This window comes from Gordonia sp. NB41Y, assembly GCF_030718915.1.
In the GTDB taxonomy this organism is placed as follows: domain Bacteria; phylum Actinomycetota; class Actinomycetes; order Mycobacteriales; family Mycobacteriaceae; genus Gordonia; species Gordonia desulfuricans.
Genome location: NZ_CP132196.1, coordinates 1903019 through 2018361, shown reverse-complemented (window position 1 = coordinate 2018361; position 115343 = coordinate 1903019). Strand labels below are relative to the sequence as shown.

At 68.4% G+C, this 115343-nt stretch carries 108 protein-coding genes (1 of these 108 cut by a window edge); 77 read left to right on the top strand and 31 right to left on the bottom strand.

Going from position 1 to position 115343, the window contains the following annotated elements:
- On the top strand, positions 1-78 hold the final stretch of the coding sequence (locus Q9K23_RS08590) for a PaaI family thioesterase (protein ID WP_053777008.1). Its footprint begins 504 nt before the window's first position; 78 of the gene's 582 nt are visible here — the last part of the coding sequence; the start codon falls outside the window, past its left edge; the stop codon is at positions 76-78.
- Between the two features lie 30 nt (positions 79-108).
- Here the strand turns inward: Q9K23_RS08590 and radA are convergent, their stop codons facing one another.
- Positions 109-1494 (bottom strand): DNA repair protein RadA, encoded by a 1386-nt coding sequence (gene radA / locus Q9K23_RS08585; RefSeq protein WP_020792696.1) that lies wholly within the window; start codon positions 1492-1494, stop codon positions 109-111.
- A 155-nt stretch (positions 1495-1649) separates the two neighbouring features.
- Positions 1650-2366, bottom strand: a complete 717-nt coding sequence (locus Q9K23_RS08580) for a hypothetical protein (RefSeq protein ID WP_261977838.1) — start codon at positions 2364-2366, stop codon at positions 1650-1652.
- A 366-nt stretch (positions 2367-2732) separates the two neighbouring features.
- On the opposite strand from Q9K23_RS08580, the gene Q9K23_RS08575 reads away from it, so the two are divergent.
- The 5 genes from Q9K23_RS08575 to rlmB are packed head-to-tail and all read left to right on the top strand — an operon-like array spanning position 2733 to position 6796.
- Positions 2733-3221: a CarD family transcriptional regulator gene (locus Q9K23_RS08575; RefSeq protein ID WP_020792698.1), complete on the top strand. Its 489-nt coding sequence runs from the start codon at positions 2733-2735 to the stop codon at positions 3219-3221.
- Positions 3222-3227: 6 nt separating this feature from the next.
- Positions 3228-3956 (top strand): 2-C-methyl-D-erythritol 4-phosphate cytidylyltransferase, encoded by a 729-nt coding sequence (ispD, locus tag Q9K23_RS08570; RefSeq protein ID WP_059035638.1) that lies wholly within the window; start codon positions 3228-3230, stop codon positions 3954-3956.
- Positions 3953-4435: a 2-C-methyl-D-erythritol 2,4-cyclodiphosphate synthase gene (ispF, locus tag Q9K23_RS08565; RefSeq protein ID WP_053776981.1), complete on the top strand. Its 483-nt coding sequence runs from the start codon at positions 3953-3955 to the stop codon at positions 4433-4435. The genes ispD and ispF overlap by 4 nt, the downstream gene beginning before the upstream one ends.
- 11 nt (positions 4436-4446) lie before the next feature.
- A complete protein-coding gene (gene cysS, locus Q9K23_RS08560; protein WP_053776982.1) occupies positions 4447-5841 on the top strand; it encodes a cysteine--tRNA ligase in 1395 nt (464 codons plus the stop codon).
- A 1-nt stretch (position 5842) separates the two neighbouring features.
- The gene (gene rlmB, locus Q9K23_RS08555; RefSeq protein WP_053776983.1) at positions 5843-6796 is read left to right on the top strand and encodes a 23S rRNA (guanosine(2251)-2'-O)-methyltransferase RlmB; all 954 of its coding nucleotides are present in this window, start codon (positions 5843-5845) and stop codon (positions 6794-6796) included.
- A gap of 27 nt (positions 6797-6823) precedes the next feature.
- Here the strand turns inward: rlmB and Q9K23_RS08550 are convergent, their stop codons facing one another.
- Complete coding sequence (locus Q9K23_RS08550) at positions 6824-7582, bottom strand: 5-oxoprolinase subunit PxpA (protein ID WP_187343537.1); 759 nt, start codon at positions 7580-7582, stop codon at positions 6824-6826.
- A 32-nt stretch (positions 7583-7614) separates the two neighbouring features.
- Here Q9K23_RS08550 and Q9K23_RS08545 point away from each other — a divergent pair, with 32 nt between their 5' ends.
- The 5 genes from Q9K23_RS08545 (at position 7615) to Q9K23_RS08525 (ending at position 16127) form a co-directional block, all read left to right on the top strand.
- A complete protein-coding gene (locus Q9K23_RS08545) occupies positions 7615-9222 on the top strand; it encodes a carboxylesterase/lipase family protein (protein ID WP_053776985.1) in 1608 nt (535 codons plus the stop codon).
- Positions 9223-9420: 198 nt separating this feature from the next.
- Complete coding sequence (locus Q9K23_RS08540) at positions 9421-11385, top strand: hypothetical protein (RefSeq protein WP_053776986.1); 1965 nt, start codon at positions 9421-9423, stop codon at positions 11383-11385.
- A gap of 10 nt (positions 11386-11395) precedes the next feature.
- Complete coding sequence (locus tag Q9K23_RS08535) at positions 11396-12916, top strand: hypothetical protein (protein ID WP_053776987.1); 1521 nt, start codon at positions 11396-11398, stop codon at positions 12914-12916.
- Positions 12913-14454, top strand: coding sequence for a glycosyltransferase (locus Q9K23_RS08530; protein ID WP_020790182.1), 1542 nt, complete (start codon positions 12913-12915; stop codon positions 14452-14454). The genes Q9K23_RS08535 and Q9K23_RS08530 overlap by 4 nt, the downstream gene beginning before the upstream one ends.
- Positions 14451-16127, top strand: a complete 1677-nt coding sequence (locus Q9K23_RS08525; protein WP_059035624.1) for a glycosyltransferase family 39 protein — start codon at positions 14451-14453, stop codon at positions 16125-16127. Before Q9K23_RS08530 ends, Q9K23_RS08525 begins: the two co-directional genes overlap by 4 nt.
- 28 nt (positions 16128-16155) lie before the next feature.
- Here Q9K23_RS08525 and Q9K23_RS08520 read toward each other — a convergent pair whose 3' ends face one another.
- Positions 16156-17259, bottom strand: a complete 1104-nt coding sequence (locus tag Q9K23_RS08520) for a beta-mannosidase (RefSeq protein ID WP_053776988.1) — start codon at positions 17257-17259, stop codon at positions 16156-16158.
- Between the two features lie 54 nt (positions 17260-17313).
- Between Q9K23_RS08520 and Q9K23_RS08515 the strand changes: the two genes are divergently transcribed.
- A complete protein-coding gene (locus tag Q9K23_RS08515; RefSeq protein ID WP_261977839.1) occupies positions 17314-17856 on the top strand; it encodes a DUF2599 domain-containing protein in 543 nt (180 codons plus the stop codon).
- A gap of 80 nt (positions 17857-17936) precedes the next feature.
- On the opposite strand, the gene Q9K23_RS08510 is transcribed toward Q9K23_RS08515, so the two are convergent.
- The 4 genes from Q9K23_RS08510 to Q9K23_RS08495 form a co-directional block, all read right to left on the bottom strand.
- Complete coding sequence (locus Q9K23_RS08510; protein WP_020793936.1) at positions 17937-18815, bottom strand: metal ABC transporter permease; 879 nt, start codon at positions 18813-18815, stop codon at positions 17937-17939.
- Entirely contained in the window at positions 18812-19606 is a 795-nt protein-coding gene (locus Q9K23_RS08505; protein ID WP_053776989.1) for a metal ABC transporter ATP-binding protein, read from the bottom strand. The genes Q9K23_RS08510 and Q9K23_RS08505 overlap by 4 nt, the downstream gene beginning before the upstream one ends.
- Positions 19607-19700: 94 nt before the next feature.
- The gene (locus Q9K23_RS08500) at positions 19701-20645 is read right to left on the bottom strand and encodes a zinc ABC transporter substrate-binding protein (protein WP_053776990.1); all 945 of its coding nucleotides are present in this window, start codon (positions 20643-20645) and stop codon (positions 19701-19703) included.
- Positions 20646-20767: 122 nt separating this feature from the next.
- Positions 20768-22030 carry a cytochrome P450 gene (locus Q9K23_RS08495; RefSeq protein WP_053776991.1) on the bottom strand — a complete coding sequence of 421 codons (1263 nt, stop codon included), beginning with the start codon at positions 22028-22030 and terminating at the stop codon, positions 20768-20770.
- Positions 22031-22087: 57 nt separating this feature from the next.
- Here Q9K23_RS08495 and mshA point away from each other — a divergent pair, with 57 nt between their 5' ends.
- From mshA to Q9K23_RS08460, 7 genes are all read left to right on the top strand, one after another.
- Complete coding sequence (gene mshA / locus Q9K23_RS08490) at positions 22088-23431, top strand: D-inositol-3-phosphate glycosyltransferase (RefSeq protein ID WP_053776992.1); 1344 nt, start codon at positions 22088-22090, stop codon at positions 23429-23431.
- Positions 23432-23488: 57 nt separating this feature from the next.
- Positions 23489-24082: a YbjN domain-containing protein gene (locus Q9K23_RS08485; RefSeq protein WP_082365831.1), complete on the top strand. Its 594-nt coding sequence runs from the start codon at positions 23489-23491 to the stop codon at positions 24080-24082.
- Between the two features lie 71 nt (positions 24083-24153).
- Positions 24154-25755 carry a 4-coumarate--CoA ligase family protein gene (locus Q9K23_RS08480; RefSeq protein ID WP_020790589.1) on the top strand — a complete coding sequence of 534 codons (1602 nt, stop codon included), beginning with the start codon at positions 24154-24156 and terminating at the stop codon, positions 25753-25755.
- Between the two features lie 128 nt (positions 25756-25883).
- A complete protein-coding gene (locus Q9K23_RS08475; RefSeq protein WP_053777010.1) occupies positions 25884-26630 on the top strand; it encodes a phosphoglyceromutase in 747 nt (248 codons plus the stop codon).
- A gap of 66 nt (positions 26631-26696) precedes the next feature.
- A complete protein-coding gene (locus Q9K23_RS08470) occupies positions 26697-27023 on the top strand; it encodes a GNAT family N-acetyltransferase (RefSeq protein ID WP_020790590.1) in 327 nt (108 codons plus the stop codon).
- Between the two features lie 417 nt (positions 27024-27440).
- A complete protein-coding gene (locus Q9K23_RS08465; protein WP_020790591.1) occupies positions 27441-28661 on the top strand; it encodes an ATP-binding protein in 1221 nt (406 codons plus the stop codon).
- Positions 28662-28690: 29 nt separating this feature from the next.
- Positions 28691-29377 (top strand): response regulator transcription factor, encoded by a 687-nt coding sequence (locus tag Q9K23_RS08460; RefSeq protein ID WP_020790587.1) that lies wholly within the window; start codon positions 28691-28693, stop codon positions 29375-29377.
- Between the two features lie 56 nt (positions 29378-29433).
- Here Q9K23_RS08460 and Q9K23_RS08455 read toward each other — a convergent pair whose 3' ends face one another.
- Positions 29434-30264: a hypothetical protein gene (locus Q9K23_RS08455; RefSeq protein ID WP_020790593.1), complete on the bottom strand. Its 831-nt coding sequence runs from the start codon at positions 30262-30264 to the stop codon at positions 29434-29436.
- Positions 30265-30385: 121 nt separating this feature from the next.
- Between Q9K23_RS08455 and Q9K23_RS08450 the strand changes: the two genes are divergently transcribed.
- The 10 genes from Q9K23_RS08450 (at position 30386) to Q9K23_RS08405 (ending at position 40663) form a co-directional block, all read left to right on the top strand.
- Positions 30386-31381, top strand: coding sequence for a Ppx/GppA phosphatase family protein (locus Q9K23_RS08450; protein ID WP_152972702.1), 996 nt, complete (start codon positions 30386-30388; stop codon positions 31379-31381).
- Between the two features lie 50 nt (positions 31382-31431).
- Positions 31432-33264, top strand: a complete 1833-nt coding sequence (locus tag Q9K23_RS08445) for a DoxX family protein (RefSeq protein ID WP_305950472.1) — start codon at positions 31432-31434, stop codon at positions 33262-33264.
- Between the two features lie 32 nt (positions 33265-33296).
- Entirely contained in the window at positions 33297-34160 is an 864-nt protein-coding gene (locus tag Q9K23_RS08440) for a sugar phosphate isomerase/epimerase (RefSeq protein WP_053777012.1), read from the top strand.
- 60 nt (positions 34161-34220) lie between these two features.
- Positions 34221-35099, top strand: coding sequence for a thioesterase family protein (locus Q9K23_RS08435; RefSeq protein ID WP_053776996.1), 879 nt, complete (start codon positions 34221-34223; stop codon positions 35097-35099).
- Positions 35100-35175: 76 nt separating this feature from the next.
- Positions 35176-36006 (top strand): pyrroline-5-carboxylate reductase, encoded by an 831-nt coding sequence (gene proC / locus Q9K23_RS08430; RefSeq protein ID WP_020789781.1) that lies wholly within the window; start codon positions 35176-35178, stop codon positions 36004-36006.
- A gap of 220 nt (positions 36007-36226) precedes the next feature.
- Positions 36227-36460 carry a helix-turn-helix domain-containing protein gene (locus Q9K23_RS08425; protein WP_053776997.1) on the top strand — a complete coding sequence of 78 codons (234 nt, stop codon included), beginning with the start codon at positions 36227-36229 and terminating at the stop codon, positions 36458-36460.
- A gap of 259 nt (positions 36461-36719) precedes the next feature.
- Entirely contained in the window at positions 36720-36821 is a 102-nt protein-coding gene (locus Q9K23_RS08420) for an AURKAIP1/COX24 domain-containing protein (protein WP_003402602.1), read from the top strand.
- Positions 36822-37040: 219 nt separating this feature from the next.
- Positions 37041-38093 (top strand): NAD-dependent epimerase/dehydratase family protein, encoded by a 1053-nt coding sequence (locus Q9K23_RS08415; protein ID WP_053776998.1) that lies wholly within the window; start codon positions 37041-37043, stop codon positions 38091-38093.
- 148 nt (positions 38094-38241) lie between these two features.
- The gene (locus tag Q9K23_RS08410; protein ID WP_053776999.1) at positions 38242-39381 is read left to right on the top strand and encodes a lysophospholipid acyltransferase family protein; all 1140 of its coding nucleotides are present in this window, start codon (positions 38242-38244) and stop codon (positions 39379-39381) included.
- A 118-nt stretch (positions 39382-39499) separates the two neighbouring features.
- A complete protein-coding gene (locus Q9K23_RS08405) occupies positions 39500-40663 on the top strand; it encodes a zinc-binding dehydrogenase (protein WP_053777000.1) in 1164 nt (387 codons plus the stop codon).
- Positions 40664-40708: 45 nt separating this feature from the next.
- Here the strand turns inward: Q9K23_RS08405 and Q9K23_RS08400 are convergent, their stop codons facing one another.
- A complete protein-coding gene (locus Q9K23_RS08400; protein ID WP_305950471.1) occupies positions 40709-41890 on the bottom strand; it encodes an HAD-IB family hydrolase in 1182 nt (393 codons plus the stop codon).
- A 113-nt stretch (positions 41891-42003) separates the two neighbouring features.
- Between Q9K23_RS08400 and Q9K23_RS08395 the strand changes: the two genes are divergently transcribed.
- The 10 genes from Q9K23_RS08395 (at position 42004) to Q9K23_RS08350 (ending at position 51032) form a co-directional block, all read left to right on the top strand.
- The gene (locus Q9K23_RS08395; protein ID WP_020793268.1) at positions 42004-42264 is read left to right on the top strand and encodes a glutaredoxin family protein; all 261 of its coding nucleotides are present in this window, start codon (positions 42004-42006) and stop codon (positions 42262-42264) included.
- 126 nt (positions 42265-42390) lie between these two features.
- Complete coding sequence (locus Q9K23_RS08390) at positions 42391-43089, top strand: redox-sensing transcriptional repressor Rex (protein WP_020793266.1); 699 nt, start codon at positions 42391-42393, stop codon at positions 43087-43089.
- 20 nt (positions 43090-43109) lie between these two features.
- Entirely contained in the window at positions 43110-44495 is a 1386-nt protein-coding gene (locus Q9K23_RS08385; protein ID WP_305950470.1) for a glutamyl-tRNA reductase, read from the top strand.
- A complete protein-coding gene (gene hemC, locus Q9K23_RS08380) occupies positions 44492-45439 on the top strand; it encodes a hydroxymethylbilane synthase (protein WP_020790239.1) in 948 nt (315 codons plus the stop codon). The genes Q9K23_RS08385 and hemC overlap by 4 nt, the downstream gene beginning before the upstream one ends.
- A 53-nt stretch (positions 45440-45492) precedes the next feature.
- Positions 45493-47247, top strand: a complete 1755-nt coding sequence (locus Q9K23_RS08375; protein ID WP_053777002.1) for a bifunctional uroporphyrinogen-III C-methyltransferase/uroporphyrinogen-III synthase — start codon at positions 45493-45495, stop codon at positions 47245-47247.
- Between the two features lie 14 nt (positions 47248-47261).
- Positions 47262-48239: a porphobilinogen synthase gene (hemB, locus tag Q9K23_RS08370; RefSeq protein ID WP_053777013.1), complete on the top strand. Its 978-nt coding sequence runs from the start codon at positions 47262-47264 to the stop codon at positions 48237-48239.
- 72 nt (positions 48240-48311) lie between these two features.
- Positions 48312-49202 carry a hypothetical protein gene (locus Q9K23_RS08365; RefSeq protein ID WP_020793160.1) on the top strand — a complete coding sequence of 297 codons (891 nt, stop codon included), beginning with the start codon at positions 48312-48314 and terminating at the stop codon, positions 49200-49202.
- 46 nt (positions 49203-49248) lie between these two features.
- A complete protein-coding gene (locus Q9K23_RS08360) occupies positions 49249-49680 on the top strand; it encodes a hypothetical protein (RefSeq protein WP_020793159.1) in 432 nt (143 codons plus the stop codon).
- 224 nt (positions 49681-49904) lie between these two features.
- A complete protein-coding gene (locus tag Q9K23_RS08355; RefSeq protein ID WP_053777014.1) occupies positions 49905-50411 on the top strand; it encodes a hypothetical protein in 507 nt (168 codons plus the stop codon).
- 9 nt (positions 50412-50420) lie between these two features.
- Positions 50421-51032, top strand: coding sequence for a DUF6328 family protein (locus tag Q9K23_RS08350; protein WP_020793158.1), 612 nt, complete (start codon positions 50421-50423; stop codon positions 51030-51032).
- A gap of 24 nt (positions 51033-51056) precedes the next feature.
- On the opposite strand, the gene Q9K23_RS08345 is transcribed toward Q9K23_RS08350, so the two are convergent.
- Both Q9K23_RS08345 and Q9K23_RS08340 read right to left on the bottom strand, forming a co-directional pair.
- Entirely contained in the window at positions 51057-53069 is a 2013-nt protein-coding gene (locus tag Q9K23_RS08345) for an acyl-CoA dehydrogenase (protein WP_305950469.1), read from the bottom strand.
- 82 nt (positions 53070-53151) lie between these two features.
- A complete protein-coding gene (locus Q9K23_RS08340) occupies positions 53152-54006 on the bottom strand; it encodes a LuxR C-terminal-related transcriptional regulator (protein WP_053777005.1) in 855 nt (284 codons plus the stop codon).
- Positions 54007-54157: 151 nt separating this feature from the next.
- On the opposite strand from Q9K23_RS08340, the gene Q9K23_RS08335 reads away from it, so the two are divergent.
- From Q9K23_RS08335 to Q9K23_RS08325, 3 genes are all read left to right on the top strand, one after another.
- A complete protein-coding gene (locus Q9K23_RS08335) occupies positions 54158-55858 on the top strand; it encodes an AMP-binding protein (protein WP_053777006.1) in 1701 nt (566 codons plus the stop codon).
- A gap of 63 nt (positions 55859-55921) precedes the next feature.
- Positions 55922-56728, top strand: coding sequence for a TetR/AcrR family transcriptional regulator (locus Q9K23_RS08330; RefSeq protein WP_053777015.1), 807 nt, complete (start codon positions 55922-55924; stop codon positions 56726-56728).
- 82 nt (positions 56729-56810) lie between these two features.
- Positions 56811-57974, top strand: coding sequence for an acyl-CoA dehydrogenase (locus tag Q9K23_RS08325; RefSeq protein WP_020792231.1), 1164 nt, complete (start codon positions 56811-56813; stop codon positions 57972-57974).
- 96 nt (positions 57975-58070) lie between these two features.
- Here Q9K23_RS08325 and Q9K23_RS08320 read toward each other — a convergent pair whose 3' ends face one another.
- Positions 58071-58640, bottom strand: a complete 570-nt coding sequence (locus Q9K23_RS08320; RefSeq protein ID WP_053777007.1) for a YdcF family protein — start codon at positions 58638-58640, stop codon at positions 58071-58073.
- Positions 58641-58949: 309 nt separating this feature from the next.
- Here Q9K23_RS08320 and Q9K23_RS08315 point away from each other — a divergent pair, with 309 nt between their 5' ends.
- Entirely contained in the window at positions 58950-59852 is a 903-nt protein-coding gene (locus Q9K23_RS08315) for a hypothetical protein (RefSeq protein WP_020792226.1), read from the top strand.
- A gap of 108 nt (positions 59853-59960) precedes the next feature.
- On the opposite strand, the gene Q9K23_RS08310 is transcribed toward Q9K23_RS08315, so the two are convergent.
- Both Q9K23_RS08310 and gabT read right to left on the bottom strand, forming a co-directional pair.
- Positions 59961-61430, bottom strand: coding sequence for an NAD-dependent succinate-semialdehyde dehydrogenase (locus Q9K23_RS08310; protein ID WP_020792232.1), 1470 nt, complete (start codon positions 61428-61430; stop codon positions 59961-59963).
- A 123-nt stretch (positions 61431-61553) separates the two neighbouring features.
- Entirely contained in the window at positions 61554-62930 is a 1377-nt protein-coding gene (gabT, locus tag Q9K23_RS08305) for a 4-aminobutyrate--2-oxoglutarate transaminase (RefSeq protein WP_053777016.1), read from the bottom strand.
- 153 nt (positions 62931-63083) lie between these two features.
- On the opposite strand from gabT, the gene Q9K23_RS08300 reads away from it, so the two are divergent.
- The 8 genes from Q9K23_RS08300 (at position 63084) to ccsB (ending at position 71994) form a co-directional block, all read left to right on the top strand.
- Positions 63084-64601, top strand: a complete 1518-nt coding sequence (locus Q9K23_RS08300) for a PucR family transcriptional regulator (RefSeq protein ID WP_305950468.1) — start codon at positions 63084-63086, stop codon at positions 64599-64601.
- 17 nt (positions 64602-64618) lie between these two features.
- Positions 64619-65533: an SGNH/GDSL hydrolase family protein gene (locus tag Q9K23_RS08295; protein ID WP_059035571.1), complete on the top strand. Its 915-nt coding sequence runs from the start codon at positions 64619-64621 to the stop codon at positions 65531-65533.
- A gap of 338 nt (positions 65534-65871) precedes the next feature.
- Positions 65872-67218, top strand: coding sequence for a glutamate-1-semialdehyde 2,1-aminomutase (gene hemL, locus Q9K23_RS08290; protein ID WP_053776659.1), 1347 nt, complete (start codon positions 65872-65874; stop codon positions 67216-67218).
- On the top strand, positions 67218-67844 hold the full coding sequence (locus Q9K23_RS08285; protein WP_053776660.1) for a histidine phosphatase family protein: 627 nt from the start codon (positions 67218-67220) through the stop codon (positions 67842-67844). The genes hemL and Q9K23_RS08285 overlap by 1 nt, the downstream gene beginning before the upstream one ends.
- A gap of 9 nt (positions 67845-67853) precedes the next feature.
- The gene (locus Q9K23_RS08280) at positions 67854-68459 is read left to right on the top strand and encodes a TlpA disulfide reductase family protein (RefSeq protein WP_020791035.1); all 606 of its coding nucleotides are present in this window, start codon (positions 67854-67856) and stop codon (positions 68457-68459) included.
- Entirely contained in the window at positions 68456-69244 is a 789-nt protein-coding gene (locus Q9K23_RS08275) for a cytochrome c biogenesis CcdA family protein (protein WP_020791028.1), read from the top strand. The genes Q9K23_RS08280 and Q9K23_RS08275 overlap by 4 nt, the downstream gene beginning before the upstream one ends.
- On the top strand, positions 69241-70941 hold the full coding sequence (locus Q9K23_RS08270) for a cytochrome c biogenesis protein ResB (protein WP_020791025.1): 1701 nt from the start codon (positions 69241-69243) through the stop codon (positions 70939-70941). Before Q9K23_RS08275 ends, Q9K23_RS08270 begins: the two co-directional genes overlap by 4 nt.
- Positions 70942-70974: 33 nt before the next feature.
- Complete coding sequence (ccsB, locus tag Q9K23_RS08265) at positions 70975-71994, top strand: c-type cytochrome biogenesis protein CcsB (RefSeq protein WP_053776661.1); 1020 nt, start codon at positions 70975-70977, stop codon at positions 71992-71994.
- 48 nt (positions 71995-72042) lie between these two features.
- Here the strand turns inward: ccsB and Q9K23_RS08260 are convergent, their stop codons facing one another.
- From Q9K23_RS08260 to Q9K23_RS08250, 3 genes are all read right to left on the bottom strand, one after another.
- A complete protein-coding gene (locus tag Q9K23_RS08260) occupies positions 72043-72504 on the bottom strand; it encodes a helix-turn-helix transcriptional regulator (RefSeq protein WP_020791031.1) in 462 nt (153 codons plus the stop codon).
- 156 nt (positions 72505-72660) lie between these two features.
- Positions 72661-72861 carry a hypothetical protein gene (locus Q9K23_RS08255; RefSeq protein ID WP_020791030.1) on the bottom strand — a complete coding sequence of 67 codons (201 nt, stop codon included), beginning with the start codon at positions 72859-72861 and terminating at the stop codon, positions 72661-72663.
- Between the two features lie 109 nt (positions 72862-72970).
- Positions 72971-73192 carry a BldC family transcriptional regulator gene (locus Q9K23_RS08250; protein WP_020791036.1) on the bottom strand — a complete coding sequence of 74 codons (222 nt, stop codon included), beginning with the start codon at positions 73190-73192 and terminating at the stop codon, positions 72971-72973.
- A gap of 429 nt (positions 73193-73621) precedes the next feature.
- Here Q9K23_RS08250 and Q9K23_RS08245 point away from each other — a divergent pair, with 429 nt between their 5' ends.
- Genes Q9K23_RS08245 through Q9K23_RS08230 form a run of 4 tightly spaced genes read left to right on the top strand, consistent with a single transcriptional unit; the run spans position 73622 to position 78345 of the window.
- On the top strand, positions 73622-73927 hold the full coding sequence (locus tag Q9K23_RS08245; RefSeq protein ID WP_020791027.1) for a DUF4229 domain-containing protein: 306 nt from the start codon (positions 73622-73624) through the stop codon (positions 73925-73927).
- A 2-nt stretch (positions 73928-73929) separates the two neighbouring features.
- On the top strand, positions 73930-75078 hold the full coding sequence (locus Q9K23_RS08240; RefSeq protein WP_020791026.1) for a PLP-dependent cysteine synthase family protein: 1149 nt from the start codon (positions 73930-73932) through the stop codon (positions 75076-75078).
- Positions 75079-75118: 40 nt separating this feature from the next.
- Positions 75119-75805, top strand: a complete 687-nt coding sequence (locus Q9K23_RS08235; protein ID WP_020791029.1) for an ABC transporter ATP-binding protein — start codon at positions 75119-75121, stop codon at positions 75803-75805.
- Positions 75806-75810: 5 nt separating this feature from the next.
- The gene (locus Q9K23_RS08230; RefSeq protein ID WP_082365765.1) at positions 75811-78345 is read left to right on the top strand and encodes an FtsX-like permease family protein; all 2535 of its coding nucleotides are present in this window, start codon (positions 75811-75813) and stop codon (positions 78343-78345) included.
- Positions 78346-78432: 87 nt separating this feature from the next.
- On the opposite strand, the gene Q9K23_RS08225 is transcribed toward Q9K23_RS08230, so the two are convergent.
- A complete protein-coding gene (locus Q9K23_RS08225) occupies positions 78433-79302 on the bottom strand; it encodes a type IV toxin-antitoxin system AbiEi family antitoxin domain-containing protein (protein WP_053776663.1) in 870 nt (289 codons plus the stop codon).
- 104 nt (positions 79303-79406) lie between these two features.
- Here Q9K23_RS08225 and Q9K23_RS08220 point away from each other — a divergent pair, with 104 nt between their 5' ends.
- From Q9K23_RS08220 to Q9K23_RS08210, 3 genes are all read left to right on the top strand, one after another.
- Positions 79407-79649 carry a hypothetical protein gene (locus Q9K23_RS08220; RefSeq protein WP_020793814.1) on the top strand — a complete coding sequence of 81 codons (243 nt, stop codon included), beginning with the start codon at positions 79407-79409 and terminating at the stop codon, positions 79647-79649.
- 27 nt (positions 79650-79676) lie between these two features.
- Positions 79677-80552, top strand: a complete 876-nt coding sequence (locus Q9K23_RS08215; RefSeq protein WP_053776664.1) for a Clp protease N-terminal domain-containing protein — start codon at positions 79677-79679, stop codon at positions 80550-80552.
- 91 nt (positions 80553-80643) lie between these two features.
- Positions 80644-82431, top strand: a complete 1788-nt coding sequence (locus Q9K23_RS08210) for a siderophore-interacting protein (protein ID WP_053776665.1) — start codon at positions 80644-80646, stop codon at positions 82429-82431.
- Positions 82432-82453: 22 nt separating this feature from the next.
- Here the strand turns inward: Q9K23_RS08210 and Q9K23_RS08205 are convergent, their stop codons facing one another.
- Positions 82454-83092, bottom strand: a complete 639-nt coding sequence (locus Q9K23_RS08205; RefSeq protein ID WP_053776670.1) for a helix-turn-helix domain-containing protein — start codon at positions 83090-83092, stop codon at positions 82454-82456.
- A 93-nt stretch (positions 83093-83185) separates the two neighbouring features.
- Here Q9K23_RS08205 and Q9K23_RS08200 point away from each other — a divergent pair, with 93 nt between their 5' ends.
- Positions 83186-84583, top strand: a complete 1398-nt coding sequence (locus tag Q9K23_RS08200; protein ID WP_053776666.1) for an MFS transporter — start codon at positions 83186-83188, stop codon at positions 84581-84583.
- 33 nt (positions 84584-84616) lie between these two features.
- On the opposite strand, the gene Q9K23_RS08195 is transcribed toward Q9K23_RS08200, so the two are convergent.
- The 3 genes from Q9K23_RS08195 to Q9K23_RS08185 all read right to left on the bottom strand — a co-directional run bounded on the left by Q9K23_RS08195 (position 84617) and on the right by Q9K23_RS08185 (position 87352).
- Positions 84617-85486 (bottom strand): 1,4-dihydroxy-2-naphthoate polyprenyltransferase, encoded by an 870-nt coding sequence (locus tag Q9K23_RS08195; RefSeq protein WP_020793320.1) that lies wholly within the window; start codon positions 85484-85486, stop codon positions 84617-84619.
- 52 nt (positions 85487-85538) lie between these two features.
- On the bottom strand, positions 85539-86558 hold the full coding sequence (locus Q9K23_RS08190) for a hypothetical protein (protein WP_305950467.1): 1020 nt from the start codon (positions 86556-86558) through the stop codon (positions 85539-85541).
- 155 nt (positions 86559-86713) lie between these two features.
- Positions 86714-87352, bottom strand: coding sequence for an SGNH/GDSL hydrolase family protein (locus Q9K23_RS08185; protein ID WP_315971993.1), 639 nt, complete (start codon positions 87350-87352; stop codon positions 86714-86716).
- Between Q9K23_RS08185 and Q9K23_RS08180 the strand changes: the two genes are divergently transcribed.
- Complete coding sequence (locus tag Q9K23_RS08180) at positions 87339-87614, top strand: hypothetical protein (RefSeq protein ID WP_261977765.1); 276 nt, start codon at positions 87339-87341, stop codon at positions 87612-87614. The genes Q9K23_RS08185 and Q9K23_RS08180 overlap by 14 nt on opposite strands.
- A gap of 78 nt (positions 87615-87692) precedes the next feature.
- Here Q9K23_RS08180 and Q9K23_RS08175 read toward each other — a convergent pair whose 3' ends face one another.
- Entirely contained in the window at positions 87693-88739 is a 1047-nt protein-coding gene (locus tag Q9K23_RS08175) for a lipase family protein (protein ID WP_244882491.1), read from the bottom strand.
- A 226-nt stretch (positions 88740-88965) separates the two neighbouring features.
- Here Q9K23_RS08175 and Q9K23_RS08170 point away from each other — a divergent pair, with 226 nt between their 5' ends.
- The 3 genes from Q9K23_RS08170 to Q9K23_RS08160 are packed head-to-tail and all read left to right on the top strand — an operon-like array spanning position 88966 to position 92974.
- Positions 88966-90651, top strand: coding sequence for a cellulose synthase catalytic subunit (locus Q9K23_RS08170; protein ID WP_020791677.1), 1686 nt, complete (start codon positions 88966-88968; stop codon positions 90649-90651).
- Positions 90648-90833, top strand: a complete 186-nt coding sequence (locus tag Q9K23_RS08165) for a hypothetical protein (protein WP_020791672.1) — start codon at positions 90648-90650, stop codon at positions 90831-90833. The genes Q9K23_RS08170 and Q9K23_RS08165 overlap by 4 nt, the downstream gene beginning before the upstream one ends.
- Positions 90834-90868: 35 nt before the next feature.
- A complete protein-coding gene (locus Q9K23_RS08160; protein ID WP_053776673.1) occupies positions 90869-92974 on the top strand; it encodes an acyltransferase family protein in 2106 nt (701 codons plus the stop codon).
- 605 nt (positions 92975-93579) lie between these two features.
- On the opposite strand, the gene Q9K23_RS08155 is transcribed toward Q9K23_RS08160, so the two are convergent.
- From Q9K23_RS08155 to Q9K23_RS08145, 3 genes are all read right to left on the bottom strand, one after another.
- The gene (locus Q9K23_RS08155; RefSeq protein ID WP_305950440.1) at positions 93580-94968 is read right to left on the bottom strand and encodes an IS1380 family transposase; all 1389 of its coding nucleotides are present in this window, start codon (positions 94966-94968) and stop codon (positions 93580-93582) included.
- Positions 94969-95417: 449 nt separating this feature from the next.
- Positions 95418-95936 (bottom strand): excalibur calcium-binding domain-containing protein, encoded by a 519-nt coding sequence (locus Q9K23_RS08150; protein ID WP_020792758.1) that lies wholly within the window; start codon positions 95934-95936, stop codon positions 95418-95420.
- A gap of 103 nt (positions 95937-96039) precedes the next feature.
- Positions 96040-96783: a type 1 glutamine amidotransferase gene (locus tag Q9K23_RS08145; RefSeq protein ID WP_020792757.1), complete on the bottom strand. Its 744-nt coding sequence runs from the start codon at positions 96781-96783 to the stop codon at positions 96040-96042.
- Positions 96784-96898: 115 nt separating this feature from the next.
- Here Q9K23_RS08145 and Q9K23_RS08140 point away from each other — a divergent pair, with 115 nt between their 5' ends.
- Positions 96899-97489, top strand: a complete 591-nt coding sequence (locus Q9K23_RS08140) for a hypothetical protein (RefSeq protein ID WP_261978100.1) — start codon at positions 96899-96901, stop codon at positions 97487-97489.
- Positions 97490-98202: 713 nt separating this feature from the next.
- Here the strand turns inward: Q9K23_RS08140 and Q9K23_RS08135 are convergent.
- Complete coding sequence (locus Q9K23_RS08135) at positions 98203-98391, bottom strand: hypothetical protein (protein WP_261978102.1); 189 nt, start codon at positions 98389-98391, stop codon at positions 98203-98205.
- Here Q9K23_RS08135 and Q9K23_RS08130 point away from each other — a divergent pair.
- Positions 98308-99843: an HNH endonuclease signature motif containing protein gene (locus tag Q9K23_RS08130; RefSeq protein WP_305950466.1), complete on the top strand. Its 1536-nt coding sequence runs from the start codon at positions 98308-98310 to the stop codon at positions 99841-99843. The two genes, Q9K23_RS08135 and Q9K23_RS08130, sit on opposite strands and share 84 nt — an antisense overlap.
- A gap of 510 nt (positions 99844-100353) precedes the next feature.
- On the opposite strand, the gene Q9K23_RS08125 is transcribed toward Q9K23_RS08130, so the two are convergent.
- Complete coding sequence (locus Q9K23_RS08125; protein ID WP_020791372.1) at positions 100354-101376, bottom strand: glycosyl hydrolase; 1023 nt, start codon at positions 101374-101376, stop codon at positions 100354-100356.
- A 30-nt stretch (positions 101377-101406) separates the two neighbouring features.
- Entirely contained in the window at positions 101407-102393 is a 987-nt protein-coding gene (locus tag Q9K23_RS08120) for a LuxR C-terminal-related transcriptional regulator (protein ID WP_053777086.1), read from the bottom strand.
- 349 nt (positions 102394-102742) lie between these two features.
- On the opposite strand from Q9K23_RS08120, the gene urtA reads away from it, so the two are divergent.
- The 11 genes from urtA (at position 102743) to Q9K23_RS08065 (ending at position 112820) form a co-directional block, all read left to right on the top strand.
- Positions 102743-103939 carry an urea ABC transporter substrate-binding protein gene (gene urtA / locus Q9K23_RS08115; RefSeq protein ID WP_053777093.1) on the top strand — a complete coding sequence of 399 codons (1197 nt, stop codon included), beginning with the start codon at positions 102743-102745 and terminating at the stop codon, positions 103937-103939.
- A gap of 82 nt (positions 103940-104021) precedes the next feature.
- A complete protein-coding gene (gene urtB, locus Q9K23_RS08110; RefSeq protein WP_020791380.1) occupies positions 104022-104906 on the top strand; it encodes an urea ABC transporter permease subunit UrtB in 885 nt (294 codons plus the stop codon).
- Complete coding sequence (gene urtC / locus Q9K23_RS08105; RefSeq protein ID WP_020791378.1) at positions 104903-106036, top strand: urea ABC transporter permease subunit UrtC; 1134 nt, start codon at positions 104903-104905, stop codon at positions 106034-106036. Before urtB ends, urtC begins: the two co-directional genes overlap by 4 nt.
- On the top strand, positions 106033-106842 hold the full coding sequence (gene urtD, locus Q9K23_RS08100; protein ID WP_020791376.1) for an urea ABC transporter ATP-binding protein UrtD: 810 nt from the start codon (positions 106033-106035) through the stop codon (positions 106840-106842). Before urtC ends, urtD begins: the two co-directional genes overlap by 4 nt.
- Positions 106843-106845: 3 nt before the next feature.
- The gene (urtE, locus tag Q9K23_RS08095; protein ID WP_020791373.1) at positions 106846-107538 is read left to right on the top strand and encodes an urea ABC transporter ATP-binding subunit UrtE; all 693 of its coding nucleotides are present in this window, start codon (positions 106846-106848) and stop codon (positions 107536-107538) included.
- 15 nt (positions 107539-107553) lie between these two features.
- On the top strand, positions 107554-108315 hold the full coding sequence (gene ureB, locus Q9K23_RS08090; RefSeq protein WP_020791374.1) for an urease subunit beta: 762 nt from the start codon (positions 107554-107556) through the stop codon (positions 108313-108315).
- Positions 108293-110008 carry an urease subunit alpha gene (gene ureC / locus Q9K23_RS08085; RefSeq protein WP_053777085.1) on the top strand — a complete coding sequence of 572 codons (1716 nt, stop codon included), beginning with the start codon at positions 108293-108295 and terminating at the stop codon, positions 110006-110008. The genes ureB and ureC overlap by 23 nt, the downstream gene beginning before the upstream one ends.
- A gap of 8 nt (positions 110009-110016) precedes the next feature.
- Positions 110017-110652 carry an urease accessory protein UreG gene (gene ureG / locus Q9K23_RS08080; RefSeq protein WP_053777084.1) on the top strand — a complete coding sequence of 212 codons (636 nt, stop codon included), beginning with the start codon at positions 110017-110019 and terminating at the stop codon, positions 110650-110652.
- The gene (locus Q9K23_RS08075) at positions 110649-111482 is read left to right on the top strand and encodes an urease accessory protein UreD (protein WP_053777083.1); all 834 of its coding nucleotides are present in this window, start codon (positions 110649-110651) and stop codon (positions 111480-111482) included. The genes ureG and Q9K23_RS08075 overlap by 4 nt, the downstream gene beginning before the upstream one ends.
- 2 nt (positions 111483-111484) lie before the next feature.
- Complete coding sequence (locus Q9K23_RS08070) at positions 111485-112111, top strand: urease accessory protein UreE (protein WP_261977863.1); 627 nt, start codon at positions 111485-111487, stop codon at positions 112109-112111.
- Positions 112095-112820 carry an urease accessory UreF family protein gene (locus Q9K23_RS08065; protein ID WP_082365853.1) on the top strand — a complete coding sequence of 242 codons (726 nt, stop codon included), beginning with the start codon at positions 112095-112097 and terminating at the stop codon, positions 112818-112820. The genes Q9K23_RS08070 and Q9K23_RS08065 overlap by 17 nt, the downstream gene beginning before the upstream one ends.
- A 45-nt stretch (positions 112821-112865) precedes the next feature.
- On the opposite strand, the gene Q9K23_RS08060 is transcribed toward Q9K23_RS08065, so the two are convergent.
- A complete protein-coding gene (locus tag Q9K23_RS08060; RefSeq protein WP_053777081.1) occupies positions 112866-113447 on the bottom strand; it encodes a TetR/AcrR family transcriptional regulator in 582 nt (193 codons plus the stop codon).
- A gap of 368 nt (positions 113448-113815) precedes the next feature.
- Here Q9K23_RS08060 and Q9K23_RS08055 point away from each other — a divergent pair, with 368 nt between their 5' ends.
- On the top strand, positions 113816-114901 hold the full coding sequence (locus Q9K23_RS08055) for a porin PorA family protein (RefSeq protein WP_082365851.1): 1086 nt from the start codon (positions 113816-113818) through the stop codon (positions 114899-114901).
- Positions 114902-115343: the final 442 nt, after the last annotated feature.

Here is a 115343-nt window from a genome sequence, read left to right as displayed (position 1 = left end):
GCGAAGGCCCACTTCGCCGACCACGTGGAGAACTCGGCGATCGGCGACGAGCACAAGGCGCGACTGTCCCGACCGTAGGCGGCCAGACCGGTCCCCGTGACCGGCCGATCAGAACGGTGCGTCGACCACCGTGAAGACGCTCTTGAACGCGGCGTCCACCGCCTCCATCAGATTGCTGACGCGGGTCACCTTGATCCCCTTGGGCAGCGGTTCGTCGGTACCGGCCGGGATCACCACGTGGTGGAAACCGAGACGCTTGGCCTCGGCGACGCGACGCGCCACCGCCGACACCCGGCGTACCTCCCCGGCGAGACCCACCTCGCCGACGACGGCCGTGGTGCGCGGGATGGGGGAGTTGCGCATCGCCGAACACACCGACAACGCGATCGCGAGGTCGCCGGCCGGTTCGGTGACCTTCATGCCACCGACCGTGGCCACGTACACCTCGCGCTCGTGCACCTTGACGTCGAGCCGGCTCTGCAGCACCGCCAGGATCATCGCCACCCGTGGTGAGTCCAGCCCCGACACCGCGCGCCGCGGCGTGGCCATCGTCGACGGCGTGGTCAGTGCCTGGATCTCACCGGCCAGCGCGCGCTTGCCGTCCATCGTGATCAGCGTCGCCGAGCCGCTCACATCCGTGGTGTGATGGTGCATGAAGATCCCCGACGGATCGGTCACCTGGTGGATACCGTCGTCGCGCTGCTCGAAACATCCCACCTCGTCGGCCGCACCGAACCGGTTCTTGATCCCGCGCACCATCCGCAGCGACGAGTGGCGGTCGCCCTCGAAGGACAGCACCACGTCGACGAGATGCTCGAGGGACCGCGGCCCGGCGACCGCACCGTCCTTGGTGACGTGACCCACCAGGATCACCGCGATCCCACGGTTCTTCGCCAGCGACACCAGCGCCGTGGTGACCGCCCGGATCTGGGTGACACCTCCGGTCACGCCGTCGGTGCCCGATGCCACGACGGTCTGCACGGAGTCGACGATCATCAGGGTGGGGGCCACCGCGTCGACATGCCCGAGGATGGTCGCCAGATCGGACTCGGCGGCGAGGTAGACGTTCTGGTGCACGGCGTCGGTGCGTTCGGCGCGCATCCGCACCTGCCCGGCCGACTCCTCGCCGGTGACGTACAGCGCACGCCGCCCGCCGGCGGCCCAGTGCTTGACCGTCTCGAGCAGCAGCGTCGACTTGCCGACGCCGGGCTCACCGGCGAGCAGGATCACCGATCCGGGCACCACCCCGCGACCCAGGACACGGTCGAACTCGCCGATCCCGGTGGGGATGGCCTTGGTGGACTCGGAGGTGATCTCGGTGATCGGCATCGCCGGACTCGACGGGGCGACGGTGGTGGTGGCGCCCGACGCCGACCGGACCGTGGTGACCTCGTCGAAGGTGCCCCACTCACCGCAGTCCGGGCAGCGTCCGACCCACTTGGGGACCTGATGTCCACAGGCGCTGCACCGGAACGACGACTTGGGTTTGGCCATGCGGGCCAGCCTAGTGACCGCCCCCGACAATCCGGGGAGCGCACTCGCCGGGACCGCACCCCCGGCCACGGTGCCCACCGGCGGGGACACCCACAGACGCCGAGAGCGGCTGCCCCGTGTGGGACAACCGCTCTCGGTGATGCTGTGTGGCGGGACTAGTGGTGTCCGCCTTCGCTTTCCGGATCGCCACCGCGGGTGACGTCACGGCGCTCGACCAGCGGGGTGCCGTCGACCGGGGTCTGCACGTCGATGGTTCCGGCGTCGACCCACTGCCCGTTCTCCTGCTTCTGGAAGCTGAAGGTGAGGGTGGTGGTCAGGCCGGCGGCGACGGTCTTGCCGGTGTCGGTGAGCTCGGCGGTGATCGCCGACTCGCCGAGGGCGGGATCGCTGACGACACCGGAGGTCGGCGAAGCCGACTCCGAGGCGCTCGCCGGGGTCGAGGTGGCCGAGACGGTGGTGCTCGACGGGTAGATCACCGAGTTGGCCGGGGTCCCGGCACGGATCGCCTGGAGCGGCTCGACGGTGGGCGTACCGCTCAGGGTGACGGTGCCCTGACCGCCCTGCGCGACGGTGACCTTGGTGAGCTTGTAGGTCGTGGTCTGGCTGCTGTTGGCCACCACGAAGGTGAGCTCGAACGGCCCGCCGTTGCCGAAGACCTCGTCGGCGTTCTCCGACGGGTAGAGGACCTGCGCGTTGCGGATCTCCACCTGACCCCATGTCGCGGTGGCGTTGCCGCCGTTGACGGCCGGTAGCTGATTGGCCGTCTGGGAGATCTGCCCGGCACCACAGCCGGTGGTTCCCAGTGCGACCGCGACGCCGATCGCGGCGAAGGCAGTCGCCGACGCCAACCGTCGCTTGGTCGAAGATGGCACCAGCCGAAGCTGTCCAGGTCGAGTTGGCACGGACACCCGTTCCTCCCAGGTAATCGATCGCGAACATCGCACTATGGCGAAACCCTGCACTACGGAGCGTAGTGGGCCGGGGTCACAAAATCCCGGCGGGGTACCAGATTGGTGTCGTGCGGGGGTCCGTGCGGGACGTCGGCGCACCCCCGGCGGGCCGCGTCGACGCCGGGTGAATCGGGGTATTGCATGCTGTCCCACCCGCTGCTACCGCGCGCGGTAGGACCTGCCCGAACAGGGGGTCCGAACCCTGTTCAGGGCCGTGACCTGCACCGTTGTGTGGGCCCTGTCAGGCGTCCGTGTTAGACTGGGCTTACTCGAAAGGGGCACGGAACATTGAATTTCAAAGTCGGCGACACCGTTGTCTATCCCCATCACGGTGCTGCTCGGGTCGAAGACATCGTTACCCGAACCATCAAGGGTGAGCAGATCGAATACCTGGTCCTGAAGGTCGCCGACGGCGACATGACCGTCCAGATCCCGTCAACCAAGCTCGAGTACGTCGGCGTTCGTGATGTCGTCGGCGAGGAGGGCCTCGATCAGGTCTTCCAGGTCCTGCGTGCACCCCACACCGAGGAGCCCACCAACTGGGCGCGTCGTTTCAAGGCCAACCAGGAGAAGCTGATCTCCGGTGACATCATCAAGGTCGCCGAGATCGTGCGTGACCTGTGGCGTCGTGAGCAGGACCGTGGTCTGTCGGCCGGGGAGAAGCGCATGCTGACCCGCGCCCGTCGTGTGCTGGTCGACGAGTTGTCGCTCGCCCAGAACACCGACGACGAGAAGGCATCCAGCATCCTCGACGAGGTCCTGGCCGCCGCGTCGTAGATCCGCGTGACATATTCCTCCGCGTCGGACGCCGGAGTCTGCATCGTCATCCCGGCGGCAGGCTCCGGCGTCCGTCTCGGTGAGCCCGTCCCGAAGGCCTTCGTCGATCTCGGCGGGCGCACCGTCCTGCAACGCTGCGTCGACGGTCTGGCAACCCTCGACGCCGACGTCGTCGTGGTGGTTCCGGCCGATCTGGTCGACGCCGCCCGTACACAGCTTCCCGACCATGTGGTCGTGGTGGCCGGTGGTGCGCATCGTTCCGACTCGGTGCGCGCCGGCCTCGGCGCCGCCGCCCACCGCGACATCGTCCTGGTGCACGACGCGGCCCGCCCCTTCACCCCGGTCGCGGTGTTCGAGCGCGTCGTCGACGCCGTCCGGTCCGGCCACCGGGCCGTGGTCCCCGGACTCCCGGTGGCCGACACCCTCAAACAGGTCGTCGTCGCATCCGACGGTTCCGGTGACTGTGAACTGGTCACCCGGACCGTCGACCGCGAGAGCCTGCGGGCGATCCAGACCCCGCAGGGGTTCACCCGGGAGGCCCTCGCGCTGGCGCACGCCGACGACTCCGGTCTGGCCACCGACGACGCCGGCCTCGCCGAGCGGGTCGGTGTCCCGGTGCACGTGGTGCCCGGTGACCCGCTGGCCTTCAAGATCACCACGCCCTGGGACCTGCGCATCGCCCGCGACGTCGTCGCCGAGGGTGATCACCCCATCCATGAAGGAGTGACTCGATGAGAGTCGGGATCGGCACCGACGCCCACGCCGTCGACGAGACCGTCGACTGCTGGATGGTCGGCCTGCACTTCCCCGACACGCCCGGGTGCGCCGGCCATTCCGATGGCGACGTCGGCGCGCACGCGCTGTGTGACGCGGTGCTCTCGGCCGCCGGACTCGGTGACGTCGGCTCGGTGTTCGGCACCGGCCGTCCCGAGTGGGACGGCGTCTCCGGGGCGCGCATGCTGACCCACGTGGCCGGTCTGGTCGCCGACGCCGGGCTCGAGGTGATCAACGGCGCGGTGCAGGTGATCGGCAACCGGCCCAAGATCGGCCCCCGACGCGACGAGGCGCAGCAGGTGCTGTCGGCGGCATTGGGTGCCCCGGTGTCGGTGTCGGCGACCACGACCGACGGCCTCGGCATGACCGGACGGGGCGAAGGAATCGCCGCGGTGGCAACTGCGCTGGTCGGGGACAGACGCGACGCACCGGCCCGGTAGAATGGCACGTCGTGACCCTGCGCCTGTATGACACCGCCACCCGGGAGGTACGAGACTTCGTACCGCTAGTCGAGGGGCGCGCGTCGATCTACCTCTGTGGCGCAACCGTTCAGGGTGTTCCCCACATCGGGCACGTGCGCAGCGGAATCGCCTTCGACATCCTGCGCCGCTGGCTGGCCCATCGCGGTCACGACGTGCTGTTCGTCCGCAACGTCACCGACATCGACGACAAGATCCTGCGCAAGGCGGCCGAGGCCGGACGTCCCTGGTGGGAGTGGGCCGCCACCCACGAGCGTGAGTTCACCTCCGCCTACGACTCGCTCGGTGTGCTGCCGCCGTCGGCCGAACCGCGCGCCACCGGCTTCGTCACCCAGATGACCGACTACATGACCCGGCTGATCGACCGCGGTCACGCCTATGCCGCCGACGGCAACGTGTACTTCGACGTGCGGTCCCTGCCGGACTACGGTGCCCTCTCGGGGCACCGGCTCGACGACGTGCACCAGGGCGAGAGCGCCGGGACCGGCAAGCGGGATCCGCGCGACTTCACCCTGTGGAAGGCGGCCAAGCCCGGCGAGCCGTCCTGGCCCACCCCGTGGGGTCGTGGCCGCCCCGGCTGGCATCTGGAATGCTCGGCGATGGCCACCTCCCTGCTCGGCAGCCAGTTCGACATCCATTGCGGTGGAATGGATCTGATCTTCCCGCATCACGAGAACGAGATCGCCCAGAGTCACGGCGCCGGCGACGCCTTCGCCAGGTACTGGCTGCACAACGGCTGGGTCACCATGAGCGGCGAGAAGATGAGCAAGTCGCTGGGCAACGTCGTGTCGATCCCGGCGATGCTCGAACGGATGCGTCCGGTGGAACTGCGCTACTACCTGGGTAGCGCCCACTACCGGTCGATGCTGGAGTACTCCGACGGTGCGCTCACCGAGGCGGCCGCGGGCTACCGCCGCATCGAGTCCTTTGTCGAGCGGGTGAACTCGAGGATCGGTGCCGTCGAGATCGGCACCGTCACAGACGAATTCGCCGCCGCGCTGGATGATGATCTGGGTGTGCCCGCAGCGCTCGCCGCGATCCACAACACCGTCCGCGCCGGCAACACGGCACTCGAGGGCGGTGACGCGGCAGGTGCGGCAGGCGCGGCGTCGTCGGTGCGCGCGATGATGGGCGTGCTCGGCGTGGACCCGCTCGACGACCACTGGCTGACCGCGGGCGGAGACGATTCCGCGGCGCTGTCGGCGCTCGACGTGCTGGTGCGTGCGGAACTGGTCCGCCGGGCCACCGCGCGCGCCGAGAAGGACTGGGGCACCGCCGATGCGGTGCGCGACCGGCTGGCCGAGGCCGGCATCGAGGTCACCGACACCCCCGATGGGGCACAGTGGAACCTGAAGGGGCAGGAATAAGATGGCCGGCAATTCGAAACGTAAGGGCGCCATCCGCAAGTCGGGTAGCAAGAAGGGGCAGGTCGTCGGTTCCGGCGGTCAGCGCCGCCGCGGACTCGAAGGTCGCGGGGCCACCCCGAAGGCCGTCGACCGCCCGTACCACGCCGCGCACAAGAAGGCCAAGGCCGCGGCGAAAACCGCTGCCGGACGGCCCAAGTCGCGACCCAAGGACGACGGCCCCGAGTATGTGCTCGGCCGCAACCCGGTGGTGGAGTGCCTGCGGGCCGACGTCCCGGCCACCGCGCTCTACATCGCGACCGGCAGCGAACCCGACGAGCGGGTCAGCGAGGCCGTGAAGATGGCCGGCGACAAGGGGATCTCCATCCTCGAGGTCGGCAAGGGCGAGCTGGACCGGTTGTCGACCAACGGGATGCATCAGGGTGTCGCACTGCAGGTGCCCGAATACCGCTACATGCACCCCGAGGACATGATGCGTGATGCCCTCGCCAGCGGCACCCGTCCGCTGCTCGTCGCCCTCGACAACATCACCGACCCCCGCAATCTCGGCGCGGTGATCCGCTCCGTCGCCGCATTCGGCGGCCACGGGGTGCTGATCCCGCAGCGTCGTAGTGCGAGTGTCACCGCTGTCGCCTGGCGCACCAGTGCCGGTGCCGCCGCCCGCCTGCCCGTCGCCCAGGCCCCGAACCTCACCCGCACGCTGAAGGACTGGGCCGCCACCGGCGCGCAGCTGGTCGGTCTCGACGCCGAGGCCGATGTGACCCTCGACGAGTACGACGGCACCGGACCGGTCGTCATCGTCGTCGGCTCCGAGGGCAAGGGTCTGTCCCGGCTGGTCCGTGAGACCTGCGACTCGATCCTGTCCATCCCGATGGCCGGTGACGTCGAGAGCCTCAACGCCTCGGTCGCCGCCGGTGTGGTGCTCGCGGAGTTCGCCCGGCAGCGTCGGCTGCAGTAGGTACCGCGGGTGTGGCAGGTGCCGCACTCACCTCGGCGCGGACGCCACCGACACCCCGGCGCGGCGTAGTGCCTCGCGCACCTCGCGTGCGTGTCGGACGGCACCGGGGGTGTCGCCGTGCAGGCACACCGACTCCGCCTCGATCCGCAGGTCGCTGCCGTCGATGCTGGTCAGCGAACCACTGGTCACCAGGTCGACCACGCGCCGGGCGATGGTGGCGCTGTCGGTGAGCACCGCACCGGCTTCGGTGCGCGGCACCAGGGTGCCCTCCGGGGTGTAGGCGCGGTCGGCGAAGGCCTCGGCGATCACCGGCAGCCCGGCATCGCCGGCGCGGTGCAGCACCGGCGACCCGGCCAGTCCCATCAGCGGCAGCGTGCCGCCCAGCTCGAGCAGTGCGCGGATCACCGCATCGGCCTGGCGCTCATGATGGACGATCGAATTGTAGAGCGCCCCATGCGGTTTCACATATGTCACCGATGTCCCGACCGATTTCGCGATGGCCTGCAGGGCGCCGATCTGATACAGGATGTCGGCGGTCAGCTCGGCGGGTGCGATGTCCATGAACCGCCGTCCGAATCCCTGCCGGTCGGGGTAGGACACCTGCGCTCCCACCCGCACCCCGGCCGCCGCGGCGGCTCGACAGGTGGCGAGCAGTTCGGCCGGGGTACCCGCATGGAAACCGCAGGCCACGTTGGCGCTGGTGACGATCCCGAGCATGGCCTCGTCGTCGCCGACGCCCTCGCCGAGATCGGCGTTGAGGTCGACGGTCACCGCGGAGTGAGTAATTCCCGACACACCCGCATTGTAGATTCGGTTCCATGGCTCTGATCGACCCCAAGGTCACCACCCTCGACGGCATCGTCGGCGGCGTCCGCGGCCGCCGCCTGCGCCGCGGCACCATCAGCTGGAAGGGCATCCCCTTCGCGGCACCGCCGGTCGGCGGCGGCCGGTTCGACGCACCGCAGCCGGTCACCCGGTGGCCGGGTGTGCGGTGGTGCACCGGCTTCGGTGACGCCGCGGTCCAGGAGAAGTTCGTGACGGCCACCGGGCCGGGGCGCTTCCAGCCGACCGGCGAGGACTGCCTGACCCTCAACGTGTACTCCCCGGACCAGACCTCCACCCGCCCGCGACCGGTGATGGTGTTCATCCACGGCGGCGCCTACATCCTCGGCACCGCGGCCACACCGATCTACGACGGCACCTTCCTCGCCCGCGCGCAGGACCTGATCGTCGTGACCATCCAGTACCGGTTCGGCCCGTTCGGCATGCTCGACTTCAGCGGCTACTCGGGTCCGGACCGGCGCTTCGACGAGAACCCCGGACTCAAGGACATGGTCGCGGCCCTGCAGTGGGTGCAGCGCAACATCGCCGCATTCGGCGGCGACCCCGACAACGTGACCGTCTTCGGGGAGAGCGCCGGCGGCTCGGCGGTGCTGACGCTGCTGGCCACACCGTCGGCGCGGGGCCTGTTCGCCCGGGCCATCGCCGAGAGTCCGGTCGCCGACCTCGTGATCGCCAAGGACAACGCGGCACTGTTCGCCGACGAGTTCCTGCGCCTGCTCGCCGATCCCACCCGGCGCAGCACCGAGATCGTCGACCGGCCCGCACCGTTCGGCCCCGACCGGGCACGGGAACTCCTCGACGGGGCGTCGACCGGTGACCTGCACCGTGCCGGCCGTCGTCTGCTCGGCTTCGCCCGCCACGCCGGGACGATCGATCCGTTCCCCTACGGGCCGGTGTTCGGCGGTGAGTCACTGCCCCAGGCACCGCTCGACGCCGCACGCGCCGGGGTCACCGCCCAGGTGCCGCTGATCGTCGGCACCAACCGGGACGAGGGGATGCTGTTCGAGAAGTTCTGGAACATCCTGCCCGACCCGGAGCGCACCCTGCTGCGCGTGGAGGACGCCACCGCCCGCGACGAGATCCTCGAGGCCTACTCCGGCGGTGCCGCCGATCGCATCCGCCTGGCCGCCGACGGGATCTTCTGGGCGCCGGTCGCCGGTTTCGCCGACGCCCACCGTCACGTCGCACCCACCCACGTCTACCGCTACGACTTCTTCACCCGCGCCCTGGGCGCGGTGGGGGTGGGGGCCACCCACGCCACCGAACTGTTCGCCGTCTTCGACGCCTACCGAACCCCGATGCTCGGTGGTCTCGCCGTGGGTGACCTCCGGGCGACCCGTCGTGTCGTCGAGCAGATGCAGTCGCGGTGGGGCGGATTCGCCCGCAACGGTGTTCCCGGCCCGGACTGGCCCGACTACGACGACGTGTCGCGGTCGGTGCTCGTCATCGACCGGGACGTGCGTGTCGAGTCCGATCCCGACGGGCCCCGCCGGGCGGCGTGGCATCGCGGACGTCCGACGCCGATCGCCGCCGCCGGCACTCCCGAACACCCGGAAGGTATCGGCGAGATCTCCGCACGCTGATCGGGGGCGCCCTGACCACGGTCTTTAGCCGGTCGAATTGAGACACGGATGTGTGTCAATCTCGGGTGAATTCGGAATTTGTCGAAACGAACAGTGTCACGATTTGCTACGTCTTCGTGGCCTCGGTTTTACGAGTATTGGAAAACCGCATAAGTTTCTAGCTGACACGTCCACCCGCTTCGACCGCAAGGGATCTTCATGCTCCTCCGTCCGTGCATTCCCCCCGGCCAGGGGATTCGTCGAGCGGTTCGCACCGCACTCGTCTGCGTCCTCGTCGCGGCCGCGGGGGCCGGGCCTGCCGCGGTGGTCGCCGCCGCGCCGGGTGACCCGCCGCCGCCGCTCGGTCTCGAGGAGATCGGTTCCTCACCCACGGTCACGTTCCTCGGCCAACAGGGTCAGGTCAGCCTGTCGATTCCGGTGCCGCAGAACCTGACCCCCGCCGAGTTGCGTGGGACGGCCAATCTCCCGGCGTTCGTGACCGGTGGTCAGGTCGACGTCATGCAGGGCGATCGACTGGTCTCTCGGACCGAGATCGACCCCCGGCCGAGTGCGCCGATCGTGATTCCCCTCGACGGACTCCGCGTCACAGACAATGCTGCCGACCTGACGTTGCGCACGTATTTGACGGTCGACGGAATCTGTCGATTCACGCCGGATACGGCATTTCGCATCACCGATTCGACGGTGACATTCACCGGTCGAGAATCGATCCCGCGGACGGTGTCGGAGTTCCTTCCCCCCGTCCTCAGGAATCTGACGATCATCGTGCCCGACGACGTCAACGGGGCGGAGGGTGCCGCCGCGGTGGATCTCGCCGCCGCGGTCACAGCACATTACGGCACCGCCACCACCGGCATCGACGCCGTCGGCCGGCCGCGATCGGACCTGCGTCCGGCCACCGCCCCCGGTCCCCTCCAACGTCAGATCGTGATCGACTCCGACGCCGACACCGGCTTGACCCTCCGCTCCGGGCCCGGTGGCAGTACGTACCTGGTGATCGGTGGTCCCGAGGATCAGCTCGAGGTCCAGACCCAGTTGCTCACCAGCAATCTCGCCTCCATCGCGATGAGTTCCTCGGCGGTGGCGGGACCGTTGTACGACGCCCCGCAGGTCGCGATGGACGTCCAGCGGCTGTCCGACCTCGGCGTCGCCGACCAGCAGGTGATCTCGTCGTCGTGGCCGTCGATCGCGTTCGGGATCGACCAGACCCGACTGGGACGGGCGTCCCGGGATGTGCGGGTGCAACTCATCGGTTCCTATGCGCCCGCCGGCGGCGACGGCACGGTGCTGTCGGTGCGCGTCGGCAATCGCGTCCTGGCCACGCTTCCCACCGATTCGTCGGGAACGTTCAACGCGTGGGTCGACATCCCCGGTGACGTGATGAAGCGCTACACCGAGGTCACGGTGACCCTCGAACGCGGTGGAGTGCAGGAGGGGTGCGGCACCGGAACCCGATCGTCGCTGTCCCTCAGCGCCGCCGGGGAGGTCTCCACCGCCCTCGCCGATCCGCCCAGTCCGGCCGGATTCGACTCCGTACCCCAGTCGATGATGCCGTGGGTCCAGCTCGCCTGGACCCACGGGGACGTCGACGATGTCGCCCGCGGCGTGGCCCTCGTCGCCGGACTCGCGCACCTGTCGTCGGTGCCGTTGGGGATCGATGTGGTGCCGATGTCGGAGGCGGTGTCGTCGGAGCTCCCGGCGATCCTGATCGCCGCCGACGGCGAGGGACTGCCGGACCTGCCGCTGCCGGTGAGTTCGGACGGGTCGACGGTCACGGTCCGGTCGGCGTCGGGATCGACCTCGAGGGTGACCCTCACCCCTCAGATCCGTTACGGCGCAGTGCAGGTCGCGCAGCAGGGGGGACGGACGGTCCTCGTCGCGAATTCCACCGCCGATGCCGCCGATCTGGACCGGCTGCTGACCTGGCTGTCCGCCGAGGACAGATGGCAGGGCGTCAACGGTGACGCGGTGATCCAGGTGTCCGGGCGGCAACCGGTGTACGTCGATTCCGCGAGCGCGGTCTCGGTTCCCGCCGACGACTCGTCGTTCGGCATCGGCGCCGCGACCGCGGTGGTGGTCGGGGTGATCGTGGGAGCGATGATCGTGGCAGCCGTCGTGATCCTTCTCGTCCGCCTGCGCCGGCGAACCACTCCCCGCGGTTGATGGTGTCGCGATGACGGTCACCGAACCCCGGCCGACGACGACGGCGGTGCGTCGGCGCCGTCGGCCCTGGGGCACACCGGCATGGACGATCACCATGCGGTGGGTCGCGCTGATCGCGACCACCGCGGTGGCGTTCTGGCGGACGCTGGCGGCGCTGGCCACCGAGATCGGGGCGCAGACCCTGATCGTCATCGTCCCCGTGGTGGTGCTTCTCGCGGGGATGGCGGCGGCCGGCACCGCGTTGCGGCGTCACGACGAACCGCCCATCTACGACCGGCAGACCGACGTCATCGTCGGCGGCATCGTGCTGTTCATCGCGCTCGCCGTGGAGGTGATGGTCAACCCGCGGTACTCGCAGGCCTACCTGACGGTCCACATGGATCTGCTCAGCATGTGGTTGTTCGTCCTCGGTGCGGCGATCCTGTTGTTCGGGCTGCGCCCGGTGTCGCGCTATCGGTGGGCCTGGCTGGTGCTGCTGATGATCTGGCCGATCCCGCTGCGGGTGCTGATCCTGTCGGTTGGCCGGGGAGCGCTCGGAGCGGCTTTCCTGATGGTGCTGATCGCCGCCGCGGCCACCGCGGTCGCGACCGGACGTACGGTCCGTCGTGGGCTGATCGGTGCAGGCCTGGCCGCGCTGGTGGGATCGCTGGCGATCGTCACGATGTATGTGGTCCTCGACATCCGTCGCCTGGTCCTGGTGGCCACGATCCCGGCGCTTCTCTGTGCGGCGGTCGCGTTCAGCGTGATGTACGTCGACTATCGGCGCAGGCCCGGGCGCTCCTGGAGTCCGATGGGGCGGCCGCTGCTGGACCCGACCCTGCGGCGGGTCGGGCGGCCGGCGCTGCTCCTGGTGTCGGCGACGGTCCTGACGGCGTTCGTGCCGTTGCCGCAGGTGGGTACCTGGCCCAGCGCGACCATCCCCGGTATGGCGATCGGGAAGCCTCTGGTGGTGCCCGCCGGCTGGCGCCAGGCGTCCGAGCAGCGATACGAGTGGGTCCGACGACTCTACGGGACGACGTCGGTCCTCTACCGGCAGTTGCTGGTCCAGAAGGTGGGGAGCACCGCGTTCGACAAGGACGCCCGAACCCGCCGGGTGATGGTCGACTCGGTCGACGCCGCGCGACCGCTCGCGCTGGAGGTGTACCCGTACATTTTCCGCTACAACCTCGTCGGTGACCGGTTCGGGCCGGCGGTGGAGGTGCCGTTGCCGCACGGCGTGCGGTCGTGGGTGTGGAGCGTCGTCGACGACGAGCGATATCTCACCTACACCGTGCTGTCCTGGTGGTGGAACAACGGTGCGCGCACCCAACAGATCATCCTGTGGGCGGTCGACAACCATGAACCCGACGCCCAGTTCCCGCCGCCGCGGATCACGATCGGACAGAACCTGAACACCATGATGACCGTGTTCTTCCGCGGCAACGCCTCGATCGCCGACACCGACCCGGCCTACAAGGACCGTGGGCTGCTGACGTTGCTGGCCACCGAACTGGTCAACGCCCAGGTCGAGCGGGCCGGAGGTGGCGCGTGAGGCCGGTCGGCCACCGACCGGGTGGCGGCCGGCCGATCCGGGAACTCCTCGTGGACGAGGAGTATCGGGCGGTGGCGCTGCACGATGCGGTGGAGCGGCTGCGGGAGGCGGATGCGGACATGAGCGCGTCGGTGGCGTTCAATCGGCCGCAGAAGGTGGGCGGGATCGCGATCCTCGTCGTGCTCGCGGTGCTGCTCGTGTTCTTCACCGTCCCCACCACGGCCACCCTGGTCTCGATCGCCACCCTCGGTTACGTGGTGAGCCTGCTCGACCGGCTCGTCATCTTTCGGCGGGGACTGGTCAACGGTGCCATCTCGGTGACCGACGACCAGGCGCGCGCCATTCCCGACAGCGAACTGCCCTACTACACGGTGCTGGTCCCTGCCTACGGTGAACCCGAGGTGGTCGGCGATCTGATCGAGGCGGTCGAGTCGCTGGAGTATCCGCGCGACAAGCTGCAGGTGCTCCTGCTGCTGGAGGAGGACGACGAGCCGACCATCGTCGCCGCCCGGGCGATGGAGGACGAGGGCGGGGTGGTCACCGTGGTCCTCACCCCGCCCGCCCAGCCGCGGACCAAACCGAAGGCGTGCAACTACGGACTACACTTCGCCACCGGCGACATCGTCACCATCTTCGATGCCGAGGACAAGCCCGATCCGCTTCAATTGCGTAGGGCTGTATGGGTTTTCGACAATGTCGGCGACGAGACGGTGGTCTGTGTCCAGGGAAAGCTCAGCTTCCACAACGCCCACGACAATCTGCTCACCCGATGGTTCACCGCCGACTACGGCATCTGGTTCGGCTTCCTGCTGCCCGGCATGATGGTCAGCCGTGCCCCGATTCCCCTGGGTGGCACCTCCAACCACTTCCGACGGGACGTCCTCGACGCCATCGGGGCATGGGACCCGTTCAACGTCACCGAGGACGCCGATCTCGGTGTGCGGATCTCCGACCACGGCTACCGCACCGTCGTGCTCGACTCGGTCACCATGGAGGAGGCCAACGTCGACGCGATCAACTGGGTACGGCAGCGCTCACGTTGGTACAAGGGCTACATGCAGACCTGGCTGGTCCACATGCGCCGGCCACTGGCGCTGTGGCGCATCCTGGGCCCGGTGGCCTGGGTGCGCTTCACGCTGTTGATCGCGGGTACCCCGCTGATCGCCGCGATGAACATGGTGTTCTGGCTGGTCCTGCTGGTGTGGATCGCCGGCCAGCCGCCGGTGGTCGCCGAACTGTTCCCGGGGCCGATCTACTACCTGGCGGGACTGTCCCTGGTGTTCGGAAACGGCGCCGCGCTGTACATGAATCTGATGGCGATCCGCGAGGACGGCCGCCCTGATCTCCTTGTCGCAGCGCTTCTGGTACCCGCGTATTGGGTGCTCATGAGTATTGCCTCGATCAAGGGGATGTGGCAGATCCTGGTCAATCCCTCATACTGGGAGAAGACCTTTCACGGCCTGTCGACGAGTGCCGCGTCCGCGACGGCCACCGGTGACGCCGAGGAGTCGGTTGCCGGCTCGGGGGCGCAGCGGTGACCCGCCGACGCCGGATCGTCCTCTTCGCGGCGCTCTGGCTGCTCTATCTGGCGGTGGGTCTGTACCTCGCGCTGGTGGCGCACTTCTACTTCGGTGACGCGTTGTCGCGTGTGCAGTCGGCCCAGAGCGTGTTGTTCAGCCGCAATCCCCACCTGGCGGCGATCGGGTTCATCTTCACCCCGCTCACCGTGATCGTGCAGTTGCCGCTGACCGCGTTGACCCCTTGGATTCCCGAGATGACCACCGCCGCGGTCTCGGCGGTGATCATGTCGTCGGTGTTCATGACCGCCGCCGTCGTGCAGGTGGCGGGCATCGCTCGCGATCGCGGACTGAACCGGACGGTGTCGACGCTGGCCGTGGCCTGCTTCGCGCTCAACCCGATGGTCGTGCTGTACGCGGCGAACGGGATGAGCGAGGCGCCCTACCTGTTCTTCATCGCGCTGGCGTCCCGTCGCCTGATGCGATGGGTGGACACCGATGACGTGCACGATCTGACGGTTGCCGGTGTCGCCCTGGCGTTTTCGTATCTCACCCGCTACGACGGCGGTGCCGCGGTGCTGGCCGCCGGCGGTCTGGTGGCCTGGGTCACCTACCGCCGTGACCGGCGTGCACCGGCCCTTCGCCGCGACCGCATGTGGCGGACCGCGCTCGACGTGGTGCTGGTGGTGTCCCCGGCCGCGCTGGCGTTCGTCGGGTGGGCCTTCGCCGGGTGGCTGATCACCGGGGACGCCTTCGCGCAGTTCACCTCGGAGTACGGCAATGCCGCCATCATCGAGCAGTCGGGGGGTAGCGGGTCGTCGGGAACCGCCGAGGCACTGCGCTTCTCGATGATCGAGCTCGCCATCCTGGCGCCGCTGTTGCCGTTGCTCACGGTCGTCGTCATCGCGCTGCGGCTGCGCTGGCGGCGTGTGTACCCGCTGCTACCCGCGCTGTTGATGATCGGTGCGGTGCTGGCCTTCCAGGTGATCAGCTATATGCGGGGATCGACGTTCGGGTTCCTCCGCTTCTACATGACCGTGGTGCTGCTGGCGGCGGTGGTGGCGGTGATGTCGGTTCCCGCACGGCGTCATCCACCGGTCCGCCGACCCGGCCCGCATGCGGTCACCTCGCCGCTGCGCCCCCGCCGTCGCACGCGAACGCGGACGGTGGTGGCGGCGTCGACCGCGGTGGTGGTGATGGCGGTGTCGGTGCCGGTCACCGCCTACGGCATGACCTCGCCGAAGTACGCGCCGCAGGAGTTCGCGGTGGGTTCGGTGGTGTGGCCACGGCCCGACTCGGTCTCGGAGAAGTACCTCGACGAGCGGAAGATCGTCCGGTCGTTCTCCACCGAGCGTGACCTCGCGCGGTATCTGGATCGATTGGGGCTGCCCGAGGGCAGCGTCCTGGTCGACACCGTCTACGGCTTCGCCGTGGTCGTGCAATCCACCCACCCGAAGCAGTTCGTGATCCCTTCGGACAGCGATTTCACCGCGGTGCTCAACGATCCGGTCGACCACGGGGTGCAGTTCATGCTGACGGTCCCGCGATCGGGGCGGGGGGAGTCCGACGCGCTGAACCAGCGGTACCCGACGCTGTACGAGAACGGGGCGCAGATCTCGGTTCTCGCCCTGATCGCGCGCAACCAGGGCGCGGACCTGCCGGATTGGCGGATCTACCGGGTGATCGGGACCTGACCGGACCCGCCCGTCGATCGGGTCGCGCTCAGTCCACCACCTCGGCGACGACGGCCCATGCCGGATCGTCGAAGCCGATGTCGTAGGTGCACTCACCGGGGCGGGGATCGGGGACGAACGCCCAGAGCAGGGTTCCGGCGGCCCCGGCGGCCCGGTTGGCGTCGATCCGAGAGCGGAACGACGCCGCCCGTGCGGGAAGCGACAGGCACGACCCCGCCTTGATGCCGAGTTCGTTGACGATCAGCGGTTTGCCGAGTTCGTGGGCCTGTGCCAGACGGGCCGGCAGTGAACTGTCCGCCGGAGGGACGCCCTCGGCGTCGCGATAGTCATGGAAGTCGAGAATGTCGATGTGCGGGGACGCCCCGACGGTCAGCATGTCGCCGCCGGCGATGCCGCACTGGTCGCCCCCGGTGGTGCCGGCGAAGATCGGGTGTCGGGCGTCGATCGCGGTCAGTTCGGTCCCGATGGTGTCGAAGAAGGTTCGGAGCACGGCGGCCGCGCCGGCGGGGCAGGTTCGGTGCCGCCAGTCGCAGCCCGCGGCGCCACAGACCCCGACCTCCGGTTCGCCGACGATCTCCCACCCCGCCAGGGAGCGTTCGCCTCCCCACCGCTGGACAGCGATCATCATCCAGCGCTCGAAGGTGAGGCCCGCGGGCCCCTCGTCCCGCTTCCAGCCGTCCACGTACCAGCTGCGGTCCTTGTACCGCTCGTCCTCGCATGCCCCGTTCGACCCGGTCAGCACCGGTAGCACCATCCGGTCGTGGCGTGTGGCCGCGGCGAACACCGCGTCGAAGCGCGAGAAGTCGAGGCGCCCGGTCTCGCGTGACGTGGCCAGCGAGGAGAACAGATTGAAACGGGTGAGGCTGCCGCGGGGGACCTGGTCGAAGTAGCGATCCAGATCGACCTCGGCGCCGCATCCGAGATTCGACGACCAGTCGGTGCCGAGTTGATAGGCGTTGAAACCCGAAGGCCACCAGGGTTTCCCGTCGAGGACCAGTCCGGAGGGGGTGGTGGCCACCCGGCCCCCGTACACGTGTGTCGGGGGAGCGGAGGGGGATGTCTGCACCGGTTCCGGTGGCGTGCACGCGGCGACCACGACGATCGCGATCAGGGTGATCACGATGCGGATCATGGGGGCGGGTCGCGGCACCCGCCGAACGTTACCCGGTCTGGCTATCGTGGCGGGGTGAACGCAGAGCGATGTCCTCGCCGGACCGCAGCCCGGGCACAGATCATGTCGCCGGTGGTCGCGCTGGGTATCGCGCTCGGTGTCGTCGCCTGCGGTGACGATGCGGCGCCGACCGATGCCTCGTCGACCGGTGCGCCCCCGGGCGCGGTGACGACCGCCACCACCGTGACGTCGACCGGCGACACGTCCGGGGCCGCCACCGGCGCGGTCCCGGCGACCGACGCCGCCCATCCGCCGCCATACGTCGATCACGTGGAGTGGGTCCAGACCGCGGTGGGTCCGAGTCTGCAGGTCCACCCGACGCCCGCCGGGCGCCGGACCTATTCCACCGACGGGGCCGATGTCGCGTGGGCCGAGGTGCTCGGCATGGCGCCCGGTGCCGACACCCCGGGGATGCGCGCCCAGTTCGATTGCCACTGGACCTATGCGCGGCTCGTCGCCCCGGACAAGCCGAGCTGGAATCTCGAACCGCGCCGGCCGGTCGTCACCCAGCAGGAGATGGCCGCCTCCCGCTGCAATCCCGGCGGACCTGAGGAGTAGTCCCGGAGGTGGTGGCCACGTCCAGGGGCCCAGGTGGTGCTTGCCCAGGTGGTGCTCTGTGGGTCGGGTCGGCCGTCCGCTCAGGCGCGGGTCGCGTGCGTCCGGCGCCGACCGATCCAGCGGCAGATCAGGTAGATGATGAACGAGATGGTGGTGACGAACACCGACACCGGCAGTTGCGGGGCGAGCGACAGGAGCAGGCCACCGATCGCGGCGACCTCGGCGAAGATCACCGACAGCCCGATCACCACGTTCGGGTTCGCCGACAGCCGGGCCGCGGCGGCACCCGGGGTGATCATCAGCGACATCACCAGCAGGGCGCCGATGATCTGCACCCCCTGAGCCGCGGCGAGCCCGATCAGGATCGCGAACACCACCGACATCAGCCGCATCGGGACCCCGTTGGCCTCGGCGACGCGCGGATCGAGTGAGGCGAACAGCAGCGGCCGGTAGATCACCGCGAGCACCACCGACACCACCGCGGTGGTGATCGCGATCGCCGTCAGACCCTGCACGCCGACGCTGACCACCTGACCGGTGAGCAGCGCGAATCCGGTTCCGATGCGTCCGTACAGTGCGAGGAACAGCACGCCGAGACCCAGGCCGAAGGCCATCACCACGCCGATCACCGAGTCGCGTTCACGGGCGCGGTTGCCCATGATGCCGAACACCGCGGCCGCGATCACCGCGCCGATCACGCCGCCGACGTTGACGCTGAATCCGATCAGCAGGGCGGCGGCCGCACCCGTCACCGACAGTTCGCTCGCACCGTGGACGGCGAAGGACATCTGTCGCGCCACGATCATCGGCGCGAGCACACCCGACAGCAGGCCGAGCAGCGCGAGGGCGAGCAGGGCCTGCCAGACGAAGTCGTAGCCCAGGAGCCGGATGGTCTCGGAGAAGTTCCAGAAATCGCTGAGGGCGACGTCGGCGGCGGCCGCGAGGGGAGTGGTCGTCACGGGTGGTCAAGCTCCTCGGGTCCCGAACAATGGGCGGTGCCCTCCTCGCCGCCGACCACCAGCAGGCGGCCGTTGACGCGGACCACCTCGACGTGGCTGCCGTACAGCTCCGACAGGGTGTCGGTGGTCATCACCTCGTCGGGCGGACCGGCCAGGAACCGGCCGCCGACCAGGTACAGCACCCGGTCGACGTAGGGCATCACCGGGTTGATCTCGTGGGTGACCAGCACGACGGCCGTGCCCGCGGTGCGGCGCCGGCGGTCGATGAGTTCGACGACGCGCTCCTGGCTGGCCGGGTCGAGGCTGGCGAGCGGTTCGTCGCAGAGCAGCAGTTCGGGATTGCCGGTGAGGGCCTGCGCCACCCGCAGACGCTGCTGTTCGCCGCCGGAGAGCACGCCGACCGGGGCGTCGGCGAAGGCGGATGCCCCGACCTCGGCGAGTGCGGCGTCGACCTTGCGGCGTCGGGTGGCGTACCCGCGCAGCCCGATTCCCCAGCGTGCCCCGTCGACGCCGAAGCCGACGAGGTCACGGCCACGCAGGGCCATGGTGTCGGCGTCGGCGGCGTGCTGCTGGGGGATGTACCCGACGGCCTCGGTCACCGTCATGTCCCCGGCGGACAGCCGGTACTGGCCGAGCAGGGTGCGCAGGAACGATGTCTTGCCGGAGCCGTTGGGGCCGAGGACCGCGACGAATTCGCCCGCCTCGATGGTCAGGTCGAGGTCGTTCCACAGCACCCTGTCGCCGAAGGCGAGGGTGGCGTGCGAGAACGTCGCAACGTGCGCGGTACTCATGGGCTGCTTGTCTTCTCGGGCGGCCGTGTCACCGGCCGGGCTGGGGTGGGCGGGTCCGGGTGCGGACCGCGGTGGGGCGGGTTTCCGGTGCCGACTACGCCGGGGGTGTGTTCAGTGCGTCGGCCAGTGCGGTGATCTGGCCATGCTGCCATGCGATGTAGTCGGTGACCCCGTCGGGCAGGGTCTCGGTGAACTTCACCACCGGTACCTTCGCATTCTGTGCGACGGTGAGCAATGCCTCGGTCACCGGGTCGACGGCCTGGGTGTTGTAGATGAACACCTTGGCGGTCCGTGAGGTCAGCAGATCCTGCAGGGCGGCGCGGTCGGCGGCCGACGGCGACTGGCCCTCCTCGACGGCCGAGGTGAATCCGGCCGGTGCGATGTCCACCAGGCCGGCCTCGGTGAGCAGGTATCCGGCGAGCGGTTCGGTCTGGGCCACCTCGGTGCCGTCGTGGGCCTTCTTGATGTCGGCGAGCTGGGTGCGCAGGCCGGTGATCTGACCGGTGAAACGCTCGGCGTTGGCGTGGTAGGCGGCCGCGTTCGCGGAGTCCTTGTCGGCGAGTGCGTCGGCGACCGCGTCGGCGACCTGCGCGACGACGGCGAGGTCGTAGAAGACGTGCTCGTTCTGGTCGCCGTGGTCGTGACCGGAGTCGGCCTCGGTGCCCGTCTCGTGGTCGTGGTGGTCGCCGGCGAGCAGATCGAAGGCGTTGATCACGGTGGCATCGGAGTTGGCGGTGGCCCGTTCCATGTACTCGTCGTAGTGGCCGCCGTTCATCACGACCACCGAGGCGTCGACCACCTTGGCGGTGTCGGATGCCGACGGCTCGAACTCGTGCGGATCGCCGTCGGCGTTGGTGTAGAGGGCGGTCACGGTGGCGTGGTCGCCGGCGACGGCCGAGGCCACCGAACCCCAGACGTTGGTGGAGGTGACGACGGTGGGTGTGCCGTCCGAACCGCTGCCGGAATCCCCCGAACAGCCGGTCAGTGCCAGCGCGGCCGCGCTGAGCAGGCCGGCTCCGACGACAAGGGCACGCCTCATGTGTCCACTCCGTTCACGCAAATGACAATCGTTACCGAATGAAGTGTAGGGGATCGGTACCGACGATGCGAACACGGATCCGCCGACGCCGTCCCGCTCGGCGGTCGCGCGAGCGCGCGAGGCTACGGACGGAACGGGACGTAGACCGGTCGACGCACGTAATTGCCTGCCGCCCAGATGATCCCGTCGGGATCGACGTCGAAGTCCGGGAAGCGGGCGAGGAGTTCGGTGAGGGCGATCCGCCCCGCCATCCGTGCCGCCGCAGCCCCCAGACAGTGATGGTCACCGCGGCCGAAGGTGAGGATTCGGCGCGGCCGGCGGGTGATGTCGAGGAAGTCGGCGTCGGGACCGAAGACCTCGGGATCGCGGTTGGCCGCGCCGTAGCAGAGCAACACCTTGACCCCGGCCGGGATCTCGACGCCCACATCGGGGTAGGCCACCGGCCGGGTCGTCGTGCGTGCCAGGCCCTGGACCGGCGAGGTCAGGCGCAGCAGTTCCTCGAGCGCATCGGGGATCAGATCCGGCTCGGCGACCAGCCGTGCGCGCTGATCGGGGGCGGCGGCCAGCAGCTCCAGGCTCCCGCCGAGCAGCCCTGTGGTGGTGTCGTTGCCGCCGGCGATCATGGTGAACACGAACGCCAGGATCGACACCAGACCCGCATCGTCGTCGGCGCGGCCCGCCGCCACCAGCGCCGACACCGTGTCGTCACCCGGCTCGATGCGCCGGCGGGCGATCAGATCGGCGAAGTAGGCCAGCAGCTCACCGGTCGCGGCCCCGGCCGTGGCGCGCACGGCCTCGGCGTCGGTTTCTGTGCTGTCGGTTGTGGCGGTCGGGCCCACCGCACCCACGATCGCCGACGTCCACTCGTCGAAGTGGGTGCGATCGGCCTCCGGCACGCCGAGGTAGTGCGCCACGATCATGCTGGGCAGCGGTTTGAGCAGTTCGCCGACCACGTCGATCGGGCCGTCGGTGCCGCGGGCGGCCTCGGCGAGCCGATCGAGACGGTCGGCGACGAACTCGTGCACCTGCGGTTCCAGTGAGGTGACCTGCCGCGGGGTGAACCCGCGCGCCACCAGCGACCGGAACGCCGTGTGCACCGGCGGGTCCTGCATCACCAGCGGCGGGTTGTCGACCATGCCGATCGCCTCGAGTTCGCCGTAGGTCACGGTCAGCCCGGCCGCCGACGAGAACGTCGCGGGGTCGGTGGCGGCATCGGCGACGTCGGCGTAGCGGGTCAGCACCCAGTAGTCGTCGGCGGGTGTCGGGCCAGGTGAGACGTGGTGCACCGGGGACTCCCGCCGCAACCGCGCGTACATCCCGAACGGGTCCGCCCATCCGGATCCGGAGCGCAGGCCGAACCGGGGGGTCTGCCGATCGGTGTCCATGTGCCGATCATGCCGCCTGGCATGACCTCATGGACCCGGGTTCTCTAAGCTGGAGGGATGAGTTTGCCCCGGCCGCGGCGGATCGCACTGATCTCGGTGCACACCTCCCCGTTGGCGCAGCCGGGCACCGGCGACGCCGGCGGGCTCAACGTGTACGTCTGGCAGACCGCCCAGCGTCTGGCCCGTCGTGGGGTGAAGGTGGAGATCTTCACCCGGGCCACCTCCTCGGGGGATGCCCCCGCGGTGGGTGCCGCCGACGGCATCACCGTCCGGCACGTCGTCGCCGGGCCGTTCGAGGGACTCGACAAGCGGGACCTGCCCGCACAGCTGTGCGCCTTCACCGCGGGGGTGATGCGCGCCGAGGCGATGCAGCGCCCCGGCTACTACGACCTGATCCACTCGCACTACTGGCTGTCGGGGCAGGTGGGCTGGCTCGCCCGCGAACGCTGGGGTGTACCGCTGGTCCACACCGCCCACACCCTCGCCGCGGTCAAGAACGCCTCACTGGCGGAAGGTGATTCGGCCGAACCGCGTCTGCGGGTGATCGGGGAGCAGCAGGTGATCGCCGAGGCCGACCGCCTCGTCGCCAACACCGACACCGAGGCCGGTGAGCTGACCGGCATGTACGGTGCCGACCCGGGGCGGATCGACGTGGTGACCCCCGGCGCCGATCTCGATTGCTACACACCGGGTTCGCGGGCTGCGGCGCGTGCCGAACTCGGCCTCGACCCCGATGCCACCCTGGTCACCTTCGTCGGTCGGATCCAGCCACTCAAGGCCCCTGACGTGCTCATCCGGGCGGCCGCGCCGCTGATCGAACGATTCCGGGAGGCCGGGCGGACGCCGGTGCGGCTGCTGATCGTCGGCGGTCCGTCGGGCAGCGGTCTGGAGAAGCCCACGGCCCTCATCGATCTCGCCGCCGGGCTCGGCATCTCCGACGCCGTCACCTTCTTGCCGCCGCAGCCGTCGACCCGCCTGGCCCAGGTGTACCGTGCCTCGGATCTCGTTGCCGTGCCCAGTTATTCGGAGAGTTTCGGGTTGGTCGCGGTGGAGGCGCAGGCCTGCGGGGTGCCGGTCCTGGCCGCGCGGGTCGGCGGGCTCGGCGTGGCCGTCGCCGACGGCCGGTCGGGCATGCTGGTCGACGGTCACCAGATCGCCGACTGGACCACGGCGCTGGACAAGATGCTCTCCGACCCCGAACAGCTGGCCGTCCTCGGCCGCGGTGCCCGTGACCATGCCGCCCAGTTCTCCTGGGAACACACCACCGACGCCCTGCTCGCCAGCTATGCGCGGGCGATGGACTCCTTCGCCGACACCGCCTCCCTGCGGGTGGCGGTGGGTCCGCAACTGCTGCGCGCCACCCGCCGCTGGCGCCGGCGCAGGTCACGAACCGGACTGTGAGTCAACGGTGTCCGAGGTGCTCATCGCACCCCGGTGCCGCTCGTCGAAAGGATGCTGATGGGTTACACCGACAACGTCGACGTTCTCGAGAAGGTGCTCACCGAGCGTGAGATCCCTTATACCCGAAAGAGTTCCGGGGGAGCGCAGGCCGAGCACATCATCGTCGAGCTGCCCGGCGAGACCAAACTGAAGACCACGGTGCTGCTCACCGCCGGGGAACACGGCGTGCGGGTGGAGGCCTTCGTGTGCCGCAGGCCGGACGAGAACCACGAGGCCGTCTACCGCTTCCTGCTCAAGCGCAATCGTCGCCTCTACGGTGTGGCCTACACGATCGACAACATCGGCGACATCTACCTCGTCGGCCGGATCTCCGGGGATGCGCTCACCCACGACGAGGTCGACCGGGTCCTGGGGCAGGTCCTCGAGGCCGCCGACACCGACTTCAACAAACTCCTCGAGATCGGCTTCATCACGGCCATCCGACGCGAGTGGGCCTGGCGTGTCGCACGCGGGGAATCGCTGCGCAACCTGCTGGCCTTCGAGCATCTCGTCGACGCCGAGACGCTGCCGGAGATCGCGACTCTGGCCGAGGGGACCGGTGCCGCCGAGTCGGCTCTGACCAGGGCGGGCGAACAGGACGAACCGGGCTGAGTCCGCCATCACATCTCGACAGTTGGTGTTGTTAGGATTGCCCCACATTCCGCACCGCCGATGGAGATGCCATGAGCTTCACGAGTCCGTTTGCCGATGTCGAGATCCCCGATGTGAGCGTGTACGACTTCCTGTTCGGCGATATCGCCGAGGAAGATCTCGAGCGCATCGCACTGATCGACCCGAAGTCCGACACCAAGACCACCTACCGTCAGCTGATCGGTCAGATCGACGCTGCCGCCGGTGCTTTGGCTGCACGGGGCATCGGTGTCGGCGACGTGGTGGGTCTGCTGTCGCCGAACATCCCGGCGTTCGCGACGGTCTTCCACGGCATCCTGCGGGCGGGCGCCACCGCCACCACGCTCAACGCGCTGTTCACCGCACGTGAGATCGCCAAGCAACTGCGTGACTCGAAGGCCACGCTGCTGGTCACCATCTCGGCGCTGGCCCCGCAGGCCATCGAGGCGGCCGCCGAGGTCGGGATCGCCGCGGAGAACGTCGTCGTCCTCGACGGTGAGGGCCTCGAGGCGTCGGGGCATCCCAATGCCGTCGACCTGCTCGGCCCCAATCTGCCGGCGCCGGCGGTCTCCTTCGATCCGGCCACCCATCTCGCGGTACTGCCCTACAGTTCCGGGACCACCGGAAATCCCAAGGGCGTCATGCTCACCCACGCCAACCTGGTGTCGAATGTGGCGCAGATCCGCCCGCTGCAGGGCATGGGCGCCGACGACGTCATCGTCGCCGTGCTGCCGTTCTTCCACATCTACGGGATGACCGTGCTGCTCAACGCCGCACTCAAGGCCCGCGCGAGCCTGGTCGTGATGCCGCGCTTCGACCTGGTCGAGTTCCTGGAGAACATCCAGAACCACCGTGTCACCTACGCTTTCATCGCCCCGCCGGTGGCCGTGGCACTCGCCAAGCACCCGGTGGTGGAGAACTACGACCTCTCCTCGCTGCAGACCATCATGTCCGGCGCCGCCCCGCTCGACGACGAACTCGGCAAGGCCGTCGGCGCCCGCCTCGACGTCAACATGCTGCAGGGTTACGGCATGAGCGAGCTGTCGCCGGTCAGCCACCTGATCCCGGTGGACATGGCCGTGCTCGGTCTCCCGAAGCCGCCGCTGTCGTCGACCGGCTGGGCCGTGCCCAACTCCGAGAACAAGATCGTCGATCCGGCCACCGGTGAGGAGATCGCGCTGCCGGCCGAGGGACTGTCGGAGCCCGGCGAGCTGTGGATCAAGGGCCCCAACGTGATGGCCGGTTACCTCAACAACGACTCGGCCACCGCCGAGACCATCGACGCCGACGGCTTCCTGCACACCGGCGACATGGCGCAGGCCGACCCGACCGGGTGCATCTACATCGTCGACCGGCTCAAGGAGCTGATCAAGTACAAGGGCTACCAGGTGCCGCCCGCCGAGCTCGAGGCCCTGCTGCTGACCCACCCGAAGATCGCCGACACCGCGGTCGTCGGCACCACCGACGCCGACGGCGAGGAGATCCCGAAGGCGTTCGTCGTCAAGCAGCCCGGGACCGAGCTCGACGAGGCCGAGGTGATGGAGTTCGTCGCGGCAAAGGTGGCCCCGTACAAGAAGGTTCGCGTGGTGGAGTTCATCGAGGCCATCCCGAAGTCGGCCTCGGGCAAGATCCTGCGCAAGGATCTCCGCAAGTAGTTCGCAGTCCACACCGATGGCCGGTACCCGTATCCGCGGGTGCCGGCCATCGGCGTCGGCGGGGGGATGTGCCCCGGCGGTCCGGACATGACGCGAGCGTGGGGCACCGCTGTGAGAAACTGGCACGCATGAGCAACGGCACCCTCATCCTGATGCGTCACGGCGAGAGCGAGTGGAACGCGTCCAACCAGTTCACCGGCTGGGTCGACGTGGCCCTCACCGACAAGGGCAAGGCCGAGGCGGTGCGCGCCGGGCAGTTGCTCGTCGAGCACGACGTGCTTCCCGACATCCTCTACACCTCGCTGCTGCGCCGGGCGATCTCGACCGCACAGATCGCCCTCGACACCGCCGACCGTCACTGGATCCCGGTGACCCGCGACTGGCGTCTCAACGAGCGTCACTACGGTGCGCTGCAGGGGCTGAACAAGGCCGACACCCTGGAGAAGTACGGCCAGGAGCAGTTCATGCTGTGGCGTCGTAGCTACGACACCCCGCCGCCGGCGATCGAGGCCGACAGCCAGTACAGCCAGACCGGTGACCCGCGGTACGCCGATCTGGCCGAGGTGCCGCTGACCGAATGTCTGCAGGACGTCGTCGTGCGTCTGGTGCCCTACTTCGAAGAGGTCATCGCCGCCGATCTGCGGGCCGGCAAGACCGTGCTCGTCGCCGCACACGGCAACTCGCTGCGTGCGCTGGTCAAGTACCTCGACGGGATCTCCGACGCCGACATCGCTGGGCTGAACATCCCGACCGGGAACCCGCTGCGCTACGACCTGGACGGCGATCTCAAGCCGCTCAACCCGGGCGGGACCTACCTCGACCCCGAGGCGGCCGCCGCAGGTGCCGCCGCGGTCGCCGCGCAGGGGCAGAAGTAGCCCTTTTCGTGAGCCGTAACACAATTGTCATGGCGGCGATTGTGTGACCCGCGCTACATTGGGTCCATGGCAGATGTGGGGACACTGCGTATCGTGCATTCGCCTGCACGGGAACGCTACGAGGCGATTCTGAGTACCGACCCCGACGGCATGGGGGGTGACGAGACGGTCGGCTATGTCGACTACGTCTCCGAGACCTACCAGGTCGTGCTGACGCATACCGTGATCCCGGAGCACTACTCCGGGCGCGGTTATGCGGGGCAGCTCGTCCGGGCGGTACTCGACGACATCCGCGGCAGTGGGAAGCAGGTCGTGCCGGTCTGCTCCTACGTGCAGCGGTTCATCGAGCGGAATCCCGAGTACGCCGACATGGCGGTCGCGGTACCCCAGTAGGGGGTTTCCGACGCCGCGGGTCGCCGATGGGTGGTCACGTGACGATGGGTTGCGGCCTCGTTCCGGTCTCGGTGCGGGGGCTGTGACGTATGTCGGGTTTCCGCCGAACGGTGCGTGAACAACTGTCGAATAAATGCGACGAAAGTGTGTTCGCCGTTTCCGGGGTCGTAAGCTGCGAGTGTGAGCGCTGGATTCGTTGTTGCGGCCGTCGCGGCGATCGTCCTGGCGCTTCTCTTCGGAATCGTCCTGGGGCGTAGCGACCGCACCGCGCGGTTGGCGGCGCATCGTCGGCTCGCCCGGCATGCCCCCCGTGCGGCCCCGAGTGCGTCGACCCAGAGCGTGTCGACCCCGGGTGTGTCGACCCCCTCCGCGTCGGTCCCCTCGGTGTCGAAGCCCTCTGCGTTGAAGCCCTCTGCGTTGACCGATGTCTCCGCCCCCACCCCGGCCGACACCGAGGTGTTCGGCACCGATGCGCCCGTGCCCACCGATCGTCCCCGCGAGGTCTCCGAGGCCGCGGCCCTGCGGGTGACCGACGTCGCGTCGGTCACCGCCGACGGCCGGATGACCAAGGCGGGCCTGCTGAGCCTGATCGTGCGTCACACCGAGGTGGGGGTGGCCGTCGTCGACAGCTACCGCGACGTGGTGCTGTACAACCATCGGGCGATCGAACTGGGGATCGTCAACGACAGGCTGCTCGCCGACCCGGTCTGGGAGGCGGTCGTCTCCGTCCTCGAGACCGACGAGGACGAGCGTTTCGACTTCGTCCCGCCGATCTCGGCGCTCGGCTTCCTGGCCACCGGCCGGTCGTCGCGACGCGGTGCCGAGTCGGTGCGCTGTCTGGCCCGGCTGGTCGCCCAGGACGACGAGGAGTACGTCGTCATCTACGGCACCGACGACACCGAGAACATCCGGGTCGAGGCCACCCGCCGCGACTTCGTCGCGAATGTGTCGCACGAACTCAAGACGCCCGTCGGTGCGATCAGCCTGCTCGCCGAGGCCCTCCTCGAATCGGCCGACGACGCCGATTCGGTGCGGCACTTCGGTCATCGGGTGGTCGCCGAGGCCGGCCGGATGGGACGTATGGTCTCCGAGCTGATCGCCCTGTCGAGGCTCGAGGGCGGTGAGACCCCGGAGTTCACCGCGGTCGACGTCGACCAGCTGGTCGAGGATGCCGTCGAGGGGGCAGCGGTCAACGCGGAGGCCGCCGCGATCACGTTGCGCTGCGACGACAAGGTCGGGATCTCCGTGCACGGCGACCGGATGCTGTTGCTCACCGCGCTCAGCAACCTGCTGGTGAACGCCATCGCGTACTCGCCGGCCAACACCACGGTGTCGCTGAGCAGGCGCGTGACCGTCGCCGACGGTGTGCCGATGGTGGCGATCGCGGTGACCGACCGGGGGATCGGCATCCAGCCGAGTGACCAGCAGCGGGTGTTCGAGCGGTTCTTCCGCGTCGACAAGGCGCGGTCCCGGCACACCGGCGGCACCGGTCTGGGCCTGGCGATCGTCAAGCACGTCGCGGCCACCCATCACGGCAACATCAATCTGTGGAGCCAGCCCGGTACCGGCTCCACCTTCACCCTGTCGATCCCCCAGGACCTGGGGACCGACGACGCTGCACAGACGCAGATCGCATGAAAGCTCATGAAAGCTAAGGAGTCTCACAGGTGACGCACGTACTGATCGTCGAGGACGAGGAATCGTTGGCGGACCCGCTGGCGTTCCTCCTCCGCAAGGAGGGTTTCGAGGCGAGTGTCGTCAACGACGGCGCGCAGGCCCTCTCGACGTTCGAGCGCATCAGCCCAGACATCGTCCTGCTCGATCTCATGCTGCCCGGGATGTCGGGGACCGAGATCTGCAAGGCATTGCGGGCGCGTTCCAGTGTGCCGGTGATCATGGTGACCGCCCGCGACAGTGAGATCGACAAGGTGGTGGGCCTCGAACTCGGTGCCGACGACTATGTGACCAAGCCGTATTCGGCGCGTGAGCTGATCGCGCGGATTCGCGCGGTGCTACGCCGCGGCGGTGACTCGATGGACGAGGATCTCGCGATGTCGGTGCTCGAGGCCGGCCCGGTGCGGATGGACGTCGAACGGCACACCGTGGCCGTCAACGGAGATCCGATCACCTTGCCGCTCAAGGAGTTCGATCTCCTGGAGTACCTGCTGCGCAATTCCGGCCGGGTGCTCACCCGCGGTCAGCTGATCGACCGGGTGTGGGGTGCGGACTATGTGGGCGACACCAAGACCCTCGACGTGCACGTGAAACGTCTGCGGTCCAAGATCGAACCCGATCCGGCATCGCCGAAGCATCTGGTCACCGTCCGCGGCCTGGGGTACAAGTTCGAGCCCTGAGCCGATCGGGGCGGTGCGGATGGCCGGCCGCCGCCGGCCGGGCAACTCGACGACGTCTACTCGTCGTCGAGTTGCTCGTATTTGATGTCGGTCTCGCGGCGGGTGGTGGCCGCTGCGGTCGCGGGGTGAACGGCGATGAGCCCCAGCTGGGTTCGACGCCGGCAGGCGTCGGCGAGGACGTCGTAGGCGGCCTGTCCGATCAGCTCGATCAGTTCCGGCGCATACGACTGCCACACCGCGGTGGCGCCGACATGGGCATCCGGTGATCCCGAGCAGTACCACTTCAGGTCGTGGCCACCCTCGCCCCAGCCGCGTCGGTCGTACTCGGTGATGGTGGTGCGCAGCACCTCGGTGCCGTCGGGTCGCTCCACCCAGTCCTGTTCGCGGCGTACCGGAAGCTGCCAGCACACATCGGGTTTCACCGTCAGCGGTTCCAGACCCTTGCGTAATGCCATGGCGTGCAAGGCGCATCCCGGCCCGCGCTCGAAGTCGGGGCGGTTGAGGAAGATGCAGGCACCCTTGTGGCGACGTGTCTTGAGGGCGGGCTCGTCCTCCAACTCGTCCTCGACGAGGTAGCCGCGCGGGCCCAGCGGATCCTTGCCGGAGCCCTTCTTGTAGAACTGCCAGTCCTTCTCGGTCAGCATCGACACGCCGTGGGCGAGGCGTTTGCGGTCGTTCTTGTCCGACAGATAGGCGCCGTGCGAGCAGCAGCCGTCGTCGTCGCGGCCCTCCACGATGCCCTGGCATGCGGGTGTCCCGAAGACACACGTCCAGTGCGAGAGCAGCCAGGTCAGGTCGGCCTTGACGAGGTGGTCGGGATCGTCGGGATCGCCGAACTCATACCATTCGCGCGGAAAGTCGAGATCGACTTCCGGCGCGGGCTTCATGCGCGTGACGGTCCGAGATGAGGGCACATCCACAACGGTAGCCCGATCCGGCGCCGAACCTGTGGTCGGCGGCGGGGACCCATGCGTAGGTGTGCAACCGACGACGCATTACCGTGTATCCGTGCGCTTAGGAGTCCTCGACGTGGGCAGCAACACGGTCCACCTGCTCGTCGTCGATGCACATCGGGGCGGTCATCCGTCGCCGATGAGTTCAACCAAGTCGGTGTTGCGTCTGGCCGAGCACATCGACGGCAAGGGCCGGCTCGACGACGGGGCGGCCGAACGCCTCGTCGACTCGATCGCCGAGTTCACCCACATCGCCACCACCTCCGGGTGTTCGCAGATGATGGCGTTCGCCACCTCCGCGGTGCGCGATGCCACCAACTCGGACGCGGTGCTGGCACGCGTGGCCGCCAAGACCGGGGTGGATGTGGAGGTGCTGTCCGGCCGCGACGAGGCCCGCCTCACGTCGCTGGCCGTGCGGCGCTGGTACGGCTGGTCCGCCGGCCGCATCCTGGCCCTCGACATCGGTGGCGGCTCGCTGGAGATGTCCAACGGTGTCGACGAGGAGCCCGATGTGGCGTTGTCGGTGCCGTTCGGCGCGGGCCGGGTGACCCGCGACTGGCTGCCCGACGATCCGCCGGACCGCCGTCGGATCGGTGTGTTGCGCGACTGGCTGGACGCCGAGCTGCGTCCCGTCGCCAAGGAACTGCTGGAGCCGGGCAAGCCGGATATCGCGGTGGGCACGTCGAAGACCTTCCGCAGCCTGGCGCGGCTGACCGGTGCCGCCCCGTCCGGGGCCGGACCGCGCGTCAAACGCACCCTCACCGCGAGTGGTCTGCGCCAGCTGATCGCCTTCATCTCCCGGATGACCCGGTCCGACCGTGCCGAGCTCGAAGGCGTCAGCGCCGATCGCTCCGGACAGCTCGTGGCCGGTGCGCTGGTCGCCGAGGCGACGATGCGGGCACTCGGTGTCGATACACTGGAGATCTGTCCGTGGGCGTTGCGCGAAGGTGTGATCCTTCGCCGCCTCGACGCAGAGCCGGCCGACCTGACGGATCCGGTGGTCGCGGGCAGCGGGGGCAGCGGAAGCGGCGGGGGCAGAGACGCACGCTGACGTGGCCTGCGGCACCCCGGCACGACCTGAAGGACGGAGAGCGCACAGCCATGGCGAATGATCCCGGGAAGAAAGATTCGGGGCCCGACTCGCGGCCGATCTCGGTATCCGAGTTGTTGGCGCGATCCCGGTCCGACGACGAGGCGCCGAGTACGGCATCGGGCGGACGTGAGGGGCGCGGACGTCGACGTGCCGGTCGGTCCGGCACGGTCTCGGTGTCGGAGCTGACCGGTGAGATCCCGGCGATCACCACCGGACCCGAGGACACCGACGAGCAGGCGAGTGGTCCGTCCGCCACCCCGTCCGGTGCACCCGAACCCCCGAGCGCACCCGAACCCCCGAGCGCACCCACCGGCTCGAGCACACCCGCCGCAGGTGGGCCGACCGCGTTCCCGCGGTCGGGTGACCCGGTCGCGCGTCGGACCGCCGACACCCGTCCCCAGTCCGCTCCGTCCCCGTTCGCGCGGCCGACCACGGGGTACACGGCCAGCGGGATGCCCGGATTCACGCCACCGCCCACGCGCGACTTCCACTCCGGTGACGTCGCCGACCGGCTCGACACCGTCCCTGCCGCCGATCAGGGAGTCGACGAGTCGTCGAACGAGGTCACCGGGATCATCCCGGTGGTCGCCGACACCGCGCCGCACGCCGACGACGCCGCCGACGGTGGCCGCTTCGGTGAGGTGATGGACGACTTCGACGCCTACCGCAACTTCGCCGACGTCGAGGTCCCGGACGAGGAACCCAAGAAGAAGCGGGGCTGGTTCTCGCGGCGCAAGAAGGCCGACGCCGCCCCGTCACGCGCGTCCGCTGCCAAGAACGGGACGCCGGCACCGGCTGCACCGATCCCGGTTCCGGCCGCCGAACCGGTTGTCCCGGCCCCCGAGCAGTCCACCCCCGAGCAGTCCACCCCCGAGCAGTCCACCCCCGAGCAGCCGGCCGGTACCGACTCGGCCGACACCGAGTGGGCCACTGTTCCCGACACCGATGTCGCCCGCGACGACTCCACCGCGGAGTCGGCCGGAGCCGCCGCTGCCGAGGCGTCCGCCACGGAGGCCGAGAACGCCTCCGAGGTCACCAGCGCCATCCCACCGGTCACCGACGCCCCCGAGGAGCCGGCGGACACCGAACCCGAGCCGGATGCGCCGGGCGCGCTCGGCCTCCTCGCCGGCACCGCCTCGGTCGGGACCACCGTCGAGTCCGACGACCCGGCCTTCGCCGAGAACGTCGAGACCTACACCGGTGCCGGCGTCGCCGGTGGTGCGGCACCGGACAGTGGGTTCGCAGACACCACAGCAACCGAGACCACAGCAGCCGTCACAGCACCGGACACCGCAGCACCGGACACCGATGCACCGGACACCGATGCACCGGACACCCTGGCACCGCACACGGCGGCCGCCGGGACGGCCGAGGACACCGGCGAGGACACCGCACTGATGTCGCTCGCCGATCTCGACGACGACCGGCCCGACGATGCCGGACCCGCCGCCGCCACCGAGACCGCAGCGGCCGCCGAGACCGGCGCCCCGGCGAAGTCCAAGGCCGAGCTGCGGGCCGAGGCCAAGGCGGCCAAGCAGGCCGCCAAGGCGGAGAAGGCAGAGAAGGCCGGGAAGACCGAACGGTCGCCCGCGATGGCGTGGCTGGCCCTGATCGCCGAGGTCGTTGTCGGTCTGGCGGTCGGCGTCGGCCTGTTCTGGGGCTTCACCGAGCTGTGGCGCTGGAACGTCTACTTCGCGCTGGTGCTCGCGGTGCTGGTGATCTTCGGCATCGTCACGTTCTCGCATCTGGTGCGCAAGTCCAACGACCTGATCACCACGTTGCTGGCGCTCGCCGTGGGACTGATCGTCACCATCGGTCCACTCGTCCTGCTGGCGACGTGACCGCACCCGGCAGCTTCTCCGGCGCACATCCGATGGCCGCCGACATCCCGATCGGGTTGTCGACGGCCTCGGTGTATCCGCAGAACACCGAGGCCGCCTTCGGCTATGCCGCCGAACTCGGCTACGACGGCGTGGAGCTGATGGTCTGGGGCGACCCGGTCAGCCAGGACATCCGCCACATCGAGTACCTCTCGGAGCGGTATCAGGTCCCGGTGTTGTCGGTGCATGCGCCGTGTCTGCTGATCTCGCAGCGTGTGTGGGGCCGTGATCCTCTCCGCAAACTCGCCCGCTCGGCGGAGGCGGCCGAGATCCTCGGCGCCTCGACCGTCGTCGTCCACCCGCCGTTCCGCTGGCAGCGCGAGTACGTCGAGGCCTTCGACGACACCGTCGGTGAACTGTCGGAGTCCAGCGGTGTGGCCGTCGCGGTGGAGAACATGTTCCCGATGCGGGCCGACCGGCTGTTCGGGGCGGGCGCGCGCTCGGCGCAGCGGATGGTCCGCCGCGGTGGCGGTCCCGGTGCGTCGATGTCGGCGTTCGGCAAGTCGATCGATCCCACCGACGACGGCTACGACCACTACACCCTCGACCTGTCGCACTCGGCGACCGCGGGCACCGACGCCCTCGGACTCTACGAGCGCATGGCGGGCAATCTGTCGCATCTGCACCTGGCCGACGGTTCGGGGGCAGCCCACGACGAACACCTCATCCCCGGCGACGGGTCGCAGCCGTGCGCCGAGGTGTGCCGCCGGATCGCGCAGAGCGACTTCGCCGGTGCGGTGGTCCTCGAGGTCACCACGTCGTCGGCGCGAACCAAGCCCGAACGGCGCGCCATGCTGGCCCGTTCGCTAGATTTTGCGCGACAGCATCTCAAACGCGAGGCGAGTCGCACCGGCTAGTCCGGTGGCCGGCCGCCCGGACACACGGCCGGTCGGACCCGATGGCCGTCGGAAGGTGACATGAGCGACAAGCTGACCGCCCTGCTGGATCTGACCCGGGTCGGCGAGGTCCGGACCGACGGCGAGTTCCCCGAGCTCACCTACACCGCGGTCATCGATCCCGCGTTCACCATCGGTCCCAAGGTGCACGGCGGGTCGATGCAGATGATCGTCGCGCGGGCGGCCCGCCGCGCTCGCGACGACTTCGCCGCCGCGTCGGGGGAGGCGTCGACCGGCGGGTCCGACATCGTGCCGGTGGCCATCGCCAGCGACTTCCTGTCGGCCCCGGACCCGGCCGAGGTCACCCTCACCGTCTCGCTGCGCAAGCGGGGCCGGCAGGTGACGCTGATGCGGGTCGATCTCGCGCAGAACGGCCGCACCATGGTGTCGTCGTCGGTGACCCTGGCACGTCACGACCACGGCACCCCGCATCATTCGGCCCCGACGCTGCTCGACGACACCCCGGTCACCCCGCCCGCGGGCGGTATCGATGTGCACGACTCACCGGTCGGCAAGGTCGTCCACCTCGGTGAGGCGCTGGACTTCGTCCTCGACGCCGAGTCCTTCCCGGTGGTCCGCGGGGAACGGGGTGAGCCGGTCGTGCGTGGCTGGACCCGGCCCAAGGGGATCGAACCCGACGCCGACTTCGCGGTGCTGGTCTGTGACATCTCGCCGCCGGTGGTGATGAACCTCGCCCTGTTCGGCTGGGCGCCGACGGTGCAGCTGACCACCTACATCCGACGTGATCCGGCTCCCGGATGGCTGCGTTTCGTGGCGACGAGCACTGAGGTCGGGCCCGGAATGTTCGAGGAGGACCACCTCGTGGTGGACTCGACGGGGACGGTCGTCGCGCAGTCGCGGCAGCTCGCCCTGATCCCGGCCGAACACGATTCGAAGTGACCGGCATCGCCGGTGGACCGGCCGGACCCTTGCCCGTGCAAGGCAGACCATCGTTTAGCAGAAAGGCTGTTCACTCGTGACCGAACGCATCGCCATCGTCGGGGGCGGCAAGATCGGTGAGGCACTCCTCGCCGGACTCATCGGATCGGGCAAACCCACCAAGGACCTCGTCGTCGTCGAGCGGGTTCCGGCGCGGGCCGCCGAGATCGCCGACGAATACGGGGTGCTGGTCACCGACGACGTGGTCGTCGCGGCCGAGTCCGCGCAGTTCGTGTTCCTGGCGGTCAAGCCCGACGACGTCGAGCCGGTGCTGCGCAAGCTGGCCACCGCCGACGACACCGCCGACACCGAGCGCGTCACCGTGTCCCTGGCCGCCGGCGTCACGCTGGCCCGCTGCGAGAAGCTGCTGCAGGCCGGATCACCGGTCATCCGGGTCATGCCGAACACCCCGATGCTGGTCAACGAGGCCATGTCCGCGGTGTCGGCGGGGCGCCACGTCGACGAGGGACAGCTCGCTGCGGTCACCCGTCTGCTGGAGTCGGTCGGCCGCGTCGCGGTGGTGCCGGAGAAGCAGATGGATGCGGTCACCGCCGTGTCCGGTTCGGGACCGGCCTATGTCTTCCTGATGGCCGAGGCCCTGATCGATTCGGGTGTCTCACTGGGCCTGACCCGCGCGCAGGCCACCGAGATGGCCGTTCAGACCATCCGCGGTGCGGGCATCCTGCTCAGCGATTCCGGCCTGTCGCCGGTGGATCTGCGGGCCGCGGTCACCTCACCGGGCGGTACCACCGCAGCGGCCGTCCGTGAGCTCGAATCGCACGGGTTCCGGGGCGCCTTCTATGCCGGTACCCAGGCCGCCGCCGACGTCTCCGCACGGGCTGGACGTCGAGTGGACCTTGAGGGTTAGGGCTCTCGAGGCACTTTCGGGCGAATCCCACAACTAGTGGTCAAGATCCAGACGACCACAGTATGTTGTGGTCAGAGTCGTCAAATCGCCCAAATCTTGGCCACTCCCGTCGCTTTTTTCACACCAGCCACGCTAAGCTTCTCCAAGCACGTGCGTGTCTGATGTCCGCCGGAGGGGAAGCCGGCGGCCGCGACACGTGCTCCGGAGGTATGAGAATTTCATGGCACCTGCAGAGACCCCAGGAGATAGGCCGGCCGCGGTGAGCAGCACGGCGTCCGGCTCGCAGTTCCTCACCGTCGCCGAGGTCGCCTCGCTGATGCGTGTGTCCAAGATGACGGTCTACCGTCTCGTGCACAGCGGCGAACTGCCCGCCGTCCGAGTGGGCCGGTCGTTCCGCGTCCACGCCAAGGCGGTGCACGACTACCTCGAGACCTCGTACTTCGACGCCGGCTAGTCCTCCGGGACGGTTCGCGTCGGGGTGCGTACCCCTCGTCCGGCACGGCCGGATCTCGTCCGGAACATGGTTGTGCCGGGGGTGATCCGGCCGTGCCGTCGTCGTGATGGGGGACGATTCCCGGTTTTGCGGGGGTTGATTTCTGTTCGGGCGGGGGCGGCCGGTAGTGTTGACGGTTGCGTACCGGTGAACGCGACTTGCACGCGTGGTCACGACCTGCCGGTCACAGAACATTGCATTGAAGTGAGGAAGCACCCCGATGGGCTCAGTGATCAAGAAGCGCCGCAAGCGCATGTCGAAGAAGAAGCACCGCAAGCTGCTCCGTCGCACCCGGGTGCAGCGTCGCAAGCTCGGTAAGTGAGCCGACTCGGGTTCTGAGCCGTCCCGGCCCCGCCGGGTCCGGTTCACCCACGAGTCCGTGTTCAGGGCGCCTCCACCTCGGATGGGCGCCCTTTCGCGTTCCCTGGGCCCGTTTCCCTGCCGCCCGGTCCTGCCGCCCGGTCCCGCCGACCGGGTACTCGAGCCCGGGCCGTGACCGTGCACCGCTCGCCACCGGTCCGGATGCCCTAGCCTGGTCCCCATGGCAGACGCGTCCGAACACCGGCCCCGGACGGTGCTCGTCACCGGGGCATCGACGTTCCTCGGCGGCTATCTGGTGGCGCGGCTCGCGAACAACCCCGACATCGCACGGGTGATCGCGGTCGACTCCCGTGTGCCCCGCAAGGACCTGATGCGCCGGATGGGGCGTGCGGAGTTCCTGCGGATCGACATCCGACGTCCCGCGATCGCCAAGGCCATCGCGAACTGCAACGTCGACACCGTCGTGCACGCCGCCACCTCGATCATGGACACCGCGCCGCATTCGACGGCGATCAAGGAGTTCAACCTGCTCGGTGCGATGCAGGTGTGCGCCGCAGCGCAGCGCAGTCCCTCGGTCAAACGCATCGTGCTGCGGTCGACGGCCATGGTCTACGGCGCCAGTTCCGGCGATCCCTCGCATTTCTCCGAGGAGATCCCGGCCAAACGCGAGCCGACCCGCGGGTACGGCCGTGATCTGCTCGACGCCGAGGGATATGTCCGCGGGCTGGGTCGCCGGCGCCAGGACATCGACGTCACTATCGTGCGCCCGCAGGCGATTCTCGGACCGCGGATCAACACCCGGATGGGGTCGTATCTCTCCTTGCCCGTGGTGCCCACCGTGATCGGTTTCCAGCCGCGGCTGCAGTTCCTGCACGAGGAGGACGCCCTCGCCGCGATGGAGCACGCCACGCTGGCCGGCAAGGTCGGCACGTTCAACGTCGCCGCCGACGGCGTCGTCACCCTCACCCAGGCGATCCGGCGGATCGGTCATCTCGAACTCCCGGTGCCCAGTCAGCTGCTCGCGCCGATCACCGGCGTGCTGCAGGATCTGCGATCGGCCAAACTGCGGAGTTCGCAGACCGATTTCCTCACCTACGGTCGGGTCCTCGACACCTCTCGGATGCGGACCGAGTTCGGCTTCGCGCCGCGGTACACGACGATGGAGACCCTCGACGACTTCATCTCGCGTAGCGGGGTGACCCCGGTGATCGAGCCCGGCGCCTGGCGGGGCCTCGAGAAGCGGATCGTGTCGACGGCATTGCAGCTGAGATGAGAGTCGGTCATGTCGGACGTTTGCGGACTCCCCTGTGCAGACGTCCGCTCGGGGCCGTACTATTGGGTGCCATACCGGTCCGGAGCGATTGCACACATCACCTGAGACCGGATTCGGTAACCGAGATCACTGTGGGGGTGACGAGGTAGTGGGTGGACCCATCCCTGAGACACGCACCGCCAAGGTCATCCAACTCTATGCAAGCCCTGACGTCCGTCGTCCTGCGGGTGGCGTCGACGCCGGCAAGGGGAGACATCCCAGTCAGCACGGGGTCTCTCGCGCGTCCCGGCAGGCCGAGCCGGCCGGACATCCCAACACCGACGGATTCGGGATCACACCGGCATCGGTGACACCGATCAGTGACGAGGTCGTCGTCGACGAGACGCTGGGCGCAGAACATCGGCCGGTCCGTTCCTCGCCGCTGTTCAGTTTCGGTGGGGTTCGCGGCGCGGTCGCTGACACCCTCACCGCCACAGCGGGTTTCATCCGTGAGCGGATGACCGGTGACTACGAGGTGGACGACTTCGGATTCGACCCGCACTTCACCGATTCGGTGTGGTTCCCGGCGATCCGGCAGATCTACGAGAAGTGGTTCCGGGTCGAGGTGTCGGGGGTGGAGAACCTGCCCCGCGAGGGCGGTGCACTGCTCGTCGCCAATCACGCCGGTTCCATCCCGGTGGACGCGATCATGACCTCACTGGCCGTGCGCGACAACCATCCGACCGGCAGGTACCTGCGAATCCTCGCCGCCGACATGGCATTCGACTCTCCGGGCGTCGGTGAGGTGGCACGCCGGATCGGTGCGACGCTCGCGTGCAACCAAGACGCCGACCGGCTGCTGCGTCAGGGCGAGCTGACCGCGGTGTGGCCGGAGGGCTACAAGGGGATCGGCAAACTGTACAAGGACCGCTACAAGTTGCAGCGGTTCGGCCGTGGTGGATTCGTCACCACCGCCTTGCGGAATGCGGCCCCGATCATTCCGGTGTCGATCGTCGGATCAGAGGAAATCTATCCGATGATCAGCGATCTCAAACCCTTGGCGCGCATTCTCGGAATGCCCTACATTCCGATCACGCCGACATTTCCGTGGCTCGGGCCGCTCGGACTCGTTCCGTTGCCGTCCAAGTGGCACATCCACTTTGGTCGTCCGATCGAGACCGGAGGATATGACGAGTCCTCCGCCGACGACCCGATGGTGGTCTTCGATCTGACCGACCACGTCCGCGAGGAAATCCAGCAGACGCTCTTCCGGATGCTCAGTCGCCGCGGCAGCGTCTATTTCGGCTGAACCGTCTGGGTTCGGATCGGGTTGATCGTTTCGGTTGATCCCTTCGCTTTCGGCCCTGTGCTCCGGCGGGGCGCTAATCTCGTCACCACACGGTGCGACGATGCATGGGAGGAATCGGATGCGGGCAGTGGTCTGTCACCAGGGGGAGCTGAGCGTCGAGGAACTCGACGCACCGCAACCCGGCAAGGGCGAGATGGTGCTGCGCGTGCGGCGCGCGGGGATCTGCGGGTCCGACCTGCATGCGCGCACCCACAGCGACGACACCGCCGACGCGGCCGCGGAGGTCGGCTACGCCGATTTCATGCGCGCCGAGCAGTCGGTGGTCATGGGACACGAGTTCGTCGGCGAGGTGGTCTCCTACGGGCCCGGGTGCCGCAAGAAGTGGGCGCCGGGTACCGCGGTGGTGGCGCTGCCGATGGTTCGCGGTGAGCACGGCCCGCAGCTGACCGGACTGTCCCGACTCGCCCCCGGCGCCTACGCCGATTTCGTCGTGACCAGCGAGGACATGACGATCGCGGTACCCGACGGGGTGTCCCTGGACTCCGCCGCACTCACCGAGCCGATGGCGGTGGCCTACCACGCGGTGCGCCGCGGGGAGGTGGGGCGCCGTGATGTTGCCGTGGTGATCGGTTGCGGCCCAATCGGTCTGGCCGTCATCTCGATCCTGAAGGCGACCGGTGTGCGGACCGTCGTCGCCTCCGACCTGTCGGCCGGGCGCCGCGATCTGGCCCGCCGGGTCGGCGCCGACGTCGTCGTCGATCCCATCGTCGAGTCGCCGTGGGACGTCGTCGTGGCGAAGGGCAAGTACGTCGCCACCGCCGAGCAGCTGTTCGGGGCGGCCTTCGACGGCATGCGCACGCTGCGCCGGATCCCGCTGGTGCCGTGGGCGTCGATGTTCCATCTGGCCGACCGGCTCGGGGCCACCCCGACGGGACCGGTGGTCTTCGAATGCGTCGGCGTACCCGGCATGATCGACCACGCGATGTCCGGCGCGCCGCTGCGGTCGCGGATCGTGGTGGTGGGGGTCTGTATGGGTGCCGACCGCATCCGACCGGTCGTGGGCATCAACAAGGAGCTCGATCTGCGGTTCGTCTTCGGCTACGACCCGGCGGAGTTCCACGACACCCTGCAGCTGATCGCCGACGGCAAGGTGGACGTGACACCGCTGATCACCGCCACGGTCGGCCTGGACGGCGTGGCGAACGCCTTCGAGGCGCTCGGCTCGGCCGAACACCACGCCAAGGTGCTGATCGACCCCACCTCGACGGTCACCACCCTGTAGCCGCGCCGGTCGGCGCGGGCCGCGCCGGCGGTGCGTACTGGGAGCTCAGCGCCCCCGGATCAGCCGCACCGCCGCGGCGGCACCGCCACCGGCCGCACCCACCACCAGTGCGCCGCCGACACCGTACTTGGCGGCCTTGCGGGCGGTGCGGAAGTCGTACATCTCCCAGCCACGCACCTTGGCCACATCGCGCAGGTCGGCGTCGGGATTGATCGCCACCGCGGTACCCACCAGCGAGAGCATCGGCACGTCGTTGTGGGAGTCGGAGTAGGCGGTGCACCGCTTGAGGTTCAGTCCCTCGCGAATTGCCAACGCGCGCACCGCATGTGCCTTACCCGGTCCGTGCAGGATGTCGCCGACGAGACGTCCGGTGAACACCCCGTCCTTGCTCTCGGCGACCGTTCCCAGCGCACCGGTCAGCCCGAGCCGGTCGGCGATCGTCTGTGCGAGTTCCACCGGGGTCGCGGTCACCAGCCACACCTGTTGCCCGGCGTCGAGGTGGCGTTGCGCCAGTGCCCGCGTGCCCGGCCAGATCTTGTCGGCGATGTACTCGTCGTAGATCTCCTCGCCGAGTTCGGCCAGCTCCGACGTCGGCCGCCCGGCGATGAAGCTCAGTGCCTTCTCCCGGCCCTCGGCGACGTCGTCGGCGTTCTCCTTGCCGGTGATCCGGAACTTCGCCTGGGTCCACGCGAAGTCGAGCACATCGGAGTACGAGAAGTACTTGCGGGCGGCGAGGCCGCGGGCGAAGTGCACGATCGACGCGCCCTGGACCAAGGTGTTGTCGACGTCGAAGAAGGCCGCCGCGGTCAGGTCGCGGGGTGCGTCGGGATCTTCGACGACCGGTGGCCCGGCCCGCAGCGCCGCCACCGCGGCACGGGCGCTGGCCTCACCGGCAAGGGTCTGACGCAGCTCCTGTGCGGTCTGCCGGAACCGGCCGCCCGCGGCGCTGGCACGCTCGGCGATCCAGGCGGTGACGCGGCTGCTCTCGTCGTCCTCGGCCGACTCGTCGTCCTCGGCGGGGCCGTCGGCGTCGTCATCATCATCGGACACCGCCCCGCCGTCGACCTGTTCGGCGTGCGCCTCCCAGTCCTCACCGGAGGGCTCGGTTCCGGTCTCGGTCGGTCCGGCGTCGCCGGTCACGGCCTCACCGGACATGTTCTCCGCAGCCACGTCCGAATCCGGCCGGACGTCTCCCGGATTCGCGTCACCATCAGCGGTCACACCCACAGTTCACACCTCCATGACGGCCCGTCGACGGGCTGTTGGGGCTCGACGAGTACAGCCTAGCCGGGGTGTCAGACTGTTCTGGCGAGCAACCAACACCGAACGGGAGAACGCCCATGTCGATCACCCTGCTGAGCCGCGACGGCTGTGCGGCCTGCCGGACCGCCGCCGCCGATCTGCGTCGGATCTGTACCGAACTGGGCACCGATTTCGAGACCGTCGACGTCGACGCCGCGGCGGCCGCCGGTGATCGGGAACTGCGTGCCGAGTTCGGCGACCGGCTGCCGGTGGTGTTGCTCGACGGCGAGGAGCACAGCTACTGGGAGGTCGACGAGCCGCGACTGCGTGCCGATCTGGCCGCCCGCGCCGCCCGCTGAGACCTGATCGGACGGACAGGTCGGGGTGGACGCGACGGGCATTGTGCACCGGTATACGCTGATCCGCAACCAGGGGCCCGGTGGCCTTCCCCGGCCGCGCGGAACGGTGAAAGTGGGTGTGCGGGAATGAGCGTCAACTCGACGACGGGTGCCATCCCGCAGCCGTCGGTGGCCCGGCTGGCCACCTATCTGCACGTCCTGCGTGCATTTTCCCAGCGCGGCGTGGTGCTGGCCTCCAGCCGCCAGCTCGCCACGGCGGCCGGCGTCAACCCGGCGATCCTCCGCAAGGACCTGTCCTACGTCGGGGCGAACGGCGTCCGCGGCGTCGGCTACGACGTGGGCAAGCTCACGGCCCGGATCTCCATCGCGCTGCACACCGACAACGACCAGACGGTCGCCCTCGCCGGAGCCGGACGACTCGGCCGGGCCCTGCTCGACCACACCGGTCTGGGCCGCGGGTTCCGGGTGGTGGCGCTGTTCGACGACGATCCGGCGGTCATCGGTCGAGAGCTGGCCCCGCAGGCACCCGCGGTGGTCCCGCTGACCGACATCGAGAAGGTCTGCACGGATCCGGAGGTGGGACCGATCGAGATCGGCGTGGTGGCGACCCCCGACGAGCAGGCACAGGCCGTCGCCGACGCCTTCGCGGCGGTGGGGGTGCGGCAGTTGCTGAACGTCACGCAGATCACCTTGTCCACGGACTCCGATGTCGTCGTCCGGCAGGTTGATCTAGCCTTGGAGCTACAGGTATTGGCATTTCAGGCGTCGCGTGTCCTGATGGGGTCCCGCAACGCAGGTGAACTGCGTGCAGTGGTGGACCGGTAGGTGAAGAAAACGGTGACGACGTGAGTGTTTTGTTGTTCGGTGTCTCGCATCGGAGTGCGCCCGTGGAGGTGCTCGAGCGGATCTCGGTCTCCGAGTACGACCGCCCGAAGCTGATCGACGACCTGTTGTCGTCGCAGGCGGTCTCCGAGGCGATGCTGGTCTCGACCTGCAACCGGATCGAGATCTACGCGGTCGTCGACGCCTTCCACCCCGCGCTCGAGGCGGTCGGCACGGTCATCGGTGACCACTCCGGCCTCACCGTCAACGAGCTCACCCCGCACGCCTACGTGCGGTATTCCGAGGCCGCGGTCGAGCATCTGTTCACCGTCGCCGCCGGACTCGACTCCCTGGTCGTCGGCGAACAGCAGATCCTCGGCCAGATCCGCAACGCCTACCTCGACGCCGACTCCAACCACAGTGCGGGCACCGTCCTGCACGAGCTGGCCCAGCAGGCGCTGCGCGTCGGCAAACGGGTGCACAGCGAGACCGGTATCGATCGTGCGGGCGCCTCGGTGGTGTCGGTGGCCCTGCACCGCGCCCAGGTGCTCCTGGCCGGCTGCGGGGCAGCCAGGGCGCGTTCGGCGGTCGTCGTCGGTGCCGGGGCGATGGGTGGCCTGGCCACCGCACACCTGGCCCGTGAGGGCGTCGCGCGGATGACCGTGGTCAACCGCACCGTCGCCAACGCCGAGCATCTCGCCGGCAACATCGCGGCCAACCACGGCATCGAGGTGGCGGGCGTCGGATTCGACGACCTGCCCGCCGCGATGGCCGACGCCGATGTCGTCGTCGCGTGTACCGGTTCGGTCGGCTCGGTGATCGGGGTCGGTGACGTGCACTCGGCACTGGCCGCCCGCGGCCGCACCGCCGACGCCGACAAGCCCCTCGTGATCTGCGACCTGGGCCTGCCCCGCAACGTCGACCCGGCCGCGGCACGCCTGCCCGGTGTGCACGTGGTGGACATCGCCGGCCTGCGCGGTGACGCCGGCGCCAAGGCCGCCGAGGACGACACCCTGGCCGCCCGTTCGATCGTCGCCGGCGAGCTGGCCGACTACCTGACCGCACAGCGCCAGGCCGAGGTCACCCCGACCGTCGCCGCGCTGCGTCAGCGCGCCGCCGACGTCGTCGAGGCCGAGATCCTGCGCCTGGAGGCCAAGCTGCCCGGACTCGACGACCCGCAGCGTGACGAGGTCGCCAAGGCCGTCCGCCGCGTCGTCGACAAGCTGCTGCACGCACCGACGGTGCGCGTCAAACAGCTCGCCGCCACGCCGAACGGCGACCACTACGCCGAGGCACTGCGCGAGTTGTTCGAACTCAAGCCCGGATCGGTGGAGGCGGTGTCGGCTCCCGAGGGTCGGCGCGGTGTCTCCGACGCCGACCGGGATTCCACCGAACAGGGAGAACGGTGACCAAGCCCACTGACCGGGACGTCATTCGCGTCGGCACCCGAGGGTCGTTGCTGGCCCGCACCCAGACGCAGACCATCGTCGATGCGATCATCGCCGCCGGCCATCCGGCAGAGCCGGTGATCATCCGGACCGCCGGGGACGACTCCGCCGCACCGGTCGCCGAGATCGGCATCGGGGTGTTCACCAAGGCGATCCGCGATGCGCTGCACTCCGGCCAGATCGACGTCGCCGTGCACTCCTACAAGGATCTGCCCACCGCACCCGATCCGGGGCTGGTGATCGCCGCCGTCCCGCTGCGCGAGGATCCCCGAGATGCCCTGGTCAGCAGGGATGGCAAGGTCCTCGGAGAGCTTCCGCCGGGCTCGATGATCGGGACCTCGGCCCCGCGACGGGCGGCGCAGCTTAGAGCATTGGGTCTCGGTTTGGAAATCCGCCCCCTAAGAGGCAACCTTGATTCTCGGTTGGGCAAAGTCGCAGATGGTGAACTCGATGCAGTCATCGTCGCACGAGCCGGGCTCGTACGAATCGGAAGGGCCGATGTGGTCACCGAGGCGTTCGATCCGGTGGTCCTGTTGCCGGCACCGGCACAGGGCGCGTTGGCCGTGGAGTGCCGCTCCGACGATGCCGAACTGGTGAGAACCCTCGCCGAGTTGGACGACGCGTCCACCCGAGCATCGGTCGACGCCGAACGCGCAGTACTCGCGACCCTCGAGGCCGGTTGTACTGCTCCGGTCGGAGCGATCGCCGAGGTGGTCGAGTCGCTCGACGACGACGGGCACATCATCGCCGAACTGTCGCTTCGTGCGGTAGTGGCGGCCGAGGACGGATCCGATGTGATCCGCGCCTCGGTGGTGGGTCCGGTCGAACGCGCCGATCAGCTGGGTAGGGAACTCGCGGCCGAACTGCTGGAACTGGGAGCGGGCGAACTCGTCGACACTCCCTAGTTCCGGCAAGGAACTGCAGCCCTCCGCATGTGGGGGCAGGAGAGTGCGAACGCATGAGCCGTACGACGAAGAAGGCCAATCCGGGACGGATTCTGTTCGTGGGATCCGGACCCGGGGACCCAGACCTGCTGACCGTGCGGGCGCGGAGCGTCATCACCTCCGCGACCACCGCCTACGTCGATCCCGACGTCCCGGCTACCGTGGTCGCGATGATCGGTGCCGACCACCGCGAACAACCCGCCGACGACCAGCGCCGATCGACGTCCAAGGCCAAGAAGGACCAGGCCGCCAAGGATCAGGCGAAAGCCGACGCCACCACGACCGACGACGCCACCTCGTCGACCGGGGCGGACGCCACGACCGGCGATGCCAAGGCCCCGGACGCCAAGGCTGCCGACACCAAGAGCGCGGAGAAGTCCGCCGAGGAGCCCGAGGACCAGATCGTCCGTCCGGCGCTGGGTGACCCGAGCGAGGTCGCCAAGACCCTCGTGGCGGCCGCCAAGGCCGGCGACGACGTGGTCCGCGTGGTCTCGGGCGATCCGCTGACCACCGACTCGGTGCTCGCCGAGGTCAACGCCGTGGCCCGGACCTCGGTGACCTTCGAGGTGCTGCCCGGTCTGCCCGCCGCATCGGTGGTGCCCAGCTACGCCGGCATGCCGCTCGGTTCGCGGCACACCGAGGCCGATGTCCGCGCCGAGGGTGTGGACTGGGCGGCCCTGGCCGCCGCTCCCGGCCCGCTGGTGCTGCACGCGACGTCGGGTCACCTGGCCGAGACCGCGAGTGCGCTGACCGAGCACGGGCTGGCCCCGCAGACGCCGGTCGCGATCACGATCAACGGCACCACCTGCGCCCAGCGCACCATCGAGGCCACCCTCGCCACGCTCAACGAGCAGGGCAATGCGCTGACCGGTCCGCTGATCCTCACGATCGGCCAGGTCGTGACCCAGCGCGGCAAGCTCTCCTGGTGGGAGTCGCGCGCGCTGTACGGCTGGACCGTGCTGGTGCCGCGCACCAAGGACCAGGCCGCCGACATGAGCGACCGTCTGGTCAGCCACGGTGCCATCCCGAAGGAGGTCCCGACCATCGCGGTCGAGCCGCCGCGCAGCCCCGCCCAGATGGAGCGGGCGGTCAAGGGTCTGGTCGACGGCCGCTACCAGTGGGTGGTGTTCACCTCCACCAACTCGGTGCGTGCGGTCTGGGAGAAGTTCGCCGAGTTCGGTCTGGACGCGCGGGCCTTCTCCGGTGTCAAGATCGCCTGTGTCGGTGAGGCCACCGCCGCCAAGGTGCGGGCCTTCGGGATCAACCCGGAGCTGGTGCCGTCGGGGGAGCAGTCCTCGCTCGGGCTGCTCGAGGACTTCCCGCCGTACGACGACGTCTTCGATCCGGTGGACCGAATCCTGTTGCCGCGCGCCGACATCGCCACCGAGACCCTGTCCGAGGGGCTGCGTGAGCGCGGGTGGGAGATCGACGACGTGACCGCCTACCGCACCGTCCGGGCCGCTCCGCCGCCCGCCCAGACCCGCGAGATGATCAAGACCGGCGGCTTCGACGCCGTGTGCTTCACCTCCAGCTCCACCGTCCGCAACCTGGTCGGTATCGCCGGAAAGCCGCACGCGCGCACCATCGTTGCCTGCATCGGTCCCAAGACCGCCGAGACCGCAACGGAATTCGGTCTGCGCGTGGACGTGCAGCCGGAGAACGCCTCGGTCACCGAGCTGGTCGACGCGCTCGCCGAGCATGCCGCACGGCTGCGCGCCGAGGGGGCCTTGCCCCCGCCGCGCAAGAAGACGCGGCGGTCGCGGTCCTGAGGGTGGTGCACGAGATGAGCCCGGTGATCCGCCCCCGGCGGTTGCGGACGACCCCGGCGATGCGTCGCCTGGTGGCCGAGACCGTCCTGGCGCCACAGGATCTGGTGCTGCCGATGTTCGTCGCCGACGGCATCGACACCCCGCGTGAGATCGCGTCGATGCCCGGCGTCGTGCAGCACACCGAGGACTCGCTGCGTGCGGCCGCCGAGGAGGCGATCCGCGCCGGGGTCGGCGGGCTCATGCTGTTCGGGGTGCCCGACGCGGCCGCCAAGGACGCCCAGGGATCGGGTGCCGATGCGCCCGACGGTGTGCTGAACCGCGCATTGCGTCTGCTGCGCAAGGACTTCGGTGACGATACCGTCCTGATGGCCGACACCTGCCTGGACGAGTTCACCGACCACGGCCACTGCGGTGTGCTGGATTCCGCCGGTCGCGTCGACAACGACGCCACCCTGGACCGCTACATCTCGATGTCGTTGGCGCAGGCCCGGTCCGGTGCGCATCTGCTCGGTCCGAGCGGGATGATGGACGGTCAGGTCGCGGCCATCCGCGAGGCGCTCGACGCCGAGGGGTTCACCGACACCGGCATCCTCGCGTACTCGGCGAAGTACGCGTCGGCGTTCTACGGTCCGTTCCGTGAGGCCGTCGGCTCGTCGTTGCAGGGTGATCGCCGGACCTACCAACAGGATTCCGCCAACCGGGTGGAGTCGCTGCGGGAGGTGCGTCTGGATCTCGACGAGGGTGCCGACATCGTGATGGTCAAGCCTGCGATGAGCTATCTCGACATCCTGCGCGACGTCGCCGAGATCGCCGACGTGCCGGTCGCGGCCTATCAGATCAGCGGTGAGTACTCGATGATCACCGCCGCCGCCGAACGCGGCTGGATCGATCGGGATGCCGCCATCGCCGAGTCGCTGACCTCGATCAAGCGTGCCGGGGCCTCGATCATCCTCACCTACTGGGCCACGGAGATGGCCGGCCGACTCCGCTGAGGCGGGCGGTCGTCGCACCTGCAGGGTCGCGGCGGCCGACCCGCTCGCGTCGAAGTGACTAACCTGGGGGATATGTCAGCATCCCCCGACCCGGTTCAGTCCTCCGGGCCGCACTCGGCCGACGAGCCCGACGGCTCCCGGCCGAGACTTCCCGAATCCATCGTCATCGCATCCGAACTGTGGATCGTGGTGATCCTGGCGCACATCGTCACCCTCGTGGCGACCTATGACCAGCAACGTGCGCAGTACCTCGACATGGTCGAGGGGATGGTGAAGGACGCCACCGCCGAACAACGTGACCTGATCACGTCGTCGGGTCTGTTCATCGGTTCGCTGGTGGTCGGTGCGGTGATCCAGTTCGGGGTGGCCATCGTCCTGATCCTGCTGACGCGCCGCGGTTACAACTGGGCACGGTTCCTGATCGGCGCGATCAGCATGTACCTGGTGATCACCACGTTCTTCACGCTGTTCGCCGATGTCTCGCCGGCGTGGGTGATGGTGCCGACCGTGATCGGCGGGGTCGCCGCACTCGGCGCGGTGGTGCTGTTCCTGCGCCGCGACTCCGATACGTACTGCAAGAAGATGGCGACGTTCCGGCGCGAGTCCAAGCGGCCGAAGGAACCGCCGCTTCCGTCGATGGTCTACCCGGGCGGCCAGTACCCGGGCGGCCAGTATCCGGGCAACCAGTACCCGGGGTGGTCCGCCCATCCGGGACAGACCCCGTATCCCACGCAGAACCCGTATCCGTCCGCACCGCCGCCGGGTCAGTACCCGGACGCGGGACGGTATCCGCCTGCTCCGGATGCCAACCGGCCGACCTCACCGCCGTCCGGTGGGTATCCTTCGATGCCGTCGGCACCCGCCGAATCGCAGTACCCGCCAGCCACCAACAGCGACGATGAAGCCGGAGACGATGACCCGAACCGCCAGCACCCCGGGGGCAAATCCAGTGAACAGGCCTGATCCCGCGCGCCGACCGAGCCTCGTCGTCTGGGCGTACCGCTGTTGGGTGACGTCGGGTGCGTTGCTCATCCTGCTGGGGATCGGGTTCGTACTGTTGGGGGTGTTCGCATCGGGTGCGACACTGGCGCCGGTCGGCATCGGCGTGCTGGTCGCGGCGGTCGGTGCGGCGATCGCCCTGATGGGCACCAAGGCCTACACCGGCGACGAGCGCTGGCGGTCCTCCCTGGCCGCGCTGACCCTCGTGTCGGTGGCGATGCTGTTGATCCTGAGCTTCCTGGCGATGTTCCTGGCGTTCGCGCTGCTCGCCGCGATCGTCGGACTGTTCGGTTCGTTGCTGGCCTACCGGCCGGAGTCGGATGCGTGGTTCACCGGCAAGGACCCGGCCGAGGTGGCCGAGCAGCAGCGCGGACGCCGCACCAAACGGTCCGCCAAGGGCGCTACCGGGCGGGGCAAGAAGCCGGGGCGGAGCTCTTCGTGAGTGGTGCGTCGACGCCTTCGGGCGGCCCGGAACCCACCGATGACGAGGCGGGCCGGGCGGCCGGGACCCCCGACGCAGACAGCACCGACGCAGACAGCACCGACGCAGACATCACCGACACCGACATCACCGACGCAGACCCGGCCGATGTCGAAGGCCCTGTGGACGCCGATGCCGGTGACGCCGATGATGACGATGACGAGGTCGTCCCCGCACCGCCTCGGATCCCCGAGACCGCGGTCGAACCGGGTGAGGTCCTGTTCGCCGAGTCTGGCGGGAGCTGGTGGGTGGTGGCGATCGGTCCCATCCTGATCGGCGCGGTGCTGGCGATGGAGATCAGCGGTCCCGGTCAGGTTCACTGGCCGGTCATCACGATCTTCGGACTCATCGTGATCGGTTTCTCGGTGGTCCAGGTGTTCGCCGCCCGCCGCCACGTCAGCGTCGAGCTCACCGAGACCACGCTGCGGCAGGGCACCCGGACGGTGGCGCTCGCCGACATCGAACGTATCTACCCCGAGAACAACGGGGCCGCGCCGCAGAAATGGGAGAGTGCGCCGGCACTCGGCGAACTGCACGGCGTCCCACGCCGCCGCAAGGGGGTGGGTGTCGAACTCTCCACCGGCGCCATCGCGCAGGCCTGGGCACGCGATGTGACCCGGTTCCGTACCGAGTTGTCGGAGGCGCACCTCGCCGTCCGGCTGGGTCTCCCGCCCCGCGGCTCCACGGAGTGAGGGTTCCCGGTGGCCCCCGCGCTGTTCGACCCGGACCCGTTCGCCGACGACGAGGACTGGAACCGCGTCCAGCGCAAGGAGACCACCACCCAGCGCCTCGACCGCAACTGGTCGGCGCTGCTCCAGGAGCTGCGGGTGGTGCAGACCGGTGTGCAGATCCTCACCGGATTCCTGCTCACCCTGCCGTTCCAGGAGGGTTTCGAGGACGTCGGTACCGGCTTCCGGATCGTCTATCTCGTCACCATCGGCTGCGCGATGGTGGCGACGCTGCTGCTGGCCGCGCCGGTGGCCCTGCACCGGGTGCTCTTCCGGCGTCATCGGCTACCGCTGCTGGTCACGATGGCCCATCGCTTCGCCTACATCGGGCTGCTGTGCCTCGGTGCGGCCCTGACCGGGGCGGTGGGGCTGGTGTTCGACATCACCGTGGGAACGGTGCCGGCACTGATCGCCGGGGCGGTCACGCTGACCGCCTTCGCCGGGTTCTGGCTGGTCTTCCCGCTGATCCTGCGGGCCCGTGACGACCCCCGCGGCGGTGACGACCACCACCCTGGAGACGACCACCCTGGAGACGACCACCCCGGAGACGACCATCCCGGTGACGACCGGACTCCGCCGCGGTGACGCGCGATCCGGGGGAGCCCGGCGTCAGCCGTGATCGAGCATCGGCGCCGACAGCAACCCCTCCGGGACCCCGAAGGCGTCGACGAGGGCCCGAGCGTGCGGCCGCAACTGCAGACACAGCTCGTTGACCCCGCGCCGGATGGCCTTGGCCCGTTCCACCGACACGTGCCGATGCATCAGGAACCACGCCAGGTCGTCCTCGAGGGCCGAGTAGACGAACAGATCGCATACGGTGCTCAGCAGGGTGGCCGCGGCCCGGGAATCGCAGTCGTCGATCGCCTGGACGAAGGCCTCGAGCACCACCCGTTCGGTGTGCGCGCGGCCCACCTTGAGCAGATGGTCCTGGGCGTTGTTGAACACCTCGAAGGCATCGTTGTCGTCGTCGCGGGCGCGCCGTAGGCGTTGGGCACAGGTGCGCACCAGATGGTCCTCCCGGTTGCGCAGCAACCGGATCTGGGTGGCGCGGTCGGTCAGTGCCGACTCCTCGGTGTCCTCGTCGGAGCTGTCGAGCAGGGTCTGCACCACCTGCCGCACGGCGGTCTTCTCGGCGACCACATCGCGCGCCATTCCCGCGACGAACCGCACCCAGCCGCCGGCCGAGAGTCCGCGGACGTCGTCGGCGTACGCCGACAGCAACTCCTTGGCGACCAGCTGCGTCAGGACGGTGTTGTCACCCTCGAACGTGGTGAACACGTCGATGTCGCCGCGCAGGATCGACAGCTGGTTCTCGTCGAGATATCCGGCGCCACCGCATGCTTCGCGCGCCACATTGATCGAATGCGAAGCATGCCAGGTCGAGTAGGCCTTCAGACCGGCTGCGGCGCTTTCGAGTTCGCGTTGTCGGGTGGAGTGTTCGGCGCCGGTGTCGGTGGACGACTGGACTTCGTGGAGTTCGGCGGTGAGCTCGTTCTGCGCGCAGGCGATCGCATACGATTTCGCGATCAGCGGCAACAGTTTTCGCTGATGTCCGAGGTAGTCGAGGATCAGGATCTCGTCGTCGGTGTCGGGGGCGTCGAACTGCCGGCGGACCAACCCGTACCGGGTGGCCAGGGTCAGGGCCTTGCGTGCGGCCGCACCGGCGGTCGCCCCCACCGACACCCGGCCCCGGATCAGGGTGCCGAGCATCGTGAAGAAACGCTTGTTGACGTTGTCGATCGGTGAGCGATAGGTGCCGTCGGCCTCGACGTCGCCGTACCGGTTGAGCAGGTTCTCCGCCGGGATGCGCACATGGTCGAAGCTGATCCGGCCGTTGTCCACCCCGGCCAGGCCGCCCTTGTATCCGCAGTCGCCGGTGGTGACCCCGGGCAGGTCGTTGCCGTCGGCGTCGCGGATCGGCACGACGAAGCAGTGCACGCCGTGGCCTTCCGGCTCGGCACCCGGAGCCGCGGTGATCAGCTGGGCGAACACCGCGGCCACGGTGGCGTGTTCGGCGGCCCCGCCGATGTAGTCCTTGCGTGCCGACGGTGTCGGTGAGTCGATGACGAACTCGCGCGTGTCGGCGTCGTAGGTGGCGGTGGTCTCGAGTTCCTGGACGTTCGACCCGTGACCGGTCTCGGTCATGGCGAAGCAGCCGAGCAGGTCGAGGTCGATGATGTCGGCGACGTAGCGTTCGTGATGGCGTGCGGTGCCGAGGTTCTCGACGGCGCCGCCGAACAGTCCCCACTGCACGCCGGCCTTCACCATCAGCGACAGATCGGCGTAGCCGAGCATCTCGATCGCGGTGATCGATGCGCCGATGTCACCGGTGCCACCGTGGTCGGCGCCGAATCCGGCTGCCGCGAAACCACGTTCGGCGAGGGCCTGCATCTCCTCGAGGGATCGGGCCCGCGCCTGCGCGAGCGTCCGGGACGGATCGGGGAGCAGGTCGGGGCGGTCGATCTGCTCCCGCACGGTGTCGCGGACGGCATGCCAGCGACCGTCGAGGGTGCGCCGCAGTCCGGCGACGAGCAGATCCCCGGCGCCCGGGGTCTCGTCGGGCCCGGCCGGCGCGCCGGTGGTGGTCGTCTCGGGAGTGGTGGTCTTCTCGGGAGTGGACACGGGATCCACCGTACGGATCGCCGATGTCGGGATGGGGGCGTTCGGCGCGGTTGGTCGACGAGCGCGGGCGTTTCGGCGCCGGTCAGGGCAACAGGCCCTGCCGTCGGGCCTCCACCACGGCCTCGTGGCGGTTGTGTACGCCGAGCTTGGCCCTCAGGTTCTTGACATATCCCTTGACGGTCTCCGGCCGCAGCGCCAGACGTTCGGCGACCTCGGCGTTGCTGCAGCCCAGTGCGAGGTGGGCCAGGACGTCGTTCTCGCGCCCCGAGAGCCGCGCGGCGTTCGGTGCGGTTGTCACTGCGCCGAGCCCCCGCAGGCGTTCCTCCACCCCGCGCAACTGTTCGGCGAGTGCCGGATCGGTGGTCGACGCCGCGATCTCCCGCAGGGCCACATAGCTCTCGATGATGCCGTCGGCCACCGAGGTGGGCATGGGAGCGGTCTCGGTGCGCGTCCGGTCGAGGTGTGCCACGCGGCGGTCCACCTCGTCGCGGACCTCGATCTCGCGGGCCAGCCGGCGGGCGGCCACCACCATCCGGGTGACCACGGTGTCACCGATCGGGGCCGGTGAGCGCAGTCCGCCGTAGAGCACCGCGCGGGTGCGCCCGCCCACCACCGCGGGTGCGGCGAGCAGCGATTCGATGCCCTCGCCGGACACCTCACGGTCGTAGTCGTGGGTGATCTCGGTGGAGTTGAAGTAGTCGGGGATCGAGCCGGCGCGACGCTCGACGATGGTGCGGCCGCCGAGCCCGCAGCGTGAGCTGATCACGAGGTCGCGCAGGACGGTGCTGCGGGTTCCCACGAATCCGCTGAGCAGCAGGTCTGGGCCGTCGACCACGCCGCCGAACAGCACCGGCAGCCCGGTGGACCGCTGGGCCTCGCGCAGCTCGGCACGCACGGTGTCGGCGTCGTCGGGCCGGAGCAGCGGATTGTCGGGCACCTGCGATCACCTCCACACCGAACCGGTCCACACCGGATGTCACGACCACCCCATTTCGGGGGTGGTGCATCGCCCAGTGTGATTCATACCGTGGGAGGAGTCCAAACGTAGCCGGTCTCACCGGCACCGATCACTACCCCCGGAGGAGACGATGTCTGTCTCGGCTTCCGACGCCACCGGCGTCCCGTCCACCGAACTCGACGCCGAGTTCGGCCGCATCGACTGCGGCGGTTCCAACCGTTCGGAGATGACGCCGCTGCGGTTCCTGGAGCGGTCGGCGTCGGTGTTCCCCGACCGTGCGGCGGTGATCTACGGGCAGCGCACCGCCACCTATGCCGAGCTCGCCGACGAGGTGCAGCGTCTCGCGCGCGTCCTCAAGAGCCGCATCACCCCCGGTGAGCGGATCGCCTACCTGGCGCCGAACATCCCGGAGATGCTGGTCGCCCACTACGCCGTGCCGCTGGCCGGCGGTGTGCTGGTCGCCCTCAACTCGCGTCTGGCCGGCCCGGAGCTGGTGTACATCCTCAACCACGCCGGTGTCACCACGCTGTTCTTCGACGCCGAGTTCCGCCACACCGTCGCCGCGATCGCCGACCAGGTCCCCGAGATGACCACCACCGTGGAGATCACCGACGCCGAGTTCGGGCCCACCCCCGGTGCCGCCGAGGCGTCCGGGATCGCCGGGCTGGTGTCCTACCCCGACTTCGTCGCCCTCGCCGGCGAGCTCGACCCCACGCCCATCCCGTGGACGGTCGACGACGAGAACACCGTCATCACGATCAACTACACCTCGGGCACCACCGGAAAACCCAAGGGCGTCATGTACACCCACCGTGGGGCGTACCTGAACTCGTTCGGCGAGACCTTCCACAACGGGTTCACCGGGCACAGCCGGTACCTGTGGACGCTGCCGATGTTCCACTGCAACGGCTGGTGCACACCGTGGGCGGTGACCCATGCGTCGGCCACCCATGTGTGTCTGCGTGCGGTCCGCGCCGACGCCATCTGGGATGCCATCGACAATCTCGGCGTCACCCACATGTGCGGTGCGCCGACGGTCTGCACCACGATCGCCGGATCGCCGCTCGCGCACCGGCTCGACCGTCAGCTGCGGATCACCACCGCCGGGGCCCCGCCGTCGCCGACGGTGATCGGTCAGCTCGAGGCGCTCGGTGTCACCGTGGTGCACGTCTACGGCCTCACCGAGGTCTACGGGCCGTACACGATCTGCGAGTACCAGGACGCCTGGGACGATCTCGACCCGGCCGAGCGTGCCGCCAAGCTGTCCCGGCAGGGTGTGGGGATGGTGCAGGCCGAGGATGCGCGGGTGGTGGTGCAGGGCAAGGTACCGCTGGCCGACGTCCCCGCCGACGGCGCGACCATGGGCGAGATCGTGCTGCGTGGCAACAACGTGATGGCCGGCTACTTCAAGGATCCCGACGCCACCCGAGAGGCGTTCGCGGGCGGCTGGTTCCACACCGGCGACCTCGGCGTGATGCACCCCGACGGCTACATCCAGCTGCGCGACCGGGCCAAGGACATCATCATCTCCGGCGGCGAGAACATCTCCACGATCGAGGTGGAGCAGGCCTTGGTCAGCCATGACGCGGTGCTCGACGTCGCGGTGATCGGTGTGCCCGACGAGAAGTGGGGTGAGCGTCCCCGCGCCTACGTCCTGCTGAACCCGGGGGCCACCCTGACCACCGAGGAGCTCGTCGAGTACGCACGAAAGCTGTTGGCGGGCTACAAGGTTCCGCGTGACATCGTCTTCGCCGACGATCTGCCGCGCACCTCCACCGGCAAGGTGCTCAAGTTCGAGCTCCGCAAGGACGCCGCCGAGGGTTCGGCATAGCCTCCTCGGGGAACTGCCGGGACCGGATGTCGGCGGGGCCGCGGCGGGTCGATACTGGTGACCATGGCACCGAGTGACATGGCCGATCCCACCGACCTGCGCACGCAGGTGGTCGCGGCGTCGATCAGGCTGTTCAGCGAGAACGGCTACGAGTCGACCACCGTCGACCAGATCGCCGCGGCCGCCGGGGTCTCACGACGCACCCTGTTCCGGCAGTTCCGGTCCAAGGAGGACATGATCTTCGGCGACCACGAGGCGCTGCTCGCGCAGGTCGCCGAGCGGTTGACCGCTGCCGGTGAGCGCGCCGACGACGACCCGTGGTCGACGGTGTGCGATGCGGCCGAGATCGTGTTCGTGCACTTCCACACCACCCGCGACCTGGCCGTCCGCCGGTTGCGAGTGGTGCAGAAGGTGCCTGCGCTGCGGGAGCGGGAACTGGTCACCACCACCCGCTACCAGCGGTTGTTCGAGGACTACCTGCGGACCCGGCTGCCCGGCGAGAGTCCGGTGCGGCTGATCGGTTTCGCCGGGGCGGTCACCGCGGCGCACAACTATCTGCTCCGCGCGATGATCCGGGGCGAGGCCGATGCCACGCTCGCGCGGTTGCGGACCGAGCTCACGCGCATCCGGCTGGCACTCGGTGCCGGGAGCTGGGAGTCGTCCTCGCCGCAGGCGATCCCCCCGGCACCCCAGGCGATCGGTCCGGTGCCCCAGGCGATCCCCCCGGCGCCGCAGGCGATCACCGTCGTCACATATCCGCTGGGTGCCGGTGCGGACGATGTGGCCGAGGCGGTCCGGCGGCATCTGGGTGCGTCAACATCGGGGTGCGATCGGCCCGGAGCAGGGACAATGGATGGGGACGTCGATTGACATGGCACTGCGTGCCATGCTGAACTGGTAACGAGCCACTCTTGTGGCACTGAGTGCCCGGAGACTGTCGTGAGGAGTTGTCATGGGTTTTGGTAATCCCGATTTCACTGTGTTCCAGTTGCCCGAGGAGCATGTCGCACTGCGCGAGGCCATCCGGGCGCTCGCCGAGAAGGAGATCGAGCCGTATGCGGCCGCGGTCGACGAAGAGGCCCGCTTCCCGCAGGAAGCGCTCGACGCCCTCGTCGCCAGTGGCTTCAACGCGATCCACGTCCCCGAGCAGTACGACGGCCAGGGTGCCGACTCGGTCGCCGCGTGCATCGTCATCGAAGAGGTCGCCCGCGTGTGTGCCTCCTCGTCGCTGATCCCCGCCGTCAACAAGCTCGGCACCATGGGTCTGATCCTCAACGGCTCCGACGAGCTCAAGGCCCAGGTGCTGCCGTCGATCGCCTCCGGTGAGGCGATGGCCTCCTACGCGCTGAGCGAGCGCGAGGCCGGTTCGGACGCCGCGGGCATGAAGACCCGCGCCCGCAAGGACGGCAACAACTGGGTCCTCAACGGCTCCAAGTGCTGGATCACCAACGGCGGCAAGTCGACCTGGTACACCGTGATGGCCGTGACCGACCCGGAGAAGAAGGCCAACGGCATCTCCGCGTTCATGGTCCACAAGGACGACCCGGGCTTCACCGTCGGCCCGCTGGAGAAGAAGCTCGGCATCAAGGGTTCGCCCACCGCCGAGCTGTACTTCGAGGATTGCACCATCCCGCTCGACCGCATCATCGGCGACGAGGGCACCGGCTTCAAGACCGCGCTGCAGACCCTCGACCACACCCGCCCGACCATCGGCGCGCAGGCCGTCGGTATCGCGCAGGGCGCCCTCGACCAGGCGATCGCCTACGTCAAGGACCGCAAGCAGTTCGGCAAGCCGATCGCGAGCTTCCAGGGTGTCGAGTTCATGATCGCCGACATGGCGATGAAGGTCGAGGCCGCGCGCCTGATGGTCTACACCTCGGCCGCCCGCGCCGAGCGTGGCGAGAAGAACCTGGGCTTCATCAGCTCGGCGTCGAAGTGCTTCGCCTCCGACGTCGCCATGGAGGTCACCACCGATGCCGTGCAGCTGTTCGGCGGCGCCGGCTACACCCGCGACTTCCCGGTGGAGCGCATGATGCGCGACGCCAAGATCACCCAGATCTACGAGGGCACCAACCAGATCCAGCGCGTGGTGATGAGCCGCGCCCTGCTGCGCTGATCTCCTCTGCATTCCTGACGCACCACTGCATTCCCTCTCACACGACGAAGGGCGTCCACTCCGCGGAGTGGACGCCCTTCGTCGTCGTCTCGGTGGTCAGGCGTAGGCGGGCTGAAAGGTCAGGCGCGCACCCTGTTTCGCGGCGGCGTCCCGGAAGTCCTTCAGCGCCCGCGGCATGTGGAATCCGTTGGTGACGATCAGGGCACCGGTCGCCCCCATCGCCTTGAGCATCCCGACGGTGTAGCTCGCGTTCTGCACGGTGCTGGTGGATCGGCCCTCGTTGACCATCTGCCACACCGGAACCCGACGCTTGATCAGTCCGAGGTTCATGAACTGGGCCTCGGAGACCGGCAGCCACCAGGTGTTGCCGCCGGACACGATCATCCGGTTGAACGGGTGCGATCGTGCCAGTTGTGCCGCGGTGTCGAGCCGTGCCGACAGGATGTCCGGGGTCTGCCCGAACGTCCCCATCTTGGCGCCGAGCACCACGATGTAGCGGGTCGGCGGACTCTGCCACAGGAACAGGCTCTCCCGGGAGAAGAGCTCGGAACTGCCGAGATCGCCGGCCGCGGCTCGCGGTTCCGGGGCGGCGCGCGCCGGTGCCGCAAGCGAAGTCGCCAGTGCGGCGACGATGGCCAGTGCTACCACGATCACTCGGAGGCGCATACCCGCAGAGTGTACGGAAGATCGTTAGGAGTGCGAATCGACGACGGTCGCCGATCCGGTCACGTTCCCCGGCCGATCGTCGACCGGGCACCCGAACTCGTTCACTGTGCTCCCGAACACGTTCACCGGGCGCCCGAACACGTTCACCGGGCTCTCGATCTCGTTGACCGGGCACCCGATCGCGTTGACCGGGCGCCCGATCGCGTTGACTGGGCGCTCGATCGCGTTGACCGGGCACTCGGAGCACTGTTCTGGCACGTTCGCCGAAGTCGGTGAAACCTGACGGCGTTCCAGTGCGTCTGATCATGCATGGACAACTCCGAAACATATCCGCCGACCACGATGCCCGACGTGGTCCGGCGTCCCGACATCCTCGCCGAGGAGGCGCTCACCGCCGAGCAGTTCGCCGCCGACTTCCAACGCCTGCGCGGGCGTGGCCACATCGAGCGATCGACCCTGATGTCCGCGCGCGAACGCATCATCGCCGTCGTCGGTCAGGCAGGCGGGGTGCCCGTCGTCGCCGGGGAGGCCGCTGCGATCATGCACGGAACCCGGTGGTTCGACGACGATTTCACCATCGAACTGATCCGGGGACAGAACTGCTCGGGCCGAAGGGCCACCGGAACCGTCATGAGGCGACTCGACCTCGAACCCTCGGAAATCGTCGAGATCGACCGAACCCTGGTGACCTCGCCACTTCGGACCGCCTTCGACCTCGGCCGACAACCCAGCCGACGGCGGGCACTGGGACGTCTCGACGCTCTCGCCGCTGCGACCGCGGTCGACCTGGACGAGCTGGCCGCATTCGCCCGCGCACAGAAGCACACCCGGAACGTCCGGCAGGTCCGTGAGTTGATCCCCCACATCGACCCCAAGGCGGAATCGCCGGGGGAGAGCTGGTTACGCCTGTTCTTCTTCGACGCCGGGATGCCCAAGCCGGAGAGCCAGGTGGAGGTCTTCGACGAGTATGCGCGGCTCATCGCCCGCTTCGACCTCGCATATCCGGGCCCACGGGTGGCCATCGAATACGACGGCGAGGAGTTCCATTCCTCACCCGAGCAGAAACGACACGACGAGGTTCGCGACGCCGAGGTGGGCGTGCTCGGTTGGGTCGTGGTGCGGGTGAACAAACAGCGGATGACCACCGCACCGTACGGCGTGGTGGCCGAGACCCGGTCACTCCCGCGTAAGCGTGGCGCCTACTTCACATAGTGCGGAACGGGTTCGGGGCCTATGTCACCACGTCCGGGGGCGCCCACGTGGTGGACGCCCCCGGACGGTGGTCGGTCGGTGGTCGCGCCGTCCCGGACCCGAACTGTCTCAGCTCAAAGCAACGTATTTCACGGTCAGGTACTCCTCGATCCCCTCGGAACCGCCTTCACGACCGATACCCGACTGCTTGACGCCGCCGAAGGGCGCTGCAACATCGGAGATCACACCGCGGTTGACGCCCACCATGCCGGAGTCCAATGCGGCCGCCACGCGCAGCGACCGGTCGAGGTCACGGGTGAAGAAGTATGCGGCCAGCCCGTACTCGGTGGAATTGGCGGCCTTGATCGCCTCCTCCTCGGTCTCGAACGAGCTGATCACCGCGACCGGACCGAAGATCTCGCCCCGAGTGACCGGTGCATAGGCATCGACCTGGTCGATAACGGTCGCCGGATAGAAGTAGCCCTTGCCCTCGGGCGCCTTGCCGCCCAACCGGACTCGGCCACCATGGGCGACGGCGCTCTCCACCGCGTCGGCCACCTTGTCGCGTTGCGCCTGCGTCACCAGCGGGCCGAGCGTCACACCCTCCTCGTAGCCGGCACCCATCCGCACCGCCGACATCTTCGCGATCAGCTTCTCGGTGAACTCTTCCAGCACACCAGACTGCACCAGGAATCGGTTGGCCGCGGTGCACGCCTCGCCACCGTTGCGCATCTTGGCCATGAATGCACCCTCGACGGCCTTGTCGACGTCGGCGTCGTCGAACACCAGGAACGGTGCATTGCCACCGAGTTCCATCGACGTGCGCTGGACGCGTTCGGCCGCCTGCGCCAACAGGTTTCGGCCCACCGGCGTCGAACCGGTGAAGCTGATCTTGCGAATCCGGTCGTCGGTGATGATCGACGACGACACCTCACGGGCATTGGTCGTCGGCAGCACGGTGAGCACCCCGCCGGGCAGACCGGCCTCGGCGAACACCTCGGCGAGCGCCAGCATGGTCAGCGGGGTCTCGTGTGCCGGCTTGACCAGCATGACGTTGCCGGCGGCCAGTGCCGGCCCGATCTTGCGAGTTCCCATGGCGAGGGGGAAGTTCCACGGGGTGATCGCGAGACTCGGGCCGACGGGTGCATGCGACACCACGATCCGGCCGGTCCCCGCGGGCGAGGTGGTGTACCGGCCACCGATCCGGACCGCCTCCTCGGCGAACCAGCGCAGGAACTCGTTGCCGTAGCGCACCTCGGCGACGCTGTCGGGCAGGGCACGACCGAGTTCCAGGGTCATCAGCATCGCCAGGTCATCGGCTCGGTCGGCGACCAGTTGGTATGCGCGACGCAGGATCTCGCCGCGCTCACGGGGTGCGGTGGCCGACCACTCGCCGGCCACCGCGGTCGCGATGTCGAGTGCACGGCGGGCGTCGTCCACGGTCGCATCGGCCACCGTGGCCACCGGCTCCTCGGTGGCGGGGTTGATCACCTCGAAGGTGCCGCCGTCTGACGCGGCGACCGATTCACCTCCGATCCACAGCCCGGTGGGGACCCCGTCGAGAACGGCTTGCGGATCGAGAACGTCGGTGGAGGACATACTGGGATTCCCTTCCTCGGTGAACTTTTCGGGGATGAACTTCTCGGGGATGAACTCGTCGGCGGTGAACTTGTCGGCGGCGGACTTGACCGCAGCGGATGATCTGGTTGAAAAGTGCTGTGGTCAGGCCAGTTTCAGGATCGCATCGCGCAGCACGCCGAGCCCCTCGCGGAGCAGGTCGTCGCCGATCACCAGCGGCGGGAGCAACCGGATGACGTTGCCGTAGGTGCCGCACGTCAGCACGATCACTCCCTGCGACGCGCACTCGGCGGCGATCGCCTTGGTGAGTGCCGCATCCGGGATCTTGGCGGCCGGATCGGTGGCGTCGACGAACTCGACGGCGATCATCGCGCCCCGGCCACGGATCTCACCGATCACCGGCTTGCCCTGCTCCGCAAGCTGATCGGCCACCGCCGACAGCTCGCCGACGGTGATCTCCTCGATATGCCGTGCCCGGGCGGGCAGATCGTGGGTCTCCATCTGCTCGATGGCCGCCAGGGCCGCCGCACACGCCACCGGGTTGCCCCCGTAGGTGCCGCCGAGTCCGCCGGTGTGCACCGCATCCATCAGTTCGGCGCGACCGGTGACCGCCGACAACGGCATCCCGCCGGCGATCCCCTTGGCCATCGTGACCAGGTCCGGGACCACACCCTCGTCGTCGGATGCGAACCATGTGCCGGTGCGGGCGAATCCGGCCTGCACCTCGTCTGCGATGAAGACCACGCCGTTCTCTCGACACCACGCGGCCAGCGTCGGCAGGAATCCCGGTGCGGGAACGATGAATCCGCCCTCGCCCTGGATCGGTTCGATCACCACCGCCGCCAGCGAGTCCGCACCGATCTGCACCGACATCGTCGAGATCACCTGTCGCGCAGCGGCCACGCCGTCGGCGCCGAAGGCGTCACGGTACGGGTAGCTCATCGGCATCCGGTACACGTCGGGTGCGAACGGGCCGAAATCGTGCTTGTACGGCATGTTCTTGGCGGTCAGCGCCATGGTCAGGTTGGTGCGGCCGTGGTAGGCGTGATCGAAACACACCACCGCGCTGCGGCCGGTCGCCAGTCGTGCGATCTTGACGGCATTCTCGACCGCCTCGGCGCCGGAGTTGAACAATGCGGTGCGCTTGTCGTGGTCGCCGGGCGTCATCGCATTGAGCTTCTCGGCGACGGCGACGTACCCCTCGTACGGCGCCACCATGAAGCAGGTGTGGATGAGGTGGCTCGCCTGGTCGGCGACGGCCGCCGAGACGGCCGGGTTGGCCGAGCCGACGGAGGTCACCGCGATACCCGAGCCGAGATCGATCAGCGAGTTGCCGTCGACGTCGACCAGCACGCCACCGTCGCCGTCGACGGCGTAGGTGCCCAGGGTGGAACTGATCCCGGCCGCGACATGGGCGTTCCGGCGTTCCTGCAGTTCGCGGGAGCGCGGCCCCGGCAGTTCGGTCACCAGTCGCCGCTCCTGCGGAAGTCGGTAGACGATCGGGGTGGTGGCAGTGGTCATGATCTTCACCTCGGCTCGTTCGGGTCCGGGTTCTCCTGCCCGGGCTCACCATCGAGTCTTCGCCAGACGACGCCGATCCGCGCCTGACAACTTGTCCAGTAGAACGTCGAACTCAGGACATCATGTCCATTGGGCTGGCGGTACGGTGGGGGAGTGACCGCGACCGTCCGCTGGCTGATGGCCCAACGCAGCCTCCAACTGGTGCTGCGCGGCGGCGCCGAAGGACTCGACCGCATACTCGATCACGCCGTCACCTCCGAACTCGTCGACGCCGCCCGGTGGCTGGTGGGCAACGAGGTGGTGCTCACCACCGGATTGCGCCTGCCCGCCGACGCCGACGGCCGCATTCGCTACCTGACCTCACTGCACGAGGTGGGGATCGCGGCGCTCGGCTTCGGGGTGGGACTCGGCCATGCGCAGATGCCCACCGAACTGATCGACACCGCCGACCGGCTGGGCCTCCCGCTGTTCGAGATCCCGTTGCCGATCCCGTTCGCGGCGATCACCCGCGCGGTCTTCGATCAGCTCGCAGCGCAGCGCTCGGCACGTCTGGTGGCGGCCGGCCGGGCGCAGCCGAGCATGACGCGGGCGGCCATCTCGGGCGGCGCCGACGCGGTGGTGCACGAGCTCGCCGACGCCGTCAGCAGCCGTGTGGTGTTGCTCGATGCGATGTACGCCGAGGTCACCGCATCCCGGCGGGTCGACGGCGACGCCGAACGCCTCCGGGCATTGGTGACCCGTGACCCGGCATCGGCGGGAGCCGTGCGTGTGGACGACGACCTCACGCTCACCGTCTCCCGGATCGGAACGGGTACAAGGACATACGGATACCTCGGGGTGCTGGGACCGTCGCTCGACGATGTCTCGCGGATGCTCATCGGACATGCGGTGTCACTCATGGTGATCGAGTACGACAAGCCTCGTGTGGTCCGCCGCGACACCGACGGGTTGCAGGCCGACGCCCTCGCCGCGGCGATGGACGGCATCGTCGGCGTGACCGGACTTCGGTTGTTGCACCGCGCGGCCGACCCCGACGGCCGCGTGCGGGCGGTGGTCTTCGTCTTCGCCGACGCCGACGCCGCCCATCGCGGTGCGCTCACCCTCGTCGACGAACTCGAACATCGTTGGCGCGCAGTCTTCGTCCACCGCGACAGGTCCGAGGTGATCGCTCTCCTGCGCGGTGACGACCCGACGCCTGTGGCCGCGGCGCTGCTCCGTGTCCTCGGAATGCGCGCTCCCGTCCGCGGGGGGATCGGCGCCCCGGTCGACCTCGCCGCCGACGGCCGGCCGCTGCCGGGCGCGATCGGCGAGTCGGTGGCCCAGGCACGGCTCGCCGCGCGTTCGGCCACCGCCGGCCGGATGGTGGATCTGGCCGGCGCGCAATCACTTCTGGAGGTGGAGCCGGTGCGCTCGATCCTCGCCGACACGCACCTGCATCGCCTCGCCCCGATCGTCGCACACGACCGCGACCACGGCACCGACCTGCACCGCAGCCTGCTCGCCTTCCTCGAGGCCAACGGCAACTGGGGCGTCGCGGCCGCTGCACTCGGCGTGCACCGGCACACCCTGCGCAGCCGGATCGAGCGGGTCGCGGCACTGCTCGGTACCGATCTCGACGACGCCCGTGCCCGGGCCGAGTTGCTGCTCATGATGTTGGGTGCCGAGACATGATCGGCGGGGGTGGCGCCATGAGACGACTGCTGCCATTGGTCGTCGCGATGGCCACCGCATTCCTGGTCGGCGGCTGCACGACGGGGGATGGCGGTGAAAAGTTTACGACCGCAAACACATCCACCTCGGCAGCTGCCGCATCGCCGACGTCGTCCGGCGCGGCACCGCCATCGGCGCGGTATGTCAATCTCGGCGACAGCTACGCCGCGGGCACCGGTGTGACACCCCTCGTCGAGGGATCGAATCCGTTCTGTCAGAGGTCCTCCCGCAACTATGCGCAGCTGCTTGCCGAGCGGTTGCAGACGCCGCTCACCGACGTCGCCTGCGCAGGCGCCCGGACCGCCGATCTCACCACCGACCAGTACTTCGGTGTCGCACCACAGCTCGATGCGCTCGGACCCGACACCGAACTGGTCACCCTGATGCTCGGCGGCAACGACGAGGACACCTTCGGCGGTGCGATCCGGGTGTGCGGTGCGGCCGCCCCGACCGACCCCACCGGTTCCCCCTGCCGCGACCAGCACGGCGACGAGTTGTCGGCGCCGATCGCCGAGACCATCGAACCCGACCTCGAACAGGGTCTGCGCGAGATCCGGTCGGCCGCGCCGCACGCACGAGTGGTGATCATCGGCTATCCGTGGATCGTCCCGGCCACACAGGGGTGCTATCCGACGGTGCGGATCGCCACCGGTGACGTGCCGTATGTGCGGGCACTGCAGGCCGACCTCAACGCCGCGGTTCGCCGTGCCGCCGAGGCCACCGGCGCCGACTTCGTGGACATGTCCACGGTGTCCGACGGGCACGACGCCTGCGCCGGGGACGACCGCTGGGTGGAACCGCAGCAGGGATCGACCGCCCGCATCACACTGCATCCCAATGCGCGGGGCCAGCAGGCGATCGCCGATCAGGTGGAGCGCACCCTGGGCCGGTAGCGGTGGCCGTCGCGATCGGGAGAGGTCGGCTCGGCGGGTGTCTTGGTGGTCGAGCCAGGACCCGTGTCGAGGCCTGGTGGGTCGAGGGTGTCGGTGAGCGGGTTGCTGGGTTCCTCGTCGGCTCGGACGGTGTGTGTGTTGGTGGTCGAGCCAGGACCCGTGTCGAGGCCTGGTGGGACGAGGGTGTCGGCGACCAGGTCTCCGGGGGCGCCTCGCGCGTCCGGCCGGCCCCGTCACCACGCGCCGCGATGTGCGGTCAGGACACCCTCGGACCCTCGCGCACCGCTTTGACCAGGGTGAATTGGGGCGCCCTCAAACGATTTGGAACACTGGAGCGCGTGACCAGATCCGCCGATGTCGCCGCGAAGTCCAGTGAACTCTTCCAACGGGCGCAGCACGCCATCCCCGGCGGGGTCAATTCGCCGGTCCGCGCGTTCTCCGCGGTGGGTGGCGATCCCCGGTTCATCACCTCGGCCAAGGGCTGGGAACTGACCGACGCCGACGGCAACACGTACGTCGACCTCGTCTCCTCGTGGGGGCCGATGATCCTCGGTCATGCGCATCCGGCGGTGGTGGAGGCGGTGCAGCGTGCCGCGGCCACCGGCCTGTCGTTCGGTGCGCCCACCGAGGCCGAGGTGGAACTGGCCGAGGAGATCATCGACCGCGTCGACCCCGTGCAGCGGGTCCGCCTGGTGAACTCGGGCACCGAGGCCACCATGTCGGCGATCCGTCTGGCCCGCGGTTTCACCGGCCGCCCCAAGATCATCAAGTTCTCCGGCTGCTACCACGGCCACGTCGACGCCCTGCTCGCCGACGCCGGCTCGGGTGTCGCCACCCTGGGCCTGCCGACCAGCCCCGGTGTGACCGGCGCGTCCGCGCACGACACCCTGGTCCTGCCGTACAACGACCTCAAGGCCGTCGCGAAGGCATTCGAGGAGTTCGGCGACGACATCGCCGCGGTGATCACCGAGGCGGCGGCGGGCAACATGGGCGCGGTGGCCCCGCACGACGGCTTCAACGCCGGTCTGCGGGAGCTGACCCGTCGGCACGGTGCACTGCTGATCATCGACGAGGTCATGACCGGATTCCGGGTCAGCCCGGCCGGCTGGTACGGCCTCGAGGGCGTGGGCGCCGACCTCTACACCTTCGGCAAGGTGATGAGCGGCGGCCTGCCCGCCGCGGCGTTCGGTGGTCGCGCCGACGTGATGGAGCGTCTGGCCCCGACCGGCCCGGTCTACCAGGCGGGCACGCTGTCGGGGAACCCGGTCGCCGTCGCCGCCGGCCTGGCCACGTTGCGGGCCGCCGACGCCGACGTCTACTCCCGCCTCGACGCCAACGCCGACCGCCTCGCCGACCTGTTCGGTGCGGCGCTCACCGAGGCCGGGGTGGGTCACCGGGTGCAGAAGGCGGGCAATCTGCTCAGTGTGTTCTTCACCTCCGACCCGGATGTCGTGATCGCCGATTATGCCGCGGTCAAGAACACCCAGACCTGGCGTTTCGCCCCGTTCTTCCACGCACTTCTCGACGCCGGCGTGTACGCGCCACCCAGCGCGTTCGAGGCCTGGTTTGTCTCTGCGGCGCTGGACGAGGATGCTTTCTCACGGATCGCCGACGCACTGCCCGCGGCGGCGCGCGCCGCGCGTGAGGCCACCGACCCCACGGCAACCAACCGGGAGAACTCCTGATGCACACGATCGTCCACATGATGCGACACGGTGAGGTGTACAACCCCGACGGCATCCTGTACGGCCGTCTGCCCGGCTTCCACCTGTCGGCAACCGGACGCGGACAGGCCGAGCAGGTCGGCCGCGCCCTCGCCGACCACGACATCACCGCGGTCTTCGCCTCGCCGCTGCAGCGCGCGCAGGAGACCGCCACCCCGATCGCCGGCGCCCACGATCTGCCGATCATCACCAACGAGGAACTGATCGAGGCCGACAACGTCTTCGAGGGACTCCGGGTGTCGGTCGGCGACGGTGCCCTGCGCAAGCCGCGGCACTGGCCCAAACTGCGTGACCCGTTCACCCCGTCGTGGGGCGAGCCCTACATCCAGCTGGCCCACCGCATGCTCGCCGCCGCCAACAAGGCGCGCGACGCCGCCCGCGGCCACGAAGCGGTCTGCGTCAGCCACCAGCTGCCGGTGTACACGCTGCGCCGGTTCCTCGAGGGCCAGCGCCTGTGGCACGACCCGCGTCGGCGGCAGTGCTCGCTGGCATCGCTGACCAGCCTGATCTACGACGACGACGCGCTCGTCGACATCATCTACTCGGAGCCGGCGGGCGCATCGGATCCGCTGGCCACCGGAGCCTGAGGTCGCCCGGTGGTTCGTCGTGTCGTCCTCGTGTTGTGTGCAGTGCTCGCCGCCGTCGTCGCCCTTTCCGGCTGCAGTACCGGCAACGACGCGGTCTCCCAGGGCGACACGTTCCAGTTCGTCTCTCCCGGCGGCAAGACCGTCATCACCTATGAGCCGGACGGCCGCAAGCAGATCGCGGAGGTCTCCGGCGAAGATCTGGTGACCGGACAGCCGTTGTCGATCGACGATCCGCGGTTCGCGAACAAGATCGTCGTGATCAACGTGTGGGGATCGTGGTGTGGTCCGTGCCGTGGTGAGGCCGCCGCACTCGAAGAGGTCTACGAGAAGTACAAGGCCGACGGCGTGGAGTTCCTGGGCATCAACCTGCGCGACGACCGGCAGTCGGCACAGGACTTCGTCTCCGATCGCAAGGTCGGGTTCCCGTCGATCTACGACTTCCCGGGTGCCTCCCTGGCAGCATTGACCACCCCCACCTCGGTGGTGCCGACGACGATCGTGCTCGACCGGCAGCATCGTCCGGCCGCGGTGTTCCTCAAGTCGGTGACCGCCGACGAGCTCGGCGCCGAGGTGGCCCGGGTCGTCGCCGAGACACCGGAACCGAGCGCACCGTGAACGGGATCGGACAGACCTTCGCCGACACCGTCTCCTCGGGGCCGCTGCTGCTGGCGCTCGGCGCATGCGTGGTGGCCGGGCTCGTCTCGTTCGCCTCGCCGTGTGTGGTGCCGCTGGTGCCGGGCTATCTGTCGTATCTGGCCGGGCTGGTCGGCGCGGAGGCCCCCGCGATCACCGTCGACGAGTCGCCCAAGCGTGGGCGTTCGCGGGTCGCCGTCGCCGCGGCACTGTTCGTCCTCGGCTTCACCGTGGTCTTTGTCGCGGCCACCGCCACCGTCCTCGGCATCACCTCGACGTTCATCCTGAATCATCAACTGCTGCAACGTATCGGCGGTGTGGTCACCATCCTGATGGGTTTGGTGTTCCTGGGTCTGGTCCCGATGATGCAGCACGAGTTCCGGTTCGCCCCGCGCCAGATGTCCAACATCGTCGGTGCCCCGCTGCTCGGTGGTGTCTTCGCCCTCGGCTGGACCCCGTGCCTCGGTCCGACGCTCGCCGCGGTCATCGCCACCGCGTCGGGCACCGAGGGCGCCACGGCCGCCAAGGGGGTGTTGCTGATCGTCGCCTACTGCGCCGGTCTGGGCATCCCGTTCGTCATCCTCGCGTTCTCCTCGGCGTGGGCCCTGCGCAGCCTCGGGTGGCTGCGCAACCACGCCCGCCTGATCCAGGTGTTCGGCGGCATCATGCTGATCGCCGTCGGCATCGCCCTGGTCACCGGACTGTGGGATCAGTTCATCGTGTGGGTGCGGGACGCCTTCATCACCGATCAGGAGCTCCCGGTATGACCCGTGCCGACGCCCCGGTCGCCGAGAATCCGGCCGACCCCCACCTGCCCCGCAAACCGCACTGGGCCATCCGACGACTCTGGTGGCCGCTGCGCAACGTGTGGCGTTCGCTCACCTCGATGCGCACCGCGCTGGTGCTGCTGTTCCTGCTGGCCCTTGCGGCCATCCCGGGCGCCTTGCTGCCCCAGCGCACACTCAACGAGCAGAAGACGCTGACCTACATCGCCGACCACGGCTGGCTCGGCGAGTGGATGGACCGGCTGCAGCTGTTCGACGTGTTCTCCAGCGTCTGGTTCACCGCGATCTATGTGCTGCTGTTCATCTCGCTGGTGGGCTGTCTGACCCCGCGCATGATCGAGCACGCCAAGAGCCTGCGCGCCAGGCCGGTCGCCGCGCCCCGCAACCTGGGTCGGCTGCCGCGGCACCTGACCGCCACCGTCGACGGCGATCCCGAGGAGATCGGCGACCGGATCGCCGGGAACCTGCGCGGATGGCGTCGGCAGGTGGTGGTGCGCGAACCGTCCAAGGCCTACCCGGACGGCTGCGTCGAGGTGTCGGCGGAGAAGGGGTACCTGCGCGAGTTCGGCAACCTGGTCTTCCACTTCGCGTTGCTGGCACTGCTGATCGCGATCGCCGCGGGCAAGCTGTACGGCTACGAGGGCACCCGGAGCCTGGTCGCCGACGGCGAGCAGGGGCTGTGCAACACCTCGACCGCGGTGTACGACTCGTTCCGTGCCGGTGCGCTGGTCGACGGCACCGATCTCAACCCGTTCTGCATCCGGATCGACGACTTCTCGGCGACCTTCCTGCCGAGCGGCCAGCCCGACATGTACGACGCCACGGTCTCCTACGTCGACGGCACCGGCGCCGGCACGAACCCGGCGGACTGGGCGAAGACCTCGATCAAGGTCAACGAGCCGCTGCGGATCGCCGGTGACCGCGTGTACGTGCTCGGCAACGGCTTCGCCCCGACGTTCAGCGTGACCTTCCCGAACGGGGAGAAGCGCACCCAGACCGCCCTGTTCATCCCGGACGAGCTGCAGACGATGCTGTCGTCGGGTGCGGTGCGCTACGACACCCCGGCCGGCATGTACCCCGACGAGGACGTCCGCCGCAAGAACCAGATCGCGATCGAGGGGATCTTCGCGCCCGACGCCTTCTATCACGGCACCCTGCTGAGCTCGGCGTCGCCGGTGCCCGACGATCCGCAGGTCGCGATCCGCATCTACAAGGGCGACACCGGTCTCGACACCGGGCTGCCGCAGAATGCGTATTCGCTCGACCAGCAGCTGATCAACCAGGGCCGGTTGCAGCGTCAGGCGCAGGCGAACCTGGCGGTGGGCGCGAGCACCAAGCTGGCCGACGGCACGGTGGTGAGCTTCGACGGCTACAAACGCTGGGTGTCGGTGCAGGTCTCCCACGATCCGGCCCAGAACTGGGTGCTGATCAGCTCGGTCGTGATGCTCGTCGGACTGCTCGTGTCGCTGCTGGTGCGGCGCCGCCGGGTGTGGGCGCGTCTGGTGCCCGAACCGGGGCAGTCGAACGCCGACGGGGAACGACGTACTGTAGTAGAGATTGCCGGGCTGGCCCGTACCGATCAGGCGGGTTGGGGCGAGGGCTTCGACGAGCAGGCCACGGCGCTGCTCGCGTCCGAGCAGAGGTCCTCGGGACCGGCGAGCCGACTGCGCAGGCTGTAGTCCCGCGCGGCGCACACAGATGAGGTGACATCGATGGACAACGTGACGGTGCAGGTCGACGAGACGCTGGCACGCTACTCCGACCTGCTCTACGGCACTGCGATCACGGTGTACGTACTCGCGATGCTCATGTTCTGGGCGGCGCTGGCCGGTGCACGGACGCGTCGCCTGGCCGCCAAGGAGGAGCTCGTCGCCGCGGGTGCGGCCGGCGGGTCCACCGTCGAGCGGGTGCCCGGCAAGGTCGCCGACGACCCACGCGCGTCACGCACCTTCTCCGACCGGATCGCCGCGATGGCCTACCCGGTGGTGTTCGTCGGTCTGGCCGCGCATGTGGCCTCCATCGTCACCCGCGGTGTCGCCACCGACCGTGCCCCCTGGGGCAACATGTACGAGTTCATCTCGCTGACCTGTGCCGCCTGTGTCGTGGCGGGTCTGGTGGCCCTGCGCAAGCCGGCCAACCGTGCGCTGATGTCGTTCGTGCTGCTGCCGGTCACGCTGCTGATGTTCATCGGCGGACGCTGGCTCTACACCCAGGCCGCCCCGGTGGTGCCCGCACTGAAGTCGTACTGGCTGGCCATCCACGTCTCGATCATCTCGATCTCGTCCGGTGTGCTGCTGGTCTCCGGTGTCGCGAGCCTGCTGTATCTGGCCAAGATGCGGTGGGGTGCCGCGGCCGAGGAGAACGACCGCCCGGGTGGCGGCTTCAAGGGTGGCGTGATCCGCCTGGTGGCCCACATCCCGTCGGCGGAGTCGCTGGACCGGCTGGCCTACAAGTGTGTGGTGTTCGGTTTCCCGCTGTTCGGCCTCGGCGTCATCTGCGGCGCGATCTGGGCCGAGGCGGCCTGGGGCCGGTTCTGGGGCTGGGACCCCAAGGAGACGGTGTCGTTCATCGCGTGGGTGATCTACGCGGCGTACCTGCATGCACGGGCCACGGCGGGCTGGCGCAACACCGCGGCCGCCTGGATCAACGTGGCCGGCTTCATCGCGCTGCTGTTCAACCTGTTCATCATCAACCTGGTGGTGTCCGGGCTGCACAGCTACGCCGGGCTCTGATCGGCCGGCTCCGCCCGCCGCTGGGCCGTCCCGCCGTCGACGGCGGGTTCAGGCCGCGCCGCTCCCGTTGTCGGATCGTTCGGCGGCCAGTTCGGCCTGGGTCTTGAGTACCTTGAGCAGCCCGATCATCGCCTCGATGGTGTCCGGGCACAGTGCACCGAGGTCCACGTTGGCGAGTTGACCGCGTGTCACCGCCAGCAGTTGGACGTAGTCCTGCTGTCGGCGGACGCGGTCGATGTCCTGCTCGGGATTGCTGAGGAAATAGGTGACGCTCACCTCGAAGGCGCGTGCGATGCCCTCGACGGTGCGGAACGACGGCGTGCGGGCCTTGCCCGTACGCAACTGGGAGATGTAGGCGTCGCTGACCGAATAGCCGAGCGCATTGGCCTTGGCCGCGATGCGCTTACCGGTGTACGGCTGACCGTTGTGGTCGCGGACGGTGTCGAACAGCCGACACAGCTTGTCCGAGAAACTGTGGCCGTTACCGCCAAGTCCGTCGTCGCCGTCCACGCTTCCTCACTCGTCGCCCCCGCTTCACGAGTATCTGAGGTTACCCGAGTGACAGCTGTATAGGACAGTGGATCGGTGCATCGGACAACCGAATACAGTACCGCTGAACTGGGAATTCACATGAACGAAGGACGGTCACGAGTACGACGGTCCCGATCAGGTGTCGTCGGCGTCGGGACCGGACTGGCCGGGACGGTGGGTTCGACGATCGAGATCCATCAGGAAATCGGGATCGTCGTCCGGGCCGACTGGCCCGCGATGGCGGGCCCCCGCGCGTTCGGTCACCTGCGGTCCGAATGTCCGCCACAGCAGGAATCCGATCGCGATGAGCCCGATCAGGGTGAACAGCAGTGCCATGGCAACCTCCCGTCCGCAAGCTTACGTGAGTTGCGGACGGGCGGGTCGGCTGTGGCGAATCGGTGGTGTCGGCGGTGTCGGCGGACCGGTGATGTCGTGGAGGTGGCGGTCAGGGGACGCGGCGGTTGAGCAGGGCGACGACGTCTTCCTCGCGGAAGCGGCGGTGTCCGCCCGGGGTGCGGATGGAGCCGAGGATTCCGGAGGTGGCCCAGCGAGCAACGGTCTTGGGGTTGACGTTGAACATCGCGGCCACCTGTCCAGGAGTCAGCGTGTGCTGGCTCGCGAGGCCGGGGGTGATGACGCCTGCGGTGTTCGGTTCGATGGCGGTCATGGGACTCCCTTTGTCATGGTCGGAAACCGGACGCCTCCGACACGGTCGCGCGGTGCGCGCTTGCCACCATGAATACACGCAAATCGCCCAGGTACTCGAACATTCAGGAGGAGGTAAAGGAAGCGTAAAGAGGCCTGTGACCTGCATGAAGCCAGGACCAGCGGCTTTTACCGACCCTTGGGAACCGCAGGTGCATCCTTTTGTGGTCCGTGGCGTCAAACAGTGGACGATGTCCCTCGTTCGGACCACCGCGATGGCACAGTTTTACACATGACCCCTCGGGGCCGGAACGGTTGACATCGTCCCGGCTCGCGTCGAGCCGACGTTCCGCCCCGTCAACCTGTCCCCCGAATCCGGGCAATCGGTGCCCCGGCCGCCCGATCGGGCGTCCGGTCGGTGACCTGATCGCGGGGACGTACCCTGGAGGGCGTGAGTGAAGAGCAGAAAGAGCACGTCGGTGCGGGTGACCTCACCCTGTCGATCGCGCTGTACACCGTCGCCCGTCTGGTCTTGGTCGTGGCGCTCGCCGCGATCATCTGGGGCGTCGGAAAACTCGCGGGTGTCGACGTGCCCCTGCTGGTGGCCGCGGTCTTCGGGGTGCTGATCGCCCTGCCGATGGGCATGGTGGTCTTCAAGAAGCTCCGGGTGCGCGTCAACAACCAGATCGCCATCGTCGACGGACAGCGCCGTGCCCGCCACGAGGATCTCCAGTCGCGCCTGCGCGGCGGCAACTGAGCATGACCGGTGATGTGCGGCCGGCCGGGGCCCGGACCGTCGACATCGACCGCCGCCTCGACCGTGCCTGGGCCGACAACGCGGTCCGGCTGATCGACGCCGACACCCGACGCAGCGCCGACACCCACCTGTTGCGTGTCGAACTCCCGGAATGGTCCCGCTGGACCGCCGACGACGGCCGTCCCACCGGCGTCGACCTCTACCTCAAGGACGAGAGCACCCATCCCACCGGCTCGCTCAAGCACCGGCTGGCGCGCTCGTTGTTCCTCTATGCGATCTGCAACGGCTGGATCACCGAGGGCACCCCGGTGATCGAGGCGTCCTCGGGCTCGACAGCGGTCAGCGAGGCCTACTTCGCGCGGCTGATCGGCGTCCCGTTCATCGCGGTGATGGCCGCGTCCACCTCGCCGGCCAAGACCGCGCTGATCGAACGGCAGGGCGGCCGGTGCCACCTCGTCGAACGTGCCAACCAGGTGTACGACGAGGCGCTGCGGCTCGAGCGTGAACTGGGCGGTCATTTCATCGACCAGTTCACGATGGCCGAGCGTGCCACCGACTGGCGCGGCAACAACAACATCGCCGAGTCGATCTTCGCGCAGATGGCCGACGAGGAGCATCCGATCCCCACCTGGATCGTGGTCGGCGCGGGTACCGGCGGCACGTCGGCGACCCTCGGCCGCTACCTGCGCTACCGCCGCCATCCCACCTGGCTGGCCGTCGTCGACCCGGAGAACTCGGTGTTCCTGCCCGCCTATGCCGCCGGTGACGGTTCGATCACCTCCGACGCGGGGTCGCGGATCGAGGGTATCGGTCGCCCACGCGTGGAACCGTCGTTCGTCTCGCAGGTGATCGACCGGATGATCGGTGTGCCCGACGCCGCCTCGATCGCCGCCACCCATGCGATCAGTGACCGGCTCGGCCGCCGCGTCGGCGGATCCACCGGCACCAACATGTGGGGTGCGCTGGCGCTGGTCGCGGAGATGGTCGCCGAGCGTCGCGCCGGCAGCGTCGTGACGCTGCTGTGCGATTCCGGTGACCGGTATGCCACCACCTACTTCGACGACGACTGGCTCGCGGCGCAGCAACTCGATCCGGCCGGGCCCGCCGCGGTACTCGAGGAGTTCTTCGCCACCGGACGCTGGATCGACTGACCGCTGCTCGCGGTTCGGTGGTCCGGCTACGATCACTCCCGTGGCTGACGGGGAGCAGAATCTGGTCGAGGCGATCGATCTGGTACGTGAGTACCGGCTGGGCGAGGAGCGGGTGCGTGCACTCGACGGCCTCGACCTGAGTCTCGCGGGCGGTCGGTTCGTCTCCGTGGTCGGACCGTCGGGCGCGGGCAAGTCGACGCTGCTGCACCTCATGGGGGCCCTCGACACCCCGACGTCGGGAACCATCCGGGTCGCCGGTGTCGACCTCGGGTCGCTCGACGACGCCGCGGCGTCGGAGTTCCGGCGCACCACCGTCGGCTTCGTCTTCCAGTTCTTCAATCTCGTCCCCACCATGTCGGCGTGGGAGAACGTCGCCCTGCCCCGACTGCTCGACAGTCAGTCGCTGCGCAAGGCCAAACCGCGCGCCATCGAGCTGCTCGAGCGGGTCGGCCTCGGCGACCGCGTCGACCATCGTCCGTCGGAGTTGTCCGGCGGACAGATGCAGCGGGTGGCCATTGCGCGGTCGCTGATCATGGAACCGGCCATCCTGCTCGCCGACGAGCCCACCGGCAACCTCGACTCCGCCACCGGCGCATCGGTTCTCGAACTGCTCTCCGACGTCGCCCACGAGGGTGGCGACCGGCTGGTGGTGATGGTGACCCATGATCCCAACGCTGCATCGGTCGCCGACCAGACCATCACCGTGCGGGACGGAAAGATCGCGTGAGGTCGGTGCCGGCCCGGCTCGGCGCGGGTCTGGGCCGCGTCCGCCTGCTCAACCTGCGCGAGATCCGCACCCACCGACTACGCCTGTTCACCTCGCTGATCGTGGTGATCGTGTCGTCGGCGCTGCTCGTCGCGGTGCTCGGCACCTACGGGTCCCTGACGGCGTCGGTGCGTCAGTTCAACGCCGCGATCGCCGGCACCGCCGACCTCGAGGTCGCCGCCATCGCCGACTCCGGTGTGGAACAGGACCTCGTCGGCCAGATCCGTCGTGACGTCCCCGACGTCAAGGCCGCGGTGCCGATGGTGCGCGGGTCGGTGACCATCGGCGACCGCACCATCCCGCTGCTGGGTTCGGACTATCAGGTGACGTCGTTGTCGGGGGAGGTCGCCGCAGCGGCCGAGGCCGGTGGCCCGTCGGTGTCGCTGGACGACCTGGCCGACGGGATCATCGCCGGACCGGGGACCGGACTCCATGAGGGACAACAGGTCTCGATCGGCGACACCGAGGTTCGGGTGTTGCGGGTGGTACCCGGGGGCTCCGCGGACGAACTCAACCAGGGCAACTACATCTTCGCCTATCTCGGTCTGGCGCAACGACTCACCGGGATGGACGGTCGGGTGGACTCCGTCCTGGTCGTGGTGGCGCCGGGGGCCGATGTGGCCACCGTGCGTTCGGGGATCGAGCGGGTCGTCGACGGCCGGGCGGTGGTGGTGAACCCGGATTTCCGTGCAGAACAGGCCGAGGTGGCCAGTTCGGTGACCCGTGATGCCACGCTGCTCGTCTCGCTGGTGTCGCTGGTGATCGCCGCGTTCCTGGTGTTCAACACCATGAACATGGCGGTCGCGTCGCGGCGGCAGTCGCTGGCGATGGTTCGCGCGCTCGGCGCCCGTCGTGGTGATCTCGTCGGCGACATGCTCGGTGAGGCGGCGCTGTTCGGTCTCGTGGGTGGTCTGATCGGTGTGCCGCTGGGGTGGGCGGCCGGCCGCTGGGCGATCTCCACCGTGCCCGCGCTGAACCGCGATCAGGTGTCCATCGAGATCGGCTACCACCTGCCCGGGTATGCGCCGGTGGTGGCCGTGGTGGCGTGTGTGATCGCCTGTGTGGCGGCGACGAGTCTGGCTGCGCGGTCGGTGTTCTCGGTGTCGCCGGTCGAGGCGATGTCGCAGGGTGAGGCCGCCGCGGACGCCTCGTCGCGGCGCGGCCCGCTGGTGTGGGTGTCCGCGATCGCCGGGATCGTCGGCCTGATCGGATCGTGGGTGATCGTGGCGACGGTGCCCGACCGTCCCGCGATCCTGGCCGGCGCGGTCTACGCGATCGGCGCGCTCCTGTTGTGTTTCGCGCTCACCAAGCCGCTCGTCGGGATGGTGGTGCGGCTGGCCCGGCTGTTCGGCGGTCCCGGACGGCTCGCGTCGGTCAACACCGAACGCGCACCGCGCCGCGCCTGGGCCACCCTGATGACCGTCGCGGTGGCGATCGCGGTCGGTATCGGAACATCGGGTGCGCTGGACAATCTCGTCGGATCGATCTCGAAATCCCTGGACGGCCTGGGTGATCCGGACTTCTATGTCTCGTCCACCGGCAAGGAGCAGGTGCCGCTCGGGCCCGTCCTCCCGGAACAGATCGCCGGCGAGGTCCGTGCGGTTCCCGGTGTCGCCGAGGTGATTCCGGGACAGTGGGCGTCGGTGAACATCGGTGACGCGCGGGTGCTGATGCAGGGCCTCGTGCCCGGCTCCAAGGCGCCGTTCATGCGCAAGGCGAGTGCCGAGGCGGTGCAACAGGTGCTGGCCGGTGACGGCATCCTGCTCTCCAACGTGCTGGCCCGTACCCTCGACGCCCACGTCGGTTCCACCCTCCGGCTGGCCACCCCGACCGGATACCACGACCTCGTGGTCCGCGACACCGTCGACTACGTCTCCATCGATTCCGGAACCGCGGCGATGTCGAGCACACTGCTCGGGCAGTGGTTCGACCGTCCCGGCGCCACCTACCTCCAGGTGATGACCACCCCCGACGCCGACGAGGCGCGGGTGCGCGTCGCCCTGGAGGGGATCGCCGCGGCACATCCGGCCACCGGTGGGGTGGTGCCGCAGGTCTACAGCGGCGCCGAGGCGCTGGCGGCCACCAAGATGGAGGCCGAGGCGTCGGGTGCGTTCACCGTGGCGATCCAGTGGATCGTGTCGGTCGCCGCGGCCATCGCTCTGCTCAACACGCTGTTGCTGTCGGTGATCGAACGACGACGCGAACTCGGCGTCCTTCGCGCGATGGGCGCCTCACGTCGGTTCCTGTCGCAGATGGTGCTCGCCGAGGCCGGTGCGGTGGCCGTCGTCGGTGCCGTGATCGGCCTCGTCATGGGTGTGGTCCTGCATGTGCTGTCCGACGAGATACTCAGTGCCACCACGTCATTGGATATCGCTTACTCGCCGCGGCCGATCACCGTGGTCTACGTCGGGGTGTCGGTGGTGCTGTGCCTCGTCGGTGCGCTCGTCCCGGCCCGACGCGCCGCCCGCCTCAACATCTCCGAATCGATCGCCTCGGAGTAGCGGACAGGATCATCACCTCACGGCCGACTCATGTGGATAGTCCACATGAACCGGCCGTGAGGTGACACTTCTGTCCGCAGTTCTCGGTCAGCTCGTCTTGCGGCGTCGCGGTGCACGGTGGTGACGTGCGCGGATGGCCTTGAGGATGCGGGCCTCGGTCGCCGGCCAGTGGTGGACGACGTCGGCGTAGGTCACCCGCATGCGCAGGTATCCCGACGACGCCGAGACCTGGTCTCGCCGTCGATCCTCCTGGTAGTTCTCCGCGCCGGTGTGGTGGGCGCGGCTGTCGACCTCGATGATCAGGAGTTCTCCGGCGAGCAGGTCCACATGCCCGAGCCCGGGGATGTGCACCTGCGACCGGACAGCGATCCCGTTCCCACGCAGTCGAACCCGGACCAGGCTCTCCGTACCCGACTGTGCGCGAGCATCACACCAGTCCAGACGTGCGCGGACCTCGGCAGGGGCATCGGCGAAGGCCGCACGGATGGCGGTCGGAGTGGGCAGCGCTTCGTCGGTGTCCGGTTCCCCGGCCTGCGAACGCCAGTATCGGTTGAGCATGGAGTCGCAGATCGCGATGATCTCGTCGCGGTCGACACAGCGAATCGCATGTCGCAGGGCGAGGATCGGGTGGTCGACCGGGGCGTGCACCGGCTCGGGCCGACCGTACTGGGAACAGTAGCGCTCGGGGTTCGCGCGCGTCGCCTGACTGTTGCCGCGAAGGTGGAGTTCCTTGTCATGGGGTGGCACCCAGACGCCGTGCATGGACAACGCGGTCAGGCAGCTCACCGCGCCATGCCCGGTGACCGCGTCGACGACGCGCGGATCGGCGTCGGCCCGCGCGTACCAGCCGCGGGCGGGTCGGGTGACCCGGCCGTCGGCGAGGGCGCGGCGCAATGCCCGCCCCGAGATCCCATGCCTGTCGAGGTCGGCCCTGGTGTAGACGCCGTGGTCGGTCATCCCACGAGTGTGCGTCAGAACCGACGCTGCCTCGTGATGCTCATCCACAGGGTCGTTCGTCAATAATTCTTGACAACCAGCAGACGTCAACATAACCTGACAACATGCACGACGACGAGACCACCAGTTCCCCGGAGGCAACCGACCTGGCCGGAGCCGCCGCGAGCGCAGACCCCGCACAGGGGCTGGCCGCGGTGAGAGCTCTGCGCACCCTGGCCGACCGCCTCGAGGACGTGCAGGTGGCCAACGCCCGAAACCAGGGCTGGAGTTGGCAGGCGATCGCAGATGTCCTGCAGATCAGCCGCCAGGCCGTGCATCAGAAGCACTCACCACCACAGACCCGCTGAGGGTTTGAAACCCCAAGGAGAACAACAATGTTCGAACACTTCAATCGAGACGACAAGGCGACGATGGGTTTTGCGATCGCCGAGGCCCGCGAACTGGGACACCGGGAGGTCGGCAACGACCACCTGATCCTGGGCATGCTGGGCAATGCACGGACACCGCTGTTCGCGGTGCTCACCGGACTCGGCCTCACCCTGGCCGATGCCCGTGAGGCAGCACGTGCCCACCACGGCGAGCACGACGCCGACGCGGCGGAGGCCGCCGAGCAGAGCGCCGCCGAACGCTACGAGGAAGACCGGGAAGCGCTGCGCTCCATCGGAATCGACCTCGACAAGGTCCGCGAGGCGGTCCGTGACCGATTCGGCGACGACCTCGCCGACGGCTGGGCCGACCGGATGCGGCGTGGCCGCGGCCGAGGCCGAGGCCGTGGGCGCGGACACGGACATGGCGGCCCCCACGGCCGACGCGGCGGCGGCTGCGAACCGGACTTCGGACCCGGCGCGGGCTTCCGACCCGGCGGCGCAGACTTCGGACCCGGTGCAGGCTTCGGTCCGGGATACGACCGCGGACCACGAGGATTCGGTCCCCAGGGATTCGGCCCCGGAGGGTTCGGCCCCGGGGGAGAAGGATTCGACGGCCCCTTCGCCGGCGGTCGCGGGCGTCGTGGACCTCGTGGACGCGGCATGCGTCCCCGCTTCGCCGCCGAATCCCGCCAGGCACTCGAGGCGGCGGTCCGGGTCGCCCGCGAACGCGGCGACAACCGGCTGCGCGTCGAATACCTGCTGCTGGGCATCATCGAGGCCGGCGACGCCGCCTCGATCGCCGTGATCGAGTCGGCGACCACTGCCGACGACCTCAAGGCCGCCGTCCTGGCGAGCCTGCCCGAGGCACCCGCCGGGGTCTGACCGGCCGACGCTGCCGTGATGGCCGGGGGAACCTGCACGGTACGGTGGTCTGCGACCGCAACGCAGACCTGAACAGGGGTGGACACCGTCGATGAGTCGTTCCGCATTCCGAGCTCACTCCCTGGTCCTGCGGCACGTGCAGGTACGCCGTGTCGAGGACATCACGCCCCGCATGCGACGCATCACCGTCGGCGGTGAGGAACTCGGCGCATTCGCCCGCGACGGCATGTCCTTCCCGGCGTTCGCGCCGCCGGCCTTCGACGACCACGTCAAACTGATCTTCGCGCCCGGCGGCGACATCGCCGACGCGCTGCCCCGACAGAACGCCAACGGCATCGACTGGCTGCCGTCGGAGCACCGCGTGACCCGCGACTACACCCCGCATCACGTCGACGCCGACGTCCTCGAGGCACAGTTCGACTTCGTCGTCCACACCGACGGCCAGGTCGCCAACGGGCCCGCCGAGGAGTGGGCGCGCGCCGCCGTGCCGGGCAGCGACCTGTGGTTTGTCGGCCCCAAGGCCTCCCTGGTCCTCCCCGACGACGTCGCAGAACTGATCCTGATCGGCGACGAGACCGCGCTACCGGCGATCACCCGGTTCTTCGACGAGCGGCCCCTCGACATCCCGGTACACGCACTGATCACCGTCGCCACCGAGGCGGCGATCCAGGCGATCGCCACCCGTCCCGGTGACTCGGCCGACTTCGTCGTCGCCCAACCGGGGGACGCCGAGGCGCTGCTCGCCGCGGCACAGAAGCTGACACCGGGGGAGGGGCCGGTCTACGTGTGGGCCGCCGCCGAGAGCCGGGCGCTGCTCCCGGTCCGTCGGCATGCCAAACGGGAGTGGGCAATCCCCAAGTCACACATGGCGATCACCGGGTACTGGCATGTGCGCGAAGAGTCCGACGCCGATGCGGCCACCGCCGAGGAGGCGGCCGGTCCGGTGGCCACGCCGATCACCTCACCGGTGCCGTGGCTGGCCACCCGTGCGGCACTGAAACTGGGCCTGCTCACCGAGGTCGCACTGGAGCCGGCTCCCCGCGACACCCTGGAACGGCGTGCGAATGTCACGGCCGGACAACTCGATCCGCTGCTGGCCATCCTCGTCGACTGCGACATCCTGCGCGTCGACGCCGACCACTACCGTGCCGGTGCGGTGGGCGATGCACTGCTCGACGACGAGCATGCCCAGGAGGAGTTCGTCGGGCTGTACGCCGATCAGGTGGTGGCCCTGGGTGATCTGGCCGACGGTCTCGGTGCCGGTGGCACCGGCTGGGCGACGCGGACCGGGAACACCCTGCGCGACACCGTCACCGCGTCGTCGTCGGAGTACGCCGAGCTGGTCGACGAGGCCGAGGGCCTGCGGTTCCTGATGCCGGCGCTCTCCCGACTCCCGTTCTGGGCCGACCGATCCCGCATCGCGCTCGGCGGTCCGTCGGCGCTGGTCGTGGCCGACGGTCTGCGGATCGCCGAGATCGCTGCGGAACTGGTCGTCGTCGAAGATCCCGAACCACTGCGCGCGCTGCGGGAGAGTTGGGACTCCGACGATCTCACCTTTGCCGACACCTGGCCCGCCGACACCCCGATCCTGCTCGCCTCGGCACTCGAACACCGCACGGACGCAGAGGTTCTCGCACACCTCGACGACCTGCGCACCGTCACCGACACCGTGTACCTGATGGAATCCACCGAACTCGACGGCCTCAACGCCCGCGCCGCCGAGCAGGCCCTGGTCACGCTGGGTGCGATCGGTGTCCCGCCCCGCAACCTCGCCGACCTCGGCCGGCTCGTCGCGCAGGCCGGTTGGTCGGTCGCGTCGACGTCCCCGCTCGGCTGGGGTGTCGAATGCCTGGAACTCGTACCCGCGGAACGCAACTGATACTCAGGCCGTGGGTGTGCGGCTACCGGTCCGGCCGCATCCGCAACAGCACCCCGTCGATCTGTGCGGCGACGGCCTCGCGCACGCTGTAGTCCCGGGCGTACTCGGGTAGCCGGTCGATCAGCGCGGCGACGGTCGGGACGTCGGTGAGCTTGTCCGGGTCGATGGTCTCGTGCCATGAGCGGACCCCCGGCGGGCGCCGTCGCAGGTTGTCCTGGAACTGCAGCTCGGATGCCACGATGTAGAAGACCGAGCGCCACGCCGACATCGCCGACGACGCATCCAGACCCAGTTCGAGGGCGGCCTCGACGAAGCTGTCGGCCACCACCAGTGCCGAGGCGCCCACGGTGGTCCCTTCGCGCAGGATCGGCACGATCCACGAGATCCTCGACAGCTCGGCATACATGTCCACCGCGGCGGTGATCATCCGTTCGCGCGGCGGGCCGGTGGGTCGCGTCCACGGGATGCGCGCGGCCACCTCGTCGAGCACCAGCTGCAGCAGCGCGGCCTTGTTGTCGACGTAGTGATAGAGCGTCATCGGCTTGGAGTCGAGCTCGGTGGCGAGGCGTCGCATGCTCAGCTTGTCGACCCCCTCGGCGCCGATGATGCGGATCGCGGCGTCGACGATCTCGTCGCGACTCAGTGAGGGCACCGGCGGCATGGCGACCATTCTGCCTGGGTATCGACATCTCCGGGGGATAAGCCTACCCTAAGGTACTTGTACGAATACGTACGCGTACGAGATGGGAGTGCCGTGATCCAGTCACCTACCGGGGGCCGCCCGGTCCACTATCCGACCCTGCTCGCGACGATCTTCACGTTGCAGTTCCTGGTCGCCCTCGACATGTCGCTGGTGAACATCGCGCTCCCCGACATCCGTTCCGAGCTGGGGTTCAGCGCATCCGGCCTGCAATGGGTGGTCAACGGCTATCTGCTGACCTTCGCCGGGTTCATGCTGCTCGGCGGTCGTCTCGGCGATCTGTGGGGCCGGCGGGTCGTCGTGCTCGCCGGGCTCACGGTCTTCGCGGTCGCCAGTGTGGCCGGCGGGCTCGCCTCGGGTCCCGGCCTGTTGGTGGCCGCCCGCGCCGTGCAGGGGGTGGCCGGTGCGTTGCTCGCCCCGGCGGCCCTGGCACTGGCCTCCACGGTCGACGACGCCGCGCAACGGAAACTGGCGATGGCGCTCTGGGGTGGTGCGGGCGCGGGTGGCGGGGCGGTCGGTGTGGTCCTCAGCGGTCTTCTCACCGAATGGTTCTCGTGGCGGGCGGTCCTGTTCGTCAACGTGCCGATCGTGGTGGTCGCGCTCATCGCCGCCGCCCGGGGCGTCCCGGCCGGGCGCCGCCGCGACGTCGGACACCTCGACGTCCCCGGTGCGGTGCTGGTGACCACGGCGGTCGGGGCGCTGGTCTACGCGGTGACCGGTGGCGGCGACCACGGCTGGGGTGAGACCGCGACGATCGTCGCCTTCGTCGTCGCGGTGCTCGGGGCGCTCGCCTTCGCCCTCGTCGAACGCTCCACCGACCACCCGCTCATGCCGTTGCGGATCCTGGCCGCGCGAAGCGTGCTGGGTGCCAACATCTTCGGCTTCATGCTCGCCGCCGGACAGCTGGCGGCATTCTTCTTCGCATCGCTGTACGTGCAGACCGTCTGGGACGTGGAGTCCGACGTCGCCGGACTGCTGTTCCTGCCGTTCTGCGTCGGGGTGGTGATCGGTATCGCCCTGTCGGGCAAGCTGGCCGCGGCGATCGGGGCACGCAACAGCATCGGTGTGCTCGGTCTGGTCGGGGCGGTGGGCATGGTGCTGTTCGCGCGGATGCCCGGCGAGTTCGACTTCTGGGCGTTGCTGGTGTCGTCGCTGGTCGCATCCATCGGGATCGGCGGCTCGATGGTGCTCATCGGTACCGTCGGGACCCGCGGCGTCGCACCCGGGGAGGCGGGTCTGGTCTCGGGAATCCTCAACAGCTCACGGCAGCTCGGCGGCACGATCGGGCTGGCCGTCCTGGTCACCATCGCCGCCCGCCAGGCCGTTCCGGTCGACGGCTATCGCATCGGGTTCGCCTGCGGTGCGGTCCTTCTGGCCGTCGGCGCGCTGGCGGCGTGGGCCGTCCTGCCGGGTCGCAGCGCCGACACGAAGGCGATGGCCGCCCAGGGGTGAGAAAGCCGGCCGCCGTCGCCGGCGGGAACCGGATCAGGCGACGATCAACGCCACCGCGGTCAGCACCGACCATGCGAGCATCGCCAGACCGGTACCGCCGATCGACGGGATCAGCGCACGGCCGGTGGCGCCGGTGGCCACCGGCCGGCCCGCGATCACGAAGAGCGGCAAAGCGATCAGCCCGATCAGTGCCCACGGTGTGGCGGCCACCAATGCCAGGCTCATCACCAGCGGCAGCGCCAGCAGGGTCAGATACAGCACCCGCGTCGGCCGTTCACCGATCCGCACCGCCAGGGTGATCTTGCCGGACTCGGCGTCGGTCGGGATGTCGCGCAGGTTGTTCACCACCAGCACCGACGTCGAGATCGCGCCCACGCCGACGGCGCAGGCCACACCCGCCCAGTCGATTCGTCCCGCCGTGACGTACTGGGTGCCCAGCACCGCGACCAGACCGAAGAACACGAACACCGCGATCTCGCCGAGTCCGATGTAGCCGTAGGGTTTCGGACCGCCGGTGTAGAACCAGGCGCCGGCGATGCAGATCGCCCCCACCACCACCAGCCACCATGCGGTGGTCACCGCGAGGGCCAGGCCGCACACGGCACCGACGCCGAAGCAGACGAATGCCGCGGTCTTCACCGCCTTGGGTTCGGCCGCCCCCGATCCGACCAGACGCATGGGGCCCACGCGGTCGTCGTCGGTGCCGCGGATGCCGTCGGAGTAGTCGTTGGCGAGATTGGCGCCGATGATGAACGACACCGCCACCAGCAGTGCCAGCACCGCCTTCCACCACACCACGTCACCGGCGTACAGCGCCGCACCGACGCCGGCGATCACCGGTGAGATCGCGTTGGGGAGGGTGCGCGGACGGGCGCCGGAGATCCACTGCTTTGCGGTTGCCACGTCACTGATCGTGCCACGCGGGGCTCGGCTCACCGCCGGATGCCCTCTGGTCTCACGTGCCCGCCGGGTCGGTGTCCTCGGGGACGACCGGGGTGATCTCGGGTTCGGTCGGCTGCGGGGTCTGCACATCGCCGAAGGAGCCGGGACTCACGGTGGGCGCGGTCGGGATCACCGGCGGTTCGCTCGGCGGGTTGCTGGGCGCGCTCGGGGTGCTCGGCGTGCTCGGCGAACTGGTCGTCGCCGAGTCCGACGTCGTGGAGGTGGCGGGCGCCTCGTTGTCCGCGGTCGAGGTGGTGGTCGGTGACGGGGAGACCGACGTCGTCGTGGGGGCGTCGGTCGCAGGCGCCGGGGTCTCGACGGCCGGTGGTGCCGACGCCTGCGGGGAGGCCTCGGGAACTGCGGCGGCGCTCGGTTCCGCCGTCGCGACCGCGCGTGACTCCAGGACCGCCTGGGCCTGGGGATGGATGCTTCGCGCGCTGACCCGTACGGACGGATCGGTGGCCACCACCGCGGCCAGCGCGGCCTCGAGCAGGCTGCCCACGTCCTCCGGCGTCATCGGGAGCGCCGGGCCCTCACCGGTGGGATCGTCCCAGATCTCATACGCCGAGACCTTGCCCTTGTATCGGCCGGCGAGTCGTTGCGCGAACACGGTGAACCGTTCGGCCACATGCACCGGATCGGCGCTCCCGGCCCACGGGGAGGTCAGCGAGATGACGACGGAGACGTCCATGCCGTGCGCGCGGGCCTCGTCGATCACTGTGTCGAGGGTCTCCCAGGCCGTGGTGTCGGAGCCGCCCTGCTGCAGGAAGGTCCACGGCGCACCGACGCGGATCTCACGTACGCCCAGGTGGTAGAGGTCGTCGATGGTGGTGACGAGCTCGTCACGGCTCATCCGGTAGATCTGCGCGTCACCGACACCGAGTTCGGTGGGGTCGCCGGTCACCGCGGTGAGCGCTGTGATCAGCGACGATGCGGGAGGGGGTGGGGCCGGTGCGGGGAACGGGGCGGTGGTCACCCCGATCATCGCGCCGCCGATCGCCAGTGCCGTCGCACCGATCGCAACGCGCCGCATCGTGCGTGACCGGACCGGTTGCATAAGATTTCCTCGACGTATTCACGGCTGTTTCTCAGGAACTGCTATAGAAACATTGTGCCGTGCTCACCGCCGATGCGGAAGGAGTCCGGTGTCCGTCGAGTGATCCAAATTCGCAGCGTCGGACGGCGCCCTCAGGCCGGGGTGAGGCCGAATGCCGCCAGCACGGCCTTGGTCCAGAGTTCCTGGCCGGCCGCATTGGGGTTGACGTCGTCGCTCATCAGCTGGGCGCGGGCCGCCGGATCGGTGGGGAACGCCGAGTACACGTCGATCACCTGGATGCCCTCGGTGTCCATCGCCGCCGCGAACCCCGACATCTGCTGGGCGTCGGAACCGTCGCGATGCGGGTTCTGCTTGATCACCGCGATCGCCGCCTCGGGGTACTTCTTCTGCAGGTCGGTGATCAGCGGCTGGATCTGCGGGGCGAGCGGCTTGGTGGTGTCCTCGGTGAGCCCGAAGTCCAGCAGGATGATGCTCGGCGTGACGTCCTTGCCGATCATCGTGTCGAGATGCTTGCGAGCGTAGGCGGCGTCCACACCGGCGGCGCTGCCGTTCCAGAATCCGATGGGCCCGTTGGGGCCGGTGCCCAGCGAGACCGGCTTGCCGTAGGCGGTGGTCTCGGTGTTCCAGTAGGCCGTGGCGACCGGACGCTGCAGCGAGGTGCTGATCGCACGACCCAGGGCGGGTGCCCACCCGGTGGGGGATGCGCCGGTGGAGTCACCGAGCAGGACGATCGTCCGCGGTTCGGTGGGATTGGCCTTGGCCGAATCCATGAATTCGACGGTGGCCGGTGTCGTGGGTGCGGATGCGGGTGTCGTTCCCGCGGGAGCGGTCGTGGCCGCGGCCGTGGTCGGGGCGCTTCGGTTTCCCGAGATCACCAATCCGACGATGAGGACGACGACGCAGACCGCCATCACGATCCAGGCCCATACCGGGGCCGACGCCGCGATGCGCTTCACCAAGCTCTTCATTGCTGTGAAGATTCTCCTCAATACCACCGGCCGGGAGGTCGCCCGAGCCCACCATGTTGCGTAGACCATAACCGGCATCGCCGCAGCATGCGCGATGGGCCCCGCCGGCGGAGTTGATCAATCGCTCGAATTCCGTTGCGGCTCAACAGTCGCCACCGGTGGGTCGGCCGGCGAACCGTGCATGGATCCAATCTCTGAGCAGCGCACCGGAATTCGCGGCGTGACCTTGGCCTTCGAGGCGCACGCGCTGCACCGTGTCGCCCTTCGCGCAGCCCTCGCCGAGCGTCACCTCCATGACGTCGACGGGGATGATGTCGTCGACACTGCCGTACAGCGCGAGGATGGGGACATCGGTGGCGGTCTGCGGCAACGACTGTCGTGCGATCGCGGTACGCAGTGCCTGCGCCGCGGCCGGTGAGTCGGCGCGGAAGGTCGCCGCATCGGCCGACCGTACCTGGGCGGCCACCGCGTCTCGGTCGCCGGAACACGAGGTCAGGGTGGCGAGCCGGCCTGCGGCGGGACCGTGCAGGTGGTCGTCGGGATCGATCGACGGATCGGCCTGCGCGATACCGCCGACCAGGATCGGATACAGCCAGCGCTGCCCGGCGGTCAGGGTGCCGTCCTGTGCGCGATCGACCAGGTAGCCGGCGTCGAGCAGGGGAACCGATGCCACCGCTCCCCGAAGATTCCCGACGCCGTAGGACGCCTGGTTCTCGGCCGTCGCCCACGCGGCGTTCCCGCCCTGCGATGCGCCGTACACCACCCAGTTCGGGCCGATCGTCGGTTCGATCCCGCGGGCCGCGCGCACCGCGTCGATCACGTTGTGGGCGGCGGTCCGCGGTTCCAGGTAGGGGTGTGCGGCGGTGCGGGTGCGCAGGCCCAGGCCCTGGTAGTCGGTGGTGACCACGGCATAACCCGACTGCACGAAGGAGGCGACGGCGCCGATGTCGCCGAACATCTCGGCGTTGTCCGACGGTCCGCAGTCGCGGCTGATACCGGTGGTGCCGTGCGCATAGGCGATCAGTGGCCAGCCGCCCGCCGGACGATCGCCGCCGGGGACGAACACCGCCCCGCTCACCGTCGTCGCACCGCCGTCCACACCCGACGTCGAGCGGTAGACGATCCGGGTGGCGCGGGTTCCGGCCGGCGTCACCGACGCCCAGGAATCGAGGCCGGGACTCGACGACACCACTTCACCGCGGGCGGCGAGAATCGTCCGATCGATGGATGGTGCGGATGTCGAGGAGTCTGCATTCTCCGCCACGGAATGTGACGTAGAACACGCTGCGAGAACGGCGCCGACGGACACGATCACGCCTATGTGTCGGGCTTTCCGCAGCACATGCACGTGACGACGTTAGCGGGCGCCGACGCCACATTTGCAATGACCTTGTTCGTACCCGATTCTGTTTCGCGTGGGCATCACGATGTGGGAACGACCCGACGCCGGGACGCCCGCGCCTGCCGACCCACAGGGCGGCGAATCGGGGCAGAAGAATCCGGGTCCGGCCATTCCCGAATCCGGTGTTGTCGACGCCGGTGTTGTCGACGCCGGTGCACCCCCGGTCTCGGCGCCCGCCGACGACGAGGTCTACGAATATCTCGGCGCCCAGCAACGCTGGATTCACGGTGTCCTCCTGCTGGCCTTCGCACTGGTCGCCTGGTCCCTTGTCGAATTCGCCACTGCGCGACCGGTGTTGCTACCGGTGCTGGCGGTCCTCGCGATCAACGTGATCGGCACGGTGCTGTCGTTGGCCACCGGAATCAGTCGCCGGCGCGTCACCTGGCGTTCACATCAAGAACTCGCCGCCGGCTGGTCGCCCCCATCGGCGCGATTCGGGTCCGTCGACGTCTTCTTGCCGACTTGTGGGGAAAGTCTCGAAATCCTGCAGAACACCTACCGCAACGTATCGGCGATGGCCTGGCCCGGCGAGCTGGCGATCCACGTTCTCGACGATGCCGACCGGCCGGAGGTCGCCGATCTCGCGGAAGATTTCGGATTCCGCTACATTGTCCGACCCGATCGCGGACATCTCCGCAAGGCCGGAAATCTGCGGCACGCGTTCTCGGTGTCCGACGGTGAATTCGTGGTGATCTTCGACGCCGATTTCTGCCCGCGACATGATTTCCTCGCCCACCTCATGCCCTATCTCGACGACCCGCAGGTCGCGATCGTGCAGAGCCCGCAGACCTTCGCGACCACCGAGCGGATGGGGTGGGTCGAGCGCACCGCCGGGGCCACCCAGGAGTTCTTCTACCGGTGGGTGCAGCCGTCCCGGGACAAGCTCGGTGCCGCCAACTGCGTGGGCACCTCGGCGGTGTACCGGCGGTCGGCGCTGCAGCGGATCGGCGGGTTCACCCCGATCGAACACTCCGAGGATCTGCACACCGGACGGCACCTGCAGCAGTTGGGCTACACGATTCGCTATGTGCCGGTGGTGCTCTCGCGCGGCCTGTGCCCCGACGACCTCGCCGGCTTCCTCAACCAGCAGTACCGCTGGTGTATGGGATCGCTCTCGCGGGTGCGCAACACCCATGTGCGCGAGCCGGTCCGTCGGATGACGCTGCGGCAGGCGCTCTCCCACTGGGCCGGGGTGTTCCACTACCTGACCACCGCGGTCAACGTCTTCATGGTGTTCCTGCCGGGCATCATCATGGTGGCCTTCTTTCCCGAGGACATCCGGCCGTGGCAGCTGGTGCCGTTCCTGTTCGGCCTGTGGGTCTACGTCGTCGTCTTCCCGCTGGTGTCCCGCACTCGCTGGCGGTTCGAGGTGCTGCGCATCCAGATGGCCTACAGCTTCGCCCACGCCGTCGCCATCTGGCACAAGCTGATCGGGCGCGAGATCGGCTGGGTGCCCACCGGTGCGGTGGGGCGCAGCAACTCCCTGGCCCGCTCGATCAGTGCGTTGGGGGTGTTCTCCCTCGGGGTGTCGCTGGTGGTGTTCTGGGTGTTGCTGGTCCGCGACGTCGGCGACTACGGCCTCGCCTCCTTCTGGCTGATGGCGTCCTTCGTCGCCACCTACACCTATCTCGCCGGTCCGTTGCTGGTGGAGTTCGTCCGGGTGCTCACCGCGCGCACACGTCGTCGGGTCGAGCCGTGAACCACGACGACACGAGCGGTGACGGACTGCCCCGCCCCGAACGCACCGACCGTCGGCCGGTGGGCCGCAACACCAATCGGGTGACCGCGATCGAGGTGATCGGGTACACGCTGGTCATCGTGTTCCTCGCCGCGCTGGCGCTCGGCGCCTTCGACATCGTGCTGCCGTGGACGGCACCGTGACCGCAGCCCACGGATCGGGTGCCGGATCGGGCCCCGTGGCGACTGCCGAGGCGAGGGTCGTGCCGGCGGCCACCGAGCCGAGCAAGAGGTTCTTCACCGACATCGCCGGCCTGCGCGGGGTGGCGGTGCTGCTCGTCGTCCTCTTCCATGCCCGAATCCCCGGTCTCGGCGGCGGTTTCGTCGGGGTGGACGTCTTCTTCGTGATCTCCGGGTTCCTGATCACCGGCCTGTTGATCCGGGAGTACGAGAAGACCGGGACGTTGTCGTTCAAGGGTTTCTATGCCCGACGGTGCCGGCGGATCATCCCGGCCGCCGCGCTGGTCATCGTGGTGTCGCTCATCGGTGCGGTCCTCACCATGCCGCTGTTGCGTGTCTTCAAGCAGTCGTTGGATCTGCTTGCCGCGGCGGCGAATCTGGCCAACTGGCATTTTCTCGCGCAGAACGCCGACTACCTGGCCGGTTCCATCGACGGGAGCCTGGCCACACATTTCTGGTCCCTGGCCATCGAGGAACAGCTGTACTTCGTCTGGCCGCTCACCGTGTTCGCCGCGGCTGCGCTCGTGTCCAGAACCGTGCTGCGCAAGGTCATCGGTGTGCGGGTGTCGATCGGTGTGGTGGTCGGCGCGCTCACCGTCGGATCGCTGATCTGGGCCATCCACCTCACCCCGGTCGACCCGGCGACGGCGTACATGGCCACTTACACGCGGGTGTGGCAGTTCGGGTTCGGTGCGTTGCTCGCCGTGATCGAGCCGCTGCTGCTGATGGTGTGCCTGCGGGTCCCGGTGGTGGCCCGCGTGGTCGGTGGTGTGCTGGGATGGGCGGGTCTCGCCGGAGTTGTCGCGGCCGCGGTGCTGATCGACGCACACACCCCGTATCCGGGGACCGCAGCGCTGCTCCCGACCGCCGCCGCGGTGGCGATCATCGCGTCCGGCCAGCTGAATCCGGTGGGGGAGAAGCCGGGTCCGTCGTCGTTCTGGTTCGCCGGCGGACTGCTGTCGATCGCGCCGATGCGTTTCCTCGGCCGCGTGTCGTATGCGTGGTACCTGTGGCATTGGCCCGCGCTGGTGTTGTTCGAGACGGTGGCAGGCACCACATCGTGGCCTGCGCTGCTCGCGGTCAGCGCCGTGTCGCTGGCCATCGCGACGGCATCCACGCTCTGGTTCGAGGAACCGATCATCGGCAACCGCACGTTGCGTGCCAACCGGTCGGCGTCGATCTCGGTGGGGCTCACCGGCCTCGTCGTCGGGCTCGCGGTCACCATGACGGTCGGGGTGGTGACGGTCAAGATCGCCTCCCGCGACACCGTCGCCAACGCCGCCCTGAACTATCAGTCGGTGTTCGGTCGGGAGAGTGCCGAGACGTCGGGGCCGGTGGTGCCGAATCCGTTCCAGGCCTACGACGACCGGCCAGAGCCCAACGAATGTCTGCTCCCGGTGGGCGAACTCCACCCGGTGCGTGAGTGCACGTTCGGCCCGGTCGACGGAATCCCGGTGGTGTTGTTCGGTGATTCGCACGCCGAGCAGTGGTCGGAGGCCATCCGGACCATCGGCGACGCCCACGGCTGGCGAATCCATCAGTTCACCAAGGCGGCGTGCCCGGCGCAGAACCTGCGGCCCGTCCCCGGCCGTGGCGACCCGTTCAACAAAGAGGACTGCCTGCAGTGGCGGGCCGACTCGTTGCGCGCGATCACCGCACTCGACCCGAAGATCGTCATCGTCTCGTCGCTGTCGACGTATGCGCCGGAATACGAGACCGCCGAGTCCGCCTGGAACGACACCCTCGCAACACTGCGGGCAACAGGCGCCGACCTGGTCTACATCGCCGACACCCCGTACCCCGGCTTCCAGGTCGCCGATTGCATGTCCGGGGCGCTCGACGACTGGAGCCGTTGCGATTTCGAGCTCGACAACGTCCCGCGCCACGAGCCGATCCTCACCGAGCAGGCCCGCGGCCGCGACAGCGACATCCTCACCGTCGACGTCAACGACCTGCTGTGCGACGGCAATCGGTGCGTGCCCGCCCGCAACAAGATCCTGTTCTACCGGGACGATTCACATCTGACCGCCACCGCCGCCCGGGTTCTCGAACCCGCCCTGACCAAAGAACTCGACGCACAGCGCTTCGACTACAACGCACGATAGCCCGCATCCTCGCCTGATGGTCGATCAGTCACTGGCCGTTGCTGCTTGGTTCTCAACCGGGTGCTTTGCTCGATTAGCAAGTGTGGGTTGTTGGTTGAGCCGTTGAGGAGCGTAGCGACGAGGCGTGTCGAAACCTCGGTTGGCCGGGCTCGTCAGCGCGACCACCTCAGGGGTGGGCTTGGCTCGATCAGCCACTGAGCGTTGCTGCTTGGTCGTCAACCGGGTGCTTTGCTCGATCAGCAAGTGTGGGTTGCTGGTTGAGCCGACGAGGAGCGTAGCGACGAGGCGTGTCGAAACCTCAGACGGCCGAGCTCGCCAGCGCGACCACCTCAGGGGTGGTCACCACCCGGCAGAAGTTGCGGAGATTTCGACACGGGTCCTCGCGATGCTCGGTCCCGGCTCAATCACCAACGGGTCATTGATGGTTGAGCCTGAATCCACCGATCGGGTTTCAACGGTCGGATGAATGATGTTGGAGCCCTTGACCCCGATACCAACCCGATAAAGACACGTGTGTGTACCGCCGATCTCCAACGTCGGCCTGTTTCACCAGGTTTCAGATCAGGGCCACACACGGCCGAATGGTCAGGTCAAACACCAGGATTTCAATGAACAGTACTGGCATACAACCGATTCCACTCCACTTCCCAGGGCCACCCAGCCGGTAGATGTAACGACAAACGACGTGCCGACGACGAAATCCGCGCCGGTACCCCGATCAACGCACGCCGGATCGTGGTCGTGGTCGCACGCATCAATGATCCACCGGCCACGGTGGCCGCTGCCCGGGTGAGGTTGAACGCCATCACCGCACACGCCAACCACGCGGCGTTGGCAGAGAACTTCCCCGAGGGCATGTGGGCCATCGCCGAGGCCTTCAGATCGGCATGGACCTGCTCGATGATCGCGTGATGACGGTGCACACGATCAGCGACGACTTTGTCGGTGGTCATGTCGGTGGTGAAGAACGCATGGTGACGATACACATCGAACAACGAGTCACCATCAGGATTGAGGGCCAGGACCCGCCGCACGATCAACCGACCCGGAATCGGGGCCCGGGTACGCCCAGGTTTGACCGGTGTGGACGGTTTACCGACGAACCCGTCGAAGGGAACCTCGGCCACCTCGGCGGTACGCACCAGCTGCCCGTCTGTACCAACCTGGGTGGGGTTGGCCAGGGTGATCGTGGTCCACGCCGAGTCATCGATCGTGGAGATCGCGGTGGTCACGTTGCTGTACAACCGCACCGTCAACGACACCTGTGCCCCAGCCCGGTGGGCTGCGGCGACCAGGTCGTGGGAGTAGAACGCGGAATCACCCCGAACCAACACCGGCACCTCTCGTCCGGCCGGCCACGCCCGACGCAGGGTGTTCAACGATCGGGTCAACAGGTCGGCGGCTCCGCGCACCGAGTTACACGACCCGCCCCGCAGGCGGTGACCGAGGATGATCGGGGCCCGATCGGCCGTGGTGGCCGTCACCATGAGGGCGTTGATCCCACGGACCCCGCTGTAGCCGTATTTCGCGCCTTGTTTCTGGTGGCCGTAACACTGGTTGATGGTGTCGTCGAGATCGACCAGTACCCGTTCACCTGCAGGGTTGAGGAGGTGGGTGTGTTCGATCAGGCCGGCCAACAGGCGGGTGGCGATCGCCTCGTACTGGGCGACCGTGCCGCGGGTGGAAGCCCGCAGAAACGTGCCCAGCGTCGACGGGGCGTGGGTGTGGCCGTAGATCGTGCCCATCCCGCCGTGGCCGATGATCGACAATCCGTCGATGGTGTCGGCGCCCATCACCATGCCCATCACGATTGCTGAGAGTTTCCGGCCGGCGTTGGCCCCGGTATCGGTGGGGATGGTCAACCACTGATCGCCGAGTTCTTGCAGGCCACACGTTTGGGCCAGACGCATCACCGGTACCACCCCGGCCGGCCCGATCAGGTTGCGGTCATCGAATGATGCTGACTTTACCGGCAAGGTGTGGCAGGATCGCATCTGCGAGATGCCCTTTCTTTGTGTGTGGGTCGAACCTTCGATAAGTCTGATTCTCACACTCGGACAGGGCATTTCGTGTTTCCCACGCCGTTTCGGGCCCAGGTTTTCCATCTGGATCGGTGGATTCAGGTTGAGCCGTTGAGGAGCGGAGCGACGAGGCGTGTCGAAACCTCAGTCGGCCGGGCTCGTCAGCGCGACCACCTCAGGGGTGGTCACCACCCGGCAGAAGTTGCGGAGATTTCGACACGGGTCCTCGCGATGCTTGGTCCCGGCTCAATCACCAACGGGCCATTGCTGGTTGAGCCGTTGAGGAGCGTAGCGACGAGGCGTGTCGAAACCTCAGACAGCCGAAGTCGAAACGCATCCACCGGTGGCCGCACCCCACGACCGTCGGCGCGCCCACTCAGGTGAGCACCCCACGCACGTGAGCACCCCACCCACGTGAGCACTCACTCACATGCGACGCCGTCTCCGTCACGATCGAGGCTCGAGCTGTATCCGGGCTGGCCGCGATACAGCGGCGCGGCTCCGGCGGCGCGCGCTTGGGCGCAACTGGAGTAGGACACACTTCCGCCACCGCCGGCGGCGGGCTTGTCGGTGGTTTCGTCTTGGGTCCCGGTCTGGGGGATCAGGCCGCGCGGGACGGTGGTGTCCTCGGCCGGGGTGTTGGGGACCCCGGTGGTTGCGGTCGACGTTGACGTCGGCGTCGCTGTGGTGGTCGGGGCACTCGTCGACGGGGTCGCCGTTTCGGTGACGGTCCTGAAACTGGTGACCGTGGTGGTCGCCGGCGCGGCGGTGTCAGAGGTGTTCCCGATCAACGAGCCGACCCCGCAGCCACCGCACATGAGCAGGATCGCGACGACGATGGCACCGATGATGAGCAGTGGCTTCTTCGTCGTCGTGGATGGCGTCGGCGACTGGTCACCGTCTCCCGTAGGGGGTGTCGGCGGCCAGTGCTGGGTTGTCATCGATCGGAACCTTTCGCGAGGGCAACGTGCATTGAATCACCCTGCACACCGTCACCGATATCCTCCGAGGGAACCAATTTCGACGATCAGACTCGACGGTGGCCTAGGTCTCCGGCTGAGTGGAACCTGTATCTGCACGCGTCCTGACCACTCCCGCAAAACGTTCGGCGATCACGGCAGCCGTCTGCCGGATAACCGGATCGGCGGCCTCGAACGCGGCCATCGTGGACTCGAGTCGGGGCGCTGCAGTGGGGTTCGCGCTGATCGCGTCGTCGATCCAGCCCCGGAATCCCGGGACCGACACCTCCGGATGGAACTGCACGCCCCACATGACGTCGCCGACGCGGAACACCTGGTTCTGGTAGTCGTCCGAGCCGGCCAGACGAGTCGCGCCGTCCGGGAGCCGGCTGATCATGTCGCGGTGGTCCTCGGCGACGAGGAGCTCCGTGCCCAGTCCCTGCAGCAGCGGATCGTCGTCGGTACCGACGGTCCGGATCGTGACCGCGCCGACCTCGGAGCTGCCCGCGCCGACCAGTACCTCGCCGCCGAGTGCCTGTGAGATCAGCTGGGCGCCCAGGCAGATGCCGAGTGACGGGGTCGCACGGTCCGCGGCGTCGCGGATGAGGGCGAAGATGTCGAGCAGCCATGGGTACTCGTCGGCGTCGTGCGCGCTCATCCGGCCACCGAGCACGATCACGCCGGCATAGTCGGCGATCGTCGGCACCGCATCACCCGCGTGCGGTCGCACGATGTGGGCGGTGACGCCGTGTTCGGTGAGCCAGGCGTCGAAGCGATCGAGGGTGGCGATCGGATCGGGCTCGATCACGAGCACGGTGCGGGTGGTCAACGGGTTCTCCTCTGGCTCGGGCCGATGTGTGGCAACGCTACCGGGCAACGGTCGGCTCCGCGTGTCGGAGACGACGAGTAGGCTCCATCACACTCGGTGGACCGGAGGAACGGTGATGAGAAGACATCTCGCGGTCCTCGTACTCGCCACGGCCGCACTGGTCGTCGCAGGGTGCGAGGCTGATTCGGGTGAGTCGGTGTCGACGTCCGCCGTCGGCCCCCACTCCACGGTCACGGTCGGCTCCACACCGACATCGACGTCGACGGTCACGGTGTACGCGACGCCGGCCACGACCGAACTGCCGGTGGAGACGACCCCGCCGCTACCAATCGTCACCGAAGGGTCACTGTGCGCATCACGTGGTTCGATCGCAGTGTTCGCCGACGGCGCGACCGCGTACTGTGCGCGACTGCAGTACACCGATGCCCTTGCCTGGTCACGCGATCCAGACCTGGCGCCGAATCCCACACCTCCAGTGCAGACGCCGGTGGGTCCGTCGATCGGCGACACATGTATCGGAGCCGATATCGGCCGTACAGCAACCGATTCCAACGGTACTGCGATTGTGTGCGACAACTACGTGTGGGTTCCGAACGTCGGCCAGACGCCCCGTCATCCGTGGGCTGACAACCAGACCGCATGGACCGAGTGCATCAAGACCCACACCACCGATGAGTGTCGGGAGATGCTCAACGGTGGCGGCTGACCACATCGAGTGCACAGTCAGTGGAATCGGGAGCCCAGTCGACGACGCTGCGTGAGTTGCTGATCTTGGTGTCGATCACGCACTGGGCGTTGGTGATCGAGCCGGGGCCCTTGTCGGTGATTGAGCCGGGACCGAGCGTAGCGAGGACCCGTGTCGAAATCTCCGCAGCGTGGGCTGGGAGGTGATCACCCCCGAGGTGGTTGCGTTCCGACGTCGGCCGTCTGAGGTTTCGACACGTCTCGTCGCTTCGCTCCTCATCGGCTCAACCACCAACGGCTACTTGCTGATTGAGCCGGAACCGCGTTTGGTGATTGAGCCGGGACCGAGCGCAGCGAGGACCCGAGTCGAAATCTCCGCAGCACACGCTGGGTGGCGACCACCTCCGAGGTGGTCACGTCGACGAGCCCGGCCGTCTGAGGTTTCGACACGTCTCGTCGCTACGCTCCTCATCGGCTCAACCACCAACTGGGCGTAGCTGATTGAGCAACACGTCCGTTGCTGATTAAGCCGGGACCGAGCGCAGCGAGGACCCGTGTCGAAATCTCCGCAACATACTCCGAAAACCCATCACCCCAAACCTATTGCACACACCATCGAACACCTGTATGATAAAAGAATCTTCACGCGACAGGGGGTGAGCGTCGATGACCGACACAAACGATCCTCAATCGCGTGTGTCACAAGCAGTCGCTCTGATCACACAAGGGTTGGACCTACTCGCCGCCGCCGACCTCACCACCAGCGATGCCGACACCCTGATCACCGTCGCGAAAACGACCGAAAAATCGTTGAACCGGTTGACCTTCCAAAGTGACCGAGTGATCACCGAAATCAACCACCGAGACATCCACCGCGACCGTGGCTACCGCACCATCTTCGCATTCATGGACACCGAACTCCACGCCTCCAACTGCAAAGCCCGTTTGGAACGGATGGACCGCGTCCAACCCGAACGCTCCCTGACCGGCGAACCCACCCAGGCCGAATATCCTGAACTCGCGAAAGTGTTCGCCTCCGGCGATGCCGGCACCACCCACATCGACATCGCCCTGTCCTGGCTCAAGAAAATCCCCCTCGCCGCCGCCTACGACGAGAAGATCGCCGCCGAACGCACCCTCGCCGGACACGCCACCGAATTCGGGGCATCCGCACTCGGCACCTGCGGCTCCCGCATCATCGCCCACATCGACCCCGACGGCGAGTTGATCGAGAAGAAAGACCGGGACCGTCGACGCGGAATCACCCTCGGCAAACAAGGCGCCGACGGCATGTCCAAAGTGACCGGCTACGTCGACCCCATCCTGCGGGCCCGCCTCGAAACACTCTTCGCTGCTTGGGGCAAACATGGCGTCAACAACCCCGACACACCGAACGGCCTGAACGGGGACAGTCGCACCGCCGAGATCGTCGACCCCAACGGTTTGGACGCGGCCTCGGTCAAAGACATGCGTACCCAACCCCAACGCAACCATGATGCGGTCAACGCCCTGCTGACCGCCGTGCTCGCCGACGGGATGCTCGGCACAACCAACATGGGTGTCCCGATCCAACTGATCGTCAAAACCGATGTCAACGACCTGATCCGCGAAGCCGGGTATGCCGTCACCGCGACCGGAACCCTCATCCCCATGCCAGACCTGATCGACCTCGCCGCCGACGCCCAAATGTATTTGTCGGTGTTCAAAAGCCACACCGCGATCCCCCTCTATTTCGGGCAAGCGAAACGGGTAGCTACGAAACATCAACGGTTGATGTTGTTTTCCGCCCCCGACGGGCATCACTGTTCGGCACCCGGATGTGACCGGGCCGCGGCACACGTCGAAATCCATCACGCGGTCAACGACTTCGCCGACGGCGGCCGCACCGACATCATCGAGTTGGCACCGGCGTGTCCCACCCATCATCGGATGGTCGGTGATCTCCCCGGCCAGTACACCACCGGGAAAGTCGAGTCGGGTCCGGATGAGGGCCGCACCTGGTGGCAACGGAATGCGAAACCCGGCCAACCGGACAACGAGAAACAGGTCAACCGGTTACCGGATGTCGGGCAACAGTATGTGGCACACCTGGCACAAGTCCGCGCCGAAATCCACGGCACCGACACCACCACCACCACCAGCAGTACCGAGGCCGGTCAGTCCGCCACGGTGACTCTCGACAGCACCACCGACGACGGGTTCGTCATGATCGACGACGATGCCCTGGTGATCAAGGTGTTCGACCCACCCATCGACATCACCCCGAACCCCGACCTAGAGGACACCGGGATGAGACTCCCGATCCGGGAAGTCATCACCCCCGTCGGGCCGATCGAGACCCGACTGGTCGAGATCCTGGAAGGGATGGGGCTCTGAGCTGTCTGGGGTTGTGGTGGTTACATTCCGAGTGCGGCTGTCTGAGGTTTCGACACGACTTGTCGCTTCGCTCCTCGTCGGCTCAACCACCAACCGCTGCTTGCTGATTCAGATCTTGCGTTCGCTGTGGTTACGTTCCGAGTTCGGCCGTCTGAGGTTTCGACACGTCTCGTCGCTTCGCTCCTCGTCGGCTCAACCATCAACTGGGCGTGGGTGATTGAGACGGGGACCCCGTGGGTGATTGAGCAGGACCCGTGTCGAAATCTCCGCAGCGTGCGCCGGGTGGTGACCACCTCGACTTCAGTGGTGGTCGCGTTGGCGAGTTCGGCTGTCTGAGGTTTCGACTCGTCTCGTCGCTACGCTCCTCGTCGGCTCAACCACCGTGCAGTACTGGGTGATTGAGCAAGACTGTGTCGAAACATCTGTCGCCGAAGCTGGGTGGTGCTCACCTCCAGTTGTGACCAGATGTACAGCAGGGCAATAGTATTGGATCAAAGGGATGATGGCAGTTCACCGCAGGGCGGCGACACCTGCTCGGAATGCTTCGAGGCTCGCCGACGACGAGTTGAACCGCCAGTCGCGCTCCTTGTCGGTCTGGAACCAGACGAAACCCTCGACACGAGGCTGGGAGTGGACGATGCCGAAGAAGTCGCGGATCCATGCGGCCTTCTGATCGGGGGTCGGGCCGTCGGCGGAGGCGACCTCGGTGATCAGGATGGGATGCTCGCGGTCGAGGCTGCGCAATGCTTCCAGACTCGGTGTGAACAGGTCGCCGGCCGCCTGCCAGTGATGGCCGGGTGCCTCCCCCCAGTTGTAGCCGTCCAAGCCGAGTACATCGACCTGGTCGGCGCCGGGAAATGCGTCGGCAAACGGGTTGGTGCCGAGGGTGATCGCATTCGGCGCCCAGACGAACCGCACCTGAGCGGCGCCCTGTGCGGTGATCACCGACCGCACCCGGCCGAACGCGGCACGATAGTCGGCGGCGGTGGTGCCGTTGACCCCGACAGCCCACGGATACCAGGTCCCGTTCATCTCCTGGGCGAAGCGCAGCAACACCGGCTTTCCCCACTCGGCGAGGCCCCGACCCCAGCGGGTCAGCTCGGTGTCGAATGCGCCCGCTGCGATCCTCGACAACGCGAACTCCGGCTGCACCAGACCACTGTCGGGTCGCCACGGCTCCAAGGTCAGCAGTGGGGTGGCGCCGGCCGCGGCGATGGCATCGAGATCGGCGGTGGGTACGGCGTCGCCGATCGCACAGAACCGGTGCAGGTAGGCGGGCGCAGAACCGGCGAGGGCAGTGAGCTGGGTGATCGGTGACCGCCCGGAATCCGACGGCACCACCGACGGGATGAAGGCACCCCACCGTTGTCCCGCGGGCGGGGGAGTGCTCGGCGCAGCCGGTTGCTCCGCCGTCGACCCGCAGGCTGTCGACACGCAGGCCGTCGCCGTGAGTGCGAGCGCACCGAGACCGGTCAAGCGCAGGACATCACGCCGCGACCGGCCGACGAATCCGTCGGCAGCGGGTCGGGGCATCACGCCTGCAATCGTAGGGGGTGGCAGCCCTCAACCGTCGCCGAGGAGGTGTCCCGCGATCAGTCCGTGCTGGCTGGCCAGTGCGGCGAGCGCCACCCGATTGTCGACACCGGTCTTGCCGAGGATGTGTTCGATGTGATGCCCGACGGTCTTCGCGCTGATCGTCAGCGTTTCGGCGATCCTCTGGGTGGTCAGGCCCCGGGCGACAAACGTGGTGACCTCGAGCTCGCGGGTGGTGAGCCCGAACGGCAGCGGTTCGGGCGTCACCATCACCAGCCCGGTGGGCAGCGCGGCGTTGTGCCGCGGGGTGGCCGGGATCAACCGCACCAGATACCAGGTGCCCGCGTCGTCGCACCACCGGAAACGCCGGTCCACGCCGACGACGTTCTTGATCACCGCCAGCAGCGTCGGATCGATCAGATCGAGCGGCAGGTGATCGTCGCGGAGCGCACGGCAGCGACCGTCGGAGTCGACCAGCCAGGCGGGCTGACCAGGGGCCAGGAAGTCGGCGACCAGCGTCGGCCGTGTCGTCACGTCGAGCAGCGAGGCCACCCCGAACCGCAGCCGATTGATCTCGTCGACGTCACTGTCGCGGGGATAACGCCGATCATCGGAGTTCACATGCAAGGTGCCCGCATAGACGCCGGCCGCGGTCACCAGACGCACCGACAACCCCTCGTCGAAGCCGGCCGGGGTGAACACATTGGTCACCGAATGCGATCGCCGATAGTCCGGGAAGTCGCGCCACCGCAAAGCCCCCGACGACACCCGCTCCATCTGCTTGAACAACGGGTCGTTGTCGACAAACCAGCTGTTGAAGTGGGCCATCACCGCATTCGGATAGTGGTGATTGGCGAGGGTGATGTGCCGCCCGGCCAGTGGATCCCACAGGCAGATCGCGCTCGCCGACGATCTGACCCGCTCACCCAGCGCCATCAGCAACTCGTCGGCACGGGTGTTCAGATCGGCCGAACTGCGCATGACCTCGTGGTATGCGCCGATGCCCAGGGTCTGCATGGTGCTCCCGTCCTCGGTCCGTCGGAAAGTGGACACTCAGTGTGGCGTACACGCATTTCGCCCGTGTTTCGCGATGCCCCAACCTGCGACGACCCGAGGCGTGAAACCTCGATGTAACACGACGGCCGGTGAAGATGGGGAGTTCACCCGATGCCTGTGCCACTGCCGAATTCATACATTCGATGCAGTTCGTACAGCGTCGTACGCCTCACACCCTCACCGTCCCCGGATCGCCGGTGGACGTTCCTGAGTCAGGAGAACCCCGATGTATCCGCCTCTTCCACGTGGCGCCGGACCCCGACGGCGGACGTTGTTCGCCGTGACGATCCTCGCGGTGATCACCGGCCTGATGCTCTCGGGCTGCGGCCGCAAGGCCACCGACAGCGAGAGCAGCCTCGGACGCGTGAACTGTCTCGACACAAGCGGTTCGGAGATCGCGATCGGATCGATCAACTCACTCACCGGTGGGCTGGCGGCCAGCGAGACCGTGATCCACGACGCGATCACGATGGCCGTCTCCGAGATCAACGCCGACGGAGGGGTGCTCGGCAAGCAGTTGCGCCAGATCTCCGAAGACGGCGCATCCGATCCGACGATCTTCGCGCAGAAAGCCCAGAAGCTGGTCAGCAGCGACTGTGTCGCAGCGGTTTTCGGCGGCTACACTTCGGCCAGCCGCAAGGCGATGCTGCCGGTCTTCGAGAACACCGGAGCGCTCCTGTACTACGGCCAGCAGTACGAGGGCCTCGAGAGCTCGCCCAACATCTACTACACCGGTGCGACCACCAACCAGCAGATCATCCCGGCGCTGGACTACCTGCGCGAGCAGGGTGTGCGCTCGTTGTACCTGGTCGGCAGCGACTACGTCTTCCCGCGTACCTCCAATGCGATCGTCCGGAAATATGCAGAGGCACATGGGATCGAGATCAAGGGGGAGGACTATGCCCCGCTCGGCACCACCGATTTCGCGACCATCCTCAACAAGATCCGGGGTTCGGGTGCCGACGCGGTGTTCAACGTGGTCGTCGGTGATTCGCTGGTCTCGTTCTTCCGTGAGTACAACAACGTCGGACTGACCGCCGAGAGCATGCCGGTGATGTCGATGTGTGTCGGCGAGGAAGAGGTCAAGAGCATCGGCGCCGCGTCCATCGTCGGGCAGCTGTCGTCCTGGAACTACTACCAATCCCTCGACACCCCGATCAACAACACCTTCGTGGCGGACTTCAAGAAGCGGTTCGGTGCGTCGCGGGTCACCTCCGACCCCATGGAGTCGGCCTACACCGCAGTGCATCTGTGGAAGGCGATGGTGGAGAAGGCCGGTGCCTTCACCCCCGACGCGGTGACCGCGAACGCCGACGGCGTCAGCTACGACGCCCCCGAAGGGCTCGTCACCGTCGACGGCGACAACCACCACGTCACCAAGACCGCACGCATCGGACGCGTCGCCGGCTCCGGCCTCATCGAGCAGGTGTGGCAGTCGCCCGCCCCGATCGAACCCGACCCGTTCCTGGGCACCTACACCTGGGCCACCGGAATCGGAGACCAGTGATGCGACACCATCGCCCTTCTCGAACTCACACCTGCCGAACCCACTGTCTCGCCGGGCTTCTCACGTCACCAAGGACCACGCCATGGATACTCTGATCGGACAACTGTTCATCGGTCTCAGCCTCGGGTCCATCCTGTTGCTCGCCGCGCTGGGCCTGTCCCTGACCTTCGGTCAGATGGGCGTCATCAACATGGCCCACGGCGAGATCATGATGGCCGGCGCCTACACCGCCTACGTGATCTCCAGCGGGATGTCGTCGACGGGGCTGTCGCTGTTCGTCTCCCTGCTCGCGGGTGCCGCGGTGGGCGCGCTGATCGGTGGCCTGCTGGAGATCCTGCTGATCCGCCGGATGTACGACCGCCCGCTCGACACCCTGCTGGTGACCTTCGGTGTGGGACTGGTGATGCAGCAGCTGGCCCGCCAGATCTTCGGGGCACCCGCGGTGAGCACCCCGCCACCGTCGTGGCTGATCGGTGAGATCTCGGTGCTCGGCGCCGCGATCCCCAAGGCCCGACTGTTCATCCTGGCACTCGCGATCGTCGCCGTCATCGCGGTCATCGCCGCCATGCAGACCACCCCGCTGGGGCGTCGTATCCGTGCGGTGATCGACAACCGGCAGCTGGCGCAGACCTCCGGCATCTCCTCGCGCCGAACAGATCTGAGTACCTTCATGATCGGATCGGGACTCGCCGGACTCGCCGGTGTGGCCCTCACCCTGATCGGACCCACCAGTTCGACGATGGGCCAGAGCTATATCGTCGACGCCTTCCTGGTGGTGGTGATCGGTGGACTCGGCCAGATCAAGGGTGCGGTCGTGGCCGCCTTCGCGCTGGGTCTGCTCAACTCGTTCATCGAGTTCGGCACCACCGCATCGACGGCCAAGGTCCTCGTCTTCCTCGTCGTCATCGCCTTCCTGCAGGCACGTCCGCAGGGCCTGTTCACCGTCAAGACCAGGAGCCTCGCATGAGAAACCTTGGCACACAACCCGTACGGACACTGGCCGGCTTCGGCCTCGGTGCGCTCCTGCTGTTCGTCGTCGCCCCGCTCGCCCTCTCCGACTACAACCTCGGTCTGCTCGCCAAGTTCCTGTGCTTCGGCCTGGTCGCCATCGGTATCGGGCTGGCCTGGGGCAGAGGCGGAATGCTCACCCTGGGACAGGGCGTGTTCTTCGGTCTCGGCGCCTACATGATGGCGATGCACCTCAAACTCGCCGACGCCTCACTTGCCGGTAGCGACGTCCCCGACTTCCTGCGCTTCGCCGGGGCCGCCTCCGTGCCCTGGTTCTGGACACCGTTCGAATCGGGCCTGTTCACCATCCTGGCGATCATCGTGATCCCCACCGCGGTGGCCGGACTGCTGGGCCTGATGATGTTCCGACGCCGGGTGAAGGGCGCCTACTTCGCCATCATCAGCCAGGCGCTCGCCGCCGCGTTCGCGGTCTACCTCGTGGGCGAACAGTCGCTGGGCGGCAGCAACGGGATCAACCGGTTCAACTCGTTCTTCGGATACGACCTGGCCGATCCGGTGAACCGCCGGATGCTGTTCTTCATCATCGCCGCCCTCGTCCTGCTGGCCCTCGCCGCGGTCCGCCAGCTGATGCGCAGCCGTTGGGGCGAGCTCCTGGTGGCCATCCGCGACCAGGAGGAGCGGGTCCGGTTCCTGGGCTACGATCCCGCGAACGCCAAGGTGGTCGCGTTCATGGTGTCGGCGCTGTTCGCCTCGGTGGCCGGGGCGATGTTCGTCCCCATCGTCGGGATCATCTCGCCGACCGATGTGGGCGTGGTCCCGTCGATCGCGTTCCTGATCGGCGTCGCCATCGGCGGACGCACCACGCTGGTCGGGCCGCTGCTCGGCGCCGTGGGCGTCGCCTGGGCACAGTCGTACCTGTCGGACTCGTTCCCCCAGGCGTGGACCTACCTGCAGGGCCTGCTGTTCATCGCGGTGATCGGCTTCTTCCCGGCCGGTATCGCCGGGATCGCCGCCCTGATCCGACGCCGCACCGGCGGTGGCCAGAACGACAAGGGCACCACCGATATCGAGTCGGTACGCGGTTCTGCCACCACCGATTCCAGCACTCTCGAGGAGCCGGCCCGATGACCACAGCACACACCCACGAACCCAACTCGGTCCCGCGGCCGGGCGGTAACGCCGGCATGGAATCGCAGTATCTCGAGATCCGAGACCTGGTGGTCGACTTCGGCGGCTTCCGCGCCATCGACGGCGTCGACCTCACCCTCTTCCAGGGTGACCTCCGATTCCTGATCGGCCCCAACGGGGCGGGCAAGACCACCCTGATCGACGCCATCACCGGGCTGGTGCCCGCCACCGGCGACATCACCAAGTCCGGGACGCAACTGCTCGGACTCAAACCGCACCAGATCAACCGTGCCGGGGTGGGCCGCACCTTCCAGACACCGAGTGTCTTCGACAACCTCACGGTGACACAGAATCTCGACATCGCCGGGGGAGCGGGCCGCAGTTTCTGGAATCGCCTGCGAGCACGGCACGGCATTCCCGAGATCGTCGAGCAGGCACTGGAGACCACCGGCCTCACCCACCATCGGGACCGTCCCGCAGGGATTCTCGCGCACGGTCAGAAGAAATGGCTGGAGATCGGGATGCTGCTGGTGCAGGACGCCAAGGTGCTGCTCCTCGACGAGCCGGTCGCCGGGATGAACCACGAGGAGCGGGTCGAGACCGGCGAACTGCTGCGCCGGCTCGGCGGTGAACGCACCGTGGTGGTGGTCGAGCACGACATGGAGTTCATGCGCAACTACGCCACCTCGGTCACCGTCATGGCCGCCGGAAAGGTGCTCTCGGAGGGGTCGGTCGCCGAGGTCCAGAACGATCCCCGCGTGCAAGAGGTCTACCTCGGCACCTCGAATGTCGGGACAGAGGACTGAAACATGTTGAATCTCAAAGCTGTCAGCGCCGGCTACGGCCGCACCGTGATCGTGACCGACGTCGATCTCACCGTTCGCGAGAACTCGGTGACGGCGGTGATGGGGCACAACGGTGCCGGTAAGACCACCCTGCTCAAGGCCTGCCTGGGACTGGTGAAGACCCATTCCGGGCGCATCGAGTTCGACGGTGAGGACATCACCACGATGCGACCGCACCTGCGGATCCGCCGGGGTATCGCCTATGTCCCGCAGGGACAGGTGTCGTTCGGCGGGCTCACCACGGCCGAGAACCTGACCGTCGTGGCCGAGAGTCACCGCCGCCCCAAGTCGGCCATCGACGAGGTCGTCGACCTGTTCCCGGCACTGACCCAGATCATGTCGCGCCGTGCGGGACTGCTCTCCGGCGGGCAGCGCCAGCAACTGGCCATCGCGCGGGCATTGCTCACCGACCCCCGACTGCTGATCCTGGACGAACCCACCGAGGGCATCCAGCCCAATGTGGTCGCCGAGATCGAGGCGGCCATCGGTCAACTCACCTCGGGCAACCGACTCGCCGCGCTGCTCGTCGAGCAGCACGTGGGTTTCGCGTTGAGTTCGGCCGAGCGCTATTACGTCATGCAGTCGGGCTCGGTGGTCTCGTCCGGAACCGGCGGAACCGCGGCCTCCGCCGCCGTCCGCGACGCCATGGCCATCTGACCCGAGGAGTATCACGTGCATCTGACCCCCAAGGACGAAGACCGCCTGCTGCTGTTCCTGGCCGCAGAACTCGCGCGACGCCGGCGCAATCGTGGTCTGGCCCTGACCTATCCGGAGGCGCGGGCACTGATCGCCGACGAGGTCGCCGAGGCCGCCCGCAGCGGTGCGTCGGTGGCCGAGGCCGCAGCACTGGGCGCCTCGCTGCTCACCGACGACGACGTGCTGCCCGGCGTACCCGACCTCATCGGCTCGGTACAGGTCGAGGGATTCTTCGACGACGGACAGAAACTCGTCACCGTGCACGACCCGATCCGCCCGGGTACGGGCACCGTCGTCGCCGATCGCGCCGGGGATCGGCACACCCCCGGCGAGATCCTGTTCGACGACGAGGACATCGTGATCAACGCGGGGCGTACGACCTGCTCGGTCACCGTCACCAACACCGGTGACCGGCCGGTGCAGGTGGGCTCGCACTTCCACTTCTTCGAGGCCAACCGCGCGTTGCGCTTCGACCGTCGTGCCGCCTTCGGGATGCGGCTGGACATCCCGTCGGGCACGGCGATCCGATTCGAACCGGGCGCCGACCACGACGTCGAACTGGTCACATTCGGCGGTACCCGGACCATCACCGGACTCAACGACATGACCAACGCCGGCACCGTCGGCGCCCCCGGGCCCGAGGTGATGGAACGGCTGCACGCGAACGGCTTTCTCGACCGCACCGGGGCGAGCGACGACACGTTAGGAGAAGCCGATGGCACAGCGCCTGACGCGTAAGCACTACGCCGAACTCTTCGGTCCCACCACCGGCGACCGGATTCGCCTGGCCGACACCGAGTTGCTGGCCCGCATCGACGCCGACGCCACCGTCTACGGGGACGAGTCGGTGTTCGGCGGCGGCAAGACGATGCGGGAGGGGATGGCCGTCGACAACGCCGTCACCAATGCCGACGGCGCCCTCGACTTCGTCATCACCAACGTGGTGATCATCGACGCGGTCCTCGGAATCCGCAAGGCCGACATCGGGATCAAGGACGGCCGGATCGCCGGGGTGGGCAAGGCCGGCAACCCGGCCACCCAGGACGGCGTCGACCCCGAACTGGTCATCGGTGCCGGTACCGACATCCGTTCCGGCGAGGGCATGATCGCCACCGCCGGGGCGATCGACGTGCACGTGCACTTCGACAGCGCCGGACTGGTCGAGGAGGCGATCTCCAGCGGGATCACCACGATGATCGGAGGAGGTCTCGGCCCGGTCACCGTCGGCATCACCAGTTCCGGACCCACCAACCTGGCCCGGATGCTGCATGCGGCAGAAGCCTTCCCGATGAACTTCGGCTTCCTGGCCAACGGCAGTGCGGCATCCACCGCACCGCTGATCGAGCAGGGTCTGGCCGGTGCGATCGGCTACAAGATCCACGAGGACTGGGGTGCCACCCCGGCAGCGATCCGGGCCTCCCTCGACGCCGGTGACGAACTCGACCTGCAGGTGCAGATCCACAGCGACACCCTCAACGAGGCCGGGTTCTACGAGGACACGATGCGTGCCATCGCCGGCCGGGCGATCCACACCTACCACGCCGAGGGCGCCGGTGGCGGTCACGCCCCCGACATCATGCAGGTGGTGGGCGAGCCCAATTGTCTTCCGTCGTCGACCAATCCGACCAACCCGTACACGCTCAACACCTTCGACGAGCACCTCGACATGGTGATGGTGTGCCACCATCTCAACCCGCGGATTCCCGAGGACGTGGCCTTCGCCGAGTCGCGCATCCGCCGCGAGACCATCGCCGCCGAGGACGTCCTGCACGATCTGGGTGCCATCTCGGCGATGGGATCGGATTCCCAGGGAATGGGCCGGATCGGTGAGACCATCGCCCGCACATGGCAGTTGGCCTCACACATGCGGGCCACGCGCGGTGCGCTGCCCGACGATGTGGGCACCGGCGCCGACAACCAGCGCATCCTGCGCTACATCGCCAAGCTGACCATCAATCCGGCCATCATGTTCGGTATCGATCACGAGGTGGGTTCGCTGGAACCCGGCAAGCTGGCCGACATCGTGCTCTGGGAGCCCAAGTTCTTCGGGATCCGCCCCGAGGTGGTGTTCAAGGGCGGCTTCCCGGCGTGGTCGGTGATGGGGGAGTCCAATGCCTCGCTGATGACGTGTGAACCGTTGAAGTACCGGCCGCAGTGGGCTGCCTACGGCCGCACCCCGGCCGACGTGTCGGTGACCTTCGCCGCCCGCGCCGCGGTGGAGGGCGGCCTCGGCGAGCGGCTGGGACTGGCCACGCCGCTGATCGGCTGCACCGGGGCACGCCGGCTGTCCAAGGCGGACTTCCTCCACAACGCGCACCTGCCGGAGATCACGATCGATCCCGACACCTATCGGGTGATCGTCGACGGCCAACTGTGCACCAGTACCCCGATGACCAGTGTCCCGCTCGGCCGCCGCTACACCCTGAAGTAGGAGAGATCATGACTGCAGACCCCATTCGCATCGGTATCGGCGGCCCGGTCGGCTCCGGCAAGACCCGTCTGGTCGAGTCGCTGGTCCCGTTGATGCGCGACCGCGGTATCGACATCGCCGTCATCACCAACGATCTCGTCACCGACGAGGACGCACAACGTGTTCGGCGCAGCGGACTGATCGACCCCGAACGCGTGATCGCGGTGGAGACCGGCGCATGTCCGCACACCGCGATCCGAGAGGACCCGTCGGTGAACCTGGCTGCAGTCGACCGGCTCGCCGCCCGCTACCCGGGTCTCGACGTGGTGCTCATCGAGTCCGGCGGTGACAACCTGGCCGCCACCTTCAGCAGTGACCTGGTGGACTTCTGGGTGTTCGTGATCGACACCGCGGCCGGTGACGACATCCCGCGCAAGCAGGGGATCGGACTGCTGCAGGCAGATCTGCTGGTGGTCAACAAGATCGACCTCGCCCCGATGGTCGGGGCCGATCTCGACCTGATGCGTTCGGACTGTGCGGTGGCCCGCCCCGTCAAACCCACCCTGTTCACCGACCTCCGAAACCAGGTGGGGGTGGATGCCGTTGTGGATCAGATCATCTCGGGCGCCATGATCCCGGCCGGCACCGACGCGGTCACGGTGTGACCCGCCAGGGGACCCTGGAGGTGGACGTCGTCGCCGACCGGCGCGGCCGGACCCGCGTCACCCACCTGCTGCAGTCCTACCCGCAGCGGGTCACCGCCCCGCTGTACGCCGATGCCGATCCGCGCTCGGCCTACCTGTGCGTGCAGAGTCCGTCCGGCGGGATCTTCGCCGACGACACGTTGCGCACCGAGGTCACCGTCGGCTCCGGCGGTCATCTGCTGATGACGTCGCAGTCGGCCACCCAGGTGTTCGACGGCGATGTCGGCTCCGGCGCCACTCATGCCCAGCGGTTCACCGTGCGTGACGGCGGAATCCTGGAATATGTTCCGCGCGAGATCATCCCGCATGCCGATGCTCGATTCGCCCAGGACACCGAGGTCGCGGTGGACGGTACGGGGGTGTTCGTCGGCTGGGAGATGATCGCGTCGGGCCGGATCGGCCACGGCGAGCGGTATCGGTATCGCACGGTCAGCACACGCACCACGGTGCGCGTGGACGGGGTTATCGCCACCTGCGACGCGATCCGGGTCGGCGCGGCCGAACGCCGTCCGCCGGAGCGGCTGATCGGTGCGAACTATCTCGCCACCGGGCTGATCGTCGCCCCGCGCCACGACGTCACCGCTCTGCACGACGAGATCCACGAGCGGCTCCTGCGGTGTTCGCTGGTGAGCGGGGTCAGCGTGCTGCCGGAGTCGATCGGCGTCATCGTGCGGGTGCTGGCCGACACCGCCCCACCGCTGCGTCGCCTGCTCGCCGATCTCGTCGCCACCCACCGCCGGGTCCTACTGGACATGAATCCGCCGCCGAAACGCCTGCTCCGAGAGGAATGACCATGACCGACCTGTTCTCCGCCGACACCGTGATCGACGTCGAGGGGCTCCTCGGGCACATCGACGACCGGCAGTTCGCCGGCCGCAGTGTCGTCCACGTCGACATCGGGTGGGGTGATGCCCGCAAACACCGGCAGCTCGTCCGCAGCGATGCCGGACACTCGGTGCGTATCCGGCTGCCGCGCGGTTCCTTCCTCGCCGACGGTGCCGTGCTGTTCGACGACGGGCGCCTCGTGGTGGTGGTCCGGCGCACCGCCGAGCCGGCGGTCGTCGTCGACTTCGCCGACAACGGGGGAAGCGACGGCGCCCGCCGGATGCTGCTGCTCGGCTACCTTCTCGGCAATCAGCACGCCCCGCTCGATGTCACCGCAGACCGCGTCGCCACACCCCTGATGACCAGTGTGGGTGCCGCCGAGGAGATCGTGGCGTCCCTGGAGATCACCGGACGGGTCGAACCCGCCGCGCTCGCCCGCCACGGCTGGTCCAACACGTCGGCCGATCACCACAGCCACTCCCACGATCACGCCCACTCCCATGACCACTCCCATGACGACTCGCACGCCCATGACCATTCCCACTCCCATGACGGCGCCCACCCCCAGCCGCATCACGATGACCACGCGCACTGAATCCCTGTCCGCACAGGCGTTGTGGATGACCCTGCACGACAGCGCCTTTCCGGCCGGCCGGATGGTGCACAGCAGTGGCATGGAGAGTTGGCTGCGCGCCCATCCCGACGCCGGTCCGCAAGCGATCATCGCCATGACACTCGACTACGTCCTGGCATCGCTGGCACCGCTCGACGCCGTCGTCGGGGCACACGCCTGGGCCGCCGACGACACCGCACGACTGATCGAACTCGACCGGCTGCTGTCGGCGTACAAGACCTCGGCGAATGCCCGTACCGCCTCGGTGGATCCCGGTCGCAGGCTGGCCGACACCGCACGCCGCATCGGATTGACCAGTGGTGCAAAGAAAACCGGTGCACAGGAGATCGGTGTGGATCAGTACATCGATGCCGTCCGCGCCGAGAGCACCCCGGGCAACATCGCGGTGGTCGAGGCAGTACTGCAGGCGGCGATGGGGATCGATCAGCCCACCGCCGTGCTGGGGACGCTGCGGTCCGGGTTGTCGTCGGCGCTGAGCGTGTCGGTCAGGCTGGGCAGACTCGGGGCGATGAGTGCGCAGCGGGCCCTGGTCGAGGCCACGCCGGAGCTGGTGGACTCGGTGGAGGTGGTGCTGGCGACCTCGCTGTCGGGGATGACCGGCAATGCGATCGATCTCGAGGTGTGGGGGATGAGGCACGAGCAGTACGCGCCGCGCCTGTTCGCCACCTGAGGCCTGTCACCTAGGAGCGGCTCACCTGTTCGGCCCTGTTCGGCGCTAGTCGGCCTTGTTCGGCTCGAGGTCGGGCATCAGGCCCGCGACCGCCAGAGCCCGGATCACATCGGCGCGCAGGCGGGAATGGTCGACCGCCGTCGCCACGATCCCGTAGACCATGCGGTGGGCCAGCATGACGTCGCGCACCGTCAGGCCGGGGTCCACCGTGCCCGCCGCCTGCGAGACCTTCAACGCGCCCTCGAGTACGTCACGTAACCGCTTCCAGGTGTTCGTGCCGGTCTTGTTCCGCTGGGACTCGGCGACCATCTCGATGAACGCGACGTTGTTGATGGTGTGCTCGATGATCAGTGACCACATCTGGGGGAACGCGTCGGGTCCGGGGTTCGCGGCGATCCGCTCGTAGTCGTCCCAGTGTTCGTTGAACACCGCATAGGCCAGGTCGAGCTTGGTGGGGAAGTGTCGATACAGCACGGCCTGGCCGACGCCGGCCTCCTTGGCGACGGCGGACAACGGTGCAGCGTAGCCGCGTTCGGCGAACACGATTCGCGCCGCGGCGAGCAGCCGCGCGCGGTTCTCGGCGCCGGCGGCGGGCCCCCTGTTGACTTTTGACGTGTCCTGGGTCACACTTCGATCCTATACCGGACAACATTGTCCGGTAGAAGCCCGCGGTCGTGACCTTCGGCACGGCGCACCACCCCAGGAGGCTCTCGCAATTCTCCACTCACGCTGTCCATCGATCCCCCTCATCTGAACCGGCCCCCGCGGGCATCTGACGTCCCGCGGCCGTGCCGTCACCGACGACACCTCTGTCGCTCGGCTTCTCACGCAGACCTCACGAGTCACACGCGCGTCGACCAGTGTTGTGCGGCAACGGTTGTTGCCATCTCGTGGTCGGGCCCGGCGTTGCGTCACGGCGTCGGTGGTCCTGCGCGTCCTATCACCTTGCGGTACATGCACTCGCATTCACGTGCCCACGAAGGGAACTGTCACACATGCACATTCGACGGTCATCGCTTGTCCTCCTCGTTCTCGGAGTGATCCTCGTCATCGGAGCGGTCCTGCTCAGTACCGTGATCACGCCACTGTTGTCGCGTATGCCCGCCGGCCTGGAGAAGGGGAGTGTCTTCGTCGGCACGATGGCGACGCCGGATGCCACCGGAAAGCTCGCCGAAAGACCCGTCGAAGTGCAACGAACGATGAAAGTCGATGCGGTGCAGGGCAACTCCGCCTTGATCACGTCGTCGTCGGCGGTCTACGCCACGCCTCGTAGCGAGGGTGCGCAGCCGATCGGCGGGTCCGCGCAGAAGTATGCGATCAACCGCAGCGACTTCACCCAGGAGCCGGCCTTCGACAACGTCGCGGTGATCGACCAGCACGGCGGTGCGGTGATCGGTGTCCCGCCGAACCCGTCTCACGACGGTCAGAGCTATTACGACCACTACCTGGGCCGCGCCGTGCCGTTGACGTTCGCCGAGACCGGTGACGTGGAGGGCCGCAGCGTGGTGCGCTACACCTACGACGCCTCCGGCGCCCTCGCGGACGAGAAGACCGCGACCACCATGAAGGCTGCGCTGGGCAAGAAGTTCGGCACGGACGGTTCGGTCATCCCGACCCAGGCGCTCACCCTGATGGGGGTTCCGGCATCGGCACTCGACGGCCTCGGCGCCACCGTCCCGGTCACGATCGTCGCCCACACCGTGGCGACGATGACCGCTGACAAGCAGTTCGGGTCGTTCCTGGTGGTGGACCAGAAGATCTCGATGGGCGCCGCGATCGGTGATCTCGACAAGCTGATCTTCACCATCCCGATGCAGGTCACCGACGTGCACACCTCCGACGCCAGTGTCGCGAGCGCAGCCGCCGAGCTGACCGACAACGCCGCCAAGCTCGCCTGGATTCGTCTGTGGATTCCGCTGATCGTCGGGCTGCTCGGTGCGATCGCGGTCGTGGTCGCCATCATCCGCCGGCGTCCGCCGCAGGTCGGCGCACCGACGTCCGGTGACGACAACGCCCCGGCCTCCGGTGAGCTGTCCCTGCCCACCGGCTCCTCGGCCACCGATGAGGTGTCGGCCCGCTAGGGGCGGCCGAACCCGACGCGGAGACGTCCGTGTCGACGGCGGCCGGGTGCCCAGCACCCGGCCGCCCTTGTCTTGTGGTGCGCCGGCATACGGTGTCGGGGGTGACGGGGTGTTCGACGCGGAGATGACAAACGCCCCGGTCCTTCGGGACGAAGGGCCGGGGCGGTGTCGATCGCGTTCTACTTCACACCGCTGAAGACGTACTGCAGTGCGGCGAAAACGACGTCGTTGGACTGGATTGCGGTCCACAGGAATTCGTCGAACATTTGTTACCCTTCCTAATGGCGATCTCTCGACCTTGACCTTACCCGCCGCGTATGCCCGTTTACAGGCGGTTCGACGAGCACTTTCCGGTGACGCGCGCCGGGGCCGCACAAACTCTTCTGGCAGGGCTGTGACCTGCGGTGATGCGAATCCTGTGTGGGCGGTGAGACTCCGGTCC

Coding starts and splice junctions, on each gene's coding strand:
- radA (WP_020792696.1), bottom strand. CDS start 1,494: ATGGCCAAACCCAAGTCGTCGTTCCGGTGCAGCGCCTGTGGACATCAG.
- ccsB (WP_053776661.1), top strand. CDS start 70,975: ATGGACAACGTGACGGTGCAGGTCGACGAGACGCTGGCACGCTACTCC.
- Q9K23_RS08315 (WP_020792226.1), top strand. CDS start 58,950: ATGGACAACTCCGAAACATATCCGCCGACCACGATGCCCGACGTGGTC.
- gabT (WP_053777016.1), bottom strand. CDS start 62,930: ATGACCACTGCCACCACCCCGATCGTCTACCGACTTCCGCAGGAGCGG.
- Q9K23_RS08405 (WP_053777000.1), top strand. CDS start 39,500: ATGCGGGCAGTGGTCTGTCACCAGGGGGAGCTGAGCGTCGAGGAACTC.
- Q9K23_RS08205 (WP_053776670.1), bottom strand. CDS start 83,092: ATGCCGCCGGTGCCCTCACTGAGTCGCGACGAGATCGTCGACGCCGCG.
- Q9K23_RS08425 (WP_053776997.1), top strand. CDS start 36,227: ATGGCACCTGCAGAGACCCCAGGAGATAGGCCGGCCGCGGTGAGCAGC.
- Q9K23_RS08455 (WP_020790593.1), bottom strand. CDS start 30,264: ATGAAGCCCGCGCCGGAAGTCGATCTCGACTTTCCGCGCGAATGGTAT.
- Q9K23_RS08125 (WP_020791372.1), bottom strand. CDS start 101,376: ATGCCCCGACCCGCTGCCGACGGATTCGTCGGCCGGTCGCGGCGTGAT.
- Q9K23_RS08375 (WP_053777002.1), top strand. CDS start 45,493: ATGAGCCGTACGACGAAGAAGGCCAATCCGGGACGGATTCTGTTCGTG.
- ureG (WP_053777084.1), top strand. CDS start 110,017: ATGACTGCAGACCCCATTCGCATCGGTATCGGCGGCCCGGTCGGCTCC.
- urtE (WP_020791373.1), top strand. CDS start 106,846: ATGTTGAATCTCAAAGCTGTCAGCGCCGGCTACGGCCGCACCGTGATC.
- Q9K23_RS08295 (WP_059035571.1), top strand. CDS start 64,619: ATGAGACGACTGCTGCCATTGGTCGTCGCGATGGCCACCGCATTCCTG.
- Q9K23_RS08140 (WP_261978100.1), top strand. CDS start 96,899: ATGAGAAGACATCTCGCGGTCCTCGTACTCGCCACGGCCGCACTGGTC.
- Q9K23_RS08505 (WP_053776989.1), bottom strand. CDS start 19,606: ATGAGTACCGCGCACGTTGCGACGTTCTCGCACGCCACCCTCGCCTTC.
- Q9K23_RS08495 (WP_053776991.1), bottom strand. CDS start 22,030: ATGGACACCGATCGGCAGACCCCCCGGTTCGGCCTGCGCTCCGGATCC.
- Q9K23_RS08540 (WP_053776986.1), top strand. CDS start 9,421: ATGCTCCTCCGTCCGTGCATTCCCCCCGGCCAGGGGATTCGTCGAGCG.
- Q9K23_RS08185 (WP_315971993.1), bottom strand. CDS start 87,352: ATGGATTCGGCCAAGGCCAATCCCACCGAACCGCGGACGATCGTCCTG.
- Q9K23_RS08120 (WP_053777086.1), bottom strand. CDS start 102,393: ATGCAGACCCTGGGCATCGGCGCATACCACGAGGTCATGCGCAGTTCG.
- Q9K23_RS08250 (WP_020791036.1), bottom strand. CDS start 73,192: ATGACCGCCATCGAACCGAACACCGCAGGCGTCATCACCCCCGGCCTC.
- Q9K23_RS08395 (WP_020793268.1), top strand. CDS start 42,004: ATGTCGATCACCCTGCTGAGCCGCGACGGCTGTGCGGCCTGCCGGACC.
- Q9K23_RS08390 (WP_020793266.1), top strand. CDS start 42,391: ATGAGCGTCAACTCGACGACGGGTGCCATCCCGCAGCCGTCGGTGGCC.
- Q9K23_RS08415 (WP_053776998.1), top strand. CDS start 37,041: ATGGCAGACGCGTCCGAACACCGGCCCCGGACGGTGCTCGTCACCGGG.
- rlmB (WP_053776983.1), top strand. CDS start 5,843: ATGGCCGGCAATTCGAAACGTAAGGGCGCCATCCGCAAGTCGGGTAGC.
- Q9K23_RS08325 (WP_020792231.1), top strand. CDS start 56,811: ATGGGTTTTGGTAATCCCGATTTCACTGTGTTCCAGTTGCCCGAGGAG.
- Q9K23_RS08270 (WP_020791025.1), top strand. CDS start 69,241: ATGACCCGTGCCGACGCCCCGGTCGCCGAGAATCCGGCCGACCCCCAC.
- Q9K23_RS08285 (WP_053776660.1), top strand. CDS start 67,218: ATGCACACGATCGTCCACATGATGCGACACGGTGAGGTGTACAACCCC.
- Q9K23_RS08440 (WP_053777012.1), top strand. CDS start 33,297: ATGGCCGCCGACATCCCGATCGGGTTGTCGACGGCCTCGGTGTATCCG.
- Q9K23_RS08065 (WP_082365853.1), top strand. CDS start 112,095: ATGACCACGCGCACTGAATCCCTGTCCGCACAGGCGTTGTGGATGACC.
- mshA (WP_053776992.1), top strand. CDS start 22,088: ATGAGTTTGCCCCGGCCGCGGCGGATCGCACTGATCTCGGTGCACACC.
- Q9K23_RS08220 (WP_020793814.1), top strand. CDS start 79,407: ATGCACGACGACGAGACCACCAGTTCCCCGGAGGCAACCGACCTGGCC.
- urtC (WP_020791378.1), top strand. CDS start 104,903: ATGAGAAACCTTGGCACACAACCCGTACGGACACTGGCCGGCTTCGGC.
- Q9K23_RS08520 (WP_053776988.1), bottom strand. CDS start 17,259: ATGATCCGCATCGTGATCACCCTGATCGCGATCGTCGTGGTCGCCGCG.
- Q9K23_RS08310 (WP_020792232.1), bottom strand. CDS start 61,430: ATGTCCTCCACCGACGTTCTCGATCCGCAAGCCGTTCTCGACGGGGTC.
- Q9K23_RS08320 (WP_053777007.1), bottom strand. CDS start 58,640: ATGCGCCTCCGAGTGATCGTGGTAGCACTGGCCATCGTCGCCGCACTG.
- Q9K23_RS08365 (WP_020793160.1), top strand. CDS start 48,312: ATGTCAGCATCCCCCGACCCGGTTCAGTCCTCCGGGCCGCACTCGGCC.
- Q9K23_RS08485 (WP_082365831.1), top strand. CDS start 23,489: ATGGGTTACACCGACAACGTCGACGTTCTCGAGAAGGTGCTCACCGAG.
- Q9K23_RS08475 (WP_053777010.1), top strand. CDS start 25,884: ATGAGCAACGGCACCCTCATCCTGATGCGTCACGGCGAGAGCGAGTGG.
- Q9K23_RS08240 (WP_020791026.1), top strand. CDS start 73,930: ATGACCGGTGATGTGCGGCCGGCCGGGGCCCGGACCGTCGACATCGAC.
- Q9K23_RS08070 (WP_261977863.1), top strand. CDS start 111,485: ATGACCGACCTGTTCTCCGCCGACACCGTGATCGACGTCGAGGGGCTC.
- Q9K23_RS08445 (WP_305950472.1), top strand. CDS start 31,432: ATGGCGAATGATCCCGGGAAGAAAGATTCGGGGCCCGACTCGCGGCCG.
- Q9K23_RS08190 (WP_305950467.1), bottom strand. CDS start 86,558: ATGCGGCGCGTTGCGATCGGTGCGACGGCACTGGCGATCGGCGGCGCG.
- Q9K23_RS08225 (WP_053776663.1), bottom strand. CDS start 79,302: ATGACCGACCACGGCGTCTACACCAGGGCCGACCTCGACAGGCATGGG.
- ureC (WP_053777085.1), top strand. CDS start 108,293: ATGGCACAGCGCCTGACGCGTAAGCACTACGCCGAACTCTTCGGTCCC.
- Q9K23_RS08480 (WP_020790589.1), top strand. CDS start 24,154: ATGAGCTTCACGAGTCCGTTTGCCGATGTCGAGATCCCCGATGTGAGC.
- Q9K23_RS08335 (WP_053777006.1), top strand. CDS start 54,158: ATGTCTGTCTCGGCTTCCGACGCCACCGGCGTCCCGTCCACCGAACTC.
- urtA (WP_053777093.1), top strand. CDS start 102,743: ATGCTCTCGGGCTGCGGCCGCAAGGCCACCGACAGCGAGAGCAGCCTC.
- Q9K23_RS08055 (WP_082365851.1), top strand. CDS start 113,816: ATGCACATTCGACGGTCATCGCTTGTCCTCCTCGTTCTCGGAGTGATC.
- Q9K23_RS08155 (WP_305950440.1), bottom strand. CDS start 94,968: ATGCGATCCTGCCACACCTTGCCGGTAAAGTCAGCATCATTCGATGAC.
- Q9K23_RS08215 (WP_053776664.1), top strand. CDS start 79,677: ATGTTCGAACACTTCAATCGAGACGACAAGGCGACGATGGGTTTTGCG.
- Q9K23_RS08470 (WP_020790590.1), top strand. CDS start 26,697: ATGGCAGATGTGGGGACACTGCGTATCGTGCATTCGCCTGCACGGGAA.
- urtD (WP_020791376.1), top strand. CDS start 106,033: ATGACCACAGCACACACCCACGAACCCAACTCGGTCCCGCGGCCGGGC.
- Q9K23_RS08535 (WP_053776987.1), top strand. CDS start 11,396: ATGACGGTCACCGAACCCCGGCCGACGACGACGGCGGTGCGTCGGCGC.
- Q9K23_RS08210 (WP_053776665.1), top strand. CDS start 80,644: ATGAGTCGTTCCGCATTCCGAGCTCACTCCCTGGTCCTGCGGCACGTG.
- urtB (WP_020791380.1), top strand. CDS start 104,022: ATGGATACTCTGATCGGACAACTGTTCATCGGTCTCAGCCTCGGGTCC.
- Q9K23_RS08500 (WP_053776990.1), bottom strand. CDS start 20,645: ATGAGGCGTGCCCTTGTCGTCGGAGCCGGCCTGCTCAGCGCGGCCGCG.
- Q9K23_RS08255 (WP_020791030.1), bottom strand. CDS start 72,861: ATGGCACTGCTGTTCACCCTGATCGGGCTCATCGCGATCGGATTCCTG.
- ispF (WP_053776981.1), top strand. CDS start 3,953: ATGAGAGTCGGGATCGGCACCGACGCCCACGCCGTCGACGAGACCGTC.
- Q9K23_RS08435 (WP_053776996.1), top strand. CDS start 34,221: ATGAGCGACAAGCTGACCGCCCTGCTGGATCTGACCCGGGTCGGCGAG.
- Q9K23_RS08420 (WP_003402602.1), top strand. CDS start 36,720: ATGGGCTCAGTGATCAAGAAGCGCCGCAAGCGCATGTCGAAGAAGAAG.
- Q9K23_RS08545 (WP_053776985.1), top strand. CDS start 7,615: ATGGCTCTGATCGACCCCAAGGTCACCACCCTCGACGGCATCGTCGGC.
- Q9K23_RS08150 (WP_020792758.1), bottom strand. CDS start 95,936: ATGACAACCCAGCACTGGCCGCCGACACCCCCTACGGGAGACGGTGAC.
- Q9K23_RS08330 (WP_053777015.1), top strand. CDS start 55,922: ATGGCACCGAGTGACATGGCCGATCCCACCGACCTGCGCACGCAGGTG.
- hemB (WP_053777013.1), top strand. CDS start 47,262: ATGAGCCCGGTGATCCGCCCCCGGCGGTTGCGGACGACCCCGGCGATG.